This is a genomic window from Geobacter benzoatilyticus (genome assembly GCF_017338855.1).
Classification (GTDB): domain Bacteria; phylum Desulfobacterota; class Desulfuromonadia; order Geobacterales; family Geobacteraceae; genus Geobacter; species Geobacter benzoatilyticus.
Genome location: NZ_CP071382.1, coordinates 57,672 through 172,318, shown reverse-complemented (window position 1 = coordinate 172,318; position 114,647 = coordinate 57,672). Strand labels below are relative to the sequence as shown.

At 59.6% G+C, this 114,647-nt stretch carries 107 protein-coding genes, 1 tRNA gene and 1 pseudogene (2 of these 109 cut by a window edge); 93 read left to right on the top strand and 16 right to left on the bottom strand.

Features of this window, described 5'->3' with window-relative positions:
* From JZM60_RS00800 to JZM60_RS00760, 9 genes are all read left to right on the top strand, one after another.
* On the top strand, positions 1-236 hold the 3' portion of the coding sequence (locus tag JZM60_RS00800; protein WP_207163659.1) for a cytochrome C. It extends 235 nt beyond the left edge of the window; the window shows 236 of its 471 coding nt (coding positions 236-471); its start codon lies off the left edge, out of view; its stop codon occupies positions 234-236.
* Between the two features lie 4 nt (positions 237-240).
* Positions 241-972, top strand: a complete 732-nt coding sequence (locus JZM60_RS00795) for a hypothetical protein (RefSeq protein ID WP_207163658.1) — start codon at positions 241-243, stop codon at positions 970-972.
* A gap of 66 nt (positions 973-1,038) precedes the next feature.
* Complete coding sequence (locus JZM60_RS00790; RefSeq protein ID WP_241426320.1) at positions 1,039-1,752, top strand: DUF4388 domain-containing protein; 714 nt, start codon at positions 1,039-1,041, stop codon at positions 1,750-1,752.
* 27 nt (positions 1,753-1,779) lie between these two features.
* Positions 1,780-2,457 (top strand): roadblock/LC7 domain-containing protein, encoded by a 678-nt coding sequence (locus JZM60_RS00785; protein WP_207163657.1) that lies wholly within the window; start codon positions 1,780-1,782, stop codon positions 2,455-2,457.
* A 192-nt stretch (positions 2,458-2,649) separates the two neighbouring features.
* Positions 2,650-4,788 carry a coiled-coil domain-containing protein gene (locus JZM60_RS00780; protein WP_207163656.1) on the top strand — a complete coding sequence of 713 codons (2,139 nt, stop codon included), beginning with the start codon at positions 2,650-2,652 and terminating at the stop codon, positions 4,786-4,788.
* A 151-nt stretch (positions 4,789-4,939) separates the two neighbouring features.
* Positions 4,940-5,926 carry an NAD(P)H-quinone oxidoreductase gene (locus tag JZM60_RS00775; RefSeq protein ID WP_207163655.1) on the top strand — a complete coding sequence of 329 codons (987 nt, stop codon included), beginning with the start codon at positions 4,940-4,942 and terminating at the stop codon, positions 5,924-5,926.
* A gap of 59 nt (positions 5,927-5,985) precedes the next feature.
* On the top strand, positions 5,986-7,833 hold the full coding sequence (locus tag JZM60_RS00770; protein ID WP_207163654.1) for an alpha-amylase family glycosyl hydrolase: 1,848 nt from the start codon (positions 5,986-5,988) through the stop codon (positions 7,831-7,833).
* Positions 7,834-7,928: 95 nt separating this feature from the next.
* Positions 7,929-8,339, top strand: coding sequence for a bacteriohemerythrin (locus JZM60_RS00765; RefSeq protein WP_207163653.1), 411 nt, complete (start codon positions 7,929-7,931; stop codon positions 8,337-8,339).
* A gap of 55 nt (positions 8,340-8,394) precedes the next feature.
* On the top strand, positions 8,395-8,733 hold the full coding sequence (locus tag JZM60_RS00760; protein WP_207163652.1) for a hypothetical protein: 339 nt from the start codon (positions 8,395-8,397) through the stop codon (positions 8,731-8,733).
* An 81-nt stretch (positions 8,734-8,814) separates the two neighbouring features.
* Here the strand turns inward: JZM60_RS00760 and JZM60_RS00755 are convergent, their stop codons facing one another.
* The 3 genes from JZM60_RS00755 to JZM60_RS00745 all read right to left on the bottom strand — a co-directional run bounded on the left by JZM60_RS00755 (position 8,815) and on the right by JZM60_RS00745 (position 11,528).
* Positions 8,815-9,432, bottom strand: a complete 618-nt coding sequence (locus JZM60_RS00755; RefSeq protein WP_207163651.1) for a hypothetical protein — start codon at positions 9,430-9,432, stop codon at positions 8,815-8,817.
* Between the two features lie 118 nt (positions 9,433-9,550).
* Positions 9,551-10,729 (bottom strand): GGDEF domain-containing protein, encoded by a 1,179-nt coding sequence (locus JZM60_RS00750; RefSeq protein ID WP_241426319.1) that lies wholly within the window; start codon positions 10,727-10,729, stop codon positions 9,551-9,553.
* A 118-nt stretch (positions 10,730-10,847) separates the two neighbouring features.
* Positions 10,848-11,528 carry a metallophosphoesterase family protein gene (locus JZM60_RS00745; protein WP_207163649.1) on the bottom strand — a complete coding sequence of 227 codons (681 nt, stop codon included), beginning with the start codon at positions 11,526-11,528 and terminating at the stop codon, positions 10,848-10,850.
* 124 nt (positions 11,529-11,652) lie between these two features.
* Between JZM60_RS00745 and bioF the strand changes: the two genes are divergently transcribed.
* The 3 genes from bioF to JZM60_RS00730 are packed head-to-tail and all read left to right on the top strand — an operon-like array spanning position 11,653 to position 14,479.
* Complete coding sequence (bioF, locus tag JZM60_RS00740) at positions 11,653-12,864, top strand: 8-amino-7-oxononanoate synthase (protein ID WP_207163648.1); 1,212 nt, start codon at positions 11,653-11,655, stop codon at positions 12,862-12,864.
* Between the two features lie 3 nt (positions 12,865-12,867).
* Positions 12,868-13,683, top strand: coding sequence for an alpha/beta fold hydrolase (locus JZM60_RS00735; protein ID WP_207163647.1), 816 nt, complete (start codon positions 12,868-12,870; stop codon positions 13,681-13,683).
* The gene (locus tag JZM60_RS00730; RefSeq protein WP_207163646.1) at positions 13,676-14,479 is read left to right on the top strand and encodes a methyltransferase domain-containing protein; all 804 of its coding nucleotides are present in this window, start codon (positions 13,676-13,678) and stop codon (positions 14,477-14,479) included. Before JZM60_RS00735 ends, JZM60_RS00730 begins: the two co-directional genes overlap by 8 nt.
* Positions 14,480-14,562: 83 nt before the next feature.
* On the opposite strand, the gene JZM60_RS00725 is transcribed toward JZM60_RS00730, so the two are convergent.
* The 4 genes from JZM60_RS00725 to JZM60_RS00710 form a co-directional block, all read right to left on the bottom strand.
* Entirely contained in the window at positions 14,563-14,838 is a 276-nt protein-coding gene (locus JZM60_RS00725; RefSeq protein ID WP_207163645.1) for an ArsR/SmtB family transcription factor, read from the bottom strand.
* Between the two features lie 123 nt (positions 14,839-14,961).
* Entirely contained in the window at positions 14,962-15,939 is a 978-nt protein-coding gene (locus tag JZM60_RS00720; protein ID WP_207163644.1) for an ABC transporter ATP-binding protein, read from the bottom strand.
* Complete coding sequence (locus JZM60_RS00715; RefSeq protein ID WP_207163643.1) at positions 15,936-16,898, bottom strand: ABC transporter ATP-binding protein; 963 nt, start codon at positions 16,896-16,898, stop codon at positions 15,936-15,938. Before JZM60_RS00715 ends, JZM60_RS00720 begins: the two co-directional genes overlap by 4 nt.
* A gap of 122 nt (positions 16,899-17,020) precedes the next feature.
* Positions 17,021-19,141 carry an HD domain-containing phosphohydrolase gene (locus JZM60_RS00710; protein WP_207163642.1) on the bottom strand — a complete coding sequence of 707 codons (2,121 nt, stop codon included), beginning with the start codon at positions 19,139-19,141 and terminating at the stop codon, positions 17,021-17,023.
* Positions 19,142-19,521: 380 nt separating this feature from the next.
* On the opposite strand from JZM60_RS00710, the gene JZM60_RS00705 reads away from it, so the two are divergent.
* The 26 genes from JZM60_RS00705 (at position 19,522) to mtaB (ending at position 46,947) form a co-directional block, all read left to right on the top strand.
* On the top strand, positions 19,522-20,655 hold the full coding sequence (locus JZM60_RS00705; protein WP_420907833.1) for a SpoIID/LytB domain-containing protein: 1,134 nt from the start codon (positions 19,522-19,524) through the stop codon (positions 20,653-20,655).
* Entirely contained in the window at positions 20,645-21,676 is a 1,032-nt protein-coding gene (gene queA, locus JZM60_RS00700; RefSeq protein WP_207163640.1) for a tRNA preQ1(34) S-adenosylmethionine ribosyltransferase-isomerase QueA, read from the top strand. Before JZM60_RS00705 ends, queA begins: the two co-directional genes overlap by 11 nt.
* A 44-nt stretch (positions 21,677-21,720) precedes the next feature.
* On the top strand, positions 21,721-22,833 hold the full coding sequence (gene tgt / locus JZM60_RS00695; RefSeq protein WP_207163639.1) for a tRNA guanosine(34) transglycosylase Tgt: 1,113 nt from the start codon (positions 21,721-21,723) through the stop codon (positions 22,831-22,833).
* Between the two features lie 71 nt (positions 22,834-22,904).
* Positions 22,905-23,225 carry a preprotein translocase subunit YajC gene (gene yajC / locus JZM60_RS00690; protein WP_207163638.1) on the top strand — a complete coding sequence of 107 codons (321 nt, stop codon included), beginning with the start codon at positions 22,905-22,907 and terminating at the stop codon, positions 23,223-23,225.
* 30 nt (positions 23,226-23,255) lie between these two features.
* Positions 23,256-24,857: a protein translocase subunit SecD gene (gene secD, locus JZM60_RS00685; RefSeq protein ID WP_207163637.1), complete on the top strand. Its 1,602-nt coding sequence runs from the start codon at positions 23,256-23,258 to the stop codon at positions 24,855-24,857.
* Positions 24,858-24,866: 9 nt separating this feature from the next.
* The gene (gene secF / locus JZM60_RS00680) at positions 24,867-25,775 is read left to right on the top strand and encodes a protein translocase subunit SecF (RefSeq protein WP_207163636.1); all 909 of its coding nucleotides are present in this window, start codon (positions 24,867-24,869) and stop codon (positions 25,773-25,775) included.
* A gap of 18 nt (positions 25,776-25,793) precedes the next feature.
* Entirely contained in the window at positions 25,794-26,390 is a 597-nt protein-coding gene (locus JZM60_RS00675) for a tetratricopeptide repeat protein (protein WP_207163635.1), read from the top strand.
* 68 nt (positions 26,391-26,458) lie between these two features.
* Positions 26,459-28,195, top strand: a complete 1,737-nt coding sequence (gene recJ, locus JZM60_RS00670) for a single-stranded-DNA-specific exonuclease RecJ (RefSeq protein WP_207163634.1) — start codon at positions 26,459-26,461, stop codon at positions 28,193-28,195.
* Complete coding sequence (locus JZM60_RS00665) at positions 28,189-29,088, top strand: cation diffusion facilitator family transporter (protein WP_207163633.1); 900 nt, start codon at positions 28,189-28,191, stop codon at positions 29,086-29,088. Before recJ ends, JZM60_RS00665 begins: the two co-directional genes overlap by 7 nt.
* Positions 29,089-29,245: 157 nt before the next feature.
* A complete protein-coding gene (locus JZM60_RS00660; protein ID WP_207163632.1) occupies positions 29,246-30,721 on the top strand; it encodes a response regulator in 1,476 nt (491 codons plus the stop codon).
* A 119-nt stretch (positions 30,722-30,840) separates the two neighbouring features.
* Entirely contained in the window at positions 30,841-32,409 is a 1,569-nt protein-coding gene (locus tag JZM60_RS00655) for a LysM peptidoglycan-binding domain-containing protein (protein WP_207163631.1), read from the top strand.
* 18 nt (positions 32,410-32,427) lie between these two features.
* Entirely contained in the window at positions 32,428-34,356 is a 1,929-nt protein-coding gene (locus tag JZM60_RS00650) for a GspE/PulE family protein (RefSeq protein ID WP_207163630.1), read from the top strand.
* A 105-nt stretch (positions 34,357-34,461) separates the two neighbouring features.
* Positions 34,462-35,529 carry a prephenate dehydratase gene (pheA, locus tag JZM60_RS00645; protein ID WP_207163629.1) on the top strand — a complete coding sequence of 356 codons (1,068 nt, stop codon included), beginning with the start codon at positions 34,462-34,464 and terminating at the stop codon, positions 35,527-35,529.
* 19 nt (positions 35,530-35,548) lie between these two features.
* Positions 35,549-36,403 carry a prephenate dehydrogenase gene (locus JZM60_RS00640; protein WP_241426317.1) on the top strand — a complete coding sequence of 285 codons (855 nt, stop codon included), beginning with the start codon at positions 35,549-35,551 and terminating at the stop codon, positions 36,401-36,403.
* A gap of 37 nt (positions 36,404-36,440) precedes the next feature.
* On the top strand, positions 36,441-37,730 hold the full coding sequence (aroA, locus tag JZM60_RS00635; protein WP_207163627.1) for a 3-phosphoshikimate 1-carboxyvinyltransferase: 1,290 nt from the start codon (positions 36,441-36,443) through the stop codon (positions 37,728-37,730).
* A complete protein-coding gene (gene cmk, locus JZM60_RS00630) occupies positions 37,727-38,434 on the top strand; it encodes a (d)CMP kinase (RefSeq protein WP_207163626.1) in 708 nt (235 codons plus the stop codon). The genes aroA and cmk overlap by 4 nt, the downstream gene beginning before the upstream one ends.
* A gap of 42 nt (positions 38,435-38,476) precedes the next feature.
* Positions 38,477-39,325, top strand: a complete 849-nt coding sequence (locus JZM60_RS00625) for a 4-hydroxy-3-methylbut-2-enyl diphosphate reductase (protein ID WP_207163625.1) — start codon at positions 38,477-38,479, stop codon at positions 39,323-39,325.
* Positions 39,326-39,393: 68 nt separating this feature from the next.
* Positions 39,394-41,154 (top strand): 30S ribosomal protein S1, encoded by a 1,761-nt coding sequence (locus JZM60_RS00620; protein WP_207163624.1) that lies wholly within the window; start codon positions 39,394-39,396, stop codon positions 41,152-41,154.
* A gap of 125 nt (positions 41,155-41,279) precedes the next feature.
* Positions 41,280-41,567, top strand: coding sequence for an integration host factor subunit beta (locus tag JZM60_RS00615; RefSeq protein ID WP_207163623.1), 288 nt, complete (start codon positions 41,280-41,282; stop codon positions 41,565-41,567).
* A 9-nt stretch (positions 41,568-41,576) separates the two neighbouring features.
* Positions 41,577-41,663, top strand: a tRNA-Leu gene (locus tag JZM60_RS00610).
* A gap of 84 nt (positions 41,664-41,747) precedes the next feature.
* On the top strand, positions 41,748-42,101 hold the full coding sequence (locus tag JZM60_RS00605) for a DUF2019 domain-containing protein (RefSeq protein ID WP_207163622.1): 354 nt from the start codon (positions 41,748-41,750) through the stop codon (positions 42,099-42,101).
* A gap of 146 nt (positions 42,102-42,247) precedes the next feature.
* Positions 42,248-42,925, top strand: a complete 678-nt coding sequence (gene cysE / locus JZM60_RS00600) for a serine O-acetyltransferase (RefSeq protein ID WP_207163621.1) — start codon at positions 42,248-42,250, stop codon at positions 42,923-42,925.
* 12 nt (positions 42,926-42,937) lie between these two features.
* Positions 42,938-43,366, top strand: coding sequence for an Rrf2 family transcriptional regulator (locus JZM60_RS00595; protein ID WP_207163620.1), 429 nt, complete (start codon positions 42,938-42,940; stop codon positions 43,364-43,366).
* A gap of 28 nt (positions 43,367-43,394) precedes the next feature.
* Positions 43,395-44,537 (top strand): cysteine desulfurase family protein, encoded by a 1,143-nt coding sequence (locus JZM60_RS00590; RefSeq protein ID WP_277603773.1) that lies wholly within the window; start codon positions 43,395-43,397, stop codon positions 44,535-44,537.
* Entirely contained in the window at positions 44,534-45,637 is a 1,104-nt protein-coding gene (mnmA, locus tag JZM60_RS00585) for a tRNA 2-thiouridine(34) synthase MnmA (RefSeq protein ID WP_207163619.1), read from the top strand. Before JZM60_RS00590 ends, mnmA begins: the two co-directional genes overlap by 4 nt.
* A gap of 14 nt (positions 45,638-45,651) precedes the next feature.
* Complete coding sequence (gene mtaB / locus JZM60_RS00580; protein ID WP_207163618.1) at positions 45,652-46,947, top strand: tRNA (N(6)-L-threonylcarbamoyladenosine(37)-C(2))-methylthiotransferase MtaB; 1,296 nt, start codon at positions 45,652-45,654, stop codon at positions 46,945-46,947.
* Here the strand turns inward: mtaB and JZM60_RS00575 are convergent.
* Genes JZM60_RS00575 through JZM60_RS00565 form a run of 3 tightly spaced genes read right to left on the bottom strand, consistent with a single transcriptional unit; the run spans position 46,934 to position 49,281 of the window.
* Positions 46,934-47,707 carry a sensor histidine kinase gene (locus tag JZM60_RS00575; RefSeq protein WP_241426316.1) on the bottom strand — a complete coding sequence of 258 codons (774 nt, stop codon included), beginning with the start codon at positions 47,705-47,707 and terminating at the stop codon, positions 46,934-46,936. The genes mtaB and JZM60_RS00575 overlap by 14 nt on opposite strands.
* 55 nt (positions 47,708-47,762) lie before the next feature.
* Positions 47,763-48,953 carry a DUF6178 family protein gene (locus tag JZM60_RS00570; protein ID WP_207163616.1) on the bottom strand — a complete coding sequence of 397 codons (1,191 nt, stop codon included), beginning with the start codon at positions 48,951-48,953 and terminating at the stop codon, positions 47,763-47,765.
* Positions 48,943-49,281, bottom strand: coding sequence for a YcgN family cysteine cluster protein (locus tag JZM60_RS00565; protein ID WP_207163615.1), 339 nt, complete (start codon positions 49,279-49,281; stop codon positions 48,943-48,945). Before JZM60_RS00565 ends, JZM60_RS00570 begins: the two co-directional genes overlap by 11 nt.
* A gap of 234 nt (positions 49,282-49,515) precedes the next feature.
* Between JZM60_RS00565 and JZM60_RS00560 the strand changes: the two genes are divergently transcribed.
* The 8 genes from JZM60_RS00560 to JZM60_RS00525 all read left to right on the top strand — a co-directional run bounded on the left by JZM60_RS00560 (position 49,516) and on the right by JZM60_RS00525 (position 55,264).
* Positions 49,516-50,031, top strand: coding sequence for a SixA phosphatase family protein (locus tag JZM60_RS00560; RefSeq protein WP_207163614.1), 516 nt, complete (start codon positions 49,516-49,518; stop codon positions 50,029-50,031).
* A gap of 16 nt (positions 50,032-50,047) precedes the next feature.
* Positions 50,048-50,572, top strand: a complete 525-nt coding sequence (locus tag JZM60_RS00555; RefSeq protein WP_207163613.1) for a helix-hairpin-helix domain-containing protein — start codon at positions 50,048-50,050, stop codon at positions 50,570-50,572.
* A 16-nt stretch (positions 50,573-50,588) separates the two neighbouring features.
* Positions 50,589-51,476: a CHAD domain-containing protein gene (locus JZM60_RS00550; protein WP_207163612.1), complete on the top strand. Its 888-nt coding sequence runs from the start codon at positions 50,589-50,591 to the stop codon at positions 51,474-51,476.
* Positions 51,473-53,014, top strand: a complete 1,542-nt coding sequence (locus JZM60_RS00545) for a Ppx/GppA phosphatase family protein (RefSeq protein WP_207163611.1) — start codon at positions 51,473-51,475, stop codon at positions 53,012-53,014. The genes JZM60_RS00550 and JZM60_RS00545 overlap by 4 nt, the downstream gene beginning before the upstream one ends.
* 145 nt (positions 53,015-53,159) lie before the next feature.
* Entirely contained in the window at positions 53,160-53,600 is a 441-nt protein-coding gene (locus JZM60_RS00540) for a MarR family winged helix-turn-helix transcriptional regulator (RefSeq protein WP_207163610.1), read from the top strand.
* Between the two features lie 74 nt (positions 53,601-53,674).
* Positions 53,675-54,265, top strand: a complete 591-nt coding sequence (locus JZM60_RS00535) for a YceI family protein (protein ID WP_207163609.1) — start codon at positions 53,675-53,677, stop codon at positions 54,263-54,265.
* Between the two features lie 109 nt (positions 54,266-54,374).
* Positions 54,375-54,989 carry an NUDIX hydrolase gene (locus JZM60_RS00530; protein WP_207163608.1) on the top strand — a complete coding sequence of 205 codons (615 nt, stop codon included), beginning with the start codon at positions 54,375-54,377 and terminating at the stop codon, positions 54,987-54,989.
* A 92-nt stretch (positions 54,990-55,081) separates the two neighbouring features.
* Positions 55,082-55,264 carry a hypothetical protein gene (locus JZM60_RS00525; protein WP_207163607.1) on the top strand — a complete coding sequence of 61 codons (183 nt, stop codon included), beginning with the start codon at positions 55,082-55,084 and terminating at the stop codon, positions 55,262-55,264.
* Positions 55,265-55,355: 91 nt separating this feature from the next.
* Here the strand turns inward: JZM60_RS00525 and JZM60_RS00520 are convergent, their stop codons facing one another.
* On the bottom strand, positions 55,356-56,264 hold the full coding sequence (locus JZM60_RS00520) for a polysaccharide deacetylase family protein (protein ID WP_207163606.1): 909 nt from the start codon (positions 56,262-56,264) through the stop codon (positions 55,356-55,358).
* Between the two features lie 20 nt (positions 56,265-56,284).
* A complete protein-coding gene (locus JZM60_RS00515) occupies positions 56,285-57,493 on the bottom strand; it encodes a peptidase U32 family protein (protein ID WP_207163605.1) in 1,209 nt (402 codons plus the stop codon).
* Between the two features lie 208 nt (positions 57,494-57,701).
* Here JZM60_RS00515 and JZM60_RS00510 point away from each other — a divergent pair, with 208 nt between their 5' ends.
* The 9 genes from JZM60_RS00510 to JZM60_RS00470 all read left to right on the top strand — a co-directional run bounded on the left by JZM60_RS00510 (position 57,702) and on the right by JZM60_RS00470 (position 66,427).
* Positions 57,702-58,688 carry a LysM peptidoglycan-binding domain-containing protein gene (locus tag JZM60_RS00510; protein WP_207163604.1) on the top strand — a complete coding sequence of 329 codons (987 nt, stop codon included), beginning with the start codon at positions 57,702-57,704 and terminating at the stop codon, positions 58,686-58,688.
* A gap of 53 nt (positions 58,689-58,741) precedes the next feature.
* The gene (dprA, locus tag JZM60_RS00505) at positions 58,742-59,818 is read left to right on the top strand and encodes a DNA-processing protein DprA (RefSeq protein WP_207163603.1); all 1,077 of its coding nucleotides are present in this window, start codon (positions 58,742-58,744) and stop codon (positions 59,816-59,818) included.
* A gap of 45 nt (positions 59,819-59,863) precedes the next feature.
* Positions 59,864-62,140 (top strand): type I DNA topoisomerase, encoded by a 2,277-nt coding sequence (topA, locus tag JZM60_RS00500; protein WP_207163602.1) that lies wholly within the window; start codon positions 59,864-59,866, stop codon positions 62,138-62,140.
* A 58-nt stretch (positions 62,141-62,198) separates the two neighbouring features.
* The gene (locus JZM60_RS00495) at positions 62,199-62,609 is read left to right on the top strand and encodes a hypothetical protein (RefSeq protein WP_207163601.1); all 411 of its coding nucleotides are present in this window, start codon (positions 62,199-62,201) and stop codon (positions 62,607-62,609) included.
* Positions 62,606-63,910 carry a methylenetetrahydrofolate--tRNA-(uracil(54)-C(5))-methyltransferase (FADH(2)-oxidizing) TrmFO gene (gene trmFO / locus JZM60_RS00490; protein WP_207163600.1) on the top strand — a complete coding sequence of 435 codons (1,305 nt, stop codon included), beginning with the start codon at positions 62,606-62,608 and terminating at the stop codon, positions 63,908-63,910. Before JZM60_RS00495 ends, trmFO begins: the two co-directional genes overlap by 4 nt.
* Positions 63,911-63,975: 65 nt before the next feature.
* Positions 63,976-64,272, top strand: a complete 297-nt coding sequence (locus JZM60_RS00485; RefSeq protein ID WP_207163599.1) for a hypothetical protein — start codon at positions 63,976-63,978, stop codon at positions 64,270-64,272.
* On the top strand, positions 64,256-64,834 hold the full coding sequence (locus JZM60_RS00480; RefSeq protein ID WP_207163598.1) for a Maf family nucleotide pyrophosphatase: 579 nt from the start codon (positions 64,256-64,258) through the stop codon (positions 64,832-64,834). The genes JZM60_RS00485 and JZM60_RS00480 overlap by 17 nt, the downstream gene beginning before the upstream one ends.
* Positions 64,835-64,840: 6 nt before the next feature.
* On the top strand, positions 64,841-65,536 hold the full coding sequence (locus tag JZM60_RS00475) for a YggS family pyridoxal phosphate-dependent enzyme (protein WP_207163597.1): 696 nt from the start codon (positions 64,841-64,843) through the stop codon (positions 65,534-65,536).
* 99 nt (positions 65,537-65,635) lie between these two features.
* A complete protein-coding gene (locus tag JZM60_RS00470; protein WP_207163596.1) occupies positions 65,636-66,427 on the top strand; it encodes a polysaccharide deacetylase family protein in 792 nt (263 codons plus the stop codon).
* 303 nt (positions 66,428-66,730) lie between these two features.
* On the opposite strand, the gene proC is transcribed toward JZM60_RS00470, so the two are convergent.
* Positions 66,731-67,543: a pyrroline-5-carboxylate reductase gene (gene proC, locus JZM60_RS00465; protein ID WP_207163595.1), complete on the bottom strand. Its 813-nt coding sequence runs from the start codon at positions 67,541-67,543 to the stop codon at positions 66,731-66,733.
* A gap of 289 nt (positions 67,544-67,832) precedes the next feature.
* On the opposite strand from proC, the gene JZM60_RS00460 reads away from it, so the two are divergent.
* From JZM60_RS00460 to JZM60_RS00415, 10 genes are all read left to right on the top strand, one after another.
* Complete coding sequence (locus JZM60_RS00460; RefSeq protein ID WP_207163594.1) at positions 67,833-68,378, top strand: helix-turn-helix domain-containing protein; 546 nt, start codon at positions 67,833-67,835, stop codon at positions 68,376-68,378.
* A gap of 242 nt (positions 68,379-68,620) precedes the next feature.
* On the top strand, positions 68,621-69,814 hold the full coding sequence (locus tag JZM60_RS00455; RefSeq protein WP_207163593.1) for a saccharopine dehydrogenase family protein: 1,194 nt from the start codon (positions 68,621-68,623) through the stop codon (positions 69,812-69,814).
* Between the two features lie 24 nt (positions 69,815-69,838).
* On the top strand, positions 69,839-70,135 hold the full coding sequence (locus tag JZM60_RS00450) for a nucleotidyltransferase family protein (protein WP_207163592.1): 297 nt from the start codon (positions 69,839-69,841) through the stop codon (positions 70,133-70,135).
* Positions 70,132-70,479: a HepT-like ribonuclease domain-containing protein gene (locus tag JZM60_RS00445; RefSeq protein ID WP_207163591.1), complete on the top strand. Its 348-nt coding sequence runs from the start codon at positions 70,132-70,134 to the stop codon at positions 70,477-70,479. Before JZM60_RS00450 ends, JZM60_RS00445 begins: the two co-directional genes overlap by 4 nt.
* Positions 70,476-71,630, top strand: coding sequence for a carboxynorspermidine decarboxylase (gene nspC / locus JZM60_RS00440; RefSeq protein ID WP_207165377.1), 1,155 nt, complete (start codon positions 70,476-70,478; stop codon positions 71,628-71,630). Before JZM60_RS00445 ends, nspC begins: the two co-directional genes overlap by 4 nt.
* A 160-nt stretch (positions 71,631-71,790) precedes the next feature.
* Positions 71,791-73,698, top strand: a complete 1,908-nt coding sequence (gene speA, locus JZM60_RS00435; protein WP_207163590.1) for an arginine decarboxylase — start codon at positions 71,791-71,793, stop codon at positions 73,696-73,698.
* Between the two features lie 298 nt (positions 73,699-73,996).
* The gene (locus tag JZM60_RS00430) at positions 73,997-75,355 is read left to right on the top strand and encodes a diguanylate cyclase domain-containing protein (RefSeq protein WP_207163589.1); all 1,359 of its coding nucleotides are present in this window, start codon (positions 73,997-73,999) and stop codon (positions 75,353-75,355) included.
* Positions 75,343-76,581: a porin family protein gene (locus tag JZM60_RS00425; protein ID WP_241426314.1), complete on the top strand. Its 1,239-nt coding sequence runs from the start codon at positions 75,343-75,345 to the stop codon at positions 76,579-76,581. The genes JZM60_RS00430 and JZM60_RS00425 overlap by 13 nt, the downstream gene beginning before the upstream one ends.
* 21 nt (positions 76,582-76,602) lie before the next feature.
* Positions 76,603-77,034, top strand: coding sequence for a type 2 periplasmic-binding domain-containing protein (locus tag JZM60_RS00420; protein ID WP_207163588.1), 432 nt, complete (start codon positions 76,603-76,605; stop codon positions 77,032-77,034).
* A complete protein-coding gene (locus JZM60_RS00415; protein WP_207163587.1) occupies positions 77,031-80,252 on the top strand; it encodes a PAS domain S-box protein in 3,222 nt (1,073 codons plus the stop codon). Before JZM60_RS00420 ends, JZM60_RS00415 begins: the two co-directional genes overlap by 4 nt.
* Here the strand turns inward: JZM60_RS00415 and JZM60_RS00410 are convergent.
* Positions 80,249-81,313: a hypothetical protein gene (locus JZM60_RS00410; RefSeq protein ID WP_207163586.1), complete on the bottom strand. Its 1,065-nt coding sequence runs from the start codon at positions 81,311-81,313 to the stop codon at positions 80,249-80,251. The genes JZM60_RS00415 and JZM60_RS00410 overlap by 4 nt on opposite strands.
* A 207-nt stretch (positions 81,314-81,520) precedes the next feature.
* Here JZM60_RS00410 and JZM60_RS00405 point away from each other — a divergent pair, with 207 nt between their 5' ends.
* From JZM60_RS00405 to JZM60_RS00370, 8 genes are all read left to right on the top strand, one after another.
* Positions 81,521-82,996 (top strand): AAA family ATPase, encoded by a 1,476-nt coding sequence (locus JZM60_RS00405; protein ID WP_207163585.1) that lies wholly within the window; start codon positions 81,521-81,523, stop codon positions 82,994-82,996.
* A 256-nt stretch (positions 82,997-83,252) separates the two neighbouring features.
* On the top strand, positions 83,253-83,579 hold the full coding sequence (locus JZM60_RS00400) for a c-type cytochrome (RefSeq protein WP_207163584.1): 327 nt from the start codon (positions 83,253-83,255) through the stop codon (positions 83,577-83,579).
* 71 nt (positions 83,580-83,650) lie between these two features.
* A complete protein-coding gene (locus JZM60_RS00395) occupies positions 83,651-84,097 on the top strand; it encodes a surface-adhesin E family protein (protein WP_207163583.1) in 447 nt (148 codons plus the stop codon).
* Positions 84,098-84,586: 489 nt separating this feature from the next.
* Complete coding sequence (locus JZM60_RS00390; RefSeq protein WP_241426313.1) at positions 84,587-85,219, top strand: TetR/AcrR family transcriptional regulator; 633 nt, start codon at positions 84,587-84,589, stop codon at positions 85,217-85,219.
* 113 nt (positions 85,220-85,332) lie between these two features.
* Positions 85,333-86,544, top strand: coding sequence for a hypothetical protein (locus JZM60_RS00385; protein WP_207163581.1), 1,212 nt, complete (start codon positions 85,333-85,335; stop codon positions 86,542-86,544).
* A gap of 14 nt (positions 86,545-86,558) precedes the next feature.
* Positions 86,559-87,245, top strand: a complete 687-nt coding sequence (locus tag JZM60_RS00380) for a cytochrome C (protein ID WP_207163580.1) — start codon at positions 86,559-86,561, stop codon at positions 87,243-87,245.
* Positions 87,246-87,274: 29 nt separating this feature from the next.
* Positions 87,275-89,011 carry a hypothetical protein gene (locus JZM60_RS00375; RefSeq protein WP_207163579.1) on the top strand — a complete coding sequence of 579 codons (1,737 nt, stop codon included), beginning with the start codon at positions 87,275-87,277 and terminating at the stop codon, positions 89,009-89,011.
* Between the two features lie 111 nt (positions 89,012-89,122).
* Entirely contained in the window at positions 89,123-89,569 is a 447-nt protein-coding gene (locus JZM60_RS00370) for a hypothetical protein (protein WP_207163578.1), read from the top strand.
* 78 nt (positions 89,570-89,647) lie between these two features.
* Here the strand turns inward: JZM60_RS00370 and JZM60_RS00365 are convergent.
* Positions 89,648-89,764, bottom strand: a pseudogene (locus JZM60_RS00365) (DNA/RNA nuclease SfsA); the annotation flags it as partial.
* Positions 89,765-89,842: 78 nt separating this feature from the next.
* Here JZM60_RS00365 and JZM60_RS00360 point away from each other — a divergent pair.
* Positions 89,843-91,144 carry an ATP-binding protein gene (locus JZM60_RS00360; protein ID WP_207163577.1) on the top strand — a complete coding sequence of 434 codons (1,302 nt, stop codon included), beginning with the start codon at positions 89,843-89,845 and terminating at the stop codon, positions 91,142-91,144.
* 70 nt (positions 91,145-91,214) lie between these two features.
* Here the strand turns inward: JZM60_RS00360 and sfsA are convergent, their stop codons facing one another.
* Entirely contained in the window at positions 91,215-91,913 is a 699-nt protein-coding gene (sfsA, locus tag JZM60_RS00355) for a DNA/RNA nuclease SfsA (RefSeq protein ID WP_207163576.1), read from the bottom strand.
* A gap of 230 nt (positions 91,914-92,143) precedes the next feature.
* Here sfsA and JZM60_RS00350 point away from each other — a divergent pair, with 230 nt between their 5' ends.
* From JZM60_RS00350 to JZM60_RS00260, 19 genes are all read left to right on the top strand, one after another.
* Positions 92,144-94,060 (top strand): phage tail sheath C-terminal domain-containing protein, encoded by a 1,917-nt coding sequence (locus JZM60_RS00350; protein WP_207163575.1) that lies wholly within the window; start codon positions 92,144-92,146, stop codon positions 94,058-94,060.
* 163 nt (positions 94,061-94,223) lie between these two features.
* Positions 94,224-94,733 (top strand): phage tail protein, encoded by a 510-nt coding sequence (locus JZM60_RS00345; RefSeq protein WP_207163574.1) that lies wholly within the window; start codon positions 94,224-94,226, stop codon positions 94,731-94,733.
* Complete coding sequence (locus JZM60_RS00340; RefSeq protein ID WP_207163573.1) at positions 94,733-95,536, top strand: hypothetical protein; 804 nt, start codon at positions 94,733-94,735, stop codon at positions 95,534-95,536. The genes JZM60_RS00345 and JZM60_RS00340 overlap by 1 nt, the downstream gene beginning before the upstream one ends.
* Before the next feature lie 267 nt (positions 95,537-95,803).
* Positions 95,804-96,796 (top strand): hypothetical protein, encoded by a 993-nt coding sequence (locus tag JZM60_RS00335; protein WP_241426312.1) that lies wholly within the window; start codon positions 95,804-95,806, stop codon positions 96,794-96,796.
* 1 nt (position 96,797) lies between these two features.
* Positions 96,798-97,832: a Pvc16 family protein gene (locus JZM60_RS00330; protein WP_207163571.1), complete on the top strand. Its 1,035-nt coding sequence runs from the start codon at positions 96,798-96,800 to the stop codon at positions 97,830-97,832.
* On the top strand, positions 97,832-99,169 hold the full coding sequence (locus JZM60_RS00325; protein WP_207163570.1) for an ATP-binding protein: 1,338 nt from the start codon (positions 97,832-97,834) through the stop codon (positions 99,167-99,169). Before JZM60_RS00330 ends, JZM60_RS00325 begins: the two co-directional genes overlap by 1 nt.
* Positions 99,163-99,402 carry a hypothetical protein gene (locus JZM60_RS00320; RefSeq protein ID WP_207163569.1) on the top strand — a complete coding sequence of 80 codons (240 nt, stop codon included), beginning with the start codon at positions 99,163-99,165 and terminating at the stop codon, positions 99,400-99,402. Before JZM60_RS00325 ends, JZM60_RS00320 begins: the two co-directional genes overlap by 7 nt.
* A 113-nt stretch (positions 99,403-99,515) precedes the next feature.
* A complete protein-coding gene (locus JZM60_RS00315; protein ID WP_207163568.1) occupies positions 99,516-100,154 on the top strand; it encodes a hypothetical protein in 639 nt (212 codons plus the stop codon).
* Position 100,155: 1 nt separating this feature from the next.
* A complete protein-coding gene (locus JZM60_RS00310) occupies positions 100,156-100,446 on the top strand; it encodes a LysM peptidoglycan-binding domain-containing protein (protein WP_207163567.1) in 291 nt (96 codons plus the stop codon).
* A gap of 117 nt (positions 100,447-100,563) precedes the next feature.
* Positions 100,564-101,709, top strand: a complete 1,146-nt coding sequence (locus tag JZM60_RS00305) for a phage late control D family protein (RefSeq protein WP_207163566.1) — start codon at positions 100,564-100,566, stop codon at positions 101,707-101,709.
* Positions 101,710-102,522, top strand: a complete 813-nt coding sequence (locus tag JZM60_RS00300) for a phage baseplate assembly protein V (protein WP_207163565.1) — start codon at positions 101,710-101,712, stop codon at positions 102,520-102,522. It begins immediately after the preceding gene.
* 118 nt (positions 102,523-102,640) lie between these two features.
* Positions 102,641-103,015, top strand: coding sequence for a GPW/gp25 family protein (locus JZM60_RS00295; RefSeq protein WP_207163564.1), 375 nt, complete (start codon positions 102,641-102,643; stop codon positions 103,013-103,015).
* Positions 103,016-103,186: 171 nt separating this feature from the next.
* Positions 103,187-104,362 carry a baseplate J/gp47 family protein gene (locus tag JZM60_RS00290; RefSeq protein ID WP_207163563.1) on the top strand — a complete coding sequence of 392 codons (1,176 nt, stop codon included), beginning with the start codon at positions 103,187-103,189 and terminating at the stop codon, positions 104,360-104,362.
* Positions 104,359-107,625 carry a baseplate J/gp47 family protein gene (locus JZM60_RS00285; protein ID WP_207163562.1) on the top strand — a complete coding sequence of 1,089 codons (3,267 nt, stop codon included), beginning with the start codon at positions 104,359-104,361 and terminating at the stop codon, positions 107,623-107,625. Before JZM60_RS00290 ends, JZM60_RS00285 begins: the two co-directional genes overlap by 4 nt.
* A gap of 166 nt (positions 107,626-107,791) precedes the next feature.
* Positions 107,792-109,300 carry a phage tail protein gene (locus JZM60_RS00280; protein ID WP_207163561.1) on the top strand — a complete coding sequence of 503 codons (1,509 nt, stop codon included), beginning with the start codon at positions 107,792-107,794 and terminating at the stop codon, positions 109,298-109,300.
* Between the two features lie 143 nt (positions 109,301-109,443).
* The gene (locus JZM60_RS00275; RefSeq protein WP_207163560.1) at positions 109,444-112,506 is read left to right on the top strand and encodes a DUF6519 domain-containing protein; all 3,063 of its coding nucleotides are present in this window, start codon (positions 109,444-109,446) and stop codon (positions 112,504-112,506) included.
* 28 nt (positions 112,507-112,534) lie between these two features.
* Positions 112,535-113,230 (top strand): hypothetical protein, encoded by a 696-nt coding sequence (locus JZM60_RS00270; protein WP_207163559.1) that lies wholly within the window; start codon positions 112,535-112,537, stop codon positions 113,228-113,230.
* Between the two features lie 3 nt (positions 113,231-113,233).
* Positions 113,234-113,575 carry a hypothetical protein gene (locus tag JZM60_RS00265; RefSeq protein ID WP_207163558.1) on the top strand — a complete coding sequence of 114 codons (342 nt, stop codon included), beginning with the start codon at positions 113,234-113,236 and terminating at the stop codon, positions 113,573-113,575.
* Positions 113,575-114,647, top strand: the 5' portion of a protein-coding gene (locus JZM60_RS00260; RefSeq protein WP_207163557.1) for an eCIS core domain-containing protein. It continues 871 nt past the right edge of the window; only the first 1,073 of its 1,944 coding nucleotides appear in the window; it begins with the start codon at positions 113,575-113,577; the stop codon falls past the right edge of the window. The genes JZM60_RS00265 and JZM60_RS00260 overlap by 1 nt, the downstream gene beginning before the upstream one ends.

Sequence of the window (114,647 nt, the reverse complement as noted above, 5' to 3'; positions counted from 1 at the left end):
AGGACCAGCGGATCTGTGCCCTCTGCCACGAACAGAGCTTCTGCAACGACTGCCATGTGACCCACACGGAACTGAGACCGTCGATCAAGAACCAGACGGAAAACTACCGGCGGATGCAGCACCGGGGGGAATATCTCTCCCGTCACCGGATCGACGGCCGCCTCGATCCGACTTCATGCTACCGCTGCCACGGCAATCCCCAATCGTCGCAGACATGCCGGCCGTGCCATGGGTAGCGGAATGAGACGACTGCGCGGAGACAGTATGCGAATTTCCTTGCTTACCATGGTGGCGGTTGCGGTGATGCTGCTTGGCGGGTGCGGCGGCATGAACTCCTCGAATTCCGATGCGCCTAAGGCGGATGAAGCCCATGAGCCGTCATGGGTTACGTACCACCGGAATGCTTTGATTGATACTTCTGCGCCGTTTGACCAGTACTCTACTGGTCGTGCTCTTATAAACAGTCACATTATGAATGAATGTGATGTTTGCCATGCCAGGGGTGTGAGAGACCTGCATAACGCACCGGAATGCCTCAATTGTCACATCCTTGACCCTGTTACCTATCCATTCCAGTGTTACTCTTGCCACGGTGGAAGTCCTGTTGTCACATTTGATAAATGGTTCGCCCGCTTTTCCTCGGCAAGGCGGGGAACACCCATTAGCCAAGAATTCAGAGACAATGTCAGCAGCGGGAATTACCATAAGCGCGACGTCTCGCCTGCAACAAACCACGATGTGCTTCATTTGCAAAGTGTCGATCAGCAAGTCTGCAGGCGCTGTCACGATGACCCGACAGGCCAAGAGCGAAGCCTGGCGGACAGGCACCATGCTCTTATGAACAGCAATGAACCGTGGGTAGCCACCGACGGATGTTTTTACTGTCATAGCTTTTCGTTTATCATTGGCCCCGGTGGGATACCTGAATTTGATTTCACCCCGGATCGAAATTGTGCCATTTGCCATAATTGACATTCTCCTGACCTGTGGGGCAAGGCACGAGAAATGCAGAAAATCCGAAGAAGGGGGGGAGCCGTAATGATGCTGGATAAATCTGTACAAAATACCATTAATGGTTTCGAAGGCTCCATCGCCGGTCTTCCGCTCAGCGACGTAATCCAGTTGAAGGGGCACAACCGCTTCACCGGCGCCATTTCGGTGGAGTTCCGTAAACGGAAGGGGATGATTTTCTTCCGTGACGGCGACATCATTCATGCAGAGCAGGACGGGGCATCCGGCGAGGATGCGCTTTACGAGATTCTTCGCTGGCCCGGCGGACGTTTCGCCATTCAGCCGAAGGTGACGACTACCGTCCGCTCCATCCAGCAGTGTGTCAGCTATCTCCTTATCGAAGCCCACCGCATCATGGATGAGGAAAACGCCGGGATGCGGCCCAAGGTGGCGGCCGATGGGGGCGAGCATCGCAAGATGAGCGTTATCGCGGAACGGTTGCTCCAAATCGCCGGGGTTGAGTACGCGGTGCTCCTAAAGAAGGACGGCACTCCGGTCGAGGACGAGAGCGCCGATGCAAAAGCCCTTGCCGCCAAAGGGTGCTGCCTGTCGGGTCTCGGCAACAGGCTTGGGGACATCTTCGGCCTCGGAGGGGTGAAATCCGCGGCAGTATATGCTAAAGGAGAACAGCAGCTTCTCTTTGATGCGAAGAACCACTATATTTCCATTTCCGTCGAGCAGGAAAGCTCCCTCACCCAGGTTGAGTCGGATATCCGTGCTTCCTTCGGAAGCAGGAAATAGTGGACTGGTAGAGGATAGACGATTCACATGGACGCAATTCTCCAAAAACTCAATGCTGTTCCCGGTGTGGTCGGAAGCCTCGTCTGCGGTCACGGGGGCGTTCCCGTGGCCTGCGTGTTTCCTCCCCTGTTCGATACTGCAATCATCGAGGGGGTCTGTTCCGCCGTTGCAGACCCCGCCGAGGGGGCCATGAATGCTGCCGGTTCCCCCGAGCTCATTGATTTTCGCTATGGGGATGGTCGAATCGTCGTGAAGCCCATGCATGATGCCTTTGTGCTGCTGCTCTGCACCAAGAAGGTGAACCTCGGGGAGTTGACCATTTCCCTGAACGTGGCAAAAGCAAAGCTTGAGTCATGCATGGCGGCCCCCCCGGCGCCCCCGTCGAAGGGCGTTGCCGGAGCCTCTAACCTGTTGGAGTTGCCGGTGTGCCATCTTGCTGACAGGACAAAGGGGAGCTCCTTCGAGCAGTTCGGTATGGCGGCACTGACACCGGCTACCGTTACGCAGATTGCTTCTTTTTATAAGAGTGAACCCTTCAAAAAGCTGAAACTCACCAACAGAGTTAATGGAGTAGCCGGAGTTTTTCCTGTCATGGTAGTCAATGAAAGTGACTCATTCTACGACGGGAAGATAATTCTCTGCTCCGCCATCGAGAAAAAGCTTGAGACGGTGCAGGGTGATGGCCTGCTTGTCGAAATTGCGTAACGCACTCCGTCAATAATATTCCCGCCAGTTTGCTATCCTCGTTAAACCCCCGGCATGCCTCAAAAAACTAAGGTTGCCTTAGTGGGAAAATCGGGTAGAGTGTACTCGGTGGCATTTCCACCATGGTATTTTATCCCTCCTGCAGTTCTCCATAGACAAAACGGTGCAAAACTAACGTCTCAGAGGTCTGTCATGTTTGCTTATGATCAATCGCTGTCTATTGTTGAAGCCGATGAGGCCGACGTTGTCGCGATCCATCGTTCAACGGAGTCTTTGACAGTATCCCCGGAAGGTCTTTCTCCACGTCCGTGCAATGCTTATGTCTGCGTCATCCAGCGAAAGGGTGTGATTCGGGTTTATGTTGTTCTCGAGCATTCGGACCGGAAGGGGAGATGGGTATTTACTGCGCCGGAGAGCGCCGGGGAGGGGGATGCTTATCTCCCGCTGCTCAAGGAAGGGCTTGCGTTTGCAAACTCCCTCGGGTTCACCCTGCATGAGGTCAATCTCAGCTACGGCAAAGCGATGCGCGAGGTTGTCATCCGTGATATTCCGGTAATTCGCCGTCCATCCGCGGTTGAGCCGGTGAGCGCTGACGCATCGAAGGGGACTGTGCCGCCGGGTGCGCCCGCTTCTTCCCTGGGAGACGGGAAGAAGGAAGTTCCTCCGGAGGAGAAGAAGGGGGCGGCTCCTCCGGTTGAGAAAGCGCGTGAGGTGAAGCCATCTCCCCGGGACGAGAATGAGGCTAAGGTTGTTGCCGAGCGCCTTGCCGCCGAAAAGGCGGAAGCGGAACGGGAATCTCGGGAGAGGCTTGCTGCGCTCAAGGCAAATATTGACCTCCTGGTCTCGGAACGGAAGGCGCAAGACGCCGCCTTTTCGACCCAGGAGGAGGAGCTGCATGGCGAAATTGCCCGATTGACCAAGGAAAAGGAAAAGGCCGAGCGTGAACATGAAAAGTCGACTGCCCCCCTGAAGGGGACGGTCGACCGCCTCAAGGGAGAGCTGGAGTCGCTGGGTAAGGGGGCATCGGCGGCGGTTGCATCTCTCCGGGACGAAATCTCGTGGCTTAAGGCCGAGAAGGACAAAGCCGGGGAGGAAACTGCACGGGAGGAAGAGCGGCTTCGTGCCGAGGTGGCACAACTGACTTCCTCGCGGGATAAAGAGGAGCGCGCTGCCGCCAAGCGGATCGAATCCCTCAAGGCGCAGCTTTCATCACTTGCTGAAGAACAGGCAAAGTCTGAGGAGCAGAGGGCGGCCAAGGTCAAGGAACTTGAGACCGAGGTGGAGCGGCTCACCGCCGAGGTGTCGTCGTCCGGGAAACGGGCCGCCAAGGACATCGCCACGTTGGAGTCTTTGCTGGAAAAGCAGAAGGCAAAAAAGGAAGAAGCCCGCAAGTCGGCTGTTGAACGGCTAGTTGCCCTGGCCGCCGAGGTTGAGGTGCTGGAGGCTGAGCGGGAGGCCGTCGAACAGATCCTCTCCCGGAGAGGCGGCGGAGAGATGGCCGAAACACTGGCGCGGGCCGAGGCTGAGGTGATGGCTCTCCGGCGCGAAGTGGAGAGGCTTGCGGCGGAAAAGGCCCTTGCCGAGCAGTCTGCCGCTGCCCGTCTTTCGTCCGTTCAGGCGGAAGTTGTCCGTCTCGCTTCTCCGGCAGAACCCACTGCTCCGTCGCGCCATGGGCGCGTGCAAAGTGTCAGGGAGGAACCTGCACCAGTCAAAGAGGAGCCGGTCAAAGAAAAACCTGTCAAACCGAGGCCTCCTGAGCCTGTACCTGTTGCTGCCGCAGCGCCTCCGGCTGTTGCCGTCGCAGGTGATTGGGACGATGATGTTGCCTCTGCCGTGGAGGAGGCTCTTAAGGAGGGCGAAACCGACCCCTTCAGTTTTATGGGAGGGGGAGAGGATTTTGTTTCCTTCGGTGCCCCCGGCGGAGAGGGGAATTCCGGTGCGGGCGTGGAGTTCAATCTCGACAAGGCGCTGGATATGATCGAGTGCGGCAATCCGTCGGAAGTCATCGATGTCTACAGTTCTCTCAACGTAGTGAATATTACCCCGGCGGGGCGCCCTCCCCAGCCCTGCGGCGCCTATATCATCGCCCTCAAGCGTGGGGAGCGCTTCCGGGTCCACGTGGCATGGAGCCTGACGGTGGACAATTCAACGCTTGTCTACTCTCCCGAAAAACAGCCGGCGGACGCGGCGGAGTGCTCCCGGGTGGTGGGGGATGCTCTGGGTTTTGTGGAAACCGTCGGTTTCATGATGGATTCGGTCAAGCTCAATGCCGATCCGGACAAGCGGGGGCGGGCTCTGGCAAAGATTCCGGTCCTTCGCATCAAGGGGTAGAGCGATAAATACCTAAAATCAAACCCCCCTTGTCAGGGGGGAAGCCTTGAAGCCTGGAGGTGTGGAGGGTTTTTCTGTTTACACAATCTTCCCGGTTCGTTAGAGTTGCCGGATTGATTTCGTTACCTATCCATGCAAGGAGGAAAGTCGTATGAAAGCAGTTCTGCTTAACGGATTCGGCGGTCTTGATGTGCTCACGGTGGGGGAGGTTGAGAAGCCGAAGCCGGCGGAGGGGCAGGTTCTAGTGAAGGTGGTGGCTACTTCCATCAACCGGCCGGATCTTGTGCAGCGTGAAGGAAAATATCCGCCTCCGCCGGGGGATTCGGAGATTCTGGGGCTTGAGGTCTCCGGCACCATCGAGGAGCTGGGGCCCGGCGTGACCGGCTGGCAGGTGGGCGAGAGGGTCATGACCCTGGTGGGTGGCGGCGCCTATGCCGAGTATGCCGTTGCCTATGCCAGCCACCTGATGCGGATTCCCGAGACCATGAGCTTCGAAGAGGCGGCCTGCGTCTGCGAATCGAGCATCACGGCGTTCCTCAACATATTCATGGTCGGCGGACTCAAGGACAACAATACCGTGATCATCCACGGCGGCGGCGGCGGGGTCAATACGGCCGGCCTCCAGCTCTGCAAGGCCCTTGTACCCTACACGAAGATCATCGTCACTTCCCATCCGAGCAAGATGGAGCGGGTGAAGGAACTGGGGGCCGACCTCGTCATCGACTTCACCCAGACCCCCGATTTTTCCGAGACGGTTAAGGAGTTCACCAACAAGAAGGGTGCCGATGTGATCCTCGACCATGTGGGGGCCAAGTACCTGGCGCCCAACATGAATTCACTGGCTTACGCCGGGCGTCTGGTCATCATCGGGGTCATCAGCGGCATCAAGGCCGAGCTTAACCTGGCTCTCATGATGGTGAAGCGCCAGCAGATCATCGGCTCCGTGCTCCGGTCGCGGCCGGTTAAGGACAAGGGCGATATCGTTGCCGAGTTCACCAGGACGGCGCTGCCGAAATTCGCCGACCGGACCATCGTTCCGATCATCGAGAAGGTGTTCACCATCGACCAGGTGGTGGAAGCCCACCGGATGATGGAAGAGGATAAACACTTCGGGAAGATCGTACTGAAGATTTCCTAGCAGACAAGAGGAGGGGTGCCGGCGACGGTGCCCCTTCTGCTTAGGATGAGGAGGCAGCCATGACGGCACCGCAGTCAGTCAGGGACCTGGACCTTAAGCACCTCGCCAGCCGCACCTTTCATCCGTCTCCCGTGGCCTGGGAGGACCAGGTGCTCTACTTTCTCCTCCTGGACCGCTTTTCCGACGGCAAGGAAACCGACTGCCGCGACAACCGGGGACGGCGGGTGACGAAGGGGGGAACGCCCCGCTTCCGCCCCGGCGATGAGGGAAACGCCATCGGCACCGAGCCCGAAGCGTCCGCCTGGCGGGAGGCTGGAAACCGCTGGTGTGGCGGCACCCTCAAGGGGCTCACGGGGAAGATGGGGTATCTCCGGCGGCTCGGGGTGACCGCCGTCTGGGTGAGCCCCCTCTTCAAGCAGTGCTCCTTCGTTCCCACCTACCATGGCTACGGTATCCAGAATTTCCTCGATGTGGACCCTCACTTCGGCACTGCCGACGATTTGCAGGAGCTGGTCCGCGTTGCCCACGCCAATGATATCTACGTCATCCTCGACATCATCCTGAATCACGCCGGCAACGTCTTTGCCTATGACCGGGGATACACCCCCTATGACGGCGCGACGGTCTATCCGGTGGAGGGGTTCCGCGCCGCCGACGGAACGCCGAACCTTCCCTTCGGCCCCATCGACACCGAGGCCGGCCCCTGGCCCGACGGCGCCCTCTGGCCCCGGGAGCTGCAACGCTTCGACGCCTTTACCCGCATGGGGTACATCCGGGACTGGGACCGCTATCACGAATACCTGGAGGGGGATTTCTTCGATCTGAAGGATATCCATCTGGGGGATGGGGAGGCCGATTCCTTCCGCCCCTCGCCGGCGCTCCTGGCGCTCTGCGATGTCTATAAGTACTGGATTGCCCTTGCCGACGTGGACGGCTACCGCATTGACACGGTGAAGCATATGGGGGCCGGGGCTACCCGCTTCTTCGCCTCGGTTATCCACGAGTTCGCCCAGGCAATCGGCAAGGAGAACTTCTATCTGATAGGTGAGATTACCGGCGGCCGGACCAATGCCTTCGAAACCCTTGAGACCACCGGACTCAACGCAGCCCTCGGGGTGGACGATATTCCGCTACGGCTCGAGGATCTGGTGAAGGGGAAGACGAATCCCATCGATTACTTCGATCTCTTCAGAAACTCGCTCCTGGTACGCAAGGAGTCCCATGTATGGTTCCGCGACAAGGTTGTGACGGTCATCGACGACCATGACCAGGTCTGCCGCGGTGCCAAGAAAGAACGATTCTGTGCCGGTGCCCCCGTGTGGCGCAAACTCGTCCTCAACGCCCTTGCCCTTAACGCCACAACCCTCGGCATCCCCTGCATTTACTACGGCACGGAACAGTCATTCGACGGCGAAGGAGGTGATGACCGCTATCTCCGCGAGTGCATGTTCGGCGGCTCCTTCGGGGCGTTCCGTACTCGGGGAGTCCACTTCTTTGACGAGGAGAATCCGGTCTACCGGGAATTTTCGAAGATCCTCGCCCTGCGCAGGAAGAAACCGCCTCTGCGCCGGGGACGCCAATATCTGCGCGAGATCTCTGGGGACGGGGTCAACTTCGGCCTCCCCTACGTAATTGGGGGGGAAATCCGCTCGGTGGTCCCCTGGTCGCGCATCTTCGATACCGAGGAGATGGTGCTTGCCATCAATACCGATGTTGACGCTCCGCGCACCGCCTGGGTTCTCGTTGACGGGAGCCTCCACCGGGAAGGGGATCGCTTCAGCTGCCTGTATTCAACCGATTCGACCCGGATTCGGGGAAAGACCATTGCCCGGCGGGTTAATGACGTCATTCTGGCGATTCAGGTAACAGTGCCGGCCGCCGGGTTCGTGATGTTCGAACGGTGCTGACTCACTACTGGGTCTGCCCCCGGAATTATGGCCCATGGTTTGCTGTTTGAGTTGGTTGGGGCGTTCAAAGCCCGATTTTACCTGGGGAGAAGCGCATGTGGACCGATGATTTGACAGTGGGCATCGATGAAATTGACAGTCAGCACAAATCGCTTTTCCTGCAACTGGAGAAGCTTCTGGATGCATGTGTTGCCGGCGGGGAACGGGAAGAGGTGCTGGCCATGCTTGACTTTCTTGATGATTATGTGGTGACCCATTTTGCCACTGAGGAGGGGCTTCAGCGGGAGCATTGCTATCCGGACTTTGAAAAACACCGACGGGAGCACGAAGGTTTCCTGCACCGAATCAACCTGTTGAAGGAAGAAATAGCCACCTCCGCACCGTCCCGGGACTTTGTCCTCAGGGTAAACCAGGCACTCATAGATTGGCTCAGATCACATATTCTTACCGTAGACAAGGCAGCGAGCGAATTTCTTCTCAAGAAAATGGGCCGTAACCCGATATAGTTAACCAGGGGAGGCGATGGCCTCCCAGTTATCAGACCGAACGGTGGGGGAAGGTATGCCAGAATTTTCAGATGTACCGCGGGATATGGATGTGTTGGATTCTATACTGTCCAAAGAGACTAAGAACGGGTTCCTGGTGGATGTGCGCCTCGTGAAACGGCCGCGTCAGTACGAAGCGGCTCTCTTTCTCAATGGCAAATACAAGCATGGGCCGCCGGTGCCGCGTCCCCTTGATAACCCTTCTACGGACGCGACCCACTGGATGGGGGTGCGCCCAAGCGTCGGGTTTAACGAGGGGGAGGCCGAGACGATTATCGACGAGATCATGTCCCAGAACCGGCTTCGCCGCATAACGTTCACGGATCGTTGGGGCAAGGAATACGAGTACGACTGACGGTTTCGGGCTTTAGACACATAAAACGGGACTCCGGCGCATGGCGCAGCCGGGTCCCGTTTTTTGTTGCCTTCCGGCAGATTAACGCACCGTAAAGCTGGTTTCGCGCCGATCCTTTGCCGTGGCGGTCTTCACCGTTGAAATCACCTTGTAGGTCCCTTTCTTCGCGTCCTTTGGGAGAATGATGGGGATGGTGAAAGTGTAGGTGCCTCCACTGTGGGTAACCATGGCCTCGGGATTGCCGACGAGTTCGCCCTCATGGTAAATCTCGACGGATTCGGTCAACGCCACCTGTTCGCCGGTTGTCGGAGTGAGGAGCGCGTAGGTGGACTGAACCTCCACCCTTTCTCCGGGTGCGACGCTTGCGGGGATGGTGGTCACGTTTTCAAGGCGGATCATGGTTCCCGATGAGGGTTGAACATTGTATCTGGCAGAGGTTTCTTCGGCGGTTAGCTTTTTGTCGATGGTGTAGTTGCCGATGACCCCGCCGATGAGTGCCCCGGCCAGCCCTCCGAGCACCGCCCCCTTGGTCCGCGATCCTTCTCCTGCCAGAATTGCGCCTGCGAGGGCACCGGCGGCGCCGCCGTACCCCGCCCCTTTCGCCGCGCCTTCATGTTCCTTCGGCACGGTGATGCATCCGGCAATTCCAACCAGCGTGAATGCTGCCAACGTCAATAGTGTAATCAACTTTATTCCCATGGTGTCCTCCCTGGCTCCGGCAAGGCCGTGACAAAACTAATAATTCCCGACGGACATAAGTATAGCGTGAAGGGGGACTAGTGCAAGGGGGGGGGGATCGACGGAGTGAGCGGCGGTATCAGGAGCAGACGCGGTTGCGCCCGCTCCCCTTTGCCCGGTAAAGCGCCTGGTCGGCTGCCTTGATGACGTCGGATGGGTGCCGGCGGTCGCCGTTGTTTTCGGATACGCCGATACTGACGGTAACCGAAACGGTGCTGTTGCCGCGACTCGACCCGTGGCGGAGTTTTTTCCCCTCCTTTGGCGAGTTCGGGCGATCGGAGCTGCGCAGGCGCATTTGGTAGTCCGCTATGGTCCGGCGCAGTTCTTCCAGGCTTTCGATAATCTCGTCACGACCCTTGCGTGGGAAGAGGATGGCAAATTCTTCGCCGCCGTAGCGGTATGTTTTGCCGCCTGACCCCACACTGCGCAGCTTTGACGCCACCATCCGCAGAACCTGGTCACCTACGTCATGACCGTAGGTGTCGTTGAACCATTTAAAATGATCCACGTCGACCATGGCAACGGTGTAGCGCCGGCCGAGCCACGTGAGCTGCTCGTTGAGTGCCCGGCGTGAAGGCAGCCCCGTCAAGTCGTCCTTGAAGGCCATATTGTATGAGTCTTTGAGAACACCCAGGGTGAGTATGGCTGCTGCCGTAGTCATGAAAACCGGCGTGAGGTGGTCGGTTGCGATGCCGTTACAGGCGACCGTGAAGGCCGCCATGACCCCCAGAAGGCCGGCGTCGATGGGGGATTGGCTCTTGATGGCCCTCGCCGCAACCACAATCCCCCCGAGGGCAATGACCGGCAGTGCCGGTTGGGGAAGGATGAGCCCGGCCAGGATCTGGTTCTCCGTAAACCTGCAAGCGAGAAACTGCTGCACCGCCACATGTCCCGGCTCAACGGCCCATCCCACAAAAAGGGCCTGGAGCCCCAGAAAGGTGAAACGGAGGCGGCCGGCAACGGTGACGATCCCCCGTTCGCGCATGAGGGAGAAAATGGCGATGTTCAGCGGAACGAGAACGCAGGCCGACTGGAAGAGCACCGTGGCGGCTATTCCCGCCGGCGCTCCTCTTAAATGCCCCTGAAAGCTCCAGTAAACGGCGGACAGCACGAGAAACATGAAGAACGGTCTCCCGCGGTGGAAATAGAGCGAGAGCAGGAGTCCCATGGCAATGATCAGGTAAGGAGCGGAAGGGAGAAGTGCCAGCTTCCCCGAAGGGAGCATGGCCACCTGGGGAAAAAACCAGATTGTTGCCATGATCAGCCCTGTGGGAATGAGAAAAATAGTCAGATTTTTCATTGAAAGAGCATGCACGCTGCAAAGGCTCCTTATCGATGGCTCTTAAGCAATCGTATCGGAGAAAAATGAGAAAACTTTAGCCAATATTTTCTTGGGAAAAGAGCGTCATGGAGTCGATGTCCAGTGCCACGAGGCACCCCATGCCGGGTTTCTCCGGGTATGCGCATCCGTTGTCCAGGACTATCCGGTCGGTTGCGAGCCCCCGCAGTATTTCAGTCCGGTTCATGGGGGTGTGGCCGCCGATGACGCGACGGCCGCCTGTCAGCTCCTTGCGGACTTCCAGGGAGCGGCTCCATAGCATCGCCTCGGTATCGGCAAAGGGGTTGGGAATGTCGAAATTGAGGCTTGCGTGCACCAGTACGAAGTCCGGAAGAATGCGGTAATAGGGCATCTCGGCCAGGAACCGGCGGTACTTGAGGGGAATGTCGCAGGCGTCCTCCACGCCGAAACTGTCAAGGGTTGCGCGGCCGCCGTTCAGGATCCACATCCTGAAGAAATCGCGGTCGCTGCAACTGTTGAGAAACATCTCCTCGTGATTTCCCCTGAGAGGGAAAACCCGATATCCCTTCATGACGAGCCCCATGAGGATGTCGAGAACCTCACGGCTGCGGGGTCCCCGGTCTATGTAATCCCCCAGAAGGTACAATTCGTCGCAGCGCTTCAGGCGGATGACCTCACGGAGCAGGCGATCCAGCGTCAGGGCGCACCCATGGATATCTGGGATGACGAAGCGGCGGGAGAGGCTGTTTTTATTCACTAATATACCGGTGATAAGTAAAATTCCTTCGACACAATAAATATTTATACCATGCCGGCCCCTCTCAAGTAAACCTTGCAGTCGTCAACCTGCATTGATGGCCAGGTTGACGGTTTTGGTTTGAATGTGTTACAAAAGGTATCTGCTGAAAGGAGAAACAGTGTCGAAGAGCTTTGCCGAAGAACTGGAGATTCTGAAAGCCCGGGGGCTTCATCGGAAGATGCGCCGGATTGCCGGGAGCCAGGGGAGCAGGGTTGTCGTGGATGGGAAGGATTCGCTTCTCCTCTGCTCCAACAACTACCTTGGCCTGGCCGGCCACCCGCGCCTGGCCGAGGCGGCGATCAGCGCCGTGGAGCGCTACGGCACATCCAGCGGCGCCTCGCGGCTCGTCTCCGGCAACATGGAGCTCCACGCCCTTCTCGAAGAGCGCATCGCCCGCTTCAAGGGGACCGGGGCCGCACTGGTATTCAACTCCGGCTATGCCGCCAACAGCGGCATCATCCCGGCCCTGGCGGGGAAGGGGGACATGGTCTTCTCCGATCGGCTAAACCATGCCAGCATCGTGGACGGCTGCCTCCTGTCCCGTGCCACCATGGTCCGCTATCCACACAATGATATTGCCGCCCTGCGGCGTCTGCTGGAGCGGCACCAGACCGCCGGGCGCCGCCTCATAGTCACCGACGGTGTTTTCAGCATGGATGGAGACCTGGCCCGCCTTAGGGAACTGGTGGAACTCAAGCGGGAATTCGGCGCTCTTCTCATGGTGGACGATGCCCATGGTACCGGGGTTTTGGGCGCTACCGGCCGGGGGAGCGCCGAAGTGCAAGGGGTCCTGGAGTCGGTCGATATCCACATGGGGACTCTCGGCAAGGCCCTCGGCAGCTTCGGCGCCTACGCCGCCGCTTCTGAGGAGATAGTCGACTACCTGGCTAACCACGCCCGCAGTTTCATCTTTTCAACGTCTCTTCCCCCGGCGGTTCTGGCCGCTTCCCTTGCCGCCATCGATTTGATCGATTCTCCCGAAGGGGCAGCACTGCGGCAGCAACTGGACCGCAATACCGTATTTTTCCGCGAAGGGCTGAGTGCCGCCGGTTTCGACACCATGGGGAGCGAAACCCAGATTGTCCCTCTGTTTGTGGGGGGGGCCGAGCAGACCATGGCGTTTACGGCGCGGCTTCTGGAGGAGGGGGTCTTTGCCCAGGGGATCAGGCCCCCGACGGTGCCTGCCGGGACCTGTCGGCTCCGCTGCACCCTGATGGCGACCCACACGGAAGATGACCTTGCCGGTGCCCTCGAGCGCATGGCCAGGATCGGTCGCGAACTGGAGGTCGTCTGACCTATGCCGTTTCTGGAAACGTCCGGCAATGTCAAGCTCCATTATGAGGAGGCGGGTGAGGGGTTCCCGCTCGTTTTCATCCATGGCTGGGCCATGTCCGGAAGCGTATGGGCTTACCAGCGCCCCCTCGCGGAAAGATTCCGCGTCATCAATCTTGACCTGCGGGGGCACGGGAAATCATCCCCCGCGTCGGGGTATTCATTTGGCGATTTCGCGTCCGATGTTGCTCTCCTGTTTGACCGGTTGGGGCTCCGCCGCGCGGCCCTGGTGGGGTGGTCCATGGGTGCCCAGGTTGCACTTGAGTCAATCGCGCTGCTGGGAGATCGTGTCGCTGCGCTTGTTCTCGTCGCCGCGACTCCAAAATTCACCGCTGCCGATGGGTGGCCCCATGGCCTTCCCGCCACTGAGGCCCGAGGGCTCGGCCTGCGTCTCAAGCGTGATTACGATGGGACACTGGGCGCATTCTTCCGGCGGATGTTTGCCGAGGGCGAGCTTACCCGCGACCAGTACCAGGGCATCGTCCGGGATATCGTCGTCCCCAGGCCCCTCCCGGATCCCGCAGCGGTTCAGGCAGCGCTGGCAACCCTTGCCGAAGGGGACCACCGAGCCCTCCTGGCCGCCATCACCTCCCCGACTCTCGTTGTCCACGGCGAAAGGGATTCAATCTGTCCGCCCGGCGCCGGACGGTATATTGCCGATGCCATACCCGGTGCGCAGTTTCTCATAATGGGGGAGGGGCACGCACCGTTCCTTTCGCGGCCGGAGATGTTCAACCGTAAGCTCAGCGAATTCATTGCCGGGGTGATCGGCCGTGATTGACCGTTCCAAGGTGCAGCGATCCTTCCACCGCCAGGCATGCGAGTACGACAATCATACCGTTGTCCAGAAGAGGGTCGTGGCCCGGCTTCTCGATATCTTGTCCGAAGAGGGGGAGACCCCTTCGCGGATTCTCGACGTGGGAACGGGCACCGGGCTTCTTGCACGGCATCTGGCAGATCGCTACCCGGATGCATTCCTCTCGTGCATTGATCTGGCCCCGGGCATGGCGGTTGTGGCCCGGCAGCGCCTCGGCCGGCGGGGCCTGGTGGCCGTAGCCGATGCGGAACACCTTCCATTTGCGGGGGAAGCCTTCGATTGCGTCGTTTCCGCCTCCACCTTCCAGTGGCTCACCACCCTCGATAACGCTTTCGGGGAGGCATGGCGCGTGCTCGCGCCCGGAGGGCGCTTTGCCTTCGCCCTTTTCGGCCAAGGCACTTTCCATGAACTGAAAACTTCGTACCGTGCTGCCCTTGCTTCATCTGGCCGTGCCGGAGAGGACCGAACCCAGCGCTTTTTCCCGGTGGATGAAGTGAGTGCTGCGATGACGCGGGCCGGATTCGCGGCCTGCCGCGTCCTATGCGAGGATGAGGTCGAGCGCCATCCCGATGTGCCCACATTCCTTCGAGCCGTAAAACGGGCCGGCGCCGGCAATGCTTCGCCACTTCCTTCGCGGGGGCTTGCGGAGCGGCGGGTAATGGTGGAGATGATGCGGGTTTACGGGGAACTGTTCGGCGACGGCGACGGGATACCAGCCACATATTCAGTTATCTATGGGGCGGGAGTTAAGGTGCCCTGAAAAGGCTGTTGAAAGGTATTGACGCAAAAAAATCCCCTGCCGTGGCAGGGGATTTCTGGTTCTTGTCGAATGGGTGGAGCCGGTTAGCCGAGAACGGCGATGAGCTTCTTTGCCAGGGGATGAACCACGGTGTAATGCACTTCTACCCCATCCCTCTTTCCTTCAATTATCCCTTTGTTCTTAAGGAGTGCCAGGTGCTGGGAAACGGTTGCCTGGGGAAGGCCGAGGCATTCCCATATATGCTTAACGTTGCATTCCCTTGTGCAGAGGCCGGCTACGATCTTGAGACGGACCGGATGGCCGAGCACCTTGAAGATTTCAGCTTCATCAGAGAAGTTCCTGTTGACGTCGAAGTCCATGAGTCCAGTCCTGTGGGGCGGGGCCGTGGCGTTATCCTGTAACGTGCACCGCTCCTGTTTTTAATAATAATCCAGATATATTTATATTGTCCCAGGCCGCTCTTGTCAAGGAAAAGGTGCCCTTCAGGAAAACAGTTTGTTGCTGAAATGACAGGCTGCCAGATGTTCTGAAGCCTTCTCTTCCAGGGGGGGGCGTGTAGTGGCGCAGACCGGCTCAGCGTATGGGCAGCGGGGATGAAAGGGGCACCCCGGCGGCGGGTCGAGGGGGGTGGGCGGTTCTCCGTTCAGGATGATCCGTTTCTTTTGAGGTGTGGAGGCCACTCGTGGGACGGCCGAGAGCAGCGCCTCCGTATAGGGGTGCCGGAATCGGTTGAAAATATCCTCACGGTGGCCGGTTTCGACGATTCTCCCCAGGTACATGACCGCCACCCGGTCGCTCAGGTGCCGAATGACGGAGAGGTCGTGGGCGATGAAGAGATATGAGAGCCCAAGAGTTTTCTTCAGCTCGTCCAGGAGGTTGATTATCTGGGCCTGAATGGAGAGATCAAGGGCCGATACCGGCTCGTCGGCAACGATCAGTTTCGGGGAGACCGCCAGTGCACGGGCGATGCCGATACGCTGCCGCTGACCTCCGGAAAACTCGTGGGGGTAGCGGTTGATCTGCTCTGCCGAGAGCCCCACCATTCCCATGAGCTCCAGTACTTTCTTGCGGTGGCCTTCATTCGGTACGAGGCGGTGTATTGCAAGGGGCTCGCCGATAATCTCTCCGACCCTCATCCGCGGATTCAGCGATGAGAAAGGGTCTTGAAAGATCATCTGCACGTCTTTTCGGAAGGCCGCACGCTCATCCTTTGTCGCAGATTCCAGATCCTTGCCCCGAAAGCGTATGGTTCCGCCGTCGGGTTCAAGGAGTCCCATCAGGATTTTTCCCACGGTGGACTTGCCGCATCCCGATTCACCTGCAAGCCCGAGGGTTTCGCCGGGCCGGATCTGCAGCGTCACCCCGTCAACGGCTTTCAGCGTCTTGCGGGTGGCAAAGGGAGTCGGCCTCACCGCAAAGGACTTAGCTATATCTTCAGCTTCGATAAGGGGTGTTGTCATCGGTATTTCCAGCACCGGACGCGGTGCCCCGGCGCGATCTCCTTCAGTTGGGGCTGTTCTTGGCCGCATTCCCATTGTTTGTCGGGGCAGCGAGAGCAGAAACCGCAGCCGGGGATCTCTTCCAGAAGGCTTGGGACATGGCCGGGTATTGTCGTGAGGGGGCGGCCCGGCTCGCTTCGCTGGGGGAGGGAGGCAAGCAGCCCCTCGGTATAGGGGTGGAAGGGCGAGGAGAGGAGTTCGTGGGTCGGTCCCTCTTCCACGATCCGTCCCGCGTACATGACGAGGGTGCGATCGGCACGCTCGGCCACTACGCCCAGGTCATGGGTGATGAGCATAAGGGCCATCCGGTTCTCTTCCCGCAACCGGTCCATGAGTTCCAGTATCTGCGCCTGGATGGTAACGTCAAGGGCAGTGGTCGGTTCGTCCGCAATTATGAGCCTTGGCTTGCAGGCAAGGGCCATGGCGATCATAACCCTCTGGCGCATTCCGCCCGAAAGCTGGTGGGGGTAATCGTTGAGCCGATCGGCAGGGGAGGGGATACCCACCTGGGCCAGCAACTGTGCTGCTTCCTCAAGGGCTTCATGCCGGGAGAGGCCCCGGTGAATGATCAGCCCTTCCGCAATCTGCCTGCCGATGGGAAAAACCGGGTTCAGGGAGGTCATAGGCTCCTGGAAGATCATGGCGATCCGGTTTCCGCGGATGCGTCGCATCTCGTCTTCGCTGAGGCGGAGGAGGTCTTGCCCCTCAAAAATGATTTCGCCGGACGCGATTGTTCCCGGTGGTAGAATGAGGCGCAGAAGCGACAGCGCGGTTACACTTTTGCCGCATCCCGATTCTCCAACGACGGCGACGGTTTCCCCCTCGGCAACGGAAAAATCGATGCCGTTCACTGCATGAACGTCTCCCTCGGCAAGGCGGAAACGGGTGGTAAGTCCTCTGACGGTAAGAAGGTCCGGCACGATGGAGATTCCTGAACGGGTAATTTGTTGTGCGTCGGTGCGTTGTGGATCAGGGCGCCTTTATACCATGAGCGGAGGGAAGGGGGCAAATTGTAATGCGGATAACGGGCCGGATGGCCGGATTAAAAGGTCCGGACGCTGTAGCCGCTGATGGGGACCACTTTCCGCGACTCACGGGGAAGATTTTCCCTGTTAAAGGAAAAACCGAAGATGCCGCTCTCGATGAGTTCAACGAAGTGCGGCACAAGTTCGGGATCAAACTGACTGCCGGCATGGTCCAGCAGCTCCTTGACAGCTGCTTCAACCGGAAGAGCCTTGCGGTAAGGGCGGTCCGAGGTCATGGCATCGAAGGCATCGGCGATGGCCAGGATGCGTGATTCAGGCAGCAGCTTGTCTTTGGCGATGCGGTTGGGGTAGCCTCTGCCATCGAAGCGCTCGTGGTGCTGGCCGATGCAGATCCGCACATCCTTCAGGAAATCGATGGGTTCCAGGATTTTCATGCCGATGACAGGATGTTGCTGAAGAGCGTGAACATCTTCGGGCGAAAGCTCCCCCTCTTTGTGGAGCAGGGTGAGGTCGATGCCGATTTTGCCGATGTCGTGGAGAATGGCGGCCCGTTCTATTACCTTGAAACGGTCTGGAGCAAGGGAAAGTTTTCGGGCCAGCTCCACCGAGTACCGGGTTACCCGTTCCGAGTGGCCGCGGGTGTAGCTGTCGCTTGCCTCGATGGCTGAGACGAGCGCCTGAATCGTGTGGAGGTAGGTGGACTGCTGCTCGTCATAGAGCTGGGCGTTCTTTATGGCAATGCTTGCCTGGGCGGCGATAGTGACCAGGAGTTCCAGTTCCTCGGCATTATAGGTGGAGTTGTCGAGCTTGTTGACGACAGTGATGGTGCCGATGATTTCGTCTTTGACGAGAAGCGGCGCGCAGATCAGGTTCTTCCGTTCGTACCCGAGGGCGCTGTAACGGTCGAACTGGGGGAAATCGTTGATGTCGGGTATGAGGAGAGGGGTGCGGTTCTCGATGACCCAGGTCGAGACGCTTGAAGGCTTCATCGGTATGGTGGTGGCGGCTTCATCTGGAATTTCGTGCCCCTTGAGGGTGGTGACGTGGAGGTCCTGCCCCGACGGGTTGTAGAGGATGATGTAGCCGATCTCCGCTTTTAGCGTCTTGACTGTCGTTTCCACGATAAGATCGAAGATTTTTTCGCTTTCCATGGTGGAGTTGACGGCAAGCCCGACCTTGTAGAGGGTTGAGAGGCGGTCTACCGCTCTGCCCAGGTTGGTGTTCTTGTCTTCCAGTTCGCTTGCCAGGTCGGCTATGCGGTAGTTCGCCTCTTCGATTTCCTCGATTCTCTCCTCCATGCTGACGTTGAGGTTCTCAATCTCCCGGAGCTGATCCTCTAGCTTCTGGTTTACGAGGTGCATCTCGTGGTGGTGGGCAAGTTTCGACTGGGTCAAGGCCAACTCACGTTCGTGGCTTACGGCGGTATCCATGTAGTAGCGGAGCTTCTTTGCCATCATGTTGAAATTCTTGGCAAGGGCGCTCATCTCGGTGCTGCTGGTGAAATTGGCCTGCACGTTGAAATCGCCTTGTTCAACCCGCTGCATTAACTTGAATATCGTGTTCAGTGGGCGATTTACGTACGTGTTGAGGAAGATGAATATCGTAAGGAGGATGAGCAGAACCAATAAAATCATCGATATGGACATGAAGAGTTTGTCTTGGTCCAGATACGATTGCAGGTAATCGATGGAGAGGTCGATCTCCAGGGCTCCGAGAAGTGGGGTGTCGGCGCTGTGACAGGCGTGGCAGGCCGGCTTGTTGTAAATTGGAGCAATGCTTCTGAAAATCTTCTCGCTGTTCGGGGTTGTGATAGGAGTTATGGCAATTTGCTTGCCGTTTTTAAACATCTCGAGCTCGTCAGGGGTGACCTGAAAACCGATTTCCCTACTGATGGCGGAGTTGAGAATGAGACCTCTTTCGTCGAAAATGCGGAGGTTCCGGATTCTTTCCCTGCTCTTTAATTGGGAGAGAATATGTTGAACCTCATCGGTTCTGCCGCTCATCATCACATTCTCGATGGTGTGCTGTACCGTAGTGGCAAGAAGGACGGCATTCTGGGCCGAGACCTGCATTATCAGACGTTTCTGGTGCTGGTACTCCAGAAGGTTGACAACGAAGACGAGCACAACCACAATGAGGGTTATAGTCCCTAGTATTTTGACTTTGAGTGAATTCATTGGGTCAACTTGCCGAATGCCCTGTGCTGAGGCGGATATCCACCAGTGCTGTATTGGCCCGAGTTGGTCTTATGGCGTTACGCGTCAAAAAAATGGAAGCCTTCAGTCTTCGTTTGAGGCTTTGTTGCAGGTGGTTCGCCCGCCAATGGGTACACCTGTACAAAGCTGCGTGAACAGCGGGTTCCGCCCCCTAAACGCTTGACATTGAATTGGTCTGCACCTATGATTACCATCCGTCGCGACAAGGGTCAATGTGTATGTTTTATAAAGGTTAAGCAAATCAGTTGCCAAGATTTGTATGCTAAAAGGGATGCTTCTTCCATCTCTTTGTTTTTTTTAGCAGTGTGGCCGAAAGTTTTTAATCGGAAGGTTGTCCCGTCATAGTGAGGCATCTGTTTGCCATAGCAGCTCTTATTCTGCTGATTGCGGGAAGCGGTTTCGCTGCGCCGCTTCCATTGCAGGATAGTATCCGGGTTGCCCTCATAAAGGGTGCTGATAGCGTCAGGGTCGACGGCGACGGTCTGCTTGCGGCTGATGGAAGGGGTGAGCCGCTTCGCCTGGCCTTTCCCGCTCAAGTGAGGCGCGCAGGAGGTTATCTTTCCGTAAGCGGACAGGCCGTTGACCGGCTCACTGTTGCCTCGCCTTCTACCATGGTGGTCAACGGCAAGCGTTACCGTGGCGCCATTGAGATCATCCCCTTTGACAAGGGGATTCTGGTCGTGAACGAGCTTCCGCTTGAGGATTACCTGGTTGGCCTCATCAATTGCGAGATTTCGTCCCAGTGGCCCATCGAATCGGTGAAGGCTCAGGCTGTGGTCGCGCGAACCTACGCTTATTATCAGAAAAGGGCCCGTGCGGGGGCCTTGTATCATCTGGAGTCATCGGTCCTTGACCAGGTCTATGACGGGTGCGAGATTGAGGATAGCCGTGCGGCCCGGGGAGTGCATGAAACTGCGGGAGAGATACTTGCCTACGGCGGGCAGCCGATTCAGGCATTCTATCATTCCAACTGCGGCGGCCGCACAGAGGTGCCGGAGAACGTATGGGGGGTTCGCCTTCCCTATCTTTCAAGCGTGGACTGCGCATACTGCGCCGCAAACCCGGCAATCCGCTGGGAGTATTCCGTTCCTCTCAAGAAGCTTGAGATGCTCCTGAAGGGTGGGGGCGTCCAGGTTTCGGGCTTACGGGATGTAAGGGAGGGAAAGCGGAACGACAGCGGCAGGCTCGTCGATCTCTCACTTGCCTCTGCCGGAGGGACGACCGTCGTGACAGCGGTTAACTTCCGCAAGATAGTCGGTTATACCGCCATCAAGAGCACCAATTTTACGGTCAGGCTTGCGGCTGATTCTGTCCATTTCTCGGGCACCGGATATGGGCACGGGGTGGGACTTTGTCAGTGGGGCGCAAAACAACGGGCATCCGACGGCTTCTCCTACCGGGAGATTCTTGCCTACTACTATCCCGGTGCATTGCTGGGCAAGGTTCAACCGGGGCAGGGTGCCGATGCGCGTTGACGATTTCAGCTTCGACCTGCCTCCGGAGTTGATTGCCCAGGAACCGCTCGAGCGGCGTGATGCGACCCGCCTGATGACGGTCGACCGGTTGCGTGGAGAGATCGGAGAATTTCCTTTTCGAGAAATAATCCGGCTTTTCCGTCCGGGCGACCTGCTGGTTGTCAATGACACCCGCGTCATCCCGGCTAGGTTTTTCGGCGCCAAGGAGAGTGGCGGCCGCGTTGAGGTCTTTCTGGAGCGGAGGCTTCCCTCCGAAGGGGAACAGTGGCAGTGCCTGCTCCGCTCTTCCAAGCCGTCGCGGGCCGGAACCCGGATCCTGCTCCCCGGGGGGGTAACGGCGGAAGTCCTGGGACGGGGCGAAGGGGATACCTGGCGCCTTTCATTTTCGCCGGTTTCCGGATTCGATGAGTGGATGGAACTGCATGGGGCAATGCCTCTGCCTCCCTACATAAAGAGGAGTGCGGCCGACGCCGACCGTGAGCGCTACCAGACGGTTTTCGCCAGGCACCAGGGGGCTGTTGCCGCTCCGACAGCCGGTCTTCACTTTACTTCAGAACTACTGGAGGAAATCGGGGCGCAAGGGGTCGAGATCGCTCCCCTAACCCTTCATGTGGGGCTCGGCACGTTCATGCCGGTCAGGGTTGAGAATGTTGAGGAGCACCGGATGCACCGGGAGCGATTCAGTATTTCTCCCGCCACTGCTGATGCGGTCAATTCTCGGAAGAAGTCCGGGGGACGAGTGATTGCCCTCGGCACCACGGTGTGCCGCACTCTGGAGCATGCCGCCGGCGATGATGGAACCGTAACGGCAGGTGAGGGGGAAACCGGCATCTTTATTTATCCCGGTTACCGGTTCAGGGCGGTGGATGCGCTGGTCACCAATTTTCACCTCCCGCAATCGACTCTGCTCATGCTTGCCTCGGCCTTTGCCGGCAAGGAGCTTCTCTTCAGGGCCTACCAAGAGGCTGTGGCGCGGCGTTTCCGTTTTTTCAGCTACGGTGACGCAATGTTTATCTATTAAGCCGCTAGCCGTCAGCCGCTAGCCGCTGGAAACCAGGGCGGATTTTGATTCACTTCAAACTCATAAAGCAGGATGGCAGGGCTCGCCTCGGCTCTCTGACAACTTCCCGCGGCACCATCGAGACGCCGATTTTCATGCCGGTGGGTACTCAGGCCACCGTGAAGGCGATGACGCCCGAGGAACTCACGGCCATAGGCGCCCAAATCATCCTGGCCAACACATATCATCTTTACATCCGGCCCGGCCATGAACTGATCGGACGGATGGGGGGGCTGCACCGCTTCATGCACTGGGACCGGCCTATCCTGACGGATAGCGGCGGGTTTCAGGTTTTCAGCCTGAACGATTTGCGCAAGATAAGCGAGGAGGGGGTGAAGTTCCAGTCCCATCTGGACGGCTCTTACCATTTTATCACTCCCGAGTCTGCAATCGGTATTCAGGAGGCCCTGGGGAGTGATATTGCCATGTGCTTTGACGAGTGCACTCCCTATCCCGCCACCCATGACTACGCCCGCCGCTCCATGGAGATGACCACCCGCTGGGCCAGGCGCTGCAAGGATGCCAGAACTCGGGAGGACCAGGCTCTCTTCGGTATCGTCCAGGGGGGAATGTACCGGGACCTTCGCGAGCAGAGTGCAGCGGAACTCCGGGAGATCGGCTTCGACGGCTATGCCGTGGGAGGTCTTTCGGTGGGGGAGGAGAAGGAGCTCATGTACGAGGTGATGGAGTACGCCTCTCCCACGCTCCCCGAGGATAGACCCCGTTATGTGATGGGGATCGGCGCTCCCGAGGATCTGATTGAAGCCGTCTGGCATGGCTTCGACATGTTCGATTGCGTGATGCCTACGCGGAATGCCCGCAACGGGATGCTTTTCACCTCCTTCGGGCGGGTTAACATCAAGGGTGCCGCATATGCCGAGGACACCGGCCCCCTCGATCCGGAGTGCGACTGCTACGTCTGCCGCAATTACAGCCGAGCCTATTTGCGGCACCTGTACCGCTCGGGGGAAATTCTTTCCTCCCGGCTGAATACGTATCATAATCTGCATTACTATCTTTCCCTCATGGCACAGGTGCGGGCCGCCATAGCCGAGGGGAGGTATGCCGAGTTCCGGCGTGAGTTCTACGCAAAGAGAGAGTTGAAGGGGCAATCGTAGCGATTGCTCCATAATAAAACAGGGGAAACCATCGGTTTTGCCCCAGTTATAAATCGTTCGGAGGTTATACAATGTTCGGAGTCGCTTTTGCCATGGCCGCACAACCTGGAGGAGCCCAGCCCGGTGGCGCCATGGGCGCATTTCAGGCAATCCTGCCCCTCGTTTTCATGTTTGCCATCTTCTATTTTCTGCTGATCCGTCCCCAGCAGAAGAAGGCCAAGGAGCACCGCGCCCTGCTCGACTCCCTGAAGAAGGGAGATCAGGTGGTTACCGCCGGCGGCATCCATGGGAAGGTCAGCGCCATAGACGGTGACGTCATCCTCCTTGAGATTTCCACTGGAGTCACGATCAAAATCTCCAAAGGCTATATCGCAAACCTGAAGAAGGACTAGGCCCTTTCGGGTCTGAAAGGAGTTTCGCGCATGCCAAAGGGGCTTACCTGGCGTTTTGGCCTAATACTGTTGTTCATTTTTCTGTCGTGCCTCTATCTGACCCCGACTTTCGTATCACCGCTTCCTTCATGGTGGACTGGGCTTCTCCCCAAGGACAGGATCAATCTCGGTCTTGACCTACAGGGGGGAACTCACCTGGTGATGGAGGTGGAGATACAGAAGGCGGTGGAGGGAGCGCTTGACCTCATCGCGAGCGATCTTGAGGACAGCCTTTCCTCCAAGACTATCCGTTTCAAGAAGATCGGGCGGATTTCGTCCGACCGGATCCAGCTCACCTTCTACGACCGGGGTACCGCCGATACCGTCCAGAAGATGGTCAAGGAAAAATATCCGACCCTTGAGCTTGTCCCCCCCTATGACGAGGGTGGATTTGTGAGCATGCAGCTGCGAATGGGGGAGAAGGAAGCCCAGGAGCGCAAGGATCGCGCCGTGGCCCAGGCCCTGGAGACGATTCGAAACCGGATTGACCAGTTCGGGGTTTCAGAGCCGGTCATTGCCAGGGAAGGTCTCACCAATATCGTGGTCCAGCTCCCCGGCATCAAGGACCCCAAGCGTGCCATCGAGCTCATTGGCCGCACGGCGCGCTTGGAATTCAAGCTGGTTGAGGAGGGGATCGACCCGGCAACGGCGACACCGGGCACCATTCCCGAGGATGCGGAGCTTCTCATGGAGAAGAAAACCGATCCCACGACCGGCGCCGTGACTGAAATTCCGCTCGTGGTTAAGAAAAAGGCCATGATTACCGGCGATCTTCTCACCGATGCCCAGGTGAGGATCGATTCCCAGTTCAACCAGCCCTATGTGGCAATTGACTTCAACTCAACGGGGGCCCGCCTCTTCGACCAGGTGACCGCCGCCAATGTGGGGAAGCGTTTTGCCATAGTGCTTGACAGTAACATCTATTCCGCGCCGGTTATCCGTGAGCGGATTTCCGGGGGGAGCGCCCAGATCTCCGGTTCTTTCACCGAGAAGGAAGCTGCCGACCTTGCCATTGTGCTTAGGGCAGGTTCCCTTCCCGCTCCGGTCAAGATTATCCAGAACGAGACGGTCGGCCCGTCCCTTGGCCAGGATTCCATCAACAAGGGGCTTCTCGCCGGCCTTGTGGGAATCGGTCTCGTTATTGCCTTCATGGCACTCTATTACAAACTCTTCGGCATTGTGGCCAACTTCGGCATGGTGCTTAACGTGGTTTACCTCATGGGGGCGCTGGCTGCCCTGGGAGCAACCCTTACATTGCCGGGCATTGCCGCCATCGTTCTTTTGATAGGAATGTCCGTTGACGCCAACGTCCTCATATTCGAGCGGATCAGGGAGGAGCTGCGCCTCGGGAAACCTCCCAAGGCTGCTCTGGATGCCGGTTATGATAAGGCTTTCCTTACCATCATGGACTCCCACGTGACGACTCTCATTACGGCGGCCGTTCTCTTCCAGTTCGGTACTGGTCCGGTCAAGGGTTTTGCCGTATCGCTGAGCCTGGGGGTCATTATCAACCTGTTCACCGCTCTCGTTGGCACCAAGTCGATATTCGACTTTGTCCTGTCGCGCCTGCATGTCAAGCGTCTGAGCGTCTAGGGGGAGTCCATGGAAATTATCGGAAAGACACATTTTGATTTCATGGGGAAGAAGAAGATTTCCTTCGCCATATCGATAGTAATAGCCATCCTCGGCATCATCGGCATCGTGCGGATTGCAATGGGAACCGCCAACATGGGGATTGACTTTTCCGGGGGTACCGCCATTCAGCTCAAGTTCTCCCAGCCGGTGCACATCGAACGGGCTCGGGCGGCTTTGGCGAAGCACGGCCTCAAGGATGCCAACCTTCAGGAAATTAAAGACGGCAACAAGCTCCTGGTGAAGATTGGCAAGACTTCGCTCCCCCAGGGCAATGCCGCCGAACTGATTCAGGCTGCCTTCCAGAAGGAGTTTGCCGGCAATGCCTTCGTGGTGGAGAGTTCCACCGAGATCGGACCGGCCATCGGCGATAAGCTCCGCAAGGACACCCTGATCGCCGTGGCAATATCACTGATTGCCATTGTTATTTACATTGCCTGGCGGTTCGATTTCAAATTCGGGGTGGGCGCTCTAGTGGCAACCCTCCATGACGTTCTTGCGATGTTTGCGGTTTTCTTGATATTGGACAAAGAGGTCAATCTCCTTTTCATTACCGCTGTTCTTACCATCGCGGGATATTCGCTCACCGATACGGTCGTCGTATTCGACCGCATCAGGGAGAACCTTCACAAAAACACGAAGGATTCTCTCGAGTCGATTTTCAACTTCAGCATTAATGAAGTTCTTTCCCGGACAATCATCACTGCGCTTACCACCTTTCTGGCCGCAGGGTCCCTTTACTTCTTCGGCGGAGAAGTTATCCACGACTTTGCCCTTGCCCTTGTTGTCGGTATTCTGGTTGGTATCTACTCGTCGGTATTCGTTGCAAGCCCCATTGTCGAGTTGTGGGGCCGCCGGATAAAGACCAGCAAGGCGTAAAGGCGGGAGGAGACGATAATGAGCAAGGAAACTGTACTTTATGTTGTTATTGCGCTTCTTGTCGGCATCCTCGGGACCGTTCTCGTGACGGGGGTAGCCAACAAGCAGAAGACGGCGCCGCCTGCCGCCGGAATCCCGGCCGGCGGCGGTTCCCCGGTGGATTACCAGCAGCGCATCACCGAGGCTGAGAAAATAGTTGCCGCTGACCCGAAGAATTTGCAGGCCTGGGTGCAACTGGGGAATGACTATTTCGACACCGACCAGGCAAAGAAGGCCATAGATGCCTACGGCAAGGCGCTTGAACTCGACCCCAACAACGCCAATGTGCTCACCGACCAGGGGATCATGTTCAAGCGGGTCGGGTGGTTCGACCGCGCCATCGCCAACTTCGAGAAGGCCCAGCAGCTGGACCCGAAGCATCTGCAAAGCCTCTACAATCTCGGGGTCATATACATGGCAGACCTGAAACAGCCTGCTAAGGCGGTGAAATACTGGGAACGCTACCTGGAGCTCGATCCAATGAGCCCGAATTCCCAACAGATTCGGTTAATGCTGGATGAGGCCAAGGGGATGGGGCAATCATCACCTCCCCAGGGAAATGTTTTTTCGAAGTGACACAGTGACATTGAATTCCCCGCTCCGGCGGGGTTTTTTCTTTTGGAGCTTTTGTGCGGGGGGAAGGAATGAAGCCGGTCGCCGAAAAACGGTGGATGATTCGTGAATGTGACCGGGAGACCGTATCCGGGATAACACGGGATATTCCGGTTTCACCCATAGTCGCCCGGTTGCTTGCCAATCGGGGGATAACCGACAGTGTCGCGGCAGGCCGTTTTCTCTCACCTTCGCTGACGGATGTGAGCAATCCGTTTCTGCTAAAGGGGATGGAGGAGGCAGTGTCCCGTCTCTGCGCGGCGCGGGAGCGGGGAGAAACGGTCTGCGTCTACGGCGATTACGATGTGGATGGAGTCACTTCCACGGCATTGTTGATTCATTTTTTTCGTGCGGTAGGCATTCGTTGCTTCTACCATATTCCCAACCGTTTGGAAGAGGGGTATGGCCTGTCCGATGCGGGGCTGCGAACAGTGGCCGGGCGCGCGCAGGTTGTCGTCTCCGTTGACTGCGGGATAAACGCCGTGGCAGAGGCTGAACTTTGCGCTTCTCTGGGGCTTGACCTGATTATTACCGATCACCACACCCCCGGCTCGCTTCTCCCCCGGGCCTGTGCCGTCATCAATCCCCTTCAGCCAGGATGTCCATTTCCATTCAAGTCTCTGGCCGGCGTCGGCGTAGCTTTTAACCTGATGGTGGCTCTCCGTGGCCGGCTTCGCGAGGAGGGGGCATTCGCAGGCCGGAGAGAGCCGAACCTGCGTGAATATCTCGATTTCGTGGCCCTCGGGACCATCGCCGATGTTGTCCCTTTGACCGGTGATAACCGGATTTTCGTGAAATATGGGCTTCGGGAGCTCTCAGAATCTCCCCGTGCCGGAGTGAAGGCCCTCAAGGACGTGGCTGGTGTGGCCGATGCCGTGGGATGCGGCGCCGTAGGCTTCAGGCTTGCCCCCCGGCTCAACGCTGCCGGCAGGCTGGAGGATGCGGCGAGGGGGGTAGAACTCCTTCTTGAGGAGGATCCGGCCCGTGCTGCGGCCATTGCCGCGGAACTGGACGCGAGCAATGCTGAACGCCAGGCCATTGAGGGGCAGATTCTGTCCGACGCCCTTGACCGGATTCAGAACAATTCGGCCATGAAGGGTAAAAAAAGCATTGTTCTTGCATCGGATGCGTGGCATCCGGGAGTTATCGGGATCGTTGCCTCGCGGATGGTTGATCTCTTTCATCGGCCCACGGTTCTCATTTCGCTTCAGGATGGCAATGGGCGCGGATCGGGACGCAGCATTCCGGGTTTCAACCTCTACGATGCCCTTGATGCCTGTGCCGGGGACCTCGTGAAGTTTGGCGGGCACCGCTATGCCGCGGGACTTTCCATTGACGGGGCATGCCTTGAAAGTTTCATTGCCCGCTTTGAGGAGGTTTCCGCAAGCAGATTGTCTGCCGAAGACCTTGTGCCGGTGCTGCGTGTGGACGCGGAGCTTTTGCCCGGCGAAGTGACGCCGGACCTGGCGAATGCCATAGCTTCCCTTGCACCCTTCGGTGCCGGCAATCCTGAGCCGCTGTTTGTATTGCGGGGTATGGAGATGGCACAACGGATACCGATTCGCGGCAATCATCTCAAGCTGCGTTTTGCTGTGCCCGGGGGGATGCTCGATGCTATCGGTTTTAATCTCGCCGGGAAGGTGGGCGGCCTTTCCGGTGCCGTGGATGTAGCCTTTACGCTGTGCTGGAACGAGTGGAATGGCCGGAAAAATCTACAAATGAATCTTAAGGATATTATGCAGCCGGGGACAGGTGCTGAAAAATGTTGAGGGAAGAGCGTTTCAATAGGGCTGACCGGATAATCGCGGTCGGGTTCTGGTTCAACGCGGGGCTCATGGTCATGAAGCTCCTTGCGGGCTATTTCGGGAAGTCCGACGCAGTCTTCGCCGACGGTTTGGAAAGCGCCTGCGATTTTGTGGCAATCCTGGTCACTATGATCGCGCTGAAAGTCGGCCGTCAACCGTTTGACCCGAAGCACCCCTATGGTCACGGCAAGGCGGAGAGTATCGCGGCAGTTGTCGTTTCGCTGGTCATTTTTGCAACCGGCTTCGGCATACTGATAAAAGCAATTCATACGGTTGTGGACCGCACCTATCAAACCCCCGATCTGATTGCGGTATTCGCGGCGGTGAGCACCATTGCCGTCAAGGAATGGCTCTACCGCTATTCCGTTTCACGGGGAAAGCGCCTTGAAAGCCCCGCTCTGACTGCGGTGGCGAAGGATCACCGCAAGGATGCCGTAACATCGGTAGCCACGCTGATCGGCGTTGGCGGAGCCTATCTCGGGGCAGGTGTCATGGACCCGCTGGCGGCGGGTCTTACGGCGTTTTTCATCTTTCACATCGGATACGAAACCTTGGCGGGGGCAATACACGATCTCATGGATGGAAGCCCTTCGGAGGACCTGATCCGCGCTTTGACGACTTTGGCCGAAGGGGTGGACGGCGTTGAGCACGTCCATGAAATCAGGGGGCGGCGTTCGGGCCAGTATCTGATAGTGGATCTCAAGCTCGAAATGGATCCGGATATGACGGTAAAATGCTCCCACGATATCGCTACCACGGTCAAGCGGCGTATCTTCGAACAGTTTCCCAACGTGGGGGACGTAATGATTCATATAAATCCCCATGATGAAGAACATGAGGATCTGATCCGGCTATAAATGAAGAGAGCTGCCACGGAGTACCCGTTTTTGATGGTGCTCCGAAAAGTGGTCCTGAAATTGCATGGTTACCGTCAGCGATTGCCAGATTTATAGTCAGATAGCTGTTGACATTGAAAACATGGTCATGTGACTATCCCATTCCAAGGGAATACTAATGATCACCATCCTCTTCATTTCAGATGACCCACGGGTCGCCGATCTAATTGCCAGATTTCAGCCTCAGCTCAAAGGCCGGATGAGGCTCTCGCACGATTTCGATCAGGGGCTCAAAGAGGTATTCGATAACAGGCCCTCTGCCGTGTTCATTCAGGGAGACATCTCGGGGATTTCCGGCGAAACCGTGGCGCGTCATATAAAGACCCTCCTCCGCGGGGAGGCGCCGCGTATTGTACTGATGCACTCAGTGCCCCCGGCGGTGCAGGGCGCGAAAAAGTGGTTTGATTATGCAGTTGATTTCTCGTGTTCCCAGGACGAAATTGACGAACAGTTCAAGTTGCGGTTGCTTGAGATTGCTCCCGGACATTGGCAGGAAAATGAGGGTAAGCGGCCCGGTTCACCGGAAAGCGTTGCTGATGTCAATGGGGATGATGCTTCTATCCCCGGTTTGACGCATGCTGCTGAATCCGAACCTTTTGAGTGGGAGAGCGACGGCCATTTCGAACCTTCTGCGGAAGAACCGCTGTATTCGACGGAAAATCCATGTCCTGCCGTTGAGGGATACGATGCTTCGCCGGATGATGTTCAGTCGGTTCTTGTTGGAAGGGGTATAGAGGCCGGCTCTTCGGATGTGCCGTCGCACCGTGCCCTGCCCAGCGAAGTGATGGCCACGATCATTGAAGAATCAGTAACCACCCAGTCTGCAGCAATGGAGTTGCATCCTTCGTCTCCTCCCCCGGTCATTTCTTCGCCAATTGTGCCCCCTCGTGCAGAAAAGCCAATCCCTGCTTTTTCGCCGCCGCCGGTTCCCCCTTCCAGGGAGACGGCGGCTCCCGCTGAACAGCCTGCCGCATCCCTTTCTTCCTTCAGTGCCGATGCCACTTTGGGGGGGAACGTGCGGGCCGCTGTTCCCCCGCGTACTACGACGCATGGGGGGGAGGCGGGGAGGCGTCTTTCCCTGTGGGCTGGTGCCATCGTGCTGCTCCTCATCGGCGGGGTGGCGGGGGGGATTCTGCTGTTGAAGGGAGAAGATGGCAATCGTAACCCTGCCTCCAAGCCTGCGGTCAGTCCGGCAAAACCGCTCCGCGAATCGTCAGCGCCGGCGCCTGTGGCCAAGGCTGCTTCTGCCGCTGGGCTCCCTTCATTTATTCCCGCGTCCGGAAAGGACCGTGGATTCGGTAAGACCCATCCCGGCTGGGAGCGCTACCGCGGCCACGGGGTGGAATACCGTATCTTCCGCGAAAACGGCCGGTTGAAAGCGCTTCAGGTACTTGCCCTGAACGGTAAAGCTATACCGGAATCCCATATTGCAACTATTGTCAAAAAGCTGACTGGAAGCGAGACCCGCACGGTATTATCCCAGTCGAAAAAAGGGGCATACCGGCGGGAAGTACTCAGGGTTGCAGGGAATGGAGAGCTTGTTCTATACCGCAAGGGAAGCGGCATCCGCGGAGGAGTCATAACATTTGACTGAGATCTGATGTCGGCGGTTTTCTGAATTACAAATCCGGAATTCTGCATTGACAGGTGGGGAATATTTCCCCATCCTTCATAAATATTTGATATTACTTATATCTGAAAACGGGAGATGCAATGATAGCTGCCCCTACTCGACAAGCGGTTGCCATAGCAGTTGCCGCGGTTGCCTTTTGCATTGTGCCGCCGCAGGCGCGTGCCTTGGATCCCCGCTTTGATCTCGACCCTGATGTGCTCGACAAGAGTGCTGAACCGTCCGCCGGCTACAAGCGGGGGCGACCTGTTCGCAAAATTAGAAGTTCTGCCGCCGGGATGTCTGACTATACCGTCAGGCCGGGCGATCACATTTTCAAGATTCTCATGAAAGAATATGACCTCTCCAATGCAGAGGCCGAAGCCCTTATCCCGGAAGTGAAGCGTCTCAACGGGATCTCGGACATCAGGAGGCTGCAGGTGGGGCGGTCGCTCCGCATTCCGCTGGCTCATCGACGCGAGCAATTTCCCGTTGCCGAAAAAGTGCAGCCGAAACGGCTTCATACTGCGTCCGGCCGTGCTGACGGCAGGCCTGTGCCGGCAGTTTCGGTCGCAGGCGGTGACGAAAGGCCCGTGGGCCATTCCATGCGGATGATGAGTCTCGCCTATAATCAGGAGCCGGCAAACCTTGACGCAGTTCGTCAGGCCTGGAGCGGCCTCGTTTCTTCCCAGCCGGTTGATTCTCGTCCGATTTCCATCGAGGATGCGAACTTTTCCCTGTCACTGGATCCTGAATCCTTTCCTTCGTTTCCGGCAGCCGATGGGGGGAGGGTGCTGGTGGATGCCGAAGGGAAGATTCCGCCTCTCGTGAGAGCACTCATCGAGGGGAAGGACCCGTCCGTCCGCATCGTTTCCGAGAGCCCCCGCAATCGCAAGCGTTTTATGGCTTCACTTCTTGAGAGTGCCCGTTTTTATTCGGTGGAGGACAATGTATCCCTCTCGTTCGGTGCCGATCCAAAACTGACGGTTAATGCCGATTTCAAAATTGAAAAGACTCCTGAAAGCGTCCTGAGCCATGACGTTGTACTTATGAACGTCGAGGAGTACCGGCGTGGCATGCCGTCATCCCTGGTCCAGTTTCTCCGGCGCGAGGGGTTCCAGGTGGTTGAGCCTTTCCCCGGCCGGGAGGGGGCTTCGCCGCGTGGAGGGCAGACCCTTTATCAGATTACGGCCCATGAGACACGGGGGATGGTTGACGGCCTTCTGAGGGCCCTCAATGTCCGCTACGAGGCGGACCGCAGCGTTGAGCTTTACGGGATGGCTGACGGGGGGCTCAAGCTTGATGTGCGGGCCGACCGCTACTTCGAGGATGGTCGTGACCGCTACGTTGTGAGCTATTTCGACGGCGATCCGGTTTCCTATACCCTCACGAGGCTTCTGGAGACGCGGGGGTATCGAGTCGTTGTCCTTGATCCTAAGGACGATTTCCGGAAGGTTTCGGAAAAAATCCTTTCCAGGCTGCGGCTGCCCGGAGTGTTTGCCCAGCACGACCTTTTCCAGTACCGGGACGCACCCTACGGCATCCGGATGTCGGGGGTACGCCTGCGCAGCCAGGGCGCGGGAGGCGAAACCGTGTTCCTCACCAATGTGGAGCTCGATCCGCTTTTCAGGGATATCCTCGACTACAACGGCTATTCGGTCATTTCCTACTAAAAGGAGTTCCCTGCTTCCATGTCTGCCAAAAAGGTCGGCGAGATACTTGTTGAGAACCGGTTGATTAGTGAGGATCAGCTTCGTGAGGCCCTTGAGCTCCAGAAGGTGTTCCCCGATCAGCCCGTTGGCAGACTCCTCTGCAAGCTCGGCTTCCTTTCCGAAAACGAGCTTTCCTATATCCTGGAACAGACCGGCAAGCGCCAGAAGCTGGGCGACATTCTCCTGCGCGAACGGCTCATCGACCAGGAACGGCTTGACCAGGCCCGTGCCGTTGCCAAGCGCGACGGCATTACGTTCGAACGGGCGCTGCGCAAGCTCCGTTTCGTGGAAGAGGAGCCCCTTGCCAAAGCAGTGGCGCTCCAGTACGACCTATCTTTCGTGCACATCAATACCCTTGAGATAGAAGCGGAACTGGCCCGCTATATAAATCCTTCCTTTGCCCAGAAGCAGCGGATTGTCCCAATTTCCAAGATCGGCAACACCATTACCCTGGCGATGGCCTATCCAATCAAGCTCCAGGAACTCAAGGATTTCGAGCAAAGCATCCGGGCGCGGATAATTCCGGTTATCGCCACGGAGAGTGAGATACTCACGGCGCAACAGCGGCTGTATCGCACGTCTGTCAGCACTGCGGCGTCCTTTGACGAGAGCGATCTGGAGATTGGGCCGGGAAGCATTTCGGAAATTCTGGGCGCTAATGCCGAAGACGAACCCGATATTGAGGATGAGGTCAAAAAAGTATCCGAGCGGGACAGCATCATTGTGAAGCTCGTCAACAAGATTATCTTTGATGCCCACCAGAGCCGAGCCTCGGACATTCATATCGAGCCCTATCACGGAAAGAACGACATTGTTGTCCGGATGCGCGTGGATGGCCGGTGCAAGGTCTATCAGCGCATACCATACCGGTACAAATACGCGATTCCGTCCCGCCTCAAGATCATGGCCGACCTTGACATTGCCGAGAAGCGGAAGCCCCAGGACGGCAAAATCAATTTCAAGAAGTTCGGTCCCCTTGACATGGAGCTCCGCATCGCCACCATGCCCACGGCCGGCGGACTCGAAGATGTGGTGATCCGGCTTGTCAATACCGGCGAGACATTCTCCTTCGACAAGCTTGGGCTGACTGATCGGAACATGCGCATCTTCAGCGAGGGGGTCACCAAGCCGTACGGTCTGGTTCTCGTGGTGGGGCCTACGGGGAGCGGTAAAACAACCACGCTCCATGCGGCAATTTCCCGGATAAACAGCCCTGAAGTTAAAATATGGACCGCCGAAGATCCGGTGGAAATTACCCAGAAGGGACTGCGGCAGGTGCAGATCAACCCACGGATCGGCCTCACTTTTCCGGCGGCGCTCCGTTCGTTCCTGCGGCTCGACCCCGACGTCATCATGGTGGGTGAGATGCGGGACGAGGAAACCGCTTCCATTGCCGTGGAGGCTTCCTTGACCGGGCACCTGGTCCTTTCCACGCTTCACACCAATTCCGCCCCTGAAACCGTAACGCGCCTTCTGGAGATCGGACTCGATCCATTCAGCTTTTCCGACTCCCTTATCTGTATCGTTGCCCAGCGTCTTGCCCGCCGTCTCTGTGAGGAGTGCCGCGAGATCTATCGCCCCGATAGGCAGGAACTTGCTGAGATTATCGAGGAGTACGGCGAAAAGCAATTTGCCGCCACCGGCCTTGTGGGCAACGAACTCGTTTTGGCCCGTGCCGTTGGCTGCCCTTCCTGCGGCCAGACCGGCTACCGGGGGCGTCTCGGAATCCACGAAGTGCTTGAATGCACTGACGGCATGAAAAGCCTTATCAAAAAACGGTCTGAAACCGAACTCATTCGCCGTCTCGCCATGGACGAAGGGATGACGACTCTTCGCCAGGACGGTATCCTCAAGGTGTTCCAGGGGCTTACCGATATTCAAGAGGTTCGGAAGGTCTGCCTCAAATGATGTTTGTGTAAACCAGAAAAGATTTGCATTTTTGCCCCCTTTTCGATACAGTACCCCCTCCACGGCTTGTCCGCTTACTCCCCACCGGATGGTCCCATACGCACAATGGATACCCTTAAAGAGTTGCGTCGTGATATCGATGCCATTGATGATCAGATTCTGGATCTCCTGAACCGTCGCTCCGCGCTGGCCATAAAAGTCGGCAGGATCAAGGCGGGGGAAAACCGTGATTTTCACGCTCCGAGCCGCGAACGGGAGATCTACGAGCGGCTTACGGCCAAAAACCCCGGTCCGTTCCCGAGTGAAGCGGTCCGAAGCGTTTTCCGCGAGATCATCTCCGCTTCCCTCTCCCTTGAGGCGCCGATGAAGGTTGCTTTCCTGGGCCCCAAGGCAACATTCACCCATCTTGCCTCCATGCAGCACTTCGGCCTGTCGGCGGAACTCGTCCCCCAGAAGTCGATCCCCGCTGTTTTTGAAGAAGTCGGCAAGGGACATGCCCTCTATGGCGTGGTCCCCGTTGAAAATTCCACCGAGGGGATGGTCTCCCACACCCTCGACATGTTCATGGAGAGCGAGCTCAAGATCAACGCGGAGGTGCTCCTGGAGGTCTCCCATGATCTCCTCTCCCGCACGGGCCGCCTTGAGGACGTGAAGAAGGTCTACTCCCATCCGCAGGCCATTGCCCAGTGCCGCAACTGGCTCGAAGAGAACCTGCCGGGTGTGCCGGTGGTGGATGTGGCGTCCACGGCGCTGGCCGCTCAGATCGTTGGCGAGGATTACAACGCTGCTGCCATTGCCAGCGAATTCGCCGCAACGCTCTACGATCTGAAAGTGGTGCGAAACAGGATCGAGGATCAGGTTAACAATTTCACCCGCTTCCTTGTGGTGGGGCGGAAAATGGCCGATCCCTGCGGGGATGACAAGACTTCCCTCATGTTTTCAGTAAAGGATGAGCCGGGCATTCTCCACCGGATGCTGGAACCCTTTGCCAAACGCGGAGTCAACCTTTCCAAGATCGAGTCGCGCCCCCTCAAGAAAAAGGCCTGGGAGTACATCTTTTTCCTCGACCTGTCCGGGCATGTCTCCGATCCAGTGGTGGCCGACGCGGTTCAGGAACTGAAGAATTACTGCCAGTTCGTGAAAATTCTCGGATCTTATCCCAGGGCGAAATAAACTATTGAAGACCAAGCCCTTGATCAATAGGTTGGCCATAATAGGTGTCGGTCTCATCGGCGGCTCCCTTGCCCGCATTTTGCGAGATCAGGGGGAGGTCGGCGAGATTGTCGGCATCGGACGCGGGGAAGCGAATCTGCGCAAGGCGGTGGAGCTCGGGGTCGTTGACCGGTACTCCCTTGATCCGGTAGCAGGCGTAGCCGGGGCCGATCTCGTCTTTCTGGCAACGCCCGTTTGTTCCATACCAGCCATTACCGCCGAGATTGCTCCCCATCTGGCTGCCGGTTGCGTGGTGACCGACGGGGGGAGCGTCAAGGAAGAGATTGTTTCCGCCTGCGAGCCTCTCATGCCGCCGGGAGTCCATTTCGTCGGGGGGCACCCCATCGCCGGCACCGAGCATTCAGGGGTCGAGGCGTCGTTCGCTTCACTCTATGCGGGCAAGCGCTGCATTGTAACCCCCACGTCGCGCACCTGCCCCGATGCCCTTGCCAAGGTCGTGCGGATGTGGGAGGTTGCCGGCTCCGAAGTGGTCGTAATGGGTACGGAGAAGCATGACAGGGTTGTAGCCGCCATTTCACACTTGCCCCACATGGTTGCCTATTCCCTGGTGAATGCCGTGGGAGGGTATGACCGCTTCGATGAGAACATCATCCGTTATTCCGCCGGCGGTTTTCGCGATTTTACCAGAATAGCTTCATCGGATCCGGCCATGTGGCGGGACATCGCCCTCATGAACCGGGAAGCGGTTATCGAAATGATGGACCATTTCGCCAAGTACTTCGCGAGCCTTCGGGAGCTTGTCGCAGAGGCTGACGGCCCGGCTCTCGAGCGCTTCTTCCGCGAATCGAAAGAGAGCAGAGACTCAATATTGTAGGGAAGGCAGTTCCTCAATCTCACCCAAGGGGTTATTAGTGCAGAACTATGCCGTTCGGCCGGTCAAGGGAATCCGTGGCGAGATCGCCGTTCCCGGAGACAAGTCCATATCGCACCGTTCCATAATGCTCGGCTCCATTTCCCGCGGGGAAACAACCGTGCGCGGTTTTCTGCGGGGCGAGGACAATATTGCTACCCTGAACGCCTTCCGGGCCATGGGTGTTGCCATTGACGATGACGGCGAGACTCTGCGCATTGCGGGAAAGGGGCTTCGCGGGCTCTCGGAGCCAACTGACGTCATCGATTGCGGCAATTCAGGGACCTCCATGAGGCTTCTGACCGGTCTTCTGGCTCCCCAGCGGTTCTATTCGGTTCTTTCCGGCGATCAGTACCTGCGTCGCCGCCCCATGCGGCGGGTGCTGGAGCCCCTGGTGCAGATGGGGGCGTGCCTGTACGGCCGGGAGGGTGGAGAGAAGGCGCCCCTTGCCATTATCGGCAGGGGTCTCACCGGGATCAGCTATGCTTCGCCTGTGGCAAGCGCCCAGGTCAAATCGGCACTCATGCTGGCCGGCCTCTATGCCGAAGGGGAGACGCGAATTTCCGAGCCGCACCTCTCCCGCGACCACTCGGAGCGGATGTTCCGTCACTTCGGAGCCGATATCGAAACCGGTCACGGCGGAGTTGTCGTCCGCAGCGGCAGGGAACTGGAGGGACGGGATATCGTGGTTCCCGGCGACATCTCGTCTGCCGCATTCTTCATGGTTGCGGCGCTCATCGTGCCCGGCTCCGAGCTTCTCATCCGTGGTGTGGGGGTGAACCCGACCCGGACCGGCATCATTGATATTCTGACCGCCATGGGGGGCTCCATTGAACTGCTCGACCAGCGGGAGGTTTCCGGTGAGCCGGTAGCTGACATCCTGGTCCGGTCGTCACGCCTCAAGGGGATAGAAATCGCCGGAGAGGTTGTCACCAGGGCCATCGACGAATTCCCCGTAATCTGCGTTGCTGCTGCCAATGCCGAGGGTCGTACCGTTGTTCGGGAAGCTCGGGAGCTCCGTGTGAAGGAAACCGACCGCATTGCCGCCATGGCCACGAACCTGCGGGCGGTGGGCGTTTCGGTAACGGAAACCGAAGACGGCATGGACATCGATGGCGTGGAGCGGGTCGCCGCAGGCGCAGTGGAAAGCTTCGGGGATCACCGGATCGCCATGTCAATGCTTGTTGCAGGGCTTTCGGCGGCGGGAGAGATTGCCGTCAGCGACACTGAGTGTGTCGCCACATCTTTTCCCACGTTCTTCTCCATTCTCGAGACGGTTGCGGTTCGGTGAGCATCGTGGGAAGGCAGGGCCTTATCATTGCCATCGACGGACCGTCCGGCGCCGGGAAGAGCACCATAACCAAGCGCCTTGCCGACCGGCTCGGTTATGTTCATATCGACACCGGAGCCATGTTCCGGGCTGTGGCCCTGGCGGCAAAGCGGGCAGGCGTTGACACCACCGATGACGAGTCCCTGGTGCGGCTTTGCGGCGGCATCGAGATCGACTTTCTGAGGAACAACGGTTGCTGCCGGGTAATCGTCAATGGCGAGGATGTGACGGAAGCCATCAGGACTCCGGAAATAAGCGCCCTCACTTCAGCGATTTCGGCCCGGAAGGTGGTGCGGGACTTTCTCCTGGTCCTGCAACGGCGCATGGGCAATGCGGGTGGCGTGATCCTCGAGGGCAGGGATATCGGCACAGTGGTTTTTCCCAATGCCGACGTCAAGTTCTACCTATCGGCATCGGTCGAGGAGCGTGGACGCCGCCGCTGGCTGGAGTTGAAGGCCAAAGGTGAGAATGTCACCCTGGAAGATACAATCACGGCAGTGGCGCAACGGGACAAGCAGGACTCGGGGCGGGAGCACGCTCCGCTCAGGCGTGCCGATGATGCCATAGATATCGATTCGACCGGCCTTTCCATCGATGAGGTAATCGCCCTCATGGAAGAGGTCGTCCGTACAAAGGAACAGGCCCATGGCATTGCCGGCGCCTGAGCCAAGAGCCAAAGATCTGCGAACCATGGGAGTCCTGATTATATGGAAATAATCCTGGCCAAGCGGGCCGGTTTCTGCTTCGGCGTTAAAAGAGCTACCCAGATGGCCTTCGAGTCGGCCGAAAAGGGAGGAAAGACATACTCTCTCGGCCCCATAATCCATTCGCCCCAGGTGGTAAACCGCTTGGAGGCTTTAGGTGTGAAGGTCCTCAGGGAGCTTGATGAGATTTCTGACGGGACCATCATTATCCGCTCCCATGGCGTGACGTCCGAAGAACTGGAAGAGGCGCTGCGCAAAGAGCTTGATGTGGTCGATGCCACCTGCCCCTTTGTCAAGAAGGCCCAGGAGAATGTCAAGAGCCTGTCCGAAGCCGGCTACGACGTGGTGGTAGTGGGGGATGCGGACCATCCCGAGGTCCAGGGGATAGTCTCCTATGCAAAGGGGAAGGTCTATGTGGTCGGTTCCGAGGATGAGGCGGCACGTCTCCCGCGGATGAAAAAAATCGGCATAGTCGCCCAGACCACCCAATCCTTCGAAAACCTGGAGCATGTAGTTCTCGAATGCCTTCGCAAGGGGAGCGAAATACATGTGTTCAATACCATCTGCGACGCAACCGCCGTACGGCAGCAGGAAGCGACGGCCCTTGCCCGCGATGTGGACTGCATGATCGTTATCGGCGGCTATAACAGCGCCAATACCAAACGGCTTGCCGAACTCTGCGCCGATATTCAGCCCCGGACCTATCAAATTGAAACGGCTCAGGAGATTGACCCTGCCTGGTTCTCGGAGGTCAACAGGGTGGGCGTTACTGCCGGAGCGTCTACTCCGAAGTGGCTCATTGATGAGGTGATAGATCGGGTCCGGGAAATTGACGGTGCTAAAATTAGTTGAATTTTCAGATAGATATGTGCTATTTTCGCACATCCAAATCCACAAACGAGTCAGGGAGGTCAGTTTTAATGAGTGAAGACAAGGGCATGAAGAACCGCAACAATATGACGATCAAGCGATTCGTCGATGTGGAGGAGGATGCGGAGCATGGTGGGTCTGGGGAGTTCGCCGAACTTTTCCAGGAGAGCATTAAGCAGCATCGTGTCGGTGAAGTCCTGATCGGCAAGGTGGTTCATATCAGCAACGATTTCGTACTGGTCGATATCGGCTACAAGTCGGAAGGATATATCCCCATAGACGAGTTCCATGACGAAGAGGGAAACCTTACCGTGAAGGTCGGCGACGAGGTGAAGGCTCTCTTCGAGCGGAAGGAAAACCAGAAGGGATATGCCGTTCTCTCCCGCCGCAAGGCAGAGCGTTTGGCTGCCTGGGATGTCATTGACGAGGCCGGCGGCGAAGGCGGCGTTATCGAGGGCAAGATTACCGGGAAGGTGAAAGGCGGGCTCACGGTTGATATCGGCGTGCAGGGCTTTCTGCCGGCATCACAGGTCGATCTTCGCCCCGGTGGTAATCTCGATAAATATATCGGCATAACCGACAGGTTCAAGATTCTCAAGCTCAATAAAAAGCGCGGCAACATCGTTCTTTCTCGCCGGGCACTCATGGAAGAGGAGCGCGAGTCGGTACGTTCGGAAACCCTCTCCAACCTTGCCGAAGGGCAGGTTCGCGAAGGGGTGGTCAAGAATATTACCGACTACGGGGCGTTTGTTGACATTGGCGGGGTTGACGGCCTCCTCCACGTGACCGATATGTCCTGGGGGCGCCTCGGGCATCCCTCAGAGATGCTTAAGCCGGGCGACAATTTGAGCGTCAAGGTTCTCAAGTACGACCAGGAGAAGGGGAAGATTTCCCTTGGCCTCAAGCAGGTTACGCCCGATCCCTGGATTTCGGTGGAACAGAAATACAACACGGGTGACCGTGTAAAGGGCAAGGTGGTCAGCCTGGCCGATTATGGCGCATTTATCGCCTTGGAGGATGGGGTCGAAGGTCTCGTCCATGTTTCCGAAATGTCGTGGACCCGCAGGCTGCGCCATCCCTCCGAAATACTCACCGTGGGGGATGAAGTGGAGACCGTCGTTCTCGGCGTAGATATGGCCAACCGCCGCATCTCGCTGGGCCTCAAGCAGGTTCAGGTGAATCCCTGGACGCAACTGGAGGAGAAGTATCCGGTCGGCACCAAGCTCGAGGGGCAGATCAAGAGCATTACCGACTTCGGCGTTTTCATCGGCATCGAAGATGGGATTGACGGTCTTGTCCATGTTTCCGACATCTCCTGGACCAAGCGGATCAAGCACCCCGGCGAAGTCTTTACCCGGGGGCAGACCGTTCAGGCAGTGGTGTTGAACATCGATCCCGAAAACGAGCGGCTCTCCCTTGGCATCAAGCAACTCCAGCTGGATCCCTGGAGCGAGATTCCGGTCAAGTACCGTCCCGGCACCCGTATCCGCGGCAAGGTAACTTCGGTTACCGACTTCGGCCTCTTCCTTGAGATCGAGGAAGGTATTGAAGGACTCATCCACGTGTCCGAGCTCTCCCGCGAGAAGGTGGCTTCTCCCAAAGAGTTCGCCAACGTCGGAGACGAGCTTGATGCGGTGGTGCTCAGTGTCGACGAAGCGGAAAAGAAAATAGCTCTTTCCGTAAAGTCGCTCCAGATGGCAGCAGAAAAAGCGGAAATCGAGTCCTATATGCAAACGCAGGGAGAAGCCACATCCAACCTTGGCGAACTTCTTCGTGAAGGGCTCCGGAAAAACGGTGACGGAAACGACTGATCGCGCAAGTGCTGTTAACGTGAATGAGCATGCGCCAGCCGGGTATGCGTTCCCGGCGGAACTTCCACAGGAGGGGGCAGGCACTTGTGCCTGGCTCACGGAACTATGCAGCAAGGAGTGCACGAATGACAAAAAGTGAACTGGTTGAGCATTTGGCGGAGAAGAATACCTGGCTGACCCGCAAGGACTCGGAGATGATAGTTAATCTCGTCTTCGACAGCATCAGCGATGCGCTTAAGCGGGGAGAAAAAGTCGAGATTCGCGGATTCGGCAGTTTCACGGTCCGCGAACGCGGCGCCCGTGAAGCGAGAAATCCCAAGAGCGGAGATGTGGTGAAAATCCCCGCCAAGAAGACGCCGTTCTTCAAGACCGGCAAGGAGCTTCGCGAACGGGTCAACATCAAGGAAGATTAGGTTCGCATTGCCCGGATGGTGGAATTGGTAGACACAAGGGACTTAAAATCCCTCGGCGGCAACGCTGTGCGGGTCCGAGTCCCGCTCCGGGCACCAGGAAGTTCAGAGATGTTCAGACAAAAGTAGGCGTACAGGGGCTTGGCTTTCAATGGCTGAGCCCCTTCATTTTTAGGTGAATCCATGATTGATGAACGACTGGCAAGGCTCATGCACCGTTTTGCCGCCGCAGCCGTAGCCCATGCGGCGGCCATGGATGAGATGGATCAGGATAGGGCTGGCAGGCACACTTCAATGATTCAGGGGCTTTACCGTGAAATAGCACTGACCGGCCGGGAAGGGAGAGAGGCCCTTCTTGCGCTTCTTGACAGCGACCGGAAGGAGGTTGCCGGGATGGCTGCGGTCTACTCCCTGTGCTACAGTCCCGAGCGTGCCGTTGCGGTTCTCCGCAGGCTTTCTTCCGGAGAGGATCTCTTCGGATTCAGGGCAAGCATGGCTCTTGAACGCTGGGAACGGGGTGAGTGGGACCTGGAGTGAGTGAATCAATAGTTGACGATTTTTGTAAGGTATGGTAAGCCAATAACATACGTAATCAAGTCAGACGAGTGTCCGCCGCGAAAAGGCTGGCACTCGTTCTGTTTCCACTCCCGGCAATGGGGCCATGTCCCCGGGAAGGATCGCCAATGTTTGCTCGACTCCATGAGGACATTCAATCGGTAAAGGAACGCGACCCCGCCGCCCGCAGCAGCCTCGAGGTTTTTTTCTGCTATCCAGGTCTTCATGCCATATGGTTCCATCGGTTTTCCCACTGGTTCTGGGTGCGGAATTTCTTCTTTATCGGCCGTTTCATCTCACATTTGGGGCGCTTTTGCACCGGTATCGAGATCCATCCCGGTGCCACTATCGGCCGGCGGCTTTTCATCGACCACGGCATGGGGGTCGTGATCGGTGAGACGGCAGAAATCGGCGATGATGTTACCATTTACCATGGGGTAACCCTCGGCGGCGTGAGCCTGGAGAAGAAGAAGCGGCATCCCACGGTGGCTGACAATGCGGTAATCGGTTCCGGGGCGAAGGTCCTCGGCCCCTTTACTGTAGGTGCCGGCGCCAAGATCGGCTCGAATTCCGTGGTAGTAAAGGAAGTGCCGGACAATGCGACGGTTGTCGGTATTCCGGGGCGCGTGGTCATGGCTACCGAGGAACAGAACAAGAAAGCCGACTTCGAGCACGGCAAGCTTCCGGACCCTGAAGCCAAGGCCATTTCGTGTCTCTTCGACCAGTTGCGGGAACTGGAGCGCAAGTATGCGGAGCTTGCCAATGAGCATGCGGCATTGAAACGCCAGGTGGAATCGGGCAAGTAGGAGCGTCTGGTTATGCGTCTTTCAACACGGGCACAATATGCAGTGCGGGCAATGGTGGATCTTTCGCTCCATTCGGAGGGGAACCCGGTCTCGCTCAAGGATATTGCCCTGCGGGAGGATATTCCGCTCAACTATCTTGAGCAACTCTTCAACAGGCTCCGCCGTGGTGCCATAGTGGAGAGCGTACGGGGGCCCGGAGGGGGATATCGCCTGGCCCGCAAGAGTTCCGCAATCCTCGTTGGCGAAATCGTGGCAACCGTGGAGGAGCCCCTGACGCCGGTATCGTGCATGGACAAGGGGAAAGGGCGCTGTACCCGCACCGCGGCCTGCACTACCCATAATGTCTGGGAGATGCTCGGCGAGAGGATCAGGAGTTTCCTTGATTCGATTACCCTGGAGGATCTGGTAATGGAAGCGCGAGGGCGCGGAGACGGGAAATGATGGGAACCCCCTCCGGTTTCGGGACGGCATGATGATTTATCTGGACCACAATGCAACAACGCCGGTCCACCCCGATGTGGTGGAGGCGTTGTTGCCGTTTCTACAGGAAAAGTTCGGCAATCCGTCGAGCATTCACTGGGGAGGCCGCGCCGTGAAGGGGGCGGTGGAGAATGCCCGGGAACAGGTGGCGGAACTTGTTGGATGCGAACCGGGCGAGGTGGTTTTTACCTCTTCGGGGACCGAAGCCGACAATATGGCGATAAAGGGCGTGGCCGCGGCTCTCGGGGGGCGGGGCAACCACATTGTCACTACCCAGGTGGAGCATCCGGGGGTGGCCAACCCTTGCCTTTACCTGGAAAATCTCGGGTTCGAGGTGACGCGGCTCCCGGTGGATACGGACGGCCTACTCGATGTGGAGCGGCTGGAAGCGGCCATCACGGACAGGACCATCCTTATCTCGGCCATGGCCGCCAACAACGAAACCGGTGTGCTCATGCCGGTAAGGGAGATAGGGGAGATTGCTCTGCGCCGCCGCGTTTACTTCCATTGCGACGGTGTGCAGGCAGCCGGCAAGATCCCCCTTTCCGTGAGGGATGGCGGCATCTCCCTCCTGGCCCTGTCGGCCCACAAGCTCTATGCCCCGAAAGGGGCTGGTGCTCTGGTGGTGAAGCGCGGGGTGAAGTGCCATCCGCTGATTCACGGCGGCTCCCAGGAGCGAAACCGCCGGGGGGGGACTGAGAACGTGGCCGGCATCGTGGCTTTCGGCAAGGCATGCGCCATCTCCCGCGAAACCATGGCTGGCGAGGCGTTGCGGCTTAAGGGATTGCGCGACCGGCTGGAAGAGGGGATATTGGCGCTGGTGTCCGGCGCACGGGTGAATGGCCATCGGGAGCTGCGCCTTCCCACCACATCCAACATCACTATTGCGGGCGTGGAGGCCGATTCGCTGCTCATGGCCCTGGACCTTGAGGGCGTTGCCGCATCTTCGGGTTCCGCATGCAGCTCCGGAACCCTCAAAGTATCACCGGTCCTGGCGGCCATGGGGCGCACCGGCGAGGAGGCCAAGGGGTCGGTCCGGTTTTCGCTGGGAAGGGGAAATACCGACGCAGAGATCGACCGGGTGCTGGCGGTGCTGCCGGCTATCGTTGCCAGGCTGCGGGGAGAATCATGACGGAGAAAAATAGGAAACGGATAGTCGTCGCCATGAGCGGCGGCGTTGATTCGTCGGTGACGGCGGCGCTCCTGAAGGAACAGGGGCACGAGGTCATCGGCATCTCTATGCAGGTCTGGGATTACTCGAAATTTACCGCCCCGGATGGCGAGAAGTTCGATACCTGCTGCTCCCTGGACGACATCCACGACGCCCGCAGGGTGGCGGAGCAGATCGACATTCCCTTTTACGTGGTGAATTTCGAGGAGGAGTTCCAGCGGCTGGTTATCGACGATTTCGTGGATGAGTATTTCCGGGGCAGGACCCCGAACCCCTGCGTGCGGTGCAATCAGCGGGTGAAGTTCGAGCTTCTGCTCCAGAAGGCCCGTGAACTGGGGGCCGACCTCCTGGCCACCGGGCACTATGCGAGAATCGAGCAGGGTGCTGACGGCCTGTTCCACCTCCTGCGGGGGGACGACCCCGGCAAGGACCAGAGCTACTTCCTCTTCACCCTGAGCCAGGACCAGCTTGCCCGGGTCATTTTCCCCCTGGGGGGGATGACCAAGCCCGAGGTCAGGCAACTGGCGACCCGCTTCGGTCTTCGGGTTGCCGAGAAGGGGGAAAGCCAGGAGATTTGTTTCGTCCCCGACAACGACTATGTCCGGTTCCTGGAGGATGAACGGGGCGCCGGCTCGCTGGCCGGTGAGATTGTAGACCGGGCCGGCAACGTCCTCGGCCGCCACGAGGGGACCTATCGCTATACCGTGGGGCAGCGCCGTGGGCTCGGCATCGCCCATCCCCATCCCCTTTACGTGGTGGGGGTGGATGCGGGGACATGTCACGTGATCGTTGGTTCGAAGGAGGAGCTCCTGGCCCCGGGACTTTCTGCAACTGACGTGACGTGGGTCGTACCGCCTGCCGCGGAGACCTTGGAGGTCTCGTGCAAGATCCGTTACCGTCACCATCCGGTTCCATGCACGGTAAGGGTGCTTCCCGGCAACCGGGCCGAAGTCCGGTTCGGGGAGCCGGAGAAGTCGGTCACGCCAGGCCAGGCGGTGGTTTTCTACTCCGGCGACGAGGTGCTGGGCGGCGGCTGGATCGACGCGGCGGCCGAAGGATAGTGGAAGAGGAATTCATGCAGAGAGTGGCGATTTCAACCCTTGGTTGCAAGATCAACCAGTTCGAGTCTGCGGCCATGACCGAGAGCCTCGGCAAGGAGGGGTACCGGATTGTTCCCTTTGATGGGGACGCCGATATCTACGTGATCAACACCTGTACCGTGACGGCGAAAACCGATGCCGAATCGCGGCGCCTGATCCGTCGCGCTCTCCGCAGCAACCCGGAGGCCCGGGTAGTGGTGACCGGCTGCTACGCCCAGGTGGCTCCCGAAACGGTTAGGGATCTCCCCGGCGTGTCGCTGGTGGTGGGTAACAGCGAGAAAAAAGGGATCGTGGAGCTGCTGCGGTATGCCGTGCCGGCGGAGAAGGTCATCGTGTCCGATATCTCCAGGGAGCGGACTGCGGAGGGGCTGCGGCTCGAAAGCTTTGCCGAGCACACCAGGGCCTTCCTCCAGGTCCAGAATGGCTGCGACGCCTTCTGCTCCTACTGCATCGTCCCCTATGCCCGGGGGCGGAGCCGGAGCGTTCCCTTCGACGAGGTTCTCACTGGAATCCGAACCTTTGCCGCCCAGGGGTTCCGGGAGGTGGTCCTCACCGGCATCCACCTGGGAGCCTACGGCCTCGACCTGGAGCCGCAGTCGAGCCTTCTTGCCCTTCTGGAGGCCGCGGAGGCGGAGGAAGCGGTGCCGAGGCTGCGGGTCGGGTCGGTGGAGCCCAACGAGCTGACCGATGATTTCATAGACTTCATGGCCCGGTCAAAGATGGTCTGCCCCCACCTCCATATTCCGCTCCAGAGTGGCGACGATGGGGTGCTTGCCCGCATGGGGCGCCACTACACGGCGGATTTTTTCCGGGAACGGGTAGGCAGGATTGTGGCGGCAATCCCCGATATTTTCATCGGCTGCGACGTCATTGCCGGCTTTCCGGGGGAGACTGACGAGGAGTTCCTGAACACGGTCCGCCTCATCGATGAGTTGCCGGTGGCTGCTCTCCATGTGTTCCCCTATTCCCGCCGGGAGGGAACGGTTGCGGCCGGCATGGAAGGGCAGGTGGACGGGAAGGTGCTGCGAGCTCGCGGAGAGGTGCTTCGGGAGCTTGGCGAGCGCAAGAAGCGTGCTTTCTGCGGGCGGTTCGTGGGGCGCCAGCTGTCAGTTCTGATGCAGAACCGGGGGCGGGACGGCGAGGCCGCAGGGCTGTCGCGGAATTATCTCGCGGTCCGGGTGCCCGGTTATGGGGGGGAGATGAACGCCGAGGTTCCGGTCTCTGTGACGGAAGTGACCACCGACGGGGTGCGGGGTATTACCCGAGGGTGAAATAGAAGGTGGCCCCCTTGCCCTCTTCCGCCTCTGCCCATATCCGTCCCCTATGGCGATGGATAATCCGCTGGACGGTGGCGAGCCCAATGCCTGTTCCATCGAATTCCTCAGCCCTGTGCATTCTCTGGAAGGGGGTAAAAAGCCGGTCTGCGTAGCGCATGTCGAACCCTGCCCCGTTGTCCCGCACAAAGTAAACCTGTTTCCCCTCCTGCTCCATGGTGCCGAACCGGATATCGGCCTGCTCCCGCTTTGCCGTGTATTTCCAGGCGTTTTTCAATAGGTTCTCGATGACCGTCCGCAGGAGCTGCCGGTCTCCGCTCACGACTATTTCATCGGTGATGCTGATGGTGACACCGGTTCGGTCGGGGTGAAGATAGCGGAGTTCCTGCTCGATGGTATGGGCAATGGCTGAGAGATCGGTCTGCTCAATGGTGAGGGGGTCGCGCCCCAGGCGCGACAGGTTGAGAAGCGCATCGATCTGCCTGGTTATTCTCTGGCTTGCTTTCTGGATTCTCTGGAGGTAATCCACCGCTTTGGGAGGAATCTGGCCGGCGAAATCCTCCAGTACCGCTTTGCTGAACCCGTCGATGATCGTGAGAGGAGCCCGCAGATCGTGGGAGACGGAGAAGTTGAAGGACTGCAGTTCCTTGTTCGTCGCTTCAAGTTGAGAGGCCAGTTGCTGCACCTGTTGTTCCAGTCCGGCGATTTGACGGCGCAGTTCCTCTTCGTTGTTGGTCTGCCGGCTTTGTTCTTCCATGCGTTCTCTTCCTTTCCCGTACTGATCCATCCTGGATACAGGCGAGGCGATCGGTTTACAGCCGTCCCAGGAACTCCCTGACCCGCCTGACATCTTCCATGTCCCTGAATTCCCTGAAACCGTCGATTCCGTCAGGATCGAAGGCCCTGTAGTAACGGGGAGGGGTGGTGTGGAGAGCACGCAGTGCCTTGCCGGTGGCGTAGTCGTCGCTCGTAAGGTCCGCAGCCTGTTTCCCTAGCCCCATGACAATGCTGAACCCTAACTGGAAAAGGCGCTTAAGGCGTTCCCCCACCAGGATCGATGCGGCTTTTTCTTCGTCATCGCCGGCAAGGTGTTCGAGGGCGATGTTCAGGTAGCCACTGACCCGTTGGACAATCTCCAGCATTGCCTCTCTGTCGTGGAGCGCGGTGTCGTCGGCCACCAGGGCGCTGTTTACCAGGTAGGAGAGCTCCTGGCTGATCTCGTCGGAGCCCGGACGGGCCAGAAGCCGGTTGAGGAGCGAGCCGCCAGTTCCCGGCAGGGCGGGGAGCCGGCGGGGTTCAGCCGCCGACAAGAGTTTCTTGTCACCTTCAAGTACGAATGATGCAGGGTCGATGCGCGCGTAGAGAGACTGGGCCTCCTCCGGATCCGGGAAGCCCAGGTCGGCGAGCCTGCCGGAACGGAAGTGAAAAGCCAGTTCTTCCAGTTCCCCCTCCACTTCACCTTTAACCCCCTCCATGAGTCCCAGGTAGAGCTCACTGTTTGTGCGGTAGATGATATCGAGAAATTTGCCGACAACCCTGGCGTGCTTATCATTTTTGAAGGTGAGAAAATAGGTGTTGTCGAAGGAGTGGTCCCAGTCGGCAACCCGCTCCTCGTCCGGGAGGAGTTCGCCGATGCCGCCTCCAACGCTGATTTCCTTCGTGAGCATGAGGAGCAGCAGCTCCAGGTCCATGTGCGGCAGTTGTTCGATAACCGCCGCTTCTCCCGCGTCAACGAGGTGCTCTAGCCATTCGTATGCTTTGCCGGTGGAGAAGTTCCACTTGTCCCACAGTTCCATGTCGAGGATGAAGGTCCGTTGTTCCGGCGCTGCCAGTTCCCATAACCCCACGGTGTCCGTCTCGCCAATCTCCTTGATGAGCCAGTAAAGCTCCTGTTCGGAGAGGGCACGGGTAATCTTGCCGGCCTCCGGATCTTTCATGATGCTGTCCATCTGCTGTTTTGCCGGCAGTTCCCGCAGAGCGGCAAGCTTGTTCTCATTTCCCATTATCTGAAGACTCCTTCTTCCTTGATCGTTTCGGTTGCGCAGCCATTGTGGTCCGCGAGCGCTTTATCCCCAGTTTCCGGCGGTAGGCGCAGTCGTCATGGAGCCAGTTGAGCTCCCTGACCAGTTCTTCGGTCAGCTTGACGCATTCTGGGTTTATCTCGAAACGGCGGTCGTAGATGACGCACCGCCTGGTAACAACATCCAGATAACGGCATGGGGTAGCGGTGAAAAATACGGTACCGGATTCATCTTCAATCTTCTCGAAGCAGCAGAGGCCGCATTGCCCGCAGAGAGATTCCCAAGTGTCGTTGTCGTCGGATCGCTTCATGGCGTTGAAGATACCGGAACGGCCGGCGGCCGTCAATGGATGATGCGGATATCCCGTTTGGAGTCAAATCCACTAAGTCTAATGTTACAGTAAGGTTAAATTGCCGTTAATCATGGAGGAGTCGAGCCATTTGCCATTGAAAACGGAGAGTTCTCTGCTTTACTTGTTTATCTGGGTATCCTTGCTTTTATGGGGTGGCCGTTGAGGGGGGGGAGCCATGCAAGGAGGGAAGGAATGAAGCTTTACGTCATCCGTCACGCCGCGGCAATCGAGTCTGACACTGCTGTTCGGGACGAGGACCGGTGGCTTACCCCGGCGGGCCGCAAGGTATTCCGGAAAAACGCCCGGAGGCTGGCTGGAAAGGGGGTTGCTCCGGAATGCATCATCACAAGTCCCCTTGCCCGAGCGGTTCAGACGGCCGAAATCCTTGCTGCTGCCATTGATTTTCAGGGCGAGATTCTCGTGTCGCGGGAAATGGCGCCGGGGTTCGATGTGGAGGGTTTATTGCGGCTGATTGCGGCCAATGGAATGCCGCACAGCCTGGCGATAGTGGGGCACGAGCCTGATCTCGGGGCGCTGGCCGGCCGGCTTCTCGGGCGCAAAGAAGCGCTTCCCCTCGGAAAAGGGGCCATCGTTGCCTTGAAATTCGCGCCTGCGAAAAGAGAAGCGCCTGCCTGTTTCCGGTGGCTGATTCATCGTGGGGATATAACCAGGGATTTGCCGGGCTCCGCCGTGGCCCGGCTGAATTGACAAGGAGGCATGCGATATGAAGGAAAGCATGAAAGAACTGCAGAAAATCAAGGGGGTCGGCGAGATCCTCGCCCGGCGTTTTGTCGAGGCCGGTTATGATACTTTTGCAAAGATCGCCGAAGCGGGCGAGGATGCGTTGAAAGCCATCAAGGGGGTCAATCCGAGGGCAATTACGTCCATCGTCTCCCAGTCCGCCGGACTTGCCGATGAAGGGGGCAAGGCGCGGGCAAGGCGGGTGGAGGAGTTGAAGGTTGCTGTCGCTACCCTGAAAGGGCAGGTGGAGGGGATTGCCCGCAGCGTCAGTGAACGTTTCCCGGAAGAGCTCCTGGGGAAAAAGGGGAAGAAAATCGAAAAGGAAATCCTTAAGATGATGTCCGCCCTGGAGCGGGTGGAAGGAAAGATCGGCAAGCGGATAAAACGCTCCGGGAAGGGACTTGCCAAAGCCGAGGACCGCCTGGCCGGACTTGCCGAGGAAAGCGCGAAGAGGGTCGGCAAGGGGCTCAAGAGAGCCCGCAAATCGCTCAAGCGGGTCCTTTCCTGAACCGGCGGTTAACCGCATGGATATCTTGGGCCAAACACCCCTGTGGGCTGCCGCTCGAACTCTTCTGGCCTCAAGGGTCGACGATTTTTTCGGCCGGTGGCGCAAGGTCCGGAAGACTTTTGACCTCCAGGATATCCATGACCTGAGGGTTTCATCCCGCCGGCTCCGCGAAGGGCTTGACCTTTTCGCCCCCGTCTACCCCCCCGCCTTGTCGCGCCGCTCCCGAACGGTGCGAAAGGTGACCAGGCTTTTGGGGGCCATGCGCAATGCCGACGAGGCGATCCTCTTTTTCCGGGAGATGGCTGTCGGGCTTCCGCCCCGCTTCGAAGGAGAACTCGGGGGCTTCATCGCTCGCCTGGAGTCTGTCCGCAGGCACGAACTGCGGCTCCTTGAAAAAAGACTGGAGAAATTCGATGTCGCCACCATTCGTTCCGGTTTTGCAAATATAGTGGCGGCTCCTTTTGTATTTCCCCGCCACAACTCCGGCATCGATCCATTCACTCCCATTGTCCATTTCGCCGCCGCTAGCCTCGAAGCTCGCCTTGCAGAGCTTCTTCCCCTGGTGCCGGCGGCGTGCCGGGAGGAGGCGTCAGAGGCACAGCATGTGCTGCGCATTGCCGTCAAGCGCTACCGCTATTGTCTCGAAATCTTTGCAGATCTCGTCACCGACGGTTACGAGGAAATACTCGCCGTGTGCAAGGAATGGCAGGAGTGGCTCGGTACCATGCATGACCTGGATGTCTTCGCCGGCATGGTGAGGGACGGGGGATTGCCTTCAGAAGTCGAGTGTGTCATCCTGAATGCCGTTGCGGAACGGCGGAAAACTGCCCATGCCGGCTTTCTGGAGCTGCGCGGCAGGCATCCTTTCGAGCAGATCGGCAGCTGGGTGAGGGGGGCGCTGTGAACGGAAACAGGCTTGCGGCCATTGACATAGGGACGAACTCCATCCGGTGCATCGTGGTGGAGGTGGCGAAGAACGGCGCGTTTCGGGTCCTTGATGATGAGAAAGCGACGGTACGCCTTGGAGAGGGGCTCGCCGCGAGCGGCGCCATCTCCTCTGCGGCCTGGGAGCGTGCTGTCTCCTCCCTGGCACGGATGAAGAAGATCGTAGACGGCTACGGAGTGAAGGCAATCGAGGCCGTTGCCACCAGTGCCGTGAGAAAAGCCGCGAATGGCAAGGCATTCATCGCCGGCATTGCCGATGAGGTCGGGATCGGGGTGAAGGTCATAAGCGGCGAAGAGGAGGCTGAACTCGCCGCTCTCTCGGTGCGAAACCATTTCGACATGGAGGGTGCCCGGTTTGCCATGGTCGACATCGGCGGGGGGAGTCTGGAGATTGTAACGGCCCGCGGCCCACTCATCGACGAGATTTATTCCCTGGAGCTTGGTGCGGTGTTCCTGACTGAGAAATTCATGCCGGCCGACTCCGGGCGCCCCGCCGATCAGGGCAAGCTCCGCAAATACATCCGTTCCGCTTTCAAAGAGGTCTTCTCCGGCGAAAAGCCCCAGTTCCAGTGTCTTGTGGGCTCAGGCGGCACCATCACGGCCATTGCGGCCATGGTCATGGCCATGCGGGGAGAGGGGTACGGCTCCGTCCACCGCTACGAGGTGCTCCGTTCCGAGGTGGTGCATCTGCTTGCCATGCTCGCGCGCAAGACCGGCAAGGAGCGGCGTGAAGTGCCGGGGCTGAACCCGGACCGGGCCGACATCATCGTGGCCGGGGTCACGGCGGTGGATGAACTGATGCGCTTTTTCGACGCCAACACCCTGCGGGTGAACGAGCGGGGTATCCGGGAGGGGCTCATCGTGAAGGGGCTCCGTTCCCACGGGCTCATCCCCGGGGCACCCGAACCCCGAACCTGGCGCGACGCGGTGCTCGAGTTCGGCCGCTCCTGCCACATCGACGAGGAGCACTCCCTCCATGTGACTAAGCTGGCGCTGCAGCTCTTCGATTCCCTTGAACCGGAAATTGCGATGGGCGAGGGGGCGCGCAGAATGTTGGAGGCGGCAGCCATTCTTCACGATGTGGGGTATTTCATAAACTACTCCAGCCATCACAAGCATTCCTATCATCTTATCCGCCATGCCGATCTCTTCGGCTTCACCCCCCGCGAACGCGAAATCATGGCTAACGTGGCCCGTTACCACCGCAAGGCTCTTCCCAAGAAAAAGCATGATGCCTACGTGCGGCTGTCCGAGCCCGACCGGCAGCTGGTGAGCCGCCTGGGGGGAATCCTCCGGTTGGCTGACGGGCTTGACCGTCGCAGAAGCGGCGTCGTGTCCGGGGTCACCTGTTCCATTGCCGACGGCACGGCAATCGTCACGTTGTCCGGCAGCGAGGATATCTCGGTGGAGCTCTTCGGCGGCAAAACCAAGGGGGATCTTTTTGAAGAGGCATTCAAGAAGCGGCTCCTGCTGGCGTCGGAGCAGGCTCAGGCTTGAACGGGCGGCAGCTGTCCCCTCTGGCACCGGTTTCCAGCCTGCATCCTTCAGGGTAACGACGGGGCAAAAATTATCCTTGACTCTTTGGTGGAATCGATATAGTTTGATGTTAAATCATATTGGTTGAAACTAAATGGGACGTGACATGAAATCTCCTGATGCTCCAACATGCCGAGCCCTTAATACCTACACTAAGCTGATGCGGGCCGCGGAATCGGTAACCGGCAGGGTACATCGTGTCCTGTCAGCCCCAAAGCTTACCATCAGCCAGTTTGGCGTGCTGGAGGCTTTGTACCATAAAGGCCCCCTGTGCCAGAAGGATATCGCCGCCAAAATCCTCAAGAGTACCGGCAACATTACCCTGGTCATCGATAACCTTGAGAAGCAGCGTCTGGTAAGACGGGAGCGTGATACGGAAGACCGGCGCTATTTGACGATTCATCTCACGGAAACGGGGGAGGCGCTCATCGCCGATGTCTTTGCCGCTGTCGAGAAGTCAATTGTCAGTGAGATGGCTTCCCTTACGGATAGTGAACAGGAATTGCTGGGAAACCTGTGTAAAAAACTGGGATTGAAAGGAGGGTAAGACAGAGTAAGCCGTATTTTTTTAAGCTAATAGTTTAATGTTGAATTAATCTTGAATACTTAAGGAGAACCATCATGAAAAGGATTATTGCATCACTCAGCACCATCGTCGCCCTGGCCCTTCCGGCGTTTGCTTTTGCCTCCACCTGGACCATTGATCCCGACCACTCCAATATCGGTTTCAAAGTCCGCCACCTGATGGTGTCCAACGTGAAGGGGAGTTTCGACAAGCATAGCGGCACCGTTGAAATCGACGACAAAGACATCACCAGGTCAAAGGTGAACATCAGTATCGACACAAATTCCATCAACACGAACGTGCAGAAGCGGGACGAACATCTGCGCAGCGCCGATTTCTTCGATGTGGCCAAATATCCGACCATGACTTTCGTCTCGAAGAAGGTGGCCAAGGCCGGCAAAGACAAGCTGAAAATCACGGGAGATCTGACTCTGCACGGGGTTACCAAGCAGGTAGTGCTTGATGTTGCAGGGCCGACGAAAGAAAGCAAAGACCCCTGGGGGAATATCCGCAAAGGTGCCACTGCCACCACCAAAATCAATCGCAAAGACTTCGGCCTGGTCTGGAATGCGGCCCTTGAAACCGGTGGCGTTACTGTTGGCGATGAAGTGACCATCACCCTGGAAATCGAGATGATCAAGAAGTAGTCAGTTTGGCTCCGCCGGGCCGGGGGGCAGCACTTGCCTTCCGGCCCCGGCAGTTATCGCTGGAAACGTAACATGGTTCGGGCAGTACAGTTTCTGAGGACGGTTTGCCATGAAACAGACCCAACAGATCAGCGCGGCGCTCAACTGCCACCCGATCCGAATAATTGAGCCCGGCAACCGCGCACACGCCGCAGTCGCCATGATCCTGGAGGAGCAGCCGAACGGGCTGAACATCCTGTTTATCCAACGGTCAACCAACGAAAACGATTATTGGTCAGATCAGATAGGTTTTCCGGGGGGGCGAAGAGAGGGGGGTGATGTTACCCCGCGGGATACCGCGGAGCGGGAGACATGGGAAGAGATCGGGCTGGATCTTTCTGCCGCCCACTACCTGGGCCGACTCAGCGACATTGCTCCGGGAGGTTTGCAGATAGTCGTCTCCTGTTTTGTCTATGCAATGAAGCCCCATCCCGTTCTATATCCGGATAAACGGGAAATTGCCGACGTTTTATGGGTTCCAGCTCGGGAGCTTGACAGCCCTGACCGCCGTTCCCATGTGGAGTTTCCGGTTCGCGGCCGGCTGCGAAAATTTCCGGCGTTGAAGCTGAGGGACGGCAGAGAGCCGCCTCTCTGGGGGTTGACGTATCGCCTGCTGCGTAATTTCAACAAGGTCATCCATGGGGCGATCAATCGGGATCGTTATCTGTACGAGGAGGCACGATAATGAGGCGGTTGTCCCAGGTTTAAGGAAGTTGTAACGTCGTCGCAACATCGCCACGGTATGATGGGGACAAAACTTTTCAGGAGGAATGACCCATGAACATCATACCGCTCGGGGACTATTACGCATGGTATTGCGACTGGTGCGACACCCGCAACCTGACTCTGCAGCAGAAGTTTACGGCCGGTGCCGTAACTTGCGGGGCCTGCCACAAACTCATTGATTCCACTGTCCGGGAAGAGCAGGGGGAGCGTTTCGCCCTGTGCGGCGGATTTTAGGGCATCTGTTCGAAGGCGTAGATCACGCTTCCGATGAAGGTTGGAGTCATGATGATCCCCCCAATCATGGCCGGGGGCCTCTTTAGTTCCGTTAGCTGATGGCCTTGCCCTGTACTGCCACCTTGCCGGGGCGGCCGGGGAAATCCTCCATTGTTACCACGCAGCGGGGGATGTCTTTCTGCCGCGCCTCTTCAGCCGCTTCGCCCAGAGTCACGAAACGGGCGCCCGCCCCCTGTAGACGCTTGATGAACTCCTCAAAGCTGTAAACAAATTTCCCCCCTTCGACCTCTGCCTGTACCGTATGGACGTTGAGCCCCTGCCGGAGATGGGACATGAGGCGCTCCGGCCCGTTTTGCCGGGTAGCCTCGCGGCGCACGACCAGCTCGTCCAGGGTCGGCATGGTGGTCGGTATCTGGAGAGTAGAGAAGAACCGTCCTTCCATCACCGGAATGAACGGGGAGCTCCCCCGGCAGTCGCTGGCATAGGAAAGATACATGGCGTCCTGAATCTCCAGCGAGTCGGGCGATACCTGCCATCCCGGAGCGGCAACGGTTTTCACCCGCCGGCCGATGACCTCCTCGAAGAGGGCGCAGGCACGGCCCAGTTCCAGGGCAAGCATGTTTTTCGGAATCCAGGGAAGGAGGTCGTGCCATTTGACGTGGTCCCACCCGTGGGTTCCCACTTCGTGGCCGGCGGCAACGGTTTGGCGGATAGTGGCGGCGCATCTTGCACCGATGATGGGCGGAGGAATAAGGAGCCCCGAGAGAAGGGTCCGCATCCCGTAAAGGGAGGGGGTCCCCAGTTTGATGGCGGCCTGGAGAAAGCCCCGCTGGGTGACGATGCGACGGATTGCCTTGGCGGTGTTGTCGGGGCCCATGGTGAAGTAGAATGTTGCCTTGACGCCGTGGCGGTCAAGGATGTCGAGAATCCGCAGAATCCCGTCGTGGGTTCCCACAAAGGTGTTGCTGTCTATTTTGAGGGCTATTGCGGGTCGGGTCATGGGCTCGTGCCGATGGCGCTCTAACGCTCACGCCTGATGAGATCGTAGCGTTCCGCCGCCACGGGAAGACGGATGAGGATGCGCTGGTTCGGATGGGCCTCGGAGATGCTGTTGCCTTTCATGTCGGTGAAGCCTTCGATTTTATGGATGGTCGAGCGCATCTGCCGGCCGATTACTTCCACCGCCGTGCCGGCAATGATCCGGTTGCGCGCTTCCACGGTAACGGTTCCGTCCGGATGGGCCTCTTCTACCATGCCGATAAATTCGTGGCTGCGCCGGTAGCGGGAGTCGAACTCCAGGTCCACATCCACCGGCTTGCCGAGGAAGAAACCGGTGGTGTAGCCGCGGTGGCTGATCTTCGAGAGTTCCTCCAGCCATTCGGGGCGAATCCTGTAGGCGCCGGGGTCGGCGGCATAGCTGTCGAGGGCTTCCCGGTATACCCGGACCACCGACGCCACGTAATGAATTCCTTTCATCCTCCCTTCGATTTTGAGGGAATCGGCCCCGGCTCCTACAATCTCGGGGATATGGCGGATGAGGCAGAGGTCCTTGGAGTTGAAAATGAATGTGCCCCGCTCGTCCTCCACCACCGGGAAATATTCGCCCGGCCGTGTTTCTTCCACCAGGGAGTAGCTCCAGCGGCAGGGGTGGGCGCATTCACCCTTGTTGGCGTTGCGTCCCGTCATGACGCTGGAGAGGAGGCACCGCCCCGAGTATGAGACGCAGAGGGCACCGTGGACGAATACTTCCAGTTCGGTTGCAACCCGTTCGCGCGTTTCGCGGATCGACTCCAGCGACGTTTCCCTGGCCAGGTTCACGCGCGTGATTCCCTGCTGCTGCCAGAACATGACGCTGCGCCAGTTGGTGGTATTGGCCTGGGTGGAGAGGTGGATGGCGCGCTGGGGTGAGATGGCGCGGATGGCGGCGATTACCCCCGGGTCGGCGGCGATGTAAGCATCGAAGGGAAGCGCAGCCACTTCTTCCAGGTACCGGTCCAGGTTTGCCAGTTCGTCATTGTCTGGGAAGGAGTTTACCGTCAGGTACACCTTTACCTTCCGCTCATGGGCATAGGCCAGCGCTTCGGCCATGTCGGCAAGGGTGAAGTTGTCGGCGAGGCTGCGGAGCCCGAATTTTTGCCCTCCCAGGTATATGGCGTCGGCGCCGTAGTGGATGGCCACCTTCAGTTTTTCCAGGTTGCCGGCTGGCGCAAGGAGTTCGGGAGTCTTCATGGAAGTCCTCTTGGCATGATGAATGCTTTGAAAGTGAGGTTTAGTCGGCGTAAAGGGAACATCTCGGGAAAGATAATGCCTCCGGTCGCGGAAATCCTAGCATATCCGCCGGTTGAATGAAACCCCCGGAGCCTGTTTGTCCTTGACAAAAATCGTACACGACCCTTAGTATCCGAACAATTAAAGCGCGTTTGCTCGGGAGGCGACCATGAAAAGAGTGTTCTCCATCGGCTGCATGCTCCTTGCCGGAGCGCTTCTCACCTGCGGTACCGTTCGTGCCGCGTCGGAGGAGCCGACCATTTACGTCATCCAGAAGGGTGACACACTCTGGGGTATCTCGGACCGCTTCCTCAAAGACCCCTTCTACTGGCCGAACCTGTGGGCCAAAAACCCCGCCATCGGCAATCCCCACTTCATTTATCCGGGACAGCGGGTTCGTGTTTACGCCGACAGGATAGAGATCGAACCCCGCACTCCCTCCGAGCGGCGCATCTCAGAGGAGCCGGTTGATGAGCGGACCTTTCTCGTGAGCGGCAGCGACGGGTTTCTCATGGAAAAGGCGGTCAAGCCTTCCGGCCGCGTCATCACCACCAACCAGAACCGGCAGATCGTCGGCGAGGATGATGTCGTCTACATCGACATAGGCATGGTGCACGGGGCGAAAGAGGGTGACCGGTACTCCATCTACAAGAAGCTCGATGCGGTTAGCCATCCCGTCTCCAATATCATTCTCGGCGAAAAGGTCATACCCCTTGGTACCCTGGAGATTACCGAGGTGGAAGAAAAGGTTTCCAAGGCCATAGTTACAAAGTCTTACCAGGAAATCGGCCCCGGCTCCTTTCTCCTCCCCTACCGGGACAAGCGCCGGCAGATATCCCTCGTGGCGGCCGACCGTGATCTGGCCGGCTACATCGTCGAGACCCAGAGCGGTAAAACCGCCATCGGCGAGGGAGATATCGCTTTCATCGACCTGGGAAAAAATCAGGGGGTCGAGCCGGGATATTTCCTCTATATCCTGCGTGATGTGGTTCCCGACCAGCAGTATGCGGACATCTCCGTGGACAAGCTTCCTCCTGAAGTGGTCGGCGCCCTCGTTGTAGTGCAGACGGGAGCGAATACCTCGACCGGCCTGGTGGTGAAGAGCATTGACACCATTTACCGTGGTGACCGGGTAGAGATGAAGAAAAGCAGATAACCCCTTCCGTGCGGGGACCGGTTTGTCCGGTCCCCGTTTCTATTTACTTATCCATGGATCATTACCACTGGTTTGCCCTCAGATCGGTTCCCTTGGTGGGGAATGTGCTTTTCCGGCGCCTGTTGGAGCGTTTCGGCTCTCCGGAGGCGGTTTTCCGCGCATCCGATGCCGCGCTTGCTGCCGTCAAGGGGGTGAGCGCGGCCGTGGTGACCTCCCTGCGGGACCATGATCCTCGCCCTTTTGCCGAACGGGAAACTGCCGCTCTCGTCCGTGCCGGCTGCCGCATCGTAACGCTTCTAGACGACGAGTATCCGCCGCTTTTGCGGGAGATTGCCGATCCGCCCCCTTTCCTCTATGTCCGGGGGAGCCTCGCCGGCATCGGCACCGCTGTGGCCGTGGTGGGCTCGCGCCGCGCCTCGGCCTACGGGCGGACGGTGACCGAGCGCATGGCCGAGGAGCTTTCCCGCGCCGGCGTGGCGGTAATCTCCGGCTTGGCCCGGGGAATCGACACCGCTGCCCATAATGGAGCCCTGAAGGGGGAGGCGAAAACTGTCGGGGTGCTAGGTTGCGGGGTGGACGTGGTCTATCCTGCGGAGAACCGGCGGCTTTTCGCCGAGATGGCCGAAAGGGGGGCGGTGGTGTCCGAGTTTCCCCTGGGTACTGCTCCGCTGGCCGAGAATTTCCCTCGCCGCAACCGGATTATCAGCGGCATATCCCATGGCGTGCTGGTGGTGGAGGCGGCGGAGCGGAGCGGTTCCCTCGTAACGGCGCGCATCGCCCTCGACCAGGGGCGCGACGTCTACGCCATTCCCGGCAACATCACCAATAAGGGAAGCCGCGGCGCCAACCGTCTCATCCGTGAGGGAGCGAAACTGGTTGATGGTGTGGATGACATTCTGGAGGAACTCCCCGGCGGCAGGGTGGCCAGGCGCGGGGTGCCGATGCCGGCCCACGACCTCTCTCCTGCGGAGGCTGCGGTCTTTGCGCTTCTCTCCGCCGAACCGCTCCACATCGACAGGATCATTGCCAAAAGCGCGTTGACAGTGGGGGAGCTTTCCGCTATGTTGTTGCGCCTGGAGCTCAAGGGAGCTGTAACTCAGCTTCCCGGCAAGTATTTTTGTTCAAATTGACCCGCCCGCGATGCCGGGCGTTACTTACTCAATCGGATTACTCGTATGCCACAACATCTCGTTATTGTCGAATCTCCCGCCAAGGCGAAGACCATCGAAAAATTTCTCGGCAAGGATTACCGGGTCATAGCTTCTTACGGCCATGTGCGCGCCCTGCCGAGCAAGCAGGGCTCAGTTGATATCGAGAACGACTTTGCCCCGAAATATGCCGTCCTCCCCGAGAGCAAACGTCACATCGACGCCATCAAGAAAGAGCTGAAGGAGAGCGATATTCTGCTCCTGGCCACTGACCCCGACCGTGAGGGGGAGGCCATATCCTGGCATCTCCTGGCGGCCCTCGGCATGGATAAAAAGAAGAATTCCATGCCGGTCAAGCGTGTCGTCTTTCACGAGATTACCAAGGATGCCATCATCCACGCCGTGGAGAACCCCCGCGACATTTCCCAGGAGCTGGTGGATGCCCAGCAGGCACGCTCCATCCTCGATTATCTGGTCGGCTTCAACCTCTCCCCCTTCCTGTGGAAGAAGATCCGCTACGGCCTCTCCGCCGGCCGGGTCCAGTCGGTGGCCCTGCGGCTCATCTGCGAGCGGGAGAAGGAAATAAAGGCTTTCCAGGAACAGGAATACTGGACCATCGGTGCGGAACTGGCCACCGGCAAGGGACAGAAGTTCACCGCCAACCTGGTGGAAGCCGAAGGGAAAAAGCTCGGCAAATTCGATATCCCCGACGATAAGGCTGCCGATCGTCTCGTGAAGGCCCTGGAGAACGGCGCCTATACCGTCGACAAGGTGACGAAGAGCGAGCGCAAGCGGACCCCGGCGCCCCCCTTTACCACCTCCACCCTCCAGCAGGAGGCGGCCAGGAAGCTAGGCTTCTCGGCCAAGAAAACCATGTCCACGGCCCAGAAACTCTACGAGGGGGTCGCCGTTGGGGACGAGGGACTTGTCGGTCTCATCACCTACATGCGTACCGATAGCGTGGTGCTCTCGAACCAGGCCCTCCAGGAGGCCCACGAGGTTATAACCTCCCTCTACGGGAAGGATTACGCCCTGGCCAAGCCCCGCTTCTACAAGAACAAGGCGAAGAACGCCCAGGAGGCCCACGAGGCGGTCCGCCCCACATCCATAGCCCGTACCCCCGCCGAGCTGAAGAAATATCTTTCCTCCGACCAGTTCAAGCTCTATGATCTCATCTGGAAGCGGACCGTGGCCTGCCAGATGGCGGAAGCCCTCCTGGACCAGACCTCCGTCGACATCGGCGCCGGCGAGGGATACCGCTTCCGGGCCGCCGGCACGGTAATTCGTTTCCCCGGTTTCATGAAGCTCTACATCGAAGGGGTGGACGACCAGACCGAGGAGAAGGAGGGGACCCTCCCGCCGCTCACCGAAGGCGAATCCCTGAAGCTCCAGAAGCTCGTGCCGGAGCAGCATTTCACCCAGCCGCCGCCCCGCTATACCGAGGCGAGCCTCGTGAAGACCCTGGAGGAATACGGCATCGGCCGTCCCTCCACCTACGCCTCCATCATGAACACCCTCCTGGAACGGAAGTACGCCCGCCTCGACAGCAAGCGCTTCGTTCCCGAGGATGTGGGGATGGTGGTGAACGATCTTCTCACCAATCACTTCACCCAGTACGTGGACTACAACTTCACTGCCAATCTCGAAGAGGAGCTGGACCGGGTTTCCCGGGGCGAGAAGCAGTGGAAGCCGCTGCTCCACGATTTCTGGGGGCCGTTCAGCGGACTTCTCAAGCAGAAGGAAGGGGAGGTGAGCAAGGCTGACCTTACCACCGAGGCCACCGACGAGCTCTGCCCCGACTGCGGCAAGCCACTGGTTGTGAAGCTGGGCAAGCGAGGTAAATTCATCGCCTGCTCCGGCTACCAGGAAGGGTGCACCTATACCCGCAACATAAGCCAGGGGGAACAGCAGGAGCCGTCCGAGCCGGTCTTCTCCGAGGAAAAGTGCGAAAAGTGCGGCAGCCCCATGCTCATCAAAGACGGCCGCTTCGGCAAGTACTTGGCATGCTCCGCCTATCCCGCCTGCAAGAACATCCAGCCCCTTGTGAAGCCCAAGGGAACCGGCCACACCTGCCCTGAATGCAAGGAAGGTGAGCTGACCGAGAAGAAGTCCCGCTACGGCAAGATGTTCTACTCCTGTAACCGCTATCCCCAGTGCAAATTCGCCCTCTGGGACCCTCCCCAGCCGGGGCCGTGCCCCAAATGCGGTTTCCCGCTCCTGGTGAAAAAGGTCTACAAGCGGGAAGGGGAGTTCCTGAAGTGCCCGAAGGAAGGATGCGATTACCGCACTGAAGGCAAAAAGTAACAGCGGAGCCGATCAGGCGGGGAGCAATCCCCGCCTTTTTAGCACAACGAAGGGACCCATGATGATGAACGACATGCACGAAGCTTGCGAACAGTGCGGCTTTGCCTATGCCCGGATCGATACCGAGTGCTGGGGCGAACGGGGCGCCCGCCGCGTCATGTGCCCCATCTGCGGCTGGACCAAGTACGAGGAGTACTCGCTGGCCGATGGTTCGACCGCCATTGCCAAACGGAGCGTTAAGCGGGGTTTTGGCGCTTACCGCCTCATACCGCCGGGCGGTTTTTCGGGTTATAACGCCTTTCATGAACCGCCTTTGCCGGAGGTGGTGAAACATATCCAGGCGCTCCTGGGCCGGGGGTGGAAAGGATACCTCACCATATGGGACGAGGAGTTGGGCAAGGCGCGGCTGGTGGCTGGGCATCCGCTGCAGCGCTACGAGATTCCCGACGATGAAGGGAGCGCTCCGTGACGCGGGAACTTACCATTATCGGAGGGGGGCTCGCCGGTTGCGAGGCGGCATGGCAGGCTGCCGAACGCGGGGTACGGGTTTCACTCCTCGAGATGAAGCCCCTGGCCTACTCGCCCGCCCACCATCTGCCGGGTCTTGCGGAGCTGGTCTGTTCCAACTCGCTCAGGGGAGAGTCCATGGAGAATGCCGTGGGGCTCCTCAAGGAGGAGTTGCGCCGTGCCGGTTCCCTGCTCATGGCGGCGGCCGACGCTACCCGGGTGCCTGCCGGAGGCGCATTGGCGGTGGACCGTGGACTCTTTTCCGCCTTTGTCACCGAGCGGATCGAGAATCATCCCCTCATCAGCCTTGTGCGGGGCGAGGTGACGGACATCCCTCCCGAGGGGATCGTGGTAATCGCCTCCGGTCCACTCACGAGCGATGCGCTGGCTGAGAAGATCATGGCGTTAACTGGACCGAAGCTTTACTTCTACGATGCCATCGCGCCGATCGTTGCCGCAGAATCCCTCGACATGAACAAGGTTTTCCGGGCCTCACGCTATGGCAAGGGGGACGGCGACGACTACCTGAACTGCCCCATGACCGAGAGCGAGTATGAGCACTTTGTGGATGCGATTCTTGCTGCCGAGAAGGTACCCGCCAGGGATTTCGAAAAAGTGGTACACTTCGAAGGGTGCATGCCGGTGGAGGAGATGGCGGAACGGGGGCGCGAAACCCTGCGCTTCGGTCCCCTGAAGCCCGTGGGGCTCGCCGATCCCCGCACCGGCCAGGAGCCCCATGCCGTGGTGCAGTTGCGGGCCGAGAACCGGGAAGGGACTATGTTCAACCTGGTCGGTTTCCAGACCAAGCTGACCTATCCGGAGCAGCGGCGGGTCTTCCGGATGATCCCGGGACTGGAGAACGCCGAGTTCGTTCGCCTCGGTTCCATGCACCGCAATACCTTCATCAATGCCCCGGCTCTCCTGGCGCCCACGTTCCAGTTGAAGAGCGATCCCCGCATCTTCTTCGCGGGGCAGATTACCGGGGTCGAGGGGTATGTGGAATCAACCGGGAGCGGTTTCCTTGCAGGTATCAATGCTGCCAGGCTCGTTCGGGGAGATGAGCTGCTGGTGCCGCCGGCGGCCACGGCCCTTGGGGCGCTCGTTACGCATATCACCAATGCCGACGTGAAGCACTTCCAGCCCATGAACGTCAACTACGGGCTTTTCCCGCCCCTGGAGGGGAAGGTGAAGAAGAAGGAACGCCGCGGGAAACTGGCGGAACGGGCCATGGCGGAACTGGACCGCTGGATCGGAACGGTGTAGGGGCGCTGCTTGCCGCGCCTATTTTCGAGGAGGGCGCGGCAAGCAGCGCCCCTACGGGGAACCTTATGGACGACAAAGAGAAACAGGAAATTTCCCTCATAGGCCGGCTCCTCTCCATGGAGGTGCTGCTGGTCCTCATGGGGTTCGTCTCGCTCGGCTACGGCATCGTGAACTCCCAGGTCATGAGCATCTTCTGGGGGGGGATGATTCTCGTGGGAGCCGTTGTCCTTTACTTCGTCCGGAAGAAGGACTGGAAAAAACACTGGGAAGAAATGGAGGAGCTGAAGCGCCATCAAGAGGAGCGTATCAAGGCGCGGGCTCAACAGAAGAAGGAGGAGGATGACGATGCCGGAAAGCAATAGAATCGTCCTGGCTTCGGCATCGCCACGGAGGCTGGAGCTGCTGGCTTCCGCGGGGGTGGAATTCGACGTCTTCGCCAGTGATATCCCCGAAGAGCCTCTTCCCGCCGAACTCCCCGCCGACTTCGTCGTGCGCCTGGCCAGGGACAAGGCCGTGGCCACCGCCGCCAGGGTGGAGGGGCGCTGGTTCATCGGCGCCGACACCATAGTAGTCTGCGACGGCGAGATCATGGGCAAGCCCGTGGACGAGGCCGACGCCGTGCGGATGCTGAAGAAGCTCTCGGGCGTTCCCCACGAGGTTATTACCGGCTACGCCATCTACGACAAGTCGCGCGACGGGTATCTCTGCAAGGCAGTGGTGACGAAGGTATTCTTCAAGTCATTACGTGATGAAGAGATCGGCGCCTACGTGGCAACGGGGTGCCCCATGGACAAAGCCGGCGCCTATGCCATCCAGGGTGGGGCTGCCTGCATGGTGGAGCGGATTGACGGCTCCTACACCAATGTCGTCGGGCTTCCCCTCTGCGAGGTGGTGGAAGATCTGCGCGTACTGGGGGCATTGTAGCGTGTCATGTCGATAGGGGAAAATCTGCTCCATATCCGCGAGCTTATTGCGGCGGCGGCCCGGCGGGCCGGGCGTGACCCTGAGACGGTGCGGCTCGTGGCGGTATCCAAGACCAAGCCTGCCGCGGCGGTGGACGAAGCGGCCCGTGCCGGCCAGCGACTCTTCGGTGAGAACTACGTGCAGGAGTTCACCACCAAGGCCAAGGAAGTGAATGCGCCGGTGGAGTGGCACTTTATCGGCGCGCTGCAAAGCAACAAGGTGCGGCAGATTGCCGGGCTAGTGACCCTGATCCACTCGGTGGACCGCCTCTCCTTGGCCCAGGAGATCGAGCGCCAGTGGGCAAAGCTCGACGCCGTTTGCGATGTTCTCATCCAGGTGAATATTGCCGGCGAGGCGACCAAGTCCGGGACCACCGCCGCAGACCTCATCACCCTCGTGAAGGAGGTTGCGGCCCTTCCGCACCTGCGGGTCCGCGGCCTCATGACCATGCCTCCCTTCTTTGACGACCCCGAGGGAGCCCGACCCTATTTCCGCGAACTTAAGCGGCTTGCCGGTGTCGTCGCCGCTGAGGAAATTCCAGGCGTTGCCATGGAGGAGCTTTCCATGGGGATGTCCGGGGATTTCGAGGCGGCCGTCGAAGAGGGTGCCACCCTGGTCAGGATCGGTACCTCGCTTTTCGGCGAGCGGGAATATCACCGGTAACGCCCGATTTCCTAAAATTAACTTTTTTGGGACACCCCCTTGGCAGCTTTCTTGCTGCATATCCCTAAAGAAAACACCCTCCGGAGGCTTTTCAGCTTTATGAAATTCCGCTTTGTCGTTGTATTGCTGCTTTTGCTTTTGCCTGCCGTCCTGTCGGCTGCCCAACATCCCAAGGGATTCGACGTGCCGATTCTTCTCTATCATCGCTTCGGCCCCACGGTTGCCGATGGCATGACCATCAAAACCCCGGTTTTCGAGCAGCAGCTCAAATATCTCAGGGATAACGGCTACCGGGTGATCCCGCTGCGCCAGGTGGTCGATTTCTACTTGAAAAAGGGGCCGCCCCCCGCGCCGAAGTCAGTGGTCATAGTGGAGGACGACGCCCACAAGTCGGTCTATACCGATATGCTCCCCCTGGTCAAAAAATACCGGGTTCCGGTTACGATTTTCGTCTATCCGTCGGCCATCTCCAATGCCAAGTATGCCATGACCTGGGATCAGCTCCGGGAGCTGAAAAAGACCGGCCTGTTCGACTTCCAGTCCCATACCTACTGGCACCCGAACTTCAAGAAGGAACGGAGGAAGCTTCCCCCGGCGGAGTTCGACCGGCTGGTGGAGACGCAACTCAGGAAATCGCGGGATAAAATAGGTAAGGAACTGGGGGGGACGGTGGACATGCTGGCCTGGCCCTTCGGCATCTATGACGATGACCTTATCCGTCGTGCCGGCGAAATCGGGTATCGGGCCACCTTCACCATTGATCGCCGTCAGGTGACGCCGGGTGAGAACGTGATGAAACTGCCCCGGTATCTTCTTGTAAATGCCGATCAGGGAAAGCTGTTCGCACAAATTCTTGCCGGAAACGGTCCCAAGAGAAATGTCGTCTACTGATCCGCCGAAAAAACATCCCTGTCCCGATTGCCGGTACTGCCAGTGGTGCGGGGATGACCGCTGTTCGCTATGTCTCAGAGGGTGTAAAAAAGGGAAGAAGCTCTCCCTGGCCGAGCAGATCGAGCTCTTTGAGAAGGTCAACCGCAAAGCTTCAGCCACAGAGGGCACAGAGGGCACAGAGTAATACCGGATTCCTGCTATTTAATTCGCTTTTTGAATGCAGGATGTGTTGGTAATTGCTTTACTTCTTGAGGTGTCCTCCGTGCCCCTCTGAGTCCTCCGTGGTTAAGTGCTGTCAGTTTTTTACTTCTTCCCCAACTCCACTGAGCGGGCGGTGGCCGCGTCAACGGCGGCAATGACGGCGCTGCGGAAGGAGTCCCGCTCAAGGGCCGCTACCCCGGCTATGGTGGTGCCGCCGGGGGATGTGACCTTCTCCTTGAGGACCGCCGCATGGCTGCCGGTTTCCAGAAGGAGCTTCGCGGACCCCAAGACCGTCTGGGCCGCCAGTTGCGTCGCGACATCGCGGGGAAGGCCGTTTTTGACCCCGGCGTCGGAGAGGGCTTCAATGAACATGAAGACGTAGGCCGGGCCGCTTCCGGAGAGGCCGGTTACGGCGTCCATGAGTTTTTCGTCCACGAGGCAGGCTGTTCCCACGAGATCGAATATCTCCCGCGCGAGAGCCAGATCGTTGTCGGTGGCGTTCTTCCCCGGGCAGAGGGCCGAGGCTCCCGCCAGTACCAGTGCCGGAGTGTTCGGCATAACCCTGATAACACGTGTTGATGTGCCGCAGGCCTCTTCAATGGCACCGGTCGGGATGCCTGCCATGATCGAGATGACCAGCTTGCCTTCAAGGCCCGACTCGCCGAGTTCCGCTGCCATGCCCCGGAACACCTGGGGCTTTACGGACATGATCAGGGTGTCGGCCTTGGCGGCAACCTCGCCGTTGGCGGCATATGTGCCTATGCCGTAGGTGCTGCGCAGGAATTCCCGCCGTTCAGCCATCGGTTCCGCCACCATGAGCCCCCCTGCCGGCACTCCGCCTGCCAGAAGTCCCTTGATGACCGCCTCAGCCATATTGCCGCCGCCGATGAACCCGATTGTGCGCCCTTTCAGCATTCCTGTCCCTCCCTGAAAAAAGTATATTCCCTCCTACGGCATCCAGCCGCAAATGTCAAGCCGACGACCGCTCCAGATGTCCGGGGGAATGCGGTTTTGTGGAAGCGGTCACAATGGCTAAAAAACCGTTGACTCGCCTGTTTCTTTATATTATATACCACGCCTTGTGCATTTGGGTTTAAACTAAAAGTTTACAAATGCTAAACCAGCTGCTTGACAGAAAGTTTAGAAATGCTAAACAGCGTATATGGATATAATGTTTAGGGTTTCCGGACCAGGAGAATAGAAAGTGAAGATCGGCGAGCGGTTGAAGCGGCTCAGGATGATCAACTCCCTTACCCAGGAGGAGCTGGCCAATCGGGCTGACCTGACCAAGGGGTACATCTCCCAGCTGGAGAATGATGCCACTTCCCCCTCCATCGCCACCCTGAAGGATATCCTCGACGTCTTCGGCGTCAGCATGCAGGAATTCTTCAGCGACCCCATCGGCGAGGACGTGGTCTACGGCAAGGATGCCCGGGTGCAGCCCTCGGCAGCCGACGCGGCCGTCACGGTGGAGCTTCTCGTCCCCGGCGCCCAGAACCGTGAGATGGACCCGGCCCTGGTAACCCTGGCCCCGGGGGAGGAGATGGACGAGCAGAATTTCCACGAAGGGGAGGAGTTCGGCTTCGTTCTGTTGGGGAGAGTTCAGCTCCGGCTGGATGACAAGATCTACACGGTGAAGAAGGATGAGTGCTTTTACTTCACCTCCGACAAGCGGCATACGGTGAAGAACATCGGCAAGGGGCCGGCGAAAATTCTTTGGGTCGTAACCCCTCCGACTTTCGATTATTAACGAATGCGCTCTTTCGCCATCTCGGCGCCGTCCTCGGGAGTCCCGATTTGGCGAAAATATTGCGTTCTCAAGAATTGTTACACGGATTTTAGCCCATATCATTAGTTCAAGCGGCGTCAGATTCGTGATGATAACGGCGGGTGAGAGGAGAGAGGCCCGCAGGCGTAGCAGCGCTACGCCGAGGAGCCTCTTGACGAGCGGACGTCGTTAGCGCGCGAATATGGCGTCGCCCAGGAGGAGTCATGAGCAAGGTACTTATAATAGGAGCCGGCGGCGTCGGCCAGGTGGTTGCCCACAAGTGCGCCCAGCGCAGGGATATATTCAGCGAGATCACCCTCGCCTCCCGGACCAAGTCCAAATGCGACGCCATTGCCGCCCAGCTCAATAACAGCATCAATACTGCCCAGGTGGATGCCGATAACGTCCCCGAGCTGGTGGCGCTAATCAAGAAGGAGCAGCCGAAGCTGGTCATCAACGTGGCCCTGCCGTACCAGGACCTGACCATCATGGATGCTTGTCTCGAAACGGGTGTGGACTATCTCGACACCGCCAACTACGAGCCCCTGGATACCGCCAAGTTCGAGTACAGCTGGCAGTGGGCCTACCAGGACCGCTTCAAGAAAGCGGGACTCATGGCGCTCCTCGGTTCCGGCTTCGATCCGGGCGTCACCAACGTCTACACCGCCCTGGCCGCCAAGAAGTACCTGGACGTGGTGGAAGAGATCGACATCATCGACGCCAACGCCGGTTCCCACGGCCAGCCCTTTGCCACCAACTTCAATCCGGAGATCAACATCCGGGAGGTGACCGCCACCTGCCGCCACTGGGAGCACGGCGCGTTCCAGGAATCTCCGGCGCTTTCCACCAAGCGGGTTTTCGATTTCCCCGAGGGGATCGGCCCCATGAACATCTATCGCCTCTATCACGAGGAGATGGAGTCCATCGTCAAGCACATCCCGACCATCAAGAAGGCCCAGTTCTGGATGACCTTCTCCGACAACTACCTGAAGCACCTTGAGGTGCTCCAGAACGTTGGGATGACCCGCATCGATGAGGTGGAGTTCCAGGGGCAAAAGATAGTCCCGATCCAGTTCCTGAAGGCGCTCCTTCCCGACCCCGGCTCCCTTGGCCCCCTCACCAAGGGGAAGACCTGCATCGGCGTCATCGCCCGGGGGCTCAAGGACGGGAAGCGGAAGCAGGTCTACATCTACAACATCTGCGACCACGAAGCCTGCTACAGGGAGGTTCAGTCCCAGGCCATCAGCTACACCACCGGCGTGCCGGCGGTGGTCGGGGGGATCATGATGCTCACCGGCAAGTGGCACGCCCCCGGCGTCTGGAACATGGAGCAGTTCGATCCGGAGCTGTTCCTGGAGGTCCTCGGCCCCATGGGGCTGCCGGAGGTGGTAGTCGAAGGCGAGTGGCCCGAGCTGTAAAGAAAAGTAGATTGAGGTGAAGTCATGGCAGAGCGTGAACCCGTTACGCCATTCGATGACGCGATTATCAGTTTCATGGCCCGGCATGGGGCAAAGCGGGTTGGAGTATTCGGTTCCTATGCACGGGGGGAGGCGCGGCCGGACAGTGACCTCGATCTGATCGTCTGGTTTTCGGACCCGAAAAGCCTCCTCGGCATGATCCGTCTTGAACGGGAACTGTCTGAACTGGTCGGTGTAAAGATTGACCTGCTGACCGAGGGAGCCATCAGCCCGTACCTCATAGAGCGCATCAAACGGGAACTCAAGGTGATTTACCAATGATTCGCGACGATGCTGTCTATCTTGCACACATCCTCGATGCCCTTCGGCAGATTGTCGAATACACGCGGGGGATGGATTTCGAGAGCTTCCGGACGACTCGAATGGTACAGGATGCCGTAATCCGGCAGTTTGAGGTGGTGGGCGAGGCCACCAAGAACCTGTCGGCCGGGTTCCGTGAGCGCAATGATACTATCCCGTGGAAAGATCTCGCGGGCTTCCGCGACAAGCTGATCCATCAGTATTTCGGCGTTGATCTGGCAACGGTCTGGCGTTCCGTCGCAGACGACGTGCCGCTGCTCATCGATAGTCTGGCCGGAATTACCGTAGAGGAGAGAGCGTTCTGACCGGTATCGACATCGAAAAAATCCTGAAGCTTGCCCCGTCCCCCGCCTACGTGGTGGACCTGGGGCGGCTGCGCCACAACCTCGCCATTCTGGATGAGGTGCAGCGGCGCAGTGGGGCGAAGATACTCATGGCCCTGAAGGCGTTTGCCATGTGGAGCGTTTTCCCCATCATCCGGGAGACGCTGCAAGGGGTCTGCGCCAGCTCGCCGTGGGAGGCGCGGCTCGGCCGCGAGGAGTTCGGCCGGGAGGTGCACAGCTTTGCCGCCGCCTTCAAGGAGAGCGACGTGGTGGAGTTGCTTGCCGTCTCCAACCACCTGGTCTTCAACTCCTTCAACCAGCTTGACCGGTTCCGCCCCCTGTGGGAGAAGGAGCGTGGGAGGGTGTCGGTGGGGCTCCGTGTTAACCCGGAGCACTCCGAGGGGCATACCCCCATCTACGATCCCTGTGCTCCCAAGTCGAGGCTCGGCATCCCCCGGCGGGAGTTCGACGGCCGGTCCCTGGAGGGGGTCGAAGGGCTCCACTTCCACACCCTCTGCGAGCAGCTCTTCGAGCCCCTGGAGCGGACCGCGAAGGTGTTCGAGGAGAAGTTCGGCCCGTTCCTCCACGGCATGAAGTGGCTGAACCTCGGCGGCGGGCACCACATCACCCGCGAGGGGTACGACATCGACGCCCTGGTGGAGTTGATCAAATACTTCAAGGGTAAGTACGGCGTCGAGGTCTACCTGGAGCCGGGGGAGGCCATTGCCATCGGCACCGGCATCCTCGTGGGGGAGGTACTGGACGTGGTGCGCAATGAGATGGATATCGCCATCCTCGACGTCTCCGCCACCTGCCACATGCCCGACGTGCTGGAGATGCCCTACCGTCCCGGCATTACCGGCGGCTTCGACCCCGGCGAGAAGGCCCACACTTACCGGCTTGCCGGGCCGTCGTGCCTGGCCGGGGACGTCATCGGCGACTGGTCCTTCGAGCAGCCCCTGCAGCCAGGGGACCGGCTCGTCTTCGAGGACATGTCCCACTACACCATGGTGAAGACCACCACCTTCAACGGCATCCAGCATCCGGCCATCTGCACCTTTGAGCCGGAAACGGGGGAACTGCGGGTGGTGCGCAGATTTGGGTACGAGGATTTCAAGGTCAGGCTTTCCTGATCGTCATTTCAAAAACCACTGTCATTGCAGCGATGTCAGATTTGTGATGATAACGGCGGCGGAGAGGAGTCCGGCCCGCAGGCGTAGCAGCGCTACGTCGAGGAGTTGGACGACGAGCCGACGTTGTTAGCGCGCGAATATGGCATCGCCGGGAGAGCATATGGAACGCTGGTCCATCAATGAATCCGCAAAAATTTACAACCTCCCCAACTGGGGCGCTGATCTCTTCTCCATCAACAAGAAGGGGAACGTCTGCGTCCACCCGTCCCCAACGTCGAAGCATTCCATCGACTTGCGGGCACTGGTGGACGACCTAATCAAGCGCAAGATCAAGCCACCGATTCTCCTTCGGTTCATGGATGTCCTCCAGGGGCGGATCGCGGCCATCAATCGGGCATTCAAGTACGCCATCGATGAGAACGACTATCCGTCCACTTACCAGACTTTCTACCCCATCAAGGTGAACCAGCAGCGGCAGGTGGTTGAGGCTATCGCCAAGTTCGGCAAGCGCTACAACATCGGCCTTGAGGTGGGTTCCAAACCGGAGCTGGTGATCGGTATCTCCTTCGCCACGGGGAACGGTATCCCCATCATCTGCAACGGCTACAAGGATACCGAGTACATCGAGACGGTCCTCTACGCCACCAAGATCGGCTACGACATCACCATCGTCGTGGAAAAGATGTTCGAACTGGAGAAGATTATCGCCCTGTCGAAAAAGACCGGCATCAAGCCCAAGCTCGGCATCCGGGTGAAGCTCTCCTCCAAGGGGACCGGCAAGTGGGCCACTTCCGGCGGCGAGGACGCCAAGTTCGGTCTCCGGATGTCGGAGATCATCGCCGCCATCGGGCTTCTTGAGCAGAACGAACTCCTCGACAGTGTGAAGCTGATCCATTTTCATATCGGGAGCCAGATCACCAAGATCGATAAAATAAAGAGCGCTCTCATCGAGGGGACCCGGGTCTACGCCGAGATGCGGAAACTGGGAGTCGGCATCGAGTACGTGGATATCGGCGGCGGCCTCGGGGTCGACTACGACGGCTCCAAGTCCAGCTACTTCTCCAGCGTCAACTACTCCATCGAGGAGTACGCCAACGACGTCATCTACCAGATAAAAAACATCTGCGAGGACGCCGGCGTCGAATGTCCCAACATCATCTCCGAGTCGGGGCGGGCCACGGCGGCCCACTACTCGGTGCTGGTGACGAACCTTCTCAACACCAACACCCAGAATCTCATGCCCGATTTTGAGGAGGAGCTTAACGGCGCCGAAAAGCTGGCCCCCACGGTCAAGAAGCTGGTGGATATCTACAAGAGCATCGACCGCTACTCCCTGCGGGAGGACTACCACGACACAGTCCAGCTTATCCAGGAGGCGGTGAGCCTCTTCAACCTGGGGTACCTGACCCTCAACGAACGGGCCATGGCCGAGTGGCTTCACGCCAAGATCCTGCGCAAGATCAACGGCATCGTGGAGAAAATCAAGCCGATTCCCGAAGAGCTCCAGAACTTCCAGCTGAGCCTGCGGCAGACCTATTTTGCCAATTTCTCGCTGTTCCAGTCGATCCCCGACTCCTGGGCCATCGACCAGCTCTTCCCCATCGTGCCGATTCAGCGCCTCAACCAGAAGCCCGACGTCATGGCCTCCATCGCCGACATAACCTGCGACTCCGACGGCGAGATCACCAGCTTCGTTGGCGAGAACGGCCGGACCAAGTACCTGCCCCTCCACAAGATCCGCAAGGACGAGGACTACTTCGTGGGTTTCTTCCTCATCGGCGCCTACCAGGAGATCCTGGGGGACATGCACAACCTCTTCGGCGATACCAACGCGGTGCATGTCACCTTCAACAAGAAGACCGGCTACAAGATCGACACGGTCATCAACGGCGACGCCACCTGGGAGAGCCTGAAATATGTCCAGTACAAGGGGCCGGAGATTCTGAAGCACGTACGGGACACCATGGAGAAGGACGTGGCCCTGCGGAAAGTCTCCATTGAAGAGAGCAGCCACTTCCTGGAACTGCTGGACCGGACGCTCCTCGGGTACACCTACCTGGGGGAGTGACGCCCTGATGTTGTAGTTCTATGCCCCACCGAAAGTCCGCTAATTCTACATCCCCATGACAATGTGCGGCAAAAGTCCGGCCCTTGGTGGTCGTGTTTTTTGCCGCACAGTCCGTTTTTTCCTCTTCTGACATCATCGTTTTTTCTCCACCTTGGTTTTGAACGCTTTTTCCGGATGCCTGGCCGGGCAGTGCCTGTTGCCGGGGAGTATGGTTAGCGCCGCTGAATTAATGGGTCCGAATTTTGCAAAATAGATATATTTCGATGCATGGAAACTAAACGCCAGAAAGAGGTGAGCGATGGCCGAATCACGCCCGATCCGGATATTGTACATGGAGGATAATCCTGCCCTTGCCCGTCTCCTCCAGAAAAGCCTCCAGCGCAAAGAATATGCGGTTGATATAGCGGCAGACGGATTGGCGGGACTGGCGATGCTTGAAGGATCTTCCTATGAGTTGATCCTGGTCGACTACGAGATGCCGGCCTGTGACGGCCTTGAGGTGATTGATACCCTTGTGGCAAGGGGGAGCGAGATTCCAGTCATTATGGTTACCGGCAACGGCAGCGAGAAAGTTGCGGTTGAGGCACTCAAAAAGGGGGCGGCGGATTATCTGGTGAAGGATCTGGAGATGGGGTACATCGAACTTCTCCCCATCGTGATCGAGCAGGTTTTGACCCGCCAGGATCTGCTCCGGGAAAAAAAGCGGATGATGGAGATAATCCGTGAGCGGGAGGAACGTTACCGCCGTCTGGTGGAATTGTCGCCGGATGGCATAGCTATCCACGTGGGCGATAGGATTGCCTTCATTAATGAGGCTGGCGCCCGGCTTCTCGGTGCGGTCGATCCGGCAGCAGTGACAGGAAGGCAAGTAAGGGATTTTGTATCTCCAGATTATCTCGGCTTGATTCGGGACCCGTCCGTAACCGGGGCGTCAAGGGCGGAAGCTGCGCCCTGGTTGGAGACACGGCTGGCCATTGGCGATGGCCGAACCATTGACGTCGAGATTGCAGCGGTTCCGTTCTCTCACGATGGGAAGGAAGCTCTTCAAGTTATTATCCGTGATATAACGGAAAAGAAATTAGCCAATAGGCGACTTGAGTTTCTGGCTCACCACGATTCTCTTACGGGCCTTGCCAACCGGGTGCTTTTCTTTGACCGTCTCGCCATGACCCTTCATCAGGCAGAGCGTGGCCGCCATGGCGCGGCACTATTGTTTATAGACCTTGACCACTTCAAGGGAGTGAATGACACGTTCGGCCACGACGCGGGCGACGCATTGTTGAGGGAAGTGGCGCGGAGGATCGAAGAATGCCTGCGCAAGGTAGATTCCGTTGCGCGCATGGGCGGGGATGAGTTCACCGTTATCCTCTCACGGATTGCCGGTGCAAGCGACGCCGCAGTGGTGGCGGAAAAGATTCTTCAATCATTGAGTGTTCCTGTTGCATTGCCGGGCGGAGAATTCACTGTCGGAGCAAGTATCGGCATAAGTATATTCCCAGAAGATGCAGCCAGCGCGGAGAGCCTTCTCAAGCAAGCAGATGCTGCCATGTATGGGGCAAAGCGGTTCGGCAGAAACCGTTTCAGCTTTGCGGGGGGGGATTTCTTCGGGGGGTCGGCTTACGAGCCCGGGCAGGGGTTTGGTGCATGTTCTTGCTAGGCATTCGTCGGAAGATGGCTTTCCTCAGGATTTTTGCCGTTGTGTTTTTGGTCGTTGCTGTCATGGCCGTGGGGGATGCCCGCGCCATTGATCTGCTTGGCGACAAGCTTGCCATCCACGGATTTGCCTCCCAGGGGTACCTGGACAGTACCGGCAACAACTATCTGACAGCTTCCCGCAATGGGACCTTCCAACTAAACGAGTTCGGCCTCACCCTTACCTCCCGCCTCACCGACAAGTTTCATCTGGGGGCCCAGTTCCTGTCCCGCGATTATGGCACCGTGGGCAATAACGAAGTACGGCTGGACTGGGCGCTGGCTGACTACCGCTTCCATGATCTGCTCGGCCTGCGGATCGGCAAAATCAAACGTCCCATGGGGTTCTACAACGAGGAGCGTGACTCGGATTTTCTCCGTCCCATGGTATTTCTACCCCAGAGCATCTACGACGAAACCAGGCGGGACATGCTCATAGCCTGCATCGGTGGCGGGGTCTACGGCAACGTCCCCGCCGGCATCCTCGGCGACTTCGACTACCAGTTCTTCCGGGGCTGGTTCGATTTCCCCGACGATTCCACCATCGCACGCGTCACCAGGATGAGCGCCCAGAACATTGCTTCCCGCAAGAATTTAGGAACCGTCACCGACCTAGACATGGACAACAAATATGTTGTAGGCGCCCAGGTCATCTTCAATACCTCCATCGACGGCTTGAGGGGGGCCGTTTCCTGGCAGCGGGGGCGTCACGAGCTGATCCTCAATAACGGGGCGCTCCCTTCGGGAGACCTGGCCATTCGCGGCAAGTATGTCTATTCCCTTGAGTATGTGAACGGGCCCCTTACCCTGGCTGGCGAGTATGCCGAAACCGACCGCGAGCAGAAGCTTTTCGGCACTCGCACCGTGGATGGCCGGACCCAGGAGTGGTACGTGATGGGGACCTGGGCCTTCAACGAGCAGGTGAGCCTTTCGCTGCTCTATGATCTCTTCTACAGCGACAAGCACGACCACGACGGCACATACTTCACCCGCCAGGGGAAGCCGGATTATTTAGCATGGCGCAAAGATTTCGGTGCCGGCGTCCGTTTCGACCTCACCCCGTCGTGGACCGTCAAGGCCGAATGGCATGAGGTGGACGGTGCCGCACTCTACCTAGAGCTTTATAACAGTCTACAGAACATTAAGCGGCGCTGGGGTTACGGTGTTGTTAAGGTCTCGTACAATTTCTAGCCCCAAAGGGCGGTATATGCGATGAAGCATTGTCTGCACATCACCCTGGTTCTCCTCTTGTTGGCCGCTGCCGTTCCGGCGGCGGAGCGTGCGGCAGGCTATGTCCTCGTTGTCAACCGGAACAATCCGGTTAATTCCATCACCGAGCAAGAAGCAAACCTCATTTTCTTAGGGAAAAAGACCGTCTGGCCAGGCGGCCATTCCGTCACCATTGTTCTCCAGGAGGGGAAAAGGATTCATGCCGCCTTTGTCAGGGAACTGCTGGGCCGTTCGCCCCTGCAGTATGCCACCTACTGGAAGAAGGCCCTTTTTACCGGAACGGCTATCCCTCCGCGCTCTCTCAGGGGTGATTCCGAAGTGAAGTCGTTCGTGGCCTCTAATCGGGATGCGGTTGGTTATATTTCGCCCGATGCCCTGGATACTTCGGTCAGAGCCCTCGAGGTCCGCAAATGAAGCTTCCCCGCAGCATTCGCACTAAGGTATGGCTCTGTGTTCTCGTGGCTTTTGTGGGTTACCTGGTTGCGACCCTTTCCAGTTACTACTCGAACTTCCACTTTTCCCAGAACCTCGACCACCTGCGCCGGGTTGATTTTCCGCTGGCTCTCAAGGGAGGCGAAGTTCTGAATCGCTACCGGAAGCAACTAAGGCTTTACGAGGATGCATTCGTTACAGGAGAGCGTGATTATGCCCTAAGGGCCAACGAGACGGGCCGGGAGATTGTAACGGACCTTGCCTGGATGGTGGAACTCAGCCGGGAGCATGCCGACCATCGCTATGGCGATGTCCATGGGCTAAAATCCCATTACGAGGCTTATTTCCGGGAGGCATCCGCCCTTTATCCTCGGGCGGTGGGGGGGGCGGACGCTTTGCTGAACGTCGAGATAGCTCGTCTCGGCGCAGACGGGCGTTCAATCCTCGTGGATTTCGAGAGGGTCGCGCGTGGCTATATCTCCTCTGTGGAGTACGAGATCCAGCGCAACCGCGAACTTGCCAGGGACACATCACTCTATCTCTTTGTGCTTTTCGGTACGGTGGTGCTGCTGGCGGTGCCGGCCATAACCTTCGTGGCCAACCGTCTCCTTATTCGCCCCCTCGATGAGTTGCGGGGCATGGTGACTTCTTTTGCCCGGGGAACCCTGGACCTTTCCACGCTCTCCCCTTCCGATGACAGCGATGAAATAGGTTCCCTCAAGGCCTCGTTCAGGGCCATGGTGGAGGGGTTCCGGGAAACCACGGTTTCCCGCGACTACGTAGACAATATCATAGACAGCATGAGCGACTTCCTGGTGGTGGTCGACACCGAAGCCTCCATCCACCGGGTGAACCGGGCCGCATTGGCCATGCTCGGCTACGATGAAGAGCAGTTGCTCGGCGGGCAGGTCGGTTTTCTGTTCGCCCGGGAACGGGACAAGGAGTGCTTGCGTACGCAGGGCCTCAAGGAGTTCGTGGCATCCATCGGCATGTCTCCCGTCGAGTTCACCTTCCAAAGCAGGGACGGGCATCGGATTCCAGTACTTCTCTCCTTGTCGCCGATGTTCAATCCGGACGGTTCTTTCCAGGGGACAGTCTTCGTGGCGGTGGACATCAGTGAGAGGAAAAGGGCAGAGCAGACCCTGCGGGAGAGCGAGCAGCACCTCAAGAACATTCTGGATTCCATCCACGCGGGGATACTCGTCATCGACCCCGAAACCCATACGATCGTTGATGCCAACTCCTTTGCGCTGGCCATGATCGGTGCCCCCAAAGGGCTCGTGGTGGACCGGGTCTGCCACAAGTTCGTCTGCGTGGCTGCCCAGGGGGCCTGCCCCATAACGGATCTGCGCGAGGAGATAGATAATTCGGAGCGGCAGTTGCTCCGGTACGATGGAACTTCCATCCCGATCCTGAAATCGGCGGTTCCGGTCAACTATCTGGGTAAGAAGCTTCTAATTGAAAGCTTCATCGACATTTCCGAGCGCAAGTGGGCCGAAGAGATGCTCCGTTATCTCACCGAAGGAACGGCGTCGGTCACCGGAGAGGAATTCTTCCGCTCCCTGGTCAGGAGGCTTTCGTCAGCTCTCGGGACCCGGTTTGCCTCGGTAACGCGCATCATGGGGGACTCTCCCCGGCGGATCCGCACCCTGGCGTTCTGGACCGGCAATGGCTATTGCGCCAACCTGGAGATGCCCTTGGAGGGCACTCCTTGTGGGCGGGTAACCAATGACGGAGATGTTCTGTTTCATGCCGGCAACTTCGGCTCCATCTACCCTGGTGCGGAGATCCTGAACCGAATGTGCGTAGAGAGTTTCCTTGGGGTGCCGCTGCTAGATTCCCGCGGCAATACCGTCGGCCACCTTGCGGTGATGGATGACAAACCCATGGGCGACGATGAGAGCCATCGTTTCCTTTTGCGGATATTCGCCGTGAGGGCCGGGGCCGAGCTTGAACGGATGAGGGCGGACGAAGCACTGCGCGAGAGCGAGGCTCGCTACAAGGATCTCTTTGAAAACGCCACAGATCTGATCCAGAGCGTATCGCCATCGGGGGAGATCCTTTACGTGAATCGGGCCTGGCGGGAAACGCTCGGCTACAGCGAGCAGGAAGTGAAAGGGATGACCATTGACCGGATAATCCACCCTGAGAGCCTGGCGCATTGCATGTGCGAATTCCGCCGGATCATGGAAGGTGAGAGCCTCGAAGGTGTAGAGACCCGTTTTGTGGCCAAGGATGGGCGCTCCATTCTCGTTGAAGGAAGCATTAACTGCAATATCGTCGACGGCAATCCGAAGGCCTCGCGGGGAATTTTCCGGGACATCACGGAGCGCAGGCAGCATGAGGACACGCTCCGCAAGTATGCGACCGAGCTGGAGCAGATCAACGAGGACTTGAAAGATTTCGCCTATATTGTATCCCACGACCTGCGGGCGCCGCTGGTAAGCATCAAGGGGTTCTCCCATGAGCTGTCTGCGGCTGTGGACGAACTCAAGGGTATCGTCGCCGCGCTTGCCCCGACCATCGATCTGGCATCCCGCGAGCGGATCCAGCGGATCTTCGAGCAGGATATCGACGAGGCCGTTGGTTTTATCAATTCATCTTCCCAGCGTATGGACACGCTCATTACTGCCATCCTCAACCAGTCGCGGCTGGGCCGCAGGGAGCTTCATGCGGAGTTGGTTGACATGGGCGCAATCGTCCGCTCAATCCTCAATTCGCTGGCACATCAGATAGAAACAAGCCGGGCAATGGTCGAGATCGGGACTCTTCCCGTCATCACCGCGGACCGGCTTGCCATGGAGCAAATAATGGGGAATCTTCTGGACAATGCCCTCAAGTACCTGGAGGCCGGTAGGGAGGGTCGTCTGCACGTCTGGTCGGAAGAGTCGGGCGAGGAATGCCTCTTTCATGTCAGGGATAATGGGCGCGGGATCAGGGCCGAGGACATACCGCGGGTGTTCGAGCTATTCCGCCGGGCCGGCAGGCAGGACGTGCCGGGGGAGGGGATGGGGCTCGCCTGTGTGAAAACCCTCGTGCGTCGGCTCGGAGGCCGCATCTGGTGCGAGTCCGAGATAGGCGCAGGAAGCACCTTCAGCTTTGCCCTGCCCTCCGCGAAGCAGTCCCCGAACTGCGGCTTGGTCTGTGAGAGACAGGGAATTCCTGCATGCTCCCCTGCCGCCGGCATGTTGCCTCTTTAAACGGCCAGGTCGATCTGCTGCACCGTGCCCACGACACCGTTCTCCTTCACATAGATGCCGGTAGTTCTGACCGACCCAAGCAGGGCGTTGTCCGCCCCCTTCAGGTCGAAGGGAGTAGCAACGTTGCCCAGGCTGATGGCGCCGACTCCTGAATCCTTGAGGCTCGTGAGCGTGCCGTCGCTCCCCCCCGACCAGGTGGCGAGCCGGGAGAATACGGCGTCCCCCTCGTCGATCCAGCCGTTGCCGTCTTCGTCGAAGGCGGCCAGTTCGGCGAAACCTTCGCCGGTGGTGGGGCCGAAGAGTTCGCTGCCGTCGTTGATGACGCCGTCGCCGTTGCGATCCAGGGCAAGGTAGCCGCTTCCGCCGCCGAGGGTTGCGATCTGGTCGGTGGTTCCGTCGGCGTCGATGTCGAAACTGAAGCGCAGGTCGGTGAGTTCCGCTGCGGTTCCGTTGAAGTTTATGACCAGGGGGTCTTTCTTCACCGCATCGCCGGCCCTCAGGCTTACGCTCGTTTCGCTGAACTGCTCCCGCTCCATGATGAGTCCAAGGTCGAAGGCGATTTCCATGCCGTCAGCGGTCTTTATCACTCCAGTGGCCTCAAAGCCGGTGCTCTCGAATTCGTAGCGGGATTCGTAGAAGTCGTATTCCATCCCCCAACCGGCCCGCCGGTTCTCCTGTGGCGTTTCCTTAGCCTTGCTGCATTCCTCGGGGAGGGGGTCGGCGCACTGGCCGTCCTTCAGGCTGTACACCCGTATCTTCTTGCCGGTCATCTTTTCGATAAGGGTCTTGAGGAGTTCCAGGCGTGGTTCGAGGCTTTCTTCGTCTCTGGGGCCGAGCCCTTCCGTCTTTTCTGTCCCTTCTGCTTCGTCGCGAAGCTCGTTGCGGGCGTGGGCCTCGTCGGCGCGGCCCCGGTTCGAGAGGGTGACGGTGTCGATGATCCCCTTCCCCTCGAAATCGGGCCGCTGATCCCCGATCCAGAGCTTAAGGGACTCCTTCCGTTCGTACCGCTCCACCGATACATGCTGGCTTGCCAAGGTGATGTCCGATCCCGCGATCCTCATTGCCGACTCCTTTCGTCGCTGTTCCGGAAAAATATCCGGAATGCCTTCCCATGTCCCTGGGCACATCCCTGCTTATGTACCGTATCGGCGTATCCCGTAAAAAATGAAGGGAAAAGTTATCTTTGTGATTGCCGGCGCAAGTGGTATTTGTGGGGTAAACTGTTTGTCCTGAAGAGTTCGCGTCAGGGGGCGGAAGAAGGGGGATTTGTGGAAAATCTGACCGTAACGGGGCTCGTGCGGCTAATCGGCGCCGGTGCCACCATGATTTATGTGAAAACCGGCAACGAACGGCACACCGAGCAGATTGTCTCCCAGGCGGCGGGGAGGCTGCGGGGAGTGGGGGCACCGTACGTGTGGACCTGCACTGGCGGATTCAGCCGCAATGGAGAGGTTGTGGAGGGGATTACCGATCCGGTGGCGTCCCTGGATTATGCTGTTGCGCAAGAGGGACCGCTGCTGTTTCTCTTTAAGGATTTTCCCTGGTTCTGGGGCGACAATCCCTACCTAATTCGCGCTCTCAAGGAGTTTGCCCTGTGCGGCAAAGCAAAGGCTATTATCGTCATCGGCCAGGATGAAGGGCTGCCCCCGACACTCCGGGAGGAGTTCGTAGTCCTCCACCAGGGGCTTCCGTCCATGGATGAGATCAGGGCATTCTTCGCCCAGGCCGCGGCGCGGGATGTCCACCTTGCCAAGGCGTGCCGGGAGCGGCCAGGCCTTATGGATGATCTGGTTGTGGCGGCTCAGGGGCTCGACTTCACGGATCTGGAGCGGGGAATGAGAACGGCGCGCGCTTCCGGTGAAACGGGGGGCGACGGGTTTGTCAGGGCCATGTTTGAAACCAAACAGGCCAGCATCCGTACGAGCGGCATTATGGAGTATGTGGTGAATGACGTGACCCCCGGCCAGGTGGGGGGGATGGAGAACCTGAAACAGTGGCTGGCCCGGCGAGAGCAGGCCTTCAGTCTTGAAGGGATTTCCTCGGGGGAGAACCTTCCCAAGGGAGTGCTGATGATGGGGATTGCAGGGTGCGGTAAATCGCTCTTTGTGAAGGCCATTGCCGCCACGTGGCGGCTTCCCCTTATCCGCCTCGATATGGCATCGGTTTACGACGGCACCTTCGGGTCTCCGGAATCGAGCCTCCGAAAGGCGTTCAGGACTGCCGAGGCGATGGCGCCGTGCGTCCTCTGGATCGACGAGATTGAATCGGGCATTTCCACCCAGGGGTTCAAGGCAGAGGGGGGGGCGGCGTCGCGCATTCTCGGTTCCTTTCTTACCTGGATGCAGGAAAAGCGGGCGCCGGTCTTCGTGGCCGCCACTGCTAATGCCATCGAGATGTTGCCGGCCGAGATCATCCGCAAGGGGCGTTTCGACGAAATCTTCTACATCGGGCTCCCCGATGCGAAGGCACGCGAGGAGATATTCCGCATCCACCTCGCCCGACGGAGAGTTGCCCCGGAAACCTTCGACGTGCCGCTCCTGGCCGGTTCCACCAAGGGTTTTTCCGGGACTGAGATCGAACAGGCGGTCCTTTCTGCCGTATTTGAAGCCCAGGCCGAAGGGCGCTCCATGACTCAGCAGGACCTCATGGCCGCCGTCAGTCGCACGGTTCCCCTGTCTGTCACCATGGCGGAGCAGATCAAGAAAATCGAGGCATGGGCCTTCAAACGGGCGGTGCCGGCGTAAAAGCGGGAACCAGAGATCCGGGGCAGGGGACGGAAAACCCATAAAACGAACCAAAAGCGTCTTCTGACTCGGTTCTTCACTTTCGTTTCTTGCTGTTTAACCTTTCCCGGCCCCTAGTGCCTGGTTCTGTCGCGGTGTCGGCGGCATCTCTGCTCTGCGGAAATAACGGCTCCTGCTTGACAATGGCGCAGTTGCCTCTATTCTTGTCCCTAATGCTTCTGTTCAAGGTAAGGCCAAGAAAAAGAAAGGGATTTTTATGAAAACAATATCTGGGACTCTGACCGTTTTTGCGGTTACCGCCCTCGCAGGGCTTGCCTTCGCTGCCGGCGGGAAGGATTCGAAAAAAGGCGAAGACCTTTTCAGGCAACACTGCATGGCATGTCATGCCGATGGTGGCAATATCATAAATCCCGCCAAGACCATAGGTAAAGAGACCCTAAAGGCCAGTGGAATCAGCGATTGGAAGGGGATCGTCAAAGTCATGAGAAATCCCGGCCCAGGGATGACGAAATTCGACGTTAAGGCAGTTCCAGACAAGGATGCGAAGCTGATAGCCGAATATATCCTCAAGACATTCAAGTAACCCGAGGTAATTCCGCCTCCTGCTATTACCGGCGGGAGGTGGCAGAGTTTTCCGGCGGAGAGAATTGCGGCATGACAATCAAGAGGCATATCAGAACACTGGCGATTTCGACTGTTATGATGGCCGTGTCCATCCCGTCGTTAGCTGCCGACAACTCGTGGGAGATCATTGACGATAATCCCGCTGCTTCAACCTATTCCTACGATTCAACCTCTGTTGCCGAAGCAGAAGAAGGTCTCGTCACTGTCTGGACCAGAGTCGTATATACCGACGAAGGAAAGGCCGATGCCCTCGATACCATCGGTAACCCCCCTGAGTTCAAAGATCTTACCTCCACAGACTTCCTCTATACCATTAATTGCTCTGAAGGTATGAGCCGCTTGGAAAAAGTAATCCACCGCAAAGGAAATGGCGAAATTATCAAGGAGTATTCTCTAGCCGGCAAGACCCCTTGGACGGAGCTCGAGGGCGAAACGCGGATGAGCCTGCTTCGCGAAGCTGTTTGTGACCAGCCTTAGGCAAAGATTAGTGCATGTTTTGCTTTAGGGTAAGCCGTCTTTGTTATTTGACAAATCCGGTTGTCAATTTTCGTCACTTTGCATTGTATTGATGTCAAAATTCCTTTTTTAATTATATTATATATTTAGTTGCATATTTGATGGGATCAATCTTTATCCTGACTCAATTTGTCTATGCATGCGCGTTGCAGACAGCACTGCAATAGAAAATGTATGCATGGAAGAAGTGCCGTATGTGGCCGATATAATTGAATACATTCGATTAGTTTCTTTGCTTGGGATGATTAGGTAATTTGGTATTTGGTTAATTAATCAACATTTTTTTGTTTGGTCTCTGATTTTTTAATTTGCTGCAATGGATAGGTGGCGCTTTTCTTGCTTGATGAGGAAGTTTAGTGCCGGCGAACGGTTCATTTTTTTGTCTACAAATGTAAGTAAGTGCTAACACCCTGTTGGCGAACGGGGAATATGGCCATGGCGAATGCCAAAATGGATAGAACCGTAGGCAGCTGTTCCGTTACCCGTGAACGGATACTGGATACAGCCATAGGGCTCTTCTCGACGAAGGGGTATGCCGGGGCCACGACCCGGGAAATTGCCCGCCAGGCTGGAGTGGCTGAGGTCACTCTTTTCAGGCATTTTGCGTCCAAGGAGAAGCTTTTTGAGGCCGTTATCTCCCATTACTCCGCCCTTCCAGGCCTCAAATCACTGCTGCCCAAGGCGTTGGAGCTGCCCTACGAGGAAGCATTGAACAGGATGGCAGACCTGCTTCTCGATACGCTGATTCAGCTGAAAGACTGGATCAGGATCATGCATGCCGAGGTGTTGCACTCGCCCGACAAATTGATGGGCATATTCCACTCGTTTCTCGATGAGATATTCGATTTTTTTGCCTCCTACTTCCGCGAGCTCCAGAAGCGGGGCGAATTGCGGGACTTTGATCCGGAGATGGCGGCGCGGGTTTTTCACAGCATGTTTTACTGCTTTTTCAATATGGAGGAACTGCTGGGGCGCAAGCACCACCGGGCAACAGACCGCAACAAAGCTGTAAAAGAATTTGTAACCCTGTTTATCCACGGGATTCTGGCACGCCCTTGGTCTTTTGCTGACGGAAACGTTTGAACAACTACACATGGGATTGAAAGGTGAACACCGGTGCAAAGGAGGTGAGAGGAAAATCCGGATGTTCGCAAATGGATGAAGTTGCTGATTTTTTGAGAAAGGAGGTCCAATTAATGGGAATCAAAGGGTTTACCCGCCTGCTCCTGCTGGCCGGAGTACTCAGTTCAACGAGCGGCTTCGCTGCCGAAATTCACGGCAGAAGCTCGACCCAGCTATCCTGGTTCAACAATTACTACAATGATCAGCGACAGGTGGAGCTTGGTGAGTACTTACGCTTTTCCGTCACTAACCTTGATAAAGAGGGAAAAGCCTCGATCCAAGGCTACGGCAGGATTACTCAGGACCTGAACAACGGCGAAGGATTCAACAGCAGGCTCTATTACCTGTACGGCGAGTACCGCGACCTCTACGACAAGGTCGACTTCCGGCTGGGTCGCCAGTTTGTGAATTCGGCCGCCGGCACCGCGATCATCGACGGTGGACAGATTGACCTCAAGAATGTTGGACCAGTGGCATTCTCGGTATTCGGTGGCCGTGACGTCATTTTCGGCCTTGATGATGAAGCCAGCCAGAGTGGTGACTATGCTTTCGGGGCAGCCGCTTACTTGCAGGGGTTCAAATCGACCGACCTCGAGTTAAGCTGGTTCCGCAAGTGGGACCGGTGGGACATCTCTCGCGACATCCTGGGAGCCAGTTTCAAGCAGTACCTGTTTAACAGCCTTCGTCTCTATGGCAACACAAGGTTCGATCTGGTTACCGAAACTTTCAACGAGGTTCTGGCAGGGGTTAAATACTACCCTATGTCGAACCTTGTGCTGACCGGCGAATGGTACCAGAGCTATCCCACCTTCGATACAACATCCATCTATTCCGTATTTTCGGTGGATCGTTATCAGGAAGCCGTATTCCGGGCCGATTACACAATCAACGACATGATTGCCGTACATGGCGGATACACGGCACAGTACTTCGAAGAAGGGGAGAAGGGGCACATCTATGAAATAGGTTGTGGCCTCAGCCCCATCGAACCGCTCCAGATTAACTTCGAGTTTGACAACAACCAGGGTTACAACGGCAGCAACAATGGTTTCGTTCTTGATGCCTTCTACGATGTAACCAAGGCCCTGCAGGTTTCCGGCGGTCTGGCTTATGATGTTTATCAGCGCGATGGGATGGCAAACAACGAGATTGCCCGCGTCTACTGGCTTGGCGGCAAATATCGCCTTGCCAAGAACATGGCCGCGTCACTTCGCGTGGAGAACAACGTCAACGAGCAATACCACAGCGACACCCAGGGGCGCTTCGTTTTCGATTACGACTTTTAGAAAGGGGGTAATCTGTGAAGAAATGGTTCATAGCACTGCTGCTTGTTACCGTATCGATCTTCTTTGTGCAGATGGCCCTTGCTGAAAAAATGGCCCACAAAGAATACGCCTCGACCCCCATTGCAGATTGTAACAGCTGTCACAAAGGCGAAGGGGTCGCACCCAATCACGACAGTGACTGGCTCCGCAATCACCGGGTGCTTGCCAGCAAGGCGGGCAACAACTGCGCCCAGTGCCACACTCAGTCATGGTGCCTGGATTGCCATTCCGGCGGCGGCATCGAGCGGGATCTTGCAACCCGCAACTACAATCGCGACTACGTTCCGAAAAGCCATCGCAGCAACTTTATCAGCATCCACCCGAACAAGGCGCTGGATAACCCGCAGAGCTGCAATCGCTGCCACGAGCCTTCCTACTGCAACGAGTGCCACGCCCGGTTCCCGAAAGGGTCCATGCGGATCAAGTCGCACTTGAGAAGCGGCAACACCAAAAGCTACATCTGGAACAGTGAACATGCGAGTGAAGCACGCAGGAACCTCCAATCATGCCAGGCCTGTCATCCCGATGGTGACGAGTGCGTAAAATGTCACGGTACTGTCGGCAAGGGTGGGACGGGCATCAACCCGCACCCGAGAAAATTCAAGGGTGACAACATTATTGAACGGAGCGACCGGTCTTGCCGGAAGTGCCACAAGCTCTAGACTCACACCACAACAAGGAGGTACGCCACATGAAGTTGTCTAAAAGTCTGACCCTGTTGCTGGGAGCAGCGGCCATGTTTGCAATGTACGGCTGCGGAAGCGACAACCGTGAGAGCAATATCGATCAACAGAGCGCCAGCTACCAGGCATCTGCTGCTTGTATCGGCTGTCACGACAACACTATCTACAGATCACCGGTTACCGGCGCCATTATCGCTGAGGAGTGGAAAGCTTCTGCTCACAATACCCGGAACGGCGCCAGTTGTCCCGATTGCCATACAACCAACGGCCACCCGTCAGGTGGCGCGCTTGCCAATATCCCGGGGGATGTTGTCTGCCTCAACTGCCACACCGCCACCAGCATGAGGACCTATAACGCACACTTCGTTGGCGGCGCCACTTACGATGCCACCAAGGCTGCCTATGTGACCCCGTATGACGCCAACTCCTGCCGGGTATGTCACAACCCTCACGACACTACCACGCTTCTTGCCGTTAACCAGCAATGGGCAGCGTCCGGACATGGTGACGTCACCAAGGAACCATGGATGCATTACCCGTGGCGGAGTTCATCCCGCGATGCATGCCAACGCTGCCATACTGCGGGTGGCTTCCGCTACTATATGACCGGAACACAAGGTCAGCTTGTTGCTGGAACTTCCGCCATCTTCGGCAAGTACACCACCGGCCGTGAGGCCCTTGGCTGTAAAGGCTGCCATACCGATTACAGCTGGAAGCGTATCACCCCTCAGGCTGCTTTCGTGACCCCCTACACCCCGTCGCTTGGTGCATCGAACAGCTTCCCAGCCGGGACCGTCATCGGCGATACCCAACTCTGCATCCCCTGCCACGCGGGGCTGACCGGTGGTACTTCTGTGGAAACCACAACTGCTGATCTTAAAAATACCAACTTCTCTGCCTTCAACTCCCACTATATGGCTGCCGCTGGCACAATGTACGTGAAGGCAGGCTTCACCGGCTTCACCTCTGCCAGTGCAGTACTCGGAACCAGCACCTATGGCAAATCCCTTACTTCGACTGATGATGGCGGCGCTGTTAGCAGTACCCACCGGAAGCTGGGAACTTCGGCGATCATCGGCGACCACGGCATCACTGCCGCGGATGGGCTCGACGCTGGCGGCCCCTGCGTCACCTGCCACATGAAAGGCGGACACTCCCTGGCAATTAATGGGGATGCCTTCAACCGCGTCTGCGTCAAGTGCCATGATGCTGAGGGAACTACCACGCTGACCGCGAGCAATTTCAAGACGGCATTTATTGATCCGCAGGCGGAAGTTTTCGAAAATGCACTGAATCTAGCTTTGAACATCCTGCAAACCAAGTATGGTGTTGGTTACAATTCGGCGGCCTATCCTTACTTCTACGATCTGACCCTGGATTCGACCGGCAAGACCGCCCTCAAAGACTGGACCCGTAGCGGGACTGTCGCCAATCCGAAGAAACTCCTCGGTGCATGCTTCAATATTAACCTCCTGAAGCGTGAGCCTGCTGCCTATGTCCATGCCCGCACCTATACACGCAGGCTCGTCTATGACACCATTGACTTCCTCGATGATGGTGTGATGAACTGGTCTGTAAGCGCCACTGCCATTGCCAAGAACTCCACGCTCTATGGCAAAGGCGCAAAAGCCTATACTACCAGTGCTACCGTTGGCGATGTCGCCCCAGGTACAACGGAAAGCATGCTTTATCTGAACGGCTTTAACCGTACTAACGGCGCTTGGAGTACGCCTGAGCGTCCATAGCCTGCGGCGTTAGATTGTAAATGCCATAAAAGCCCCCGCCTCGTCGGGGGCTTTTTTTATGGTAGGATAGTACTGGCCTTTGACAGGCTGAACCCACCACGGAGGACTTCCATGAAAAAAATCGTTCTGTATCTGCTCGCACTGACGTTCACCTGTACCGCAGCCTTGGCCGCCGGCGGTCTTGACGGCTTTCTCAGCAACCTCAACGTGCAGGCCCGTGCCGACCTGACCGGATTTGCCGGCCGGCTGAGTGCCCAGTTCGGCGTGCCCGGCGCCCAGGTAACGGCAACGCTGGGGACAGTCCGGGAGCCTGCCGATGCCTTTATGATCTACCAACTGGGGCAGATGTCCCATCAGCCCTACGAGAGAGTCCTCCAGACCTATCAGGCTAATCAGGGCAAGGGATGGGGCGTGATGGCAAAAAGCCTCGGCATCAAGCCCGGCTCGGCCGAATTCCACGCCCTCAAGCGGGGCGATTTCTCTCTGACCGGTAAACCCGCCCATGGGGAAAAGGGTAAAGGGCAGGGGAAGGGTAAGGGAAAAGGACACAATAAATAACCCCGGACCGGAGAGGCGCTCTAACCTTGGGTGATGGAGCGCCTTTCCGGTTCCTCAACGATTCAAGGCAATACTCTTCTACAAAAAAACCGGCAGCCGTTCAGTGAGCCGGATCTCCTCCGGCGTTACCAGCGCCCGGTAGGCCAGGGCCTCCACGCCGCTTGCCACGGCCAGCCGCAATAGTCGTCCGTATTCGTTTTTCCTCATATTACGCTTGCGCCATCTAAAATTCGTACTATACTCCGAATAAAATTTGTTTGATTCGGAGTAGCTATGTTCGAGCAGGCGATTGTCGACCAGAACCCCCATTGGGGTGGCCAACCCTACAACGAAGGTGTGCGAAGGGATGTTCTAGGTAAGATTCTAGAATTCCTTGACCTTCCGCATATCATCTCACTTGTCGGAGTACGCCGTGCGGGCAAAAGCACCATTGCCCGGCAGGCAATCAACTACCTCATGGGCGAAAAGGGGATCAACCCGAAGAATATTCTCTTTCTCAACCTGGAAACTCCCCAGTTCAGTCGCTTTCGCAACGATGTCGCTTCCCTGGAGCGGATCTACGATGATTATCTGAAACTCGCCGCTCCCGAGGGAACGGTCTACTGTTTTCTGGACGAGGTTCACTTCTTTCCCGAGTGGCAGGTCTTCGTCAAGGACCGCTTCGAGCGGAAAGGGATCAAGTTTATTGTCACCGGCTCCAATTCCCGCCTCCTGTCCTCGGAGTTCATTACGCTTCTTTCAGGTCGGGCGCTTCCCGTTGAGGTGTTTCCCTTTTCTTTCGCCGAGTTCGCCCGTGCCAGGGGGCTTGATGTCGGCGACCGTCTCGAAGCGCTGCGGGATAGGCATCGCTTCAGGGGGGTGTTTGACGAATATCTCCGGTTCGGCGGTTTCCCGGAAATTGCATTTATCGAGGACAGTGCCCTGAGGAAAGAAGTTCTCGTCATGTATGCCCGGAATATCCTCTACCAGGACATCGCGCCCCGCTTCGGCGTGAAGAAAGCACAGGAACTGGAAAATCTCTTCTTTTACCTGACGTCCAACGTGGCGTCACTCTATTCATTCAATCGTCTGGCTGCGCTCGTGGGGCTGACCGACAAGACGGTGAAGGAGTATCTCTCGTTCTTTGCCGATGCACATCTGCTCTTTACTCTCGATTCCTTTGATTTTTCGGTAAAGGAGCAGATCAGGAGTCCGAAGAAGATCTACGCAATCGATACCGGCATGGCTGCGGCAACGGCTTTCAGCTTCTCGGAAAACTTCGGTCATTACCTGGAAAATCTGGTCTTTCTTGCGCTGCGGCAGCAGGGGCGGGAGATTTACTATTACAAGACCGCCACCGGCCTGGAGGTTGATTTCGTCTGCCGGGAGAAGGGGGCTTTAACCGAGTTCATTCAGGTTGCCAGAGATCTTCAGGGAGAGAAAACCAGAACCCGCGAACTCAAAGCTCTTTTCCGGGCTCTTGAAGAGACGGGATTACAAAGCGGTACGATTGTTACCTATGAGGATGAGGATGAAATCAGCGAAGGGGGGAGAACCATACGAGTTGTGCCCGCATATCGGTATTTCTGCGGCTGATGAGGTGTCTCCCCCATACCGAAAAGGAAGATGTACCTTATTCTTCTTTACCGATTCAAGGCTAAGCCTTCTACAAAAAAACCGGCAACCGCTCCGTGAGCCGGATCTCCTCCGGCGTTACCAGTGCCCGGTAGGCCAGGGCCTCCACTCCGCTTGCCACGGCCAGCCGCAATAGTCGTCCGTATTCCGGATCGATGGCGTCGGCCGGCGCCACCCCGTCGCCATCCCCCCGCTGCACCACGAAGAAGATCACCCCGCGATCGCCGTGCCGCACCATCTCCATCAGCTCCCGCAGATGCTTCTGCCCCCGCTCCGTCACTGAGTCGGGGAAAAGCGCCCGCCCACCTTCTACCAGGGTCACGTTCTTAACTTCCACCCAGCAGCGTCCGGTCTCACCTTCCAGGAGGAGGTCAATTCGGCTCCGTTCCTGGCCGTAGCGCACTTCCGGGCGGATGCTTCCGTACCCCTGAAGCTCAACCACGGTGCCCTCTTCGATGCCCTCCCGCACCAGACGGTTCGGCAGCCCCGTGTTGATGCCGGCCCAGAAGCCGTCGGCCATGACCAGTTCCCAGGTGTAGGCCAGCTTCCGGGCCGGATTTGTGCTCTTCGAGAGCCAGACAGGGCTGCCGGGGATGTTGCATCCCTTCATGCTTCCCGAGTTGGGGCAGTGGGCAGTGACGGTGGTGCCGTCGTCCAGTTGTACGTCGGCGAGAAACCGCTGGTAGCGGCGGATGAGGGTGCCGGGGTATAGGGGGAAAGGTAGTCGCATGGAGAGGGTGTAGCATGGCGTACAGTGGCGGGCAAGTTTAAAGGTGATGATCTGAAAAATAACGTTTGTTCATTGACAGGGTGTAAAACTCTGTTATTAACTTTAGAACGATTCGGAATTATTGGGCTTTTACGATTTGCCCCTTGCGGTTGCTTCCGCGATAAAACCACGATGCCATCAGCAGTTACACAATTTGCCGTACGTACATTCTGACGAAAGGAGTTCAGACGATGCCTACGTATCTTCATCCGGGTGTGTATGTGGAGGAGATCCCGAGCGGCTCCCGACCCATCGAAGGGGTCGGGACATCTACCGCTGCGTTTGTCGGCTATACCACGAAGGGACCGGTGGCCGAACCGACGCTTTTGTTCAAGTGGAGCGACTACGAGGAGCAGTTCGGCGGTATCCGCGATCTGGGAAAATCGGCCACGGGCGACCCCATGGGGTTTGCGGTCTACAGCTTTTTCCAGAATGGGGGGACCGCCGCCTACATCGTGCGGGCCATCACGGAGGGGAGCGCCGACACTGCCGAGGGATTCCTGGTTAATCCCGACGATGCCGCCCAGATCATCCGCTTCGCCGCGGCCAATCCGGGTGAATGGGGTAACGAGTTGCGAGTGAGGTTCGAGGCCAAGGCGGATGCCCCCGGCTTCTACACCCTGCGGGCCGGTGTCATGGACGGGACCGAGTTCAAGGAACGGGAGCGGTTCAACGACCTGACCGTGGCCGACGACGATGCCCCCGACTACATCGAAAGCAAGGTGAATGACGCCTCCACCCTCATCAACGTGGAGATGCAGGCGATCAGCCAGTACCTCCTGGGGGTGAGCATCAGCCAGGATCTTGCGGCCGTGGCCGATTTCAGCGTGCTCAACGACCTGACCATGACCGTCAACGTGGACGGCACCGCCCGTACCGTCACCTTTGCCACCGACGAGTTCGACGCCACGAGCACACTTGCCGACGTGGCCGTGAGCATCCAGGCCCTGGTGCGGGGGGCGGTGGTGGCCAACCCGGCGGTGCGGGACTTCACCTGTGCCGCTGAAGGCGACCAGCTCGTTCTCACCTCCGGTACCCGCCTGAGCACTTCGTCAGTCGTGGTGAGCGGCCCCGGCGATGCCACCGACGCCTCCACCGTTCTTCTCCTGGGACTTGCCAACGACGGTACCGAGCGGACCGGCCAGCAGTCGCTCAATGCCATGCTTTCGGGAATCGCCGGCCAGGTTTCCCTTGCCGGCGGAACCAACGGCAGCGAACCCGACAAAGACGCCTACGACGGCATCTTCGCCGCTTTCGAGAAGGTGCGCGATATCAGTATCCTCTGCCTGCCGGGCCAGGCCTGGGATTCCACCACCGAGCAGTCGATCATCGACGCCGCCGTGGCCCACGCCGAGAAGATGAGAAGCCGAATGGTCATCATCGATCCCCCCGAGGGGACCGAGTTGAGGACCGAGAAAGCGGTCAACGACCTGGGCTTCAAGCCCAAGACCTACTCGGTGGTCTACTATCCCTGGGCCAAGGTGGCCAACCCCTTCTACAATGCCGAGAACAACCCCGGCGTGCCGTCCACCCTCCTTGTGCCCCCCAGCGGCTTCGCGGCCGGCATGTGGGCCAAGATCGACGGCCGCCGCGGCGTCTGGAAGGCCCCGGCAGGCGTCGAGACGTCGCTTCTTGGAGTGGCCGGCCTCCAGTATCCGGTGGAGGACGGGGAGCAGGATTCCCTCAACCCCCTCGGCGTCAACTGTCTCCGGAAGATGCCGGGCTTCGGGCCGGTCATCTGGGGAAGCCGCACCCTGGCCACCAAAGCCGACCCCGAATGGCGCTACGTCCCCATCCGGCGTACCGCCATCATGATCGAGCAGAGCATCTACAACGGCATCCAGTGGGCGGTCTTCGAGCCCAACAACCACAACCTCTGGGCATCGCTGCGGGCCAACATCGGCTCGTTCATGGACGGGCTTTTCCGGGCCGGCGCCTTCCAGGGGGAAAAGGCCAACGACGCCTACTTCGTCCGCTGCGGCCTGGGGGACACCATGACCCAGGGGGACATCGACCGGGGCCAGGTGATCGTCATCGTCGGCTTCGCACCCCTGAAACCGGCCGAGTTCGTCATTGTGCGGATTCAGCAGAAGGTTGCTGAACAATAATTGATCCAGGCTGTTGAAAAACGTAGTGAGGAGGCCGGGATGCTAGGCGCAAGTGAGCGAAAAGGCGAGGCGTACCCGTCGGTACGTTGAGCTTTTGAGCGAACGGCAACTACGCAGACTGGCCCCGCAATAGTTTTTCAACAGCCTGTAAAGGAGGTTTGTGATGGCTGCACCGCTCTTTCCTGTCAACACCCATCGGCACGATCCCTACCGCACCTTCAAGTTCCAGGTCGTCATCGACGGCAAGGTGGTGGCGGGGTTGAAGAAAATGGGAGCCCTCAAGAAGAAGACGACGCCGGTGAAGTGGCGCGCCTCCAACGACCCGTCCCACGAGCGGGTCATGCCGGGGGGAACCAGTTACGACCCGGTGACCCTGGAGCAGGGGCTTACCCACGACCCGGTCTTCGAGAACTGGGCGAACCTGGTGAACAACATCCAGGGGGATGCCGCCATGTCCCTGAAGAACTACCGCAAGGACATCATCATCAATGTCCTCAATCTTCAGGGGAAGGTGGCGATCTCCTACAAGCTCTACCGGGCCTGGGTCTCCGACTACCAGGCGCTTCCGGACCTGGACGCCGGCAACATGAACACCATCGGCATCCAGACCATCACCCTGCAGCACGAGGGGTGGGAGCGGGATACCAGCGTCCCCGAGCCGGCTGAGTCCTGATGGGGCTCCCCGGCGGTATCCTGCATGACGGTGCCCGGCGGCGGGACTTCGCCTTCCGTCACCTGACCGGCGCCGTGGAACTGGCCCTGGCCGAGGCGGCCGGGGCCGGCGCCACCCTGCCGGCGAAGGTGACCGCGGCCCTGGCCGCAGCTCTGGAGCACGTTGGGGGGAAACCACCCGTGCCGGAAACGGTGTCTGGGCTTGCCGTCGCCGACCGCCAGTTTCTCATGGGGCGCCTGGCCACGGGGCTCGGCTTGGGCGAGAGTTGGCTCACGGCCCGTTGCGGCAGGTGCGGCGAGCGGTTCGATTTCTCCGTAACTCACGCGGACCTGCCGGTGAAGGAGGCGGGGGAGGGGTACCCCTTCACCACGGTGGCGACAAGCCTCGGGCCATGCCGCTTCCGGGTTCCCACCGGGGCCGACCAGGAGTTCCTTGCCGGTATCGAAGATGAGGGTGAGGCCTGCAGGAGTCTCGTGGGCCGTTGTCTGGTGGATTTCCCCGGGGAGGGACAGCCCTCATTCACCGCCGACGATATGGCCCGGATTGAATCGGCCCTGGAGGCGGTGGCGCCGGAGGTGGCCGTGTCGGTCCAGGCCGCCTGCCCCGCCTGCGGCACCACCCATGTGATCGACGTGGACCCCTATGGGGCTTTGTCCCGTAATGACGGAGGGTGGCTTCTAAGGGAGATCCACATCCTCGCCGCCACCTACCACTGGAGCGAGGGGGAAATCCTGGCCCTTCCCCTTGAGCGCCGCCGGCGCTACCTGGAGCTGATCGACCGGGCGCGGGGAATGGCGCGTTAGGACAGACCAAAAAAATCTGGAATAACACGGAGCAACGGAGCGCACGGAGAACTTCAAAAACTTATCAACAGAAGCTCCTGCAAAAATTACGAATAGTCCCCTTCCCTCCTGACGGGGAAAAAGACTTTTGCAATAGGTTCATAAATATAACGGGTTTGCTTTTCTCCGTGTTCTCCGTTGCTCCGTGTTATTCAAAGCGTTTTTTAAAGGTGGCTGACTTTTATGGGATTTTTCGCCGACATCATACGCGACAGTCGAAGAGGGGGGATGACAGTCAGTCCCCCCGAGGCACCCGCGCCCTTTGGCGACAGGGAGATGCCGGCTGACGCTCCGGACGCGGCGGACGGGGGCACAGTTGAACCCGCCGCAGCCATGGGGTGCGATGCGTCGGTGATACGGCTTCGGGAGGAGGGGGACGGTACGCCGGTTACAGCGGGGCAGAGACTTACGCAGGCTGGAGCCGTCGCCCGGCAGGTGGTGGGCCCTTCGCTTTCGGAACACATCCCGGTTGCGGGAATTCCGGAGGCGATGGAGAGAGAAGCAGTTTTTCCCGATCCTGTGAAACGAGAGCAGGCTGGAAGCGAAAGCGACCGAGCGGCACGTGGCGATTTCCGCGTTGAGCCGATGGAGTCATTTCACGACGGTGGTTCGATTGACGTTCCGGTAGTATCTGTGAGCGCAAACGATTCATTTGTACGGGAATCTTCGTCCGGATATGCGGCGTTACAAGCCGGGAAAGTGTCTGTGGAAACTCAGGGGAGACGGCAAGCGGGGGAAACCCGTGCGGGCTCCACCACCCCTCCCGGACTAGTAGGCAGCGAAACAGTAGAAAACCCGGCCTTTGGGTTGCCGGACGAACCTCTCCGGGCCGATGTAGAAGTGTTGCCGGCCCTCCATTTGCCGGGGAATCCGCCAAAGTCGGCAACGCAGGCGGATCAGGCGTTACTGCAAGGCGAGGTGCCGGATGAGACCGGACGGCCCTCCGTCCTGCTGGGGAGGGAATCCCTGGAGGAAACACACTACGCTCCACCTTCCGGGGCGGTACCGGCCTCCGTGACACTCCGTCAGCCTCCCGTCCCCGCCGTCGGCGAGCAGTTCCAGCCCCCTCCCGAGAGGCGGACGGCTCCCCCCGAGCCCCAGGTCAGGATCGGCACCATCGAGGTCGTGGTGGTGGCTCCGGCGCCGTCGGAGCGCCCTTCCCGGAGCGAGGAGCGAACGCGGCCCGATCTCGTCAGCCGCCACTATTTGAGGAATTTCTGACATGGCCCTTCCGCGCTCATCACTATCCCAGGTCTGTCGGGCCATCGCCGACTTCGTCAGCGTGGGGCTCGACGCCAGCGCCAATTCGATCCAGGTGATGATCGGCTCCCCGGCCAGCGCCGCGCCGGCAACCACCGACACGTCCCACCGGGTGAACCTCTTCTTCTACCGGGTGGAGCCGGCCGGATTCTTTACGGGGGACACCCCCGGCGATCCGTGGTGGGTGCGGCTCCATTGTCTCGTCACCGGCTTCGGTCTCGACGAGGATAAGGTGAGTGCCGGTGAGAACGACCTCCGCCTCCTGGGGGAGGTGTTGCGGCTCTTCCACGAAGCGCCGGTGCAGTCGGCCCTCACGGTGGATGACGAAACGTTCCGGCTCCAGGTGCTCTTTCATCCCCTGGGAGCCGACGAGCTGAATCACATCTGGTCGACCCAGGGGGACGTGAGCTACCGCCCCTCCGTCGCCTACGAGATGGCCCTGGCGCCGGTGCTCCCCTCGGAGCGCCGCCACGAAAGCCCCCTGGTGGGAAGGATCGGTTCCGAAATCCGGTCCGTGCCCGCCGCCCGCACCGCTCCCTTTGCCGGGGCTGCCGCCGCGCCGCCGGTACCCCGCACGATGGTGGACACTTCGAGCCCCGACTGGGCCCCGGTCATCAGTTTCGTGCTCGATGACGGGACGTGCGCCCGGAGTCTCCTCTTCGCCCATGGGAGCCAGGAGCTGGAGGATTTCGCCCCCCACGTCTGGGTGGCCGGAGAGCCGGATGCTCCGGTTACCCTCGTCTGGCAGCGGTGGACGAGCAGCGGCGGCTGGGAGAATGTGGCCGACACGACAGATACTACGGCCACGGACTTTGTGCTCGATCCCGACGCTGCCGCCGACGCGGAGACAGTTGAGGTGGCTCTTCCCGAAGAGCTGGTTGCCGACGGGGGGCAGGCGGTCCTCTACGCACAGCGGAGCTTTGTACGGGGATCGGACGGGGTGACAATAACGGTGCGGAGCAATCCCCTGCTTGTCACCGTCCACGGAGGGGCGTGATGGAAGCCGCCGCCCGGACCATGGAAGAGGATACCTTTGCCCCGGAGTGGGAGCGGATCGGCCTCCTGGCCCATATCCTGGCCGGGTCGCGCCAGGGGCGGGAGGCATCCACGGGTGAGCTGGAGCGGCTCCGAACCCTCCAGCAGCAGGTAGAGGCGTCCCGACGGCAGGAGGGGGGCTGGCATGCCGTGGCGCCGGCGGGGCTCTCTCCCATCGAGTTCGATGTCCTTGCCTGCGTAGTGGCCCCCGAGGCGGAACCCCGGTTGGGGTGGCTCTTTCAGACCCTTCAGCCCGGAGCGCCGACCCCCTATCCGACGCCGGCGCTCCTCCAGGAGCTTCTGTCCATGGCTCCGGAGGAAACGCCGCTCCTCTACGGCGCCCTCACCGAGTCATCCCCCTTGCGGATCAGCGGACTCATCGAGGTGGAGGGGGGTGATCCGTTCCAGCCGGTGAAACCGGTACCCGGCGTAACGGCGCGGCTCCTGGGGCGTCCGGCCGTCACCGGCGATCTCCCCGGGGCGGTGCTGGTGAAAACCCCGGCCCGGTGGGACGATCTGGTGCTTCCCCCGGACCGGGTTGCCATGCTCCGGGAGTTTCTCCTCTGGATCACCCACAAGGCCACGGTGGTGGGGGAGTGGGGGGGTGGCGACTGCGGCGGGCCCGTGGGGCTCTTCGCCGGGCCGTCGGGGACGGGCAAGACCTTTGCCGCCGCGGTTCTGGCCGCGGAGTTGGGATGGCCCCTCTACCGGGTGGACTTGGGGCGGTTGGTGAGCAAGTACATCGGCGAGACGGAAAAGAACCTGAACCGCCTCTTTGACGCGGCCCACGGCCAACCAATGATCCTCCAGTTCGACGAGGCCGACAGCCTCTTCAGCAAGCGGGGCGAGGTGCGGGAGGCCCGGGACCGCTACGCCAATATGGAGGTGAGCCACCTCCTGGCCCGCATCGAGTCCCATCAGGGGCCGGTGATCCTCACCACCAACCTCCGCAAGCACCTGGACCCGGCCTTTGCCCGCCGCTTCCAGGTGGTGGTGGACTTTCCCCGCCCCGATGCCGAGGCCCGCACGCGGCTCTGGCAGCGGCTCCTCCCCCCCCGTGCGCCCCGGGAGCCGGGGGTGGACCCCGCCTTCCTCGGCGCCGCCGTGAACCTGACCGGCGGGAGCATCCGCAACGCCGCTCTCCACGCCGCCTACCTGGCCGCAGGCGCCGGCAAGCCCCTCGGCCTCGGCCACGTGGCCCTGGCGGTCTGGCGGGAGCTGGGGAAGGACGGCCGGGAACTCTCCCCCACCGATCTGGGGCCCCTGGCCCCCTTCCTCCCCAAGGAGGTCCCATGCTGACCGTCGACCGCCTGCGCCTTCAGTTGCCACCCGCGTTCCGGGACCGGGCCGGGGAGATCGCCCGTTTGGTGGGGGAGGAGCTGGCATCGGTTTCCGTGGGAGCCGATTTGGAGATCGACCGGCTGGCGGTGCCGCCGATTGAGGTACATCCCCAGGCTACCAACCGGGAGGTGGCCCGGGCAATCGCCCAATCGGTAGGCACAGAGCTGGAGAAAACGTCTTCCCCCCTTTGAGAAAGGGGGGCCAGGGGGGATTTCATGGCGGCAATGAAAGGCAAATCCCCCTAAATCCCCCTTTCTTAAAGGGGGACTTGGTCCATCTGTTTGAAGAGATGAGGTAACGCCACATGCTCAACACCGTCAAGGGGATGCTCATCGAATACGCCCTGTCGCTCCCGCCGCTGGTGCTGGTCTTCGACTTCAACCCCCAGTCCCTGACCCGCTCCCGCACCATCACCCTGCGGACCGGTAGCGCCCCCGGCACCCGGGGGGGATACGACTTCGCCCTCCCCACCGAGACGGCCCGGGTGGCCCAAGGGGTCACGGTGCAGCCCGAGAGCTTCACCATCGAGATACTGCTGGACGCCACCGACCGGATGAACGACGGCGACCCCATTGCCACCGTCGCCGGCATCGAGCCGGAGCTGGACACCCTGCGTTCCATGGTGGAGCCCAAGGCCCAGGGCCCCGGCGGGCTCCAGACCCTGGCGAGCCTCGGCCTCGGCGGCCAGCGGGCGTTCCAGCGGAGCGAATCGGCGTCGGTGCTGCTGCTGGTCTGGGGAACCCACATCCTTCCGGTGTTCCTCACGAGCATCCGCGTCACCGAGGAGGCCCACCTCCCGTCCCTGGTCCCCTACCGGGCCCGGGCCAGCCTCACCATGCAGGTCATCGAGGGGAACAACCCCTTCTACCAGGTGGAGAAGGTGCGGCAGGTGGTGGGTGCCGCCCTCAACACGGGGCGCACCGTGATCGGAGGGATTTTCTGACATGTTCCAGAAGGGGAGCCGCTACGAGAAAACCGAGAAGTTTGCGCCGTCCGCCGACGGGACCATGGTCTTTGCCGGAATTCGCCCCCGGACAATAGGCGCCGCCACCGGGGTCGTGGAACACGTGGTGAAGGCCGGCGACCGCCTGGACCTCCTGGCGCGCCACTACTACAACGACGACCGCCTCTGGTGGCGGATCGTCGACGCCAACCCCGACTTCCTCTATGGCGGCGACATGGTGCTGGAGGAGATGGAGGGGAGGGTGATTCTGATACCGAAGGCGAAGGAATAATAAAGGCTGAATAACACGGAGAGACGGAGAACACAGAGTAGTCTAAATTCAACTATACGGTTTTACTCCGTGCCCTCCGTTTCTCCGTGTTATTGAAAGCATTTTTCGGGTTCAGCCATGATTCTCGATTTTCTGACATCAAAACGCCGCGAGCCGGCCGAGTGCATCATCCGCGTGGGGAGCGCGGGGCTGGAGATTACTGATCTCTACCCGTTTCTCACGGAGGTGACGGTGGATGCCGGCCGGGCCGAGCCGACGGTGGCGACCATCACCTTCGAGAGCCGCCGTGACGAGCAGGGGCGGTGGCTTGTCCAGGATGACGGACGCCTCGCCCCCTGGGAGCCCATCGTCATCGAGGCTGCCTTTGGCTCCTCCACCGAGGAGGTGATGCGGGGGTACATCCGGGAGGTGCGGGCCGAATACCCGGAGGATGCCGGGAGCGCCCGGGTGATCGTGGAGTGCCGGGACGACTCTCTGGCCCTGGACCGGGAGCATGTGCGGGAGGTCTGGGGAGGGGACGCCCCCACGACCGATATGGTGATCGTCCCGACTATCCTCGCCAAGTACGGCCTCGCCCCGGACCCGGCCAACGGCAGCGGCCAGACGGGGCTCGTCATCAATCAGGACGGAACCGATATCGAATTCCTGCGGAACCGGGCCGAGGCCAACGGCTACGATCTCATCTTCCGGGAAGGGATGGCCTACTTCGGCCCAATGCGCCTCGATGCGGAGCCCCAGGCGACCATCATGGTCTACGCCGGGGAGGATACCAGCGCCTACCGTTTCTCGGTCAAAGACGACGGCCACCAGGCCGACCGGGTCGCCTTCGACCGGGCCGAGACCGCCGGGAGCGGCACCGTCTCGGAGACGGTTGACCCGGACCTGCCGCTCCTGGGAAACGATGCGGCCACGGGGGCCGGCAGCGGCCTCCCCGACTTCGCCTGGCGCATGGGCCGCCAGGGGGAGATGAGCGAAGACGAGTGGCGGGCCCGGGCACAGCGCCGGGCCAACGACCTCTCACTCCGGGTGAAGGGGGAGGGGGAGCTGGACGGCTCCCTCTACGGCCATGTGCTCCGGGTGGGGGAGCCGGTGGGGGTGGACGGCGTGGGGGAGCGGTACGGCGGCATCTGGTTTGTGGATACGGTTCGGCACCGGTTCAGCACCGAGGGGTACCGCCAGAGCTTCAACCTTCTGCGCAACGCCTACGGCGACAACCTGGGAAGCGGCGCCGGCGGCGTGCTTGCCGGCGTGTTGGGGGGATAGATGGACGACCTGCTCCTGGAACTGGCGCGGCAGTACCGGAACCGCTACTACGGCAAGTACCGGGGATTTGTCACCGACAACGACGACCCGGAACAGCGGGGGCGGCTCCGCCTCATGGTCCCGTCGGTCCTGGGCGAAACACCCACCGGCTGGGCCCTGCCGAGCCTTCCCTTTGGGGGTCTGGCCGATCAGGGGCTATTTATGGTCCCCGAGGTGGATGCCCAGGTCTGGGTGGAGTTCGAGGCGGGGAACGTGAACCTCCCCATCTGGACCGGCACCTTCTGGCAGGCGAGCGGCGACCCGCCGGCGGAGGCGGCCAAGTCTCCTCCCACGACCCGGGTGCTGAAGACCCCGTCGGGGCACATCCTCCAGTTCGATGACGAGTCGGGGGCCGAGAAGTTCCGCCTGGCCCATCCGGCCGGGACCGATATGACCGTGGACGAAAAGGGGACGGTGATCGTGGCCGATGCCAAGGGGAATACCCTGACCCTGGACTCCGACGCCGGCCAGATAGTGGTGGAGGACAGCAACGGCAACACCATCACCATGTCGTCCAGCGGCACCACCATCGAGGACTCCAACGGCAACAAGGTGGAGATGGCCGCTTCGGGAGTAACCGTCAAGGGGCAGCAGGTGGTGGTTGATGCGCAGACGGTGATGCTGGCGGGGCAGGGGGGGGAGCCGATCATCAAGGGGCAGAGCTTCCTCACCCTCTTCGCTACCCATGTCCATCCGAGCGCCATGGGGCCCACCGGGCCACCGATTCCCCAAGGGGAGATGAGTACGCTGTCAATGAAGGTGATGACGTCGTAGTGTTAAGTCCCCCTTTAAGAAAGGGGGATTTAGGGGGATTTGCCGTTGATTGCCGTCATGAAATCCCCCCTGGCCCCCCTTTCGTAAAGGGGGGTACCAACGAAATAACGAGGAAACCATGAATCGCCTCACCGATCCTCCTTATATGGCCTTTCCGCTCCGCATCGGCGATCACGGGGCCGCCACTGCCGACCGCCGGTCCCACGTGCGGCAGCAGATCGAGCAGGTCCTCTTCACCAACCCGGGGGAGCGGGTATTTCGCCCCGACTTCGGGGCCGGGCTCAAGCAGCTGGTCTTCGAGCCCAACTCTTCGGTCCTGTGGGAGATTACCCGCAAGCGGATTGCCTCGTCCCTGGCTGAGGCCCTCCGGGGAGAGGTGGACCCCAAGAGTCTGGAAGTGGATGTGCGAGGAGAGGGGGAGAAGCTCCTGATAACCGTTTCCTACGCCCTGGCCGCCATCGGCCACGGCGAGCGGCACGAATTCCTGGTGTGAGGCTGTGTTGCCCACACCTATCGACTGACCGGAAACCATCGCTTTGCACCCTCCCCCCGCCCCTCCCATCAAAGGGAGGGGGGCCTTTAATCCCCTCTCCCCTGGTGGGAGAGGGTTAGGGAGAGGGGGGAAGACGCCGAGAGCAAGAACGGACAACATGGATGTGAGACCATGGCCGAGAACCCGAAAAGCATACTGACCTTCGAAGGACGCTGCCCCGACTGCGCCGAGCGCCGGGTGGAGCTCCCCGCGCCCCTTCCCGACCCCGGCGACGATTTCGACTGGCTCGCCCGGGACTACGACAGCTTCCGCCGCCTCATGCTCGAAGAGCTGGCGGGGCGCTTCCCGGAGCGGACCCGCTGGACTGCCGGCGACCTGGAGGTGGTCCTTGTGGAAGCGCTGGCAGCGGTCCTGGACCAGCTTTCGGACATGGCCGACCGGGTGGCGACGGAGGCCTACCTGGAGACGGCGCGGCGCCCCGAATCGGTCCGACGGCTTCTCTCTCTCATCGGTTACGATGCCGCTACCGCCGCCGGTCTGGAGGATGACCCTCCCGCAACTCCCGACGGCAAGAGCCGCCATCAGAAGCTGGACGAGCTCTGGCGCAGAAACCCCCATCTCATGGACCCGGCCCGCCTCGAAGGGCCCCGGGCCATCCATACCCAGCGGCGGATGGTGACCGTGGCCGACTATGCCGACCGGCTCACCGATCACCCCCTGGTGCTCCGGGCCAGCGGTTGGAGCGCCTGGACCGGGTCGTGGCCCACGGTCCGGGTGGCCACGGTCCTCTGGAACGACCATCCCTTGGACGAGGAGGGACTCGCCTATCCCGACGACCTGCGGGAGCGTATTGAAGCCTTCCACCAAGAGCAGCGGATATGGGAACCGGTCTGGGAGCCGGAGCCCCCAACCATCCGGACCCTGCTCCGCCCCTACCTGGAGGCCTGGCGCATGGCCGGCCAAGAGGTGGTGCTGGAGGATGCGGTCCCCGTGGGAGTCAAGATGTTCATCTCCATCCGGGTGCGGGAGAACTATTTCCAGTCCGAGGTCCGCAACGCCGTCCTCCAGGCCCTCGGCACCGGGCCCGGTGGCTTCTTCGAGCCGGGGCGGCACGATTTTGGCGAAGACCTTTACGCCAGCGACGTTTTCCAGACCCTCATGTCCCTGGACGGGGTCGAAAACGTCTGCCTCAACCGTTTCAAGCGGTTTGGGGACCAGTACCCGGACCAGACCGACACGGGACGCATCCCGCTCCAGGGGCTGGAAATCGCCGTTTGCGACAATGACCCTCGCCGCCCCGAGCGGGGCTACATCAACCTCACCCTGACCGGAGGGCGCCGAGGATGAGCACCGGAACCGACCTCACCCGCTGGAACCGCGCCGGACTGCGCCGCTTCAGATACGTGGACGGCAATGCCGTCACCTTCCTGGAACTGCTCAGGGAGGAGCTTGCCGAGCGCTTCCCCCACTGGCAGGAGGTGACAAACCTTCCCGCCACCGAAACGGAAAACGAGCGCCAGCAGCGGATACTGGAGCAGTATCATTCCCCGCGCCGGGATTGGGCATGGGAAATCGCCCGGACCCTGGCCCGCTCATCCTCCGTCCTGACCGAGCATCTGGACGCCTACGCAAACGAGGGGTTCCTGGGGACCGCCACCCAGTGGGACACGGTGCGGCGGCTCGTGGAGATGATCGACTACCACCCGGCTCCCCCGGCCTCGGCCTCCACCCGGCTAGTGATCGATGCCAAGGAGGCGGGGACCCTCCCCGAGGGGTTTGCCGTGAAGCATACCCCCGCCGACGGCAGCGCCCCGGTGGTTTTCGAGACCCTGGAGGATATCAAGGTCGATCCGCTCCTGAACGGGCTCCGTCCCGCCGAATACAACCGGAACCAGGAGCGGCTCGGCGGGGATCTCCTCGTGCTGGAAGGGGAGGTGGAGGATCTCAAGACCGGCGAGCCCCTGGTTCTGGAGGACGAGCAGAGCGGCGTTCTCCGGGCCTACCTCATTGCGGGGACGCGGCTTGTGGGGGGGAACACCGAGGTGCGGGTCACCCCCCGGCTCTCCCACCGGCTCCGGAAGGGGTACACCCTGATCCACGCCAAGCCGGCCGAGGGGCTTGCTCCCATGGGCCCCGCCGCCAAAGGCGCAGAGCTGGAGCGGGTTCTGCGCTTCACCGAAGAACCGGAGGGGCTTCTCCCCGGCATGGTGATCCATATCGACGACGGGGCCGAGGAGCTCTACCGCCGGGTCTACTCCGTTGCGGGGAAACGGCTCGTTCTCGATACCGACATGGGCCCCCTGCGGCTTGACACGGCCCGGGCCGGCTATCCGGTTACCATTACGGTGAGCGCCCAGGAAGAGCGCCCCGTGGATAGCCCAAGCTCCGTCATCTACGCGCTGCGGGTGGCCGGTGACTGGTCGCGGCTCGCCGACCGGCGGGTCGTCCAGGAGACCGTCGACGCCACGAAGCAGAAGCACCTCCCCTTCTACAGGGTGACGGCGGCCCGCTACCATCCGGCCGACAGCGACCATCCCCGCAAGGGATACACCATCCTGACCGTTTCGTGGCTGAAGAGCGACCATTCCTTCCCCCTCAGCAACCCCCAGACCCTGCTGGTGCCGCCGGTGGGGGCGGGGCCGTGGCGGACCGACACCTTCCTGGAGAAGCAGGATGGGCACCTCCCGAACTCCATCGTCACCGCCAAGCCCAAGAAGACCACGGCCGGCGACCTGGCGGTGGTGGTCATGGGGCAGCAGGCCGCCTGGGCGCGGCTCGCCTCGGTGAGCGTGGACCTGGACCGGGAGGAGGCGACCCTCACGGCGGCCGATGGCTGGGACGACCGGGGGGGCGGCGACTTCTTCCTGACGGAGACGAAGGTCTACGCCCACTTCAAGGAGGCGCTCCGGACCGTGGCGTGGCAGGAGAACCTCCAGCCCGTGACCGGAAGCCGCATTCCCCTGGCGTCGGTGCCGCCGGCCCTGGAGAAGGGGCGCGTCCTCATGGTGGAACGGACCGACGACGCCACGGCCGCCTTCTTCACCACCGTGGCGAAGGTGGAGGGGACCACCCTCGTCCTGGCCCGGAACCTGCCGACCGGCTTCACCCGCGGAAATACCCTCATCGCCGGCAACGTGGTCCTCTCCGGCCACGGCGAGAGCAAGGGTGAGAAGGTCCTGGGGAGCGGCGACGCCACCCGGGCGAACCAGTCCTTCGTCTTCGCCGAGACGGGAGTATCCTTCGTGGCCGACCCGACCCAGCCAGCAGGCGTCAGGGCTGCCATCGACCTCTCCGTGGCCGGCCGGGTCTGGGAGCAGGTGGGGAGCTTCGCCTCCTCGGGCCCCACCGACCACCACTACACGGTGAGGATGACCGAGGCGGGGCAGCTTCTGATAGCCTTCGGCGACGGGGTGAGGGGCCGCCGCCTCCCCACGGGCGTCAACAACGTGCGGGTTATCTTCCGCTCGGGCACCGGCCTTGCCGGCAACCTTCCGGCCGGAAGCCCCTTCAAGCCCTCAAGGCCTCACCGCCTGGTGGACAAGGTGCGCCAGCCCCTCCCCTCCACCGGCGGCAACGACCGGGAAGGGGTGGAGTCCCTGCGGGAGAATGCCCCGGCAACCCTCCTCACCCTGGAGCGGGCCGTCTCACTGGACGACTTCGCCTGGCTCGCCATGTCCCAGAGCAGCGTCTGGCAGGCCCGGGCCTTCAGCCGCCCCACGGGGCTCGGGCGAAACGACAAGGTAGAGGTGGTGGTGGTCCCGGCCGGGGGCGGGGCCTTGGGGACCCTTGCCGCGACCCTCACTGCATTCCTCGTGGCCCATGCCGTGCCCGAGGTGGAGGTGACAGTCCTCCCCTACGAATCCCGCACCTTCGCCCTGGAGGTGCTCCTGACAGTGGATACCGCTGCCTATAACCCCGACGTGGTGACCGCCGCCGTGAAGAACGCCCTTCAGGACGCCTTCTCCCTCCGGAAGCGGAAGCTGGGGCAGGACCTTTTCCTGAGCGAGATCTACCAGGTGGTCGAGGGGGTGACCGGTGTGGAGCATTCGGTGGCGGTCATCAACGGGGACCGGACCCTGCGGCGGGTGGCTGCCGGCGACCGGGAGGTCCTCACCCTGGGGCAACTGGTGGTCACGGTGGAAGGGGAGGCCGCGGCCGGCCCTTCTCCGGGAGAGGCGGCCGAAGCCGAAACGCCGGCACCCAAGCCGCGGCTGGTGGGGCGCCGGGGAGTGGGAGTCATCCAGGGGGTGGGGGCCCGCTACGGCCAGCTCCTGCGGGGAGCCGGCATCCGAACCGTGAACGACCTGCGGAGCATCGACCCCGGTGATCTCGCCACGGTCGACATCCCGCCGGTCCGGTTGTGGGAGTTCAGGACCAAGGCGGAGATCGTCGTGGGGCTCGCGGCGGACCGCACCCACCTCGCGCCGCTCCTGGAACGCACCGTCCACGATCTGGCCGAAGGCTCCACCGCCGAGCTGGCCCGGCTGACCGGCGAGGCTCCCACGGCCGTGGACGGGCTGAAAGCGAAGCTGCGCCTCCTGCAGATTGCCTTGGATGAAGAGGTCTTCGCCACGGTGACCCTGCGGGAGCTTCTGAGCGAGCTGGATTAATATTAAAACAACAAAAAAATAACATGGAGCAACGGAGCAACGGAGAAAACCCAAGTTTCTGTGTAGTGCGAGAAGAGTCCTGAAAAAGGTTTTTCTCAGATCTTGCTCCGTGTGCTCCGTTGCTCCGTGTTTCAAAGGTCTTAGAGGACTAACAAGGGAAACAACCATGGCCACCGACAAACCGACAACCACTACCGGCACGCAGCTCTACGGCATCCTCCCCGAGGTCTACCGCACTCGCGACAGCCTGGAGTTCGGGGGCGAGGGGGATCTGGCGCGGTTCCTGGACGCCTGCGGCGAGCTCCTGGACCGGATTCGCGCCACCCTGGACCAGCGCCTGGCCGACTCCTTCCCCGACAACCCGCCGTCGGGGCTCTCCTGCCAGCCGTGGCTCATTCCTTACTTTGCGCAGCTCCTCGACGTGCGCCTGGTCTCGCCGGACGAGGAGGGGCGGCGGGATGAGGTGGCCAACGCCGTGGCATGGCGCCAGCGCAAAGGGACCCTCACGGCCATCGAGCAGATCGCCGAGGCGGTGGGGCAGATGGAGGTGGAGATCCAGGAGGGGTGGCGGCGCACCGCCGTCACACCCCGTATCGGCATGCCGCAGCTCCCTGCCGGAGCCCTGGGGGACGACCCCCGCTTCGACGAATTCCGGGAGCATCCCCTCTGGGCGGCCCGGCATCCGGACCTTTCCACGGCGACTGCCGATTTTCGCTTTCCCACCCGGGCCATGGAGGTGGCGGTGCCCACGGGTGAGTTCCCCTCGAACCCGGCCGCGAAGCTCACCACCTTTGCCGGGACCTCCACCTGGTGGCGCCAGGTGAACCCCCATGGCGCCCCCTGTTTTCCCGGGAGCTTCGACGACGTCTCCCGCCGCACCGCGGATCTCCGGACCCCCGACTGGCGGCAGGGGCAGATCCACCCCAAGCGGGTGATCCTCCATGCTCCGCCCCCCCTCGGGTTCTTCGAGCCGGGGCTCTTCCCGGTCCATGCGGGAGACATGCTCCTGGACGAGGAGAAGGAGCACCTGCTGGAGAACCTCATCATCGACGGCACCCTCACGGTGACCGCCGGGACGGTGAAGCTTCGGCGGTGCGCGGTCCGGGCCCTTGAGGTCACCGTTCCGGCCGGGACAATGGAGGAGTCGGTGGTGGATGCCCGGGAGTGCCTCTTCGACAAAATGGCGGTGCCTGGCCTGGCCCGTCTCGAATACTGCACCGTGCTGGGGAACTGCGAGGCCGGCCGCCTCCAGGCCAGCGACTGTCTCTTTGCCGGGATGTTGGAACTGGAGCCCGGCCTGCTCAAAAACCCACACTGCATCCGGTTCTCCCGGGTTCCGCCGGGGACTGCTGCAGCGGCGCTCCTCACCCACCGCAACACCACCGAGCGCCCGGTCTTCTATGCCTTCGAGTTCGACGACGGGGGAGCGGTGGTGCGCCGCACCGCCAAATTCGGTGAGCCTGGGTGCGCCGTCCTCCATCCGGCCACGCCTGAGGCGGTCCGCTTCGGGGCCGAGGACGGCGGCGAGGTGGGGGCCCACCACGGGTGGCGCTACAGCCTCCTCATGGCGGCGGTGCTGGACAAGCTGAAGGAGTTTCTCCCGGTGGGGATGGAGGCGGTCATCGTCCCGGATCTCCGGCTGCACCGGCCGCCGTTTCCGCCGTGCGATACATGAAAAACCATTTGAATAACACGGAGAGAGGGAGATCACGGAGAAAGGCAAAGTCTTTGAACCAATAAATTTTTGTTTCAGCAGTTCTCCGTGTCCTCCGTTTCTCCGTGTTATTTACTATCGACTTTTGCACTCAGGGGTAGCCCATGAAAACTCAGATCTCACGCGACAGTTTCCAGCCGGGAAAACGCTACACCGGCATCCACCAGCAGCAGGGGCGGGTAATCACCGACGCCGACTGGAACGAGCTGGTGGCCATCTGCCGGGAGCAGCTCCTCCAGGCCCTCGCCGATGTGGTGGGCAACGGTACGCCCCGCACCGGCGCCGTTTCCATAACGGCGGATCGGAAGATTCAGCCCGGCGACCTCTACGTGGACGGCATCCGGGCCGAGTTGCCGGGAATCGCGCCGTTTTTGGCCAGCGCCCAGCCCGACCTCCCGGGCTACCCGGCGCTCCCCGCCACGGGGCCGTACATCGTCTATGCCGACGTCTGGGAGCGGGCCGTCACCTCCCTGGAGGACGGGAATCTGCGGGATTCCGCGCTCCACGGGGCCGACACCTGCACCCGCACCCAGACCCTGCTCCAGGTGAAGACCTGCCCCGAGGCGGTGAACCCCGAGACGGGGATCCCCAGGCGGGGGAACGGCACCCTCTCCCTTGCCCTCCACACGAACCTGGAGGCGGGGGACCCCTGCGACCCTTGCGCCGGCCTTATCGCCGCCGGCAAGGGTCGGGTCGGGAGCTACCTCTTCCGGCTGGAGGTCCATGCCGTGGAAGGAACGGCCGCCAATCCCACCCGCCTCATCCTCAAGTGGTCCAGCGAGAACGGGGCCGAGCAGTACGAGGTCCTCTCCGTGGAAAAGATGCCGCCGGGCTTCGTGGCCACCAACTACGTCTATGAGTTCCACAACCCCGCCACCGAGAAGCAGTTGGGGATATTCCTGGGGGCCGGGTTCACGCCGAACCACGGCGCCATCAAGACCACCTACGAGATCCCCGTGGCCCCCCCAAAAGAGCTGGTCCGCCGCTGGGACGGCTTCTGCGAGCTGACTCGCGCGGGCTCCGTCTGGTCCCTGGTGACCGGGGTCGATAAAGGGGTTGCCCTTACCACCGGCGGTTCTCCCACAGCCCCCGGCCACGTTACCCTCGGTTCCAGCATCCAGATCAACCTGGAGGCCCTGCAACTGACCCTCGACCTTGCCGGCAAGACCTTCGTGGCCGGCGACTTCTGGCTGGCGCCGGTCCGGGAGGCGGTGGACGGGCCGGGAAGCACGGTGCTGACCGGCGCCGAGCCCCGGGGAATCGTCCACCACTACCTGCGCCTGGCCCGGATCCTGGCCGACGGCACGGTGGTCCCCTTCGAGAACGACGCCGACAAGCGGCGGCACAGCTTTCCGCCCCTCACCGACCTCCACGCCCATGACGTGGGGTACACGACCACCTGTTCCAGCGGTCTCTTCGACGCCACCCACGACAACGTGGAAAAGGCCCTGAACCGTCTCTGCCAGTTGGCTGCCGAGCATATCGCCTACACCGCCGACTGCACCAAGGGGCTCTACGCCGGATTTGTCGGCACCGTAAAGCAGGCCCTCGACAAGATCTGCGAGATCCAGGCGAATCACATCGGGTTCAGCAAGCCCTGCGACACGAGCATCTACAAGGGGAGCACCATCGCCACGGTGGAGGACGCCCTGAAGCTCCTCTGCAACGTCACGGCGGGGCAAATCGGCTTTGCCAAGCCGTGCGACACGAGCATCTATCAGGGACAGGCCGTTGCCACGGTGGAGGATGCCCTGAAGCTCCTCTGCAACGTCACCGCAGCGCAGATCGCCTACACGCCGGGTGGCGACTGCACCTTCCTGAACCAGCCGGGTATCGATACGGTGCAGGAGGCCCTCGACGTCCTCTGCGCCCGTCCCGCCGGCGGTGGCGGGGGGTGCCGGATTACCGTGGGGAAGGAGGGGGGGCTCTTCGCCACCCTGGAGGAGGCCCTCAAGACCCTTCTGGACAAGGGGACGCGGGACATATGCCTCTGTCTCCTGCCGGGGGACCACGAGTTTCCCGGTCAACTGGTCGCGCCGAAGGATGACGGCGTCACCATCTGCCTGTCGGGGTGCGGCCACGGCACGCGGCTCCACCTGCTGAACGGACCGATCCGCTTCCGGGGCTTCGCGGCGGTCTGTCTCACGGACATGGTGGTCATCACCCGTGACGCGCCAACCGGCGCCCTGATCTTTGACCGTTGCGGCGATGTTTCCCTGAAGGGGGTGGAGGTTCACGGGGTCGTAACAGACGGTTTTCTCGCGGGTTTTAACAATATCCGGGCCATCACCATGCACGGCCTCATGCTGGAGGCGTCCACCCCTGCCAGCCTCGCGGTTCCATCGAAGCTTTTCGATCTCAATCCGACGCTCTTTGACCTCTACCAGGTGCCGGATCTCACCTTCTTCAACAGCAAGGTGTTCCTGGTGGCCCAGGCCGTGGCGGCCCTTCCGGTCGCGGAGCGCCGGACCCTGTCGGCGGCCATCGGCGATCGGGTAAGAGATTTGGGCTCGGCCCTGTCGGCCAGGGAGCGCCAGAGCTATCTGGAGTTGATGCCCCTGCTGCTTCAGTCCAGCATAAGCTCCGTCCAACTGGCCGGGGTGCTCGGGAATATCCGCGTGGAGGCGATCCGCGAGCATCCCGCCGTCGCCCTGGTCGTGGACGATGCCGCTGCCGACATGACCCTCGGGGAGTGCGACATCCTCGGCATCGTCACCCTCTACGGCACCCATCCGGCAGGTCCTTTTCCCGGGGATATGCTGAAAAACCTCGATGCCCTGGTGAAACAGGGGAAGGCGACGTTCGGCGGGGTCGGAACCACCTTCCGGGCCTCGGGGTGCCGAATGACCCGGATCGACGTCAGCACCGCCGTCCGGAAGCGGATTCAGGACATCGTTGCCAGTGGCGGCGGAACGATCCCGTCTCTCTTCTCCTCGGCCCTGGTGAGTGACCTGACGCTCTTGCGGGAGGACAATCAACTGGCATTCCTGAACACTAATCTCTCCTCGTCGGTCTTCGAGGTGGAGGGGGGGCGCGCCGCCGTGGTGATGGGAAGTTCCTCCATCTATGTGGGCAATAGAGGAGAAGGGGAAGCGGTCATCATGAACATCACCCCCCAGGGGCGCTCCCAGCAGGCGGCTAACCTGGGAATTACCATCTCGGGGTAGGGGGCGGCAGGTAATCAAGGAGGGTCCCATGGGTTATGCAACCTTCGCAGACCGGTTCCATGATCAGATGGCCACACACGTCCGTTCCGCCATGCCGAACCGCCTTCCGATCCGCGGAGACCGGCACGTACGCGACGTGCTTCGCGGATCGTGGCAGGATGCACCGACAGGCAGCAAGAAAAAATCCGACGACAACGGCGGCGAGGGGGTGCCCGAGGGGGTGAAGCAGTTCGATCCCAAAACACCCAACGGCGCAGCGTCCGGCGATGCCGTTGACCTGGCCACCGTGGAAAAGCCGGAAAAACCGGAATGGGACAACGGCTTCGACGAGGGGGTGGCCAAGCGGTTCAATGCAAAGCGCCATGTTTCCCTTGCCGATCTGGGGACCAAGCTCGCCCTGGACCCGGTGAAGGAGCGCCGCCGCATTCGGCAGTTGATCGTCGGCGGCCACGGCAACAAGGATATGCTTGCCACCGGTTCCGGCGACGGGCCGGATGTGGGGGACACGCTGAACCTGAAGGAATCCAACAAGAGCACCTGGCTCCCCTATTTCAATCGCGACAAATTCTACGGCAAGGCCGAAATTTGGATTCTGTCCTGCAATGTGGGCAACGGCCCCATCCCGCAGATCATGGCCGACCAGTCGGGCAGCACCGTCTATGCCTATACCCGGACTGCCTATTCCACGGAGCCGAAACCGTGGGAGAGCGAGCGGGGGAAATAGGGAATGGGTGTGTCCCATGCGGTTTTAAGGGAATATGCGCGGGACGGCTGGTGGGAGCGAGTCGTGACCGGAGATGCGGTTGGTGAGGTAGAGCGCTGGCTTGCCATGGTCGAGGCCAAGCCGCTTCAAGCCCCAGGGGCGTCAGGCAAGCCCCTGGCGTGGCTCTGCCTTGCCACTTGCAATGATTACGCCGCGCAACGAATGCGGGTGGAGCGTTCCGTGGGCCTTCTTACGGATGTGCTGCGGGTGCTTGACCGCAGCATCTCGCCCGATGAACTGCGGCGGCTCTTCGGGATATTCGAGCGGCACGGCAGGCCATTTAATGGAACCCTGGAGAATGAGTGATGGGGACGCCTGTTCATAAGACCATGCAACCAGCTCCCTACGGGGCATCCGGACGCCTTTCCGTCCCATCAACGCCGTGTGGCCTCTCAGCCCAGCGTGAACCGGTGAGGCAGATTCTGCGGGGCACTCCCCTGCGGTGCAAGCTTGCGGTGGGGACGCCAGGGGATGTCCATGAGCAGGAGGCCGACCGGGCAGCCGATAACGTTTTACAGATGACCGGCGAGGAGTTGGGGCGCGGACCGGTGGCGAAGGGGGAACTCTTTCGGCCTTTGGGGGAGGGGGGCAGGGAACGCCATCTGGATGAGGATGCCGAGGAAGCCGTACGCTCTTTGCAGGGGGGTGGCATCCCTCTAAAAGAGAGCGATCGGGCGTTTTTCGAGCCTCGCTTCGGCGTGGATTTCAGCCGGGTGCGCCTCCATACGGGAAGTGCCGCCGGGGAGATGGCGGAGAGCCTGCATGCCCGGGCATTCACCGTAGGGGACGATATTGCCTTTGGCGCAGGCCGATACTCCCCCGGGACGGATGAAGGGATGCGGCTCCTGGCCCACGAACTTGCCCATGTGGTGCAGCAGGGGGTGGCTCCGGCCGCAGCCATTCAGCGTGCCCCCGACTTCGACGACCCAACCCGCTTCACCCAGGTTCACCAGTCCCTCTTCGTTTCGTCCCCCAGCGGTGGGACTCTTCGCCCCTGGGTCGATCCCGATCCGGCCAACGGCGTGGCCGGCACCGCCGAGGAGATCAAGACCCAGTTCACCACTGCGCTCCGGGCCCATATTGCGGCCAATCCACTGTCGGTGGGGGGAACGGTTCCCACGCGCACCACCGAGTCCCAGGCCGAGACCACTGCCATTGCCGTGGATCAGGACATTCGCTCCACGTTCTCCCAGATCACCACTCCGCTCCCCGAGGCGCAGATCCGTTCCGCGGTCGGCATCATCCAGCCATCCCAGACATCCGCCACACAATTTCTGAACCAGTGGCTGGAGAACCGCCTGAGCCTCATGACCGACATCGACGAGTACAACATCCGCCCCACCGATTCGCGCTATGGGCAGATGCTGGCCGATATCCT

What these genes read in the sequence shown, in the direction of transcription:
- JZM60_RS00795 (WP_207163658.1), top strand. Translation starts at nt 241, where the DNA reads ATGAGACGACTGCGCGGAGACAGTATGCGAATTTCCTTGCTTACCATG.
- JZM60_RS00790 (WP_241426320.1), top strand. Translation starts at nt 1,039, where the DNA reads ATGATGCTGGATAAATCTGTACAAAATACCATTAATGGTTTCGAAGGC.
- JZM60_RS00785 (WP_207163657.1), top strand. Translation starts at nt 1,780, where the DNA reads ATGGACGCAATTCTCCAAAAACTCAATGCTGTTCCCGGTGTGGTCGGA.
- JZM60_RS00780 (WP_207163656.1), top strand. Translation starts at nt 2,650, where the DNA reads ATGTTTGCTTATGATCAATCGCTGTCTATTGTTGAAGCCGATGAGGCC.
- JZM60_RS00775 (WP_207163655.1), top strand. Translation starts at nt 4,940, where the DNA reads ATGAAAGCAGTTCTGCTTAACGGATTCGGCGGTCTTGATGTGCTCACG.
- JZM60_RS00770 (WP_207163654.1), top strand. Translation starts at nt 5,986, where the DNA reads ATGACGGCACCGCAGTCAGTCAGGGACCTGGACCTTAAGCACCTCGCC.
- JZM60_RS00765 (WP_207163653.1), top strand. Translation starts at nt 7,929, where the DNA reads ATGTGGACCGATGATTTGACAGTGGGCATCGATGAAATTGACAGTCAG.
- JZM60_RS00760 (WP_207163652.1), top strand. Translation starts at nt 8,395, where the DNA reads ATGCCAGAATTTTCAGATGTACCGCGGGATATGGATGTGTTGGATTCT.
- JZM60_RS00755 (WP_207163651.1), bottom strand. Translation starts at nt 9,432, where the DNA reads ATGGGAATAAAGTTGATTACACTATTGACGTTGGCAGCATTCACGCTG.
- JZM60_RS00750 (WP_241426319.1), bottom strand. Translation starts at nt 10,729, where the DNA reads ATGGCAACAATCTGGTTTTTTCCCCAGGTGGCCATGCTCCCTTCGGGG.
- bioF (WP_207163648.1), top strand. Translation starts at nt 11,653, where the DNA reads ATGTGTTACAAAAGGTATCTGCTGAAAGGAGAAACAGTGTCGAAGAGC.
- JZM60_RS00735 (WP_207163647.1), top strand. Translation starts at nt 12,868, where the DNA reads ATGCCGTTTCTGGAAACGTCCGGCAATGTCAAGCTCCATTATGAGGAG.
- JZM60_RS00725 (WP_207163645.1), bottom strand. Translation starts at nt 14,838, where the DNA reads ATGGACTTCGACGTCAACAGGAACTTCTCTGATGAAGCTGAAATCTTC.
- JZM60_RS00720 (WP_207163644.1), bottom strand. Translation starts at nt 15,939, where the DNA reads ATGACAACACCCCTTATCGAAGCTGAAGATATAGCTAAGTCCTTTGCG.
- JZM60_RS00710 (WP_207163642.1), bottom strand. Translation starts at nt 19,141, where the DNA reads ATGAATTCACTCAAAGTCAAAATACTAGGGACTATAACCCTCATTGTG.
- queA (WP_207163640.1), top strand. Translation starts at nt 20,645, where the DNA reads ATGCGCGTTGACGATTTCAGCTTCGACCTGCCTCCGGAGTTGATTGCC.
- yajC (WP_207163638.1), top strand. Translation starts at nt 22,905, where the DNA reads ATGTTCGGAGTCGCTTTTGCCATGGCCGCACAACCTGGAGGAGCCCAG.
- secD (WP_207163637.1), top strand. Translation starts at nt 23,256, where the DNA reads ATGCCAAAGGGGCTTACCTGGCGTTTTGGCCTAATACTGTTGTTCATT.
- secF (WP_207163636.1), top strand. Translation starts at nt 24,867, where the DNA reads ATGGAAATTATCGGAAAGACACATTTTGATTTCATGGGGAAGAAGAAG.
- JZM60_RS00675 (WP_207163635.1), top strand. Translation starts at nt 25,794, where the DNA reads ATGAGCAAGGAAACTGTACTTTATGTTGTTATTGCGCTTCTTGTCGGC.
- recJ (WP_207163634.1), top strand. Translation starts at nt 26,459, where the DNA reads ATGAAGCCGGTCGCCGAAAAACGGTGGATGATTCGTGAATGTGACCGG.
- JZM60_RS00665 (WP_207163633.1), top strand. Translation starts at nt 28,189, where the DNA reads ATGTTGAGGGAAGAGCGTTTCAATAGGGCTGACCGGATAATCGCGGTC.
- JZM60_RS00660 (WP_207163632.1), top strand. Translation starts at nt 29,246, where the DNA reads ATGATCACCATCCTCTTCATTTCAGATGACCCACGGGTCGCCGATCTA.
- JZM60_RS00655 (WP_207163631.1), top strand. Translation starts at nt 30,841, where the DNA reads ATGATAGCTGCCCCTACTCGACAAGCGGTTGCCATAGCAGTTGCCGCG.
- JZM60_RS00650 (WP_207163630.1), top strand. Translation starts at nt 32,428, where the DNA reads ATGTCTGCCAAAAAGGTCGGCGAGATACTTGTTGAGAACCGGTTGATT.
- pheA (WP_207163629.1), top strand. Translation starts at nt 34,462, where the DNA reads ATGGATACCCTTAAAGAGTTGCGTCGTGATATCGATGCCATTGATGAT.
- JZM60_RS00625 (WP_207163625.1), top strand. Translation starts at nt 38,477, where the DNA reads ATGGAAATAATCCTGGCCAAGCGGGCCGGTTTCTGCTTCGGCGTTAAA.
- JZM60_RS00620 (WP_207163624.1), top strand. Translation starts at nt 39,394, where the DNA reads ATGAGTGAAGACAAGGGCATGAAGAACCGCAACAATATGACGATCAAG.
- JZM60_RS00615 (WP_207163623.1), top strand. Translation starts at nt 41,280, where the DNA reads ATGACAAAAAGTGAACTGGTTGAGCATTTGGCGGAGAAGAATACCTGG.
- JZM60_RS00605 (WP_207163622.1), top strand. Translation starts at nt 41,748, where the DNA reads ATGATTGATGAACGACTGGCAAGGCTCATGCACCGTTTTGCCGCCGCA.
- cysE (WP_207163621.1), top strand. Translation starts at nt 42,248, where the DNA reads ATGTTTGCTCGACTCCATGAGGACATTCAATCGGTAAAGGAACGCGAC.
- JZM60_RS00595 (WP_207163620.1), top strand. Translation starts at nt 42,938, where the DNA reads ATGCGTCTTTCAACACGGGCACAATATGCAGTGCGGGCAATGGTGGAT.
- JZM60_RS00590 (WP_277603773.1), top strand. Translation starts at nt 43,395, where the DNA reads ATGATGATTTATCTGGACCACAATGCAACAACGCCGGTCCACCCCGAT.
- mnmA (WP_207163619.1), top strand. Translation starts at nt 44,534, where the DNA reads ATGACGGAGAAAAATAGGAAACGGATAGTCGTCGCCATGAGCGGCGGC.
- mtaB (WP_207163618.1), top strand. Translation starts at nt 45,652, where the DNA reads ATGCAGAGAGTGGCGATTTCAACCCTTGGTTGCAAGATCAACCAGTTC.
- JZM60_RS00575 (WP_241426316.1), bottom strand. Translation starts at nt 47,707, where the DNA reads ATGGAAGAACAAAGCCGGCAGACCAACAACGAAGAGGAACTGCGCCGT.
- JZM60_RS00570 (WP_207163616.1), bottom strand. Translation starts at nt 48,953, where the DNA reads ATGGGAAATGAGAACAAGCTTGCCGCTCTGCGGGAACTGCCGGCAAAA.
- JZM60_RS00565 (WP_207163615.1), bottom strand. Translation starts at nt 49,281, where the DNA reads ATGAAGCGATCCGACGACAACGACACTTGGGAATCTCTCTGCGGGCAA.
- JZM60_RS00560 (WP_207163614.1), top strand. Translation starts at nt 49,516, where the DNA reads ATGAAGCTTTACGTCATCCGTCACGCCGCGGCAATCGAGTCTGACACT.
- JZM60_RS00555 (WP_207163613.1), top strand. Translation starts at nt 50,048, where the DNA reads ATGAAGGAAAGCATGAAAGAACTGCAGAAAATCAAGGGGGTCGGCGAG.
- JZM60_RS00550 (WP_207163612.1), top strand. Translation starts at nt 50,589, where the DNA reads ATGGATATCTTGGGCCAAACACCCCTGTGGGCTGCCGCTCGAACTCTT.
- JZM60_RS00540 (WP_207163610.1), top strand. Translation starts at nt 53,160, where the DNA reads ATGAAATCTCCTGATGCTCCAACATGCCGAGCCCTTAATACCTACACT.
- JZM60_RS00535 (WP_207163609.1), top strand. Translation starts at nt 53,675, where the DNA reads ATGAAAAGGATTATTGCATCACTCAGCACCATCGTCGCCCTGGCCCTT.
- JZM60_RS00530 (WP_207163608.1), top strand. Translation starts at nt 54,375, where the DNA reads ATGAAACAGACCCAACAGATCAGCGCGGCGCTCAACTGCCACCCGATC.
- JZM60_RS00525 (WP_207163607.1), top strand. Translation starts at nt 55,082, where the DNA reads ATGAACATCATACCGCTCGGGGACTATTACGCATGGTATTGCGACTGG.
- JZM60_RS00520 (WP_207163606.1), bottom strand. Translation starts at nt 56,264, where the DNA reads ATGACCCGACCCGCAATAGCCCTCAAAATAGACAGCAACACCTTTGTG.
- JZM60_RS00515 (WP_207163605.1), bottom strand. Translation starts at nt 57,493, where the DNA reads ATGAAGACTCCCGAACTCCTTGCGCCAGCCGGCAACCTGGAAAAACTG.
- JZM60_RS00510 (WP_207163604.1), top strand. Translation starts at nt 57,702, where the DNA reads ATGAAAAGAGTGTTCTCCATCGGCTGCATGCTCCTTGCCGGAGCGCTT.
- dprA (WP_207163603.1), top strand. Translation starts at nt 58,742, where the DNA reads ATGGATCATTACCACTGGTTTGCCCTCAGATCGGTTCCCTTGGTGGGG.
- topA (WP_207163602.1), top strand. Translation starts at nt 59,864, where the DNA reads ATGCCACAACATCTCGTTATTGTCGAATCTCCCGCCAAGGCGAAGACC.
- JZM60_RS00495 (WP_207163601.1), top strand. Translation starts at nt 62,199, where the DNA reads ATGATGATGAACGACATGCACGAAGCTTGCGAACAGTGCGGCTTTGCC.
- JZM60_RS00485 (WP_207163599.1), top strand. Translation starts at nt 63,976, where the DNA reads ATGGACGACAAAGAGAAACAGGAAATTTCCCTCATAGGCCGGCTCCTC.
- JZM60_RS00480 (WP_207163598.1), top strand. Translation starts at nt 64,256, where the DNA reads ATGCCGGAAAGCAATAGAATCGTCCTGGCTTCGGCATCGCCACGGAGG.
- JZM60_RS00475 (WP_207163597.1), top strand. Translation starts at nt 64,841, where the DNA reads ATGTCGATAGGGGAAAATCTGCTCCATATCCGCGAGCTTATTGCGGCG.
- JZM60_RS00470 (WP_207163596.1), top strand. Translation starts at nt 65,636, where the DNA reads ATGAAATTCCGCTTTGTCGTTGTATTGCTGCTTTTGCTTTTGCCTGCC.
- proC (WP_207163595.1), bottom strand. Translation starts at nt 67,543, where the DNA reads ATGCTGAAAGGGCGCACAATCGGGTTCATCGGCGGCGGCAATATGGCT.
- JZM60_RS00455 (WP_207163593.1), top strand. Translation starts at nt 68,621, where the DNA reads ATGAGCAAGGTACTTATAATAGGAGCCGGCGGCGTCGGCCAGGTGGTT.
- JZM60_RS00450 (WP_207163592.1), top strand. Translation starts at nt 69,839, where the DNA reads ATGGCAGAGCGTGAACCCGTTACGCCATTCGATGACGCGATTATCAGT.
- JZM60_RS00445 (WP_207163591.1), top strand. Translation starts at nt 70,132, where the DNA reads ATGATTCGCGACGATGCTGTCTATCTTGCACACATCCTCGATGCCCTT.
- speA (WP_207163590.1), top strand. Translation starts at nt 71,791, where the DNA reads ATGGAACGCTGGTCCATCAATGAATCCGCAAAAATTTACAACCTCCCC.
- JZM60_RS00430 (WP_207163589.1), top strand. Translation starts at nt 73,997, where the DNA reads ATGGCCGAATCACGCCCGATCCGGATATTGTACATGGAGGATAATCCT.
- JZM60_RS00425 (WP_241426314.1), top strand. Translation starts at nt 75,343, where the DNA reads ATGTTCTTGCTAGGCATTCGTCGGAAGATGGCTTTCCTCAGGATTTTT.
- JZM60_RS00420 (WP_207163588.1), top strand. Translation starts at nt 76,603, where the DNA reads ATGAAGCATTGTCTGCACATCACCCTGGTTCTCCTCTTGTTGGCCGCT.
- JZM60_RS00415 (WP_207163587.1), top strand. Translation starts at nt 77,031, where the DNA reads ATGAAGCTTCCCCGCAGCATTCGCACTAAGGTATGGCTCTGTGTTCTC.
- JZM60_RS00410 (WP_207163586.1), bottom strand. Translation starts at nt 81,313, where the DNA reads ATGAGGATCGCGGGATCGGACATCACCTTGGCAAGCCAGCATGTATCG.
- JZM60_RS00400 (WP_207163584.1), top strand. Translation starts at nt 83,253, where the DNA reads ATGAAAACAATATCTGGGACTCTGACCGTTTTTGCGGTTACCGCCCTC.
- JZM60_RS00395 (WP_207163583.1), top strand. Translation starts at nt 83,651, where the DNA reads ATGACAATCAAGAGGCATATCAGAACACTGGCGATTTCGACTGTTATG.
- JZM60_RS00390 (WP_241426313.1), top strand. Translation starts at nt 84,587, where the DNA reads ATGGATAGAACCGTAGGCAGCTGTTCCGTTACCCGTGAACGGATACTG.
- JZM60_RS00385 (WP_207163581.1), top strand. Translation starts at nt 85,333, where the DNA reads ATGGGAATCAAAGGGTTTACCCGCCTGCTCCTGCTGGCCGGAGTACTC.
- JZM60_RS00375 (WP_207163579.1), top strand. Translation starts at nt 87,275, where the DNA reads ATGAAGTTGTCTAAAAGTCTGACCCTGTTGCTGGGAGCAGCGGCCATG.
- JZM60_RS00370 (WP_207163578.1), top strand. Translation starts at nt 89,123, where the DNA reads ATGAAAAAAATCGTTCTGTATCTGCTCGCACTGACGTTCACCTGTACC.
- JZM60_RS00360 (WP_207163577.1), top strand. Translation starts at nt 89,843, where the DNA reads ATGTTCGAGCAGGCGATTGTCGACCAGAACCCCCATTGGGGTGGCCAA.
- sfsA (WP_207163576.1), bottom strand. Translation starts at nt 91,913, where the DNA reads ATGCGACTACCTTTCCCCCTATACCCCGGCACCCTCATCCGCCGCTAC.
- JZM60_RS00350 (WP_207163575.1), top strand. Translation starts at nt 92,144, where the DNA reads ATGCCTACGTATCTTCATCCGGGTGTGTATGTGGAGGAGATCCCGAGC.
- JZM60_RS00345 (WP_207163574.1), top strand. Translation starts at nt 94,224, where the DNA reads ATGGCTGCACCGCTCTTTCCTGTCAACACCCATCGGCACGATCCCTAC.
- JZM60_RS00340 (WP_207163573.1), top strand. Translation starts at nt 94,733, where the DNA reads ATGGGGCTCCCCGGCGGTATCCTGCATGACGGTGCCCGGCGGCGGGAC.
- JZM60_RS00335 (WP_241426312.1), top strand. Translation starts at nt 95,804, where the DNA reads ATGACAGTCAGTCCCCCCGAGGCACCCGCGCCCTTTGGCGACAGGGAG.
- JZM60_RS00330 (WP_207163571.1), top strand. Translation starts at nt 96,798, where the DNA reads ATGGCCCTTCCGCGCTCATCACTATCCCAGGTCTGTCGGGCCATCGCC.
- JZM60_RS00325 (WP_207163570.1), top strand. Translation starts at nt 97,832, where the DNA reads ATGGAAGCCGCCGCCCGGACCATGGAAGAGGATACCTTTGCCCCGGAG.
- JZM60_RS00320 (WP_207163569.1), top strand. Translation starts at nt 99,163, where the DNA reads ATGCTGACCGTCGACCGCCTGCGCCTTCAGTTGCCACCCGCGTTCCGG.
- JZM60_RS00315 (WP_207163568.1), top strand. Translation starts at nt 99,516, where the DNA reads ATGCTCAACACCGTCAAGGGGATGCTCATCGAATACGCCCTGTCGCTC.
- JZM60_RS00310 (WP_207163567.1), top strand. Translation starts at nt 100,156, where the DNA reads ATGTTCCAGAAGGGGAGCCGCTACGAGAAAACCGAGAAGTTTGCGCCG.
- JZM60_RS00305 (WP_207163566.1), top strand. Translation starts at nt 100,564, where the DNA reads ATGATTCTCGATTTTCTGACATCAAAACGCCGCGAGCCGGCCGAGTGC.
- JZM60_RS00300 (WP_207163565.1), top strand. Translation starts at nt 101,710, where the DNA reads ATGGACGACCTGCTCCTGGAACTGGCGCGGCAGTACCGGAACCGCTAC.
- JZM60_RS00295 (WP_207163564.1), top strand. Translation starts at nt 102,641, where the DNA reads ATGAATCGCCTCACCGATCCTCCTTATATGGCCTTTCCGCTCCGCATC.
- JZM60_RS00290 (WP_207163563.1), top strand. Translation starts at nt 103,187, where the DNA reads ATGGCCGAGAACCCGAAAAGCATACTGACCTTCGAAGGACGCTGCCCC.
- JZM60_RS00285 (WP_207163562.1), top strand. Translation starts at nt 104,359, where the DNA reads ATGAGCACCGGAACCGACCTCACCCGCTGGAACCGCGCCGGACTGCGC.
- JZM60_RS00280 (WP_207163561.1), top strand. Translation starts at nt 107,792, where the DNA reads ATGGCCACCGACAAACCGACAACCACTACCGGCACGCAGCTCTACGGC.
- JZM60_RS00275 (WP_207163560.1), top strand. Translation starts at nt 109,444, where the DNA reads ATGAAAACTCAGATCTCACGCGACAGTTTCCAGCCGGGAAAACGCTAC.
- JZM60_RS00270 (WP_207163559.1), top strand. Translation starts at nt 112,535, where the DNA reads ATGGGTTATGCAACCTTCGCAGACCGGTTCCATGATCAGATGGCCACA.
- JZM60_RS00265 (WP_207163558.1), top strand. Translation starts at nt 113,234, where the DNA reads ATGGGTGTGTCCCATGCGGTTTTAAGGGAATATGCGCGGGACGGCTGG.